This is a genomic window from Rhizobium leguminosarum (assembly GCF_001679785.1).
Lineage (GTDB): Bacteria > Pseudomonadota > Alphaproteobacteria > Rhizobiales > Rhizobiaceae > Rhizobium > Rhizobium leguminosarum_R.
Window position 1 is genome coordinate 113004 of record NZ_CP016290.1, and the last position, 115343, is coordinate 228346.

The following is a 115343-nucleotide window of genomic DNA, read 5'->3' on the forward strand; positions in this document are numbered from 1 at the left end:
CCTCGTTTTGCCAACTATCGGTAGAGGCCCGCGCTCCTGATGTCATCGACCACAACAAGGTGCACCAGCGCTTAATTGACCATCAGCCGGATCGGGCGCTGTGGATGCTGGAACTAAATCCTCCAACCGCTTCACCGTGAACAGCTGCTACCTGCGTACATCGGTCCCGCGCATCGAACCGCCTCTCCAGGGTGAGCCTGTGTTCTATCTTTGGGTAGGAGTTTCAGCATCGCTAAGCGCCCGCCACCCCGTGCGGGCGACGCCGGGATCAACCGGCGGGCAGATGCGCCGAGGTCAACAAGCGCGCGTGACGCAGCGCCGCCAGATCAGCCGAGCCGGTGCAGAAGCAGGCGACCGCCAACTGGCGGATGACGATCTCGAAATGTGCGACAACCGCCTCGGTGGACACGGTCGCCGCGCCCAGCACGCCGGCCGCCTGCCCGGCGATGTCCGCGCCCAGACGGATGGCCTTGGCCACATCCACGCCATCGCGGATCCCGCCCGACGCGATCAGCTTCACCGTTGGCAGCGCCCGACGTACCGCCTGCACGCTGGCCGGGGTCGGGATCCCCCAATCGGAGAACGCCATCGCAACTGCACGGTCGGCGGTATCGCGGGCGCGCTCGCCCTCCACCGCGGCCCAACTGGTGCCGCCGGCGCCGGCCACATCAATCACCGCCACGCCCGCCTCGACGAGCGCACAGGCCACCGAGGCGGATAGGCCCGACCCCACTTCCTTGGCCACGATCGGCACGCCCACGCAGCGTGCAGCGCGAGCGATCTGCGCCAGGACGCCGCGCCAGTCGCGGTCGCCCTCCGGCTGTACCATTTCCTGCAGAGGATTGAGATGGACGATGAGTGCATCGGCCTCCAGCGCATCCACCGCCCGGCGCGCCAGATCCAGACCGTCTGCCTCGCGCAGTTGCGCGGCGCCGATATTGGCCAGCAAGGGAATATCTGGGGCCAGGCGGCGCACCGCGCGCGTCAGCCCCTGGGAGTTACGCGATGATTGCAGGCTCACGCGCTGCGAACCGACGCACATGGCGATCCCCAAGGCTTGCGCTGCCTCGCTCAGATGCCGGTTGATGGCCTCGGCGCGTGGCATGCCGCCGGTCATGGAACTGATCAGCAGCGGCGCGCGCATGGTCTTGCCCAGCAGCGAGGCGCGCAGGTCGATCTGCGTCAGGTCCAACTCGGGCAATGCGCAGTGTTCGAAATGGATGTACTCCCAGCCGCCGGCGACCGTGGCCGGCGCCGTTCGCTGGGCCAGCACAATGTCCAGCTGGTCGTCCTTGCGCCGGCTCAGGGCGGTGTCGCTCATGATCGCCCCTTCCCTCGCATCGGGCGACGGCGTTGCGTCGGATGGGACCGACGGGCAGCACGTGCACGCGGCCTCCCGCGCGTTCAGGCCGGCGCACGCTGGCCTCCCTTCTGCAGCGTCGCTGTGGTAGCGGCTTGTCGAGGTCTGGTAGTACTGCGCGCGGATGGCCGCCATAGCCTCGATCAACCGTTCCCACGGCGCGGGAAAGCGTTCTTCCGCCATCACCCGATACAGCATGCGCGTATGGCCGGCCAGTTCGTCGTTGAGGAACTCCACCACAGGCATAGCCGGATAGCGCTGCAGCAGCAGGATCGCCGCGTTGTCGGGCTCGCCGGCCGACCTGTCCTTGTCGCGTCCATGCAGATCGTTCTGCAGCCGCCCTATCTCGCAAATGAGCCGCAGGACCTGGCGAAACGCCGGACGCGCGCGCAAGGTCGCCATGTCCAGCCCCCACAGCAACGACAGGCAACTGAATACGTTCGCGTAGGCGATCGAATCGATGCCGTTGTGCAGATACTCGGCGTAGGACCAGCGTTCTACCCCTGCGGCCTGCGCGTGTCCGGCGCACAGCGCCGCGCAGTAGGACCGGGTATCGTCGAGAAGCTGGTCATAGTCGCGACGATCGTAGGCGAGCGCGGCCAGTGAAGCGCGCAGCACAGCGCAGCCCTCGAATCCGGGGAGCGCGCAGGGCACGCCCTGCCCCAGCGCCTGCTCCACCGCGGCGAGCTGCTCCGGCGCGATTAGACCAAGGTCGTTGCAATCGTCGAGCCAGAACAGCAGCGCCAGTTCGCGATAGAACGCCACGATCAGCGTTTCGTCCTGCGGATCGCGGCCGGTGCGGGCACTGGCATCGCGCAGGCTCGGGTGGATGCGCTGCAGAATGTACTCGCCGCCCCTGACGGCTTCCACGGCATGCTCGTCGGCGAACCCGGTGAGGGAACGCCCCCACTCCAGCACCTGCTGCAGCGCGCGTTCGGTCTGGATCATGGCTCCACTCCTTCTCCGCCGGCCAGTACGCGCTGCCCCCAACGAAGCGCCATCCACAAACCGGCGAGTTCGGCCACGCGCACCACTCGGGTGGGGCAATACAGTTCCTTGCCGATCCACAGCGGCGTCTGCGGCAATGCATGCGCCGCATAGCGTGCAAGCATCCACTTCAGCGCACGCGCCACCGCCTGCGCGATGCGCCGGCGCCCTGTTGGCTCTTCGCTCCCGTCCATCGCGTGCAACGCGAACACCGCATAGGCGGTTTCCTCGAATGTGGACGCGCGCCCGGCGCCCCAGCCGCCGTCGTCGCGCTGCGCCTGCAGCAGCGCCGCCAGCGCGCGCTCGTCGCGCCAATGAGGCTTGCCTTGCGCCAGCGCCGCGACTGCATGCGCGGTGGGATATAGCCACGAAACGTGCCATTTGTCGTTGTCCCATAGACCGTGCGGGTTGCGATTGGCCTCGACGTAGGCGCTGGTGCCGACGGCGGGCTTCCCCAACAGTCGCAACGCATGCAGCGCATGGATGTTGGTCGACACCGAGGCATTGCGTTCGCCGGGGAAGGTGACGAACAGCTCGCCGATCTCGAAATGGCGCAACGCATCGACCGCCGGGTCGCGGCCTGCAAGGCACAGGACGCACAACGCAACGGCGGTGTCGTCCGCATCGGCCGCGAAGTGCAAGGCCGGGCCCAGACCGCGCACGCCCAGGCGGGCGTCGAGTTGCGCGACGATCACGCACACCGCCTCGGCGAGCGCGGGATGCGCGAACAGCCCGGCCAGATGCAGGGTGTACAGCGACCAGCATGGCTCGAACACATTGATCGGCCAGACGTTGGGAACGACACCTTCGATGCCGCTGCGCGTCGCCCGCGATGCGGCCTGCAGATAGGCGTCGGCGCGTCCAACCTTCGGCGTGCTCCCCTGTGTTAAGGCGTGCGCACGCCACGCGGCGGTGGCCGCCGGACTGATGCCGATGCTATCGCCCTCATCCGGGCATGCGGTGGTCGGCGACGATCCCCAGGCTTCCCAAGAGTGAAGCAACGGATGGCCGCTCGGCAACATCGCCGCCGCCCCCAGCTTGACCAGGCACGCTTGTCGCAACGGCAACAGCGCCTGGTGGCGCGGAAACGCCACGCCGCCCAGCAAGGATGCGGCCTCGCCGCACAACTGCGGCAGGATCAGCTCCGCGCCAATCGGCGCGTCTTCCGGCACCGCACGCGCGTATGGATCGGGCTGGCGCTCGAGGAACCTTGTTGCAGTCTGGATTGCTTCGGCAGCGCCGGGGAGAGGATCGGAATGCTGCAACGCCAGCAACGCCAGCAACGCCGCCCACGTGGGCGCATGGCGGAACAGCGGGAAGTCCGCGTTTCCCCATCCGCCATCGGCCTGTTGCTGCTCGATGAGCCACGCATATGCGTCCTGCCGACCGGTGACGTTGCCGCGGAACTGCAGAGCGCGCGCCGTGTCGTAGACGGACGGACCTACCCTGCCGCCGTCGTTCATCTCGCTCAGCAGGTGGCACAATTCGGAAAGGATCTTTTCGGACAGCGCGTTCACGCGGAATGTTCCTTCTTCAGACGGTTGACCAGAACCAGGATCGGGCAGACGCCACCGCGGGCCCGTCGCGCGGCGACGCGTCCCCATGCTGGCGCCGGTCCGCCGCATAGGCTTGCTTGTAGCGCGGGGCGTGCGCCACCGCCGTGCTGGGCAACCGCTGCGATCGGCGCCGCGGATTCGGACACTGTGCGGCACACCGTCGCCGCCGGCCGATCGCAGCGGCACAGGGGAACTCCATACGGACGGGCACGCTCATGCGCATGGCGCCTGCTTGAACAGATACGCCTTGGCCCGCTGCAGCATCTGTGCCAACCGTTCCCCACGCGGCCCCAGTGGGGCTATGGCCTCCCCGGCGTCGCTCAACAGATCCAGCGCGAACTGGTGTGCTGCCTCAAGCCCCATGATCGACGCGCAGGTCGGCTTCTGCGCCGCCGCGTCCTTACCGGGGGTCTTGCCCAGCGTCGCGGTATCCGCTGTCGCGTCAAGAATGTCGTCGATCACCTGCAACGCCAGACCTAAACAGGCGCTGTAACGATCGAGCGCACAGTACAGCGCGGCGTGCGCGGCATCCTCCGCGATGGCGCATAGCGCGCCCATGCGAACGGACGCACGCACTAGCGCTCCGGTCTTCATCCGGTGCATCGCCACGATCCTGTCCAGCTCGACGTGCTTTCCGACCAGCGACAGATCCATGGCCTGCCCGCCTGCGGCACCCTCGGCGGACACCGCCTGCGCCAGTTCGCGCACGAGCGCGATACGGTTGTCGCCCGGCGCATCCAGGCTCGCCAGGGTCAGGAAGGCGTGCGCCTGCAGCGCATCGCCGACCAGGATCGCAGTGGCTTCGCCGAACTTGACGTGCACGGTCGGGAGGCCGCGGCGAAGCACGTCGTCGTCCATCGCGGGCAGGTCGTCGTGGACCAGGGTACAGGCGTGCATCATCTCAATGGCGGCGCCGACTTCGTCGAGCATGTGTACTGGCGTGTCGGCCAGTGCGCCGGCAGCCATACAGAGCAAGGCGCGGGTGCGCTTCCCGCCTTGTAAGGTGGCGTAGCGCATTGCCGCCATCAGTTCAGTCTCACCGTCGTCTTCGGCGCGGAGAAGACGCGCCAGCGCCTGTTCGACCCGCTTTGCGTCGTCGTGTAGTGTGGAACCGGCCTGCATGTTGTTCATGTCCTTTTACCTCACAGAAGACGGCTACGGCGAGCGCCAAACCGCCGCAGTGCTGGCGGCGTCGCGGCCTCGCCACACCGGCATGCGATGCCAGCTCATGAGAATCCGATGCGGATTGTCATGGACGGATGGGCGGTCGGGTAATAGCGCCGGCCTTTTTCGACGTCGTTCAGCAACCGCGGCCGCACCCCGGCCTTGTGCATGGTCAGCGCCAAGGCGATGCAGAACTGCACCAGTTCCAGCCATACCAGGTGGTAGCCGATGCAGACGTGTGGGCCGGTACCGAACTGCAGCATGTCCACCGACCGGATCGGCTCCGCGCGTTGCAGCCACCGCGCCAGGCGGAACTGATCAGGCGCCTCGTACAGCAGCGCCGAGGTCGAGAAATGCAGCAGCGGGATGCACAGATCGGTACCCGCGGGAATGCGCCGTTGGCCGAGTTGCAAGTCCTGCAGCGCGCGACGCGGCAGGAGCGTGACCGCCGGATGCACGCGCAACGTCTCGCGGAACAGCGCCTCGGCGACCGGACACTGCGCCAGGTCCGCGTGCCGGGTCGGCACCGCGCCCACGCGTTGCGCCTCTTCGACCAGGGCGTCCCACAGCACAGGCTGCCGCGCCAACTCGATCACCATCCAGGCCATCGTTGAGGCGGTGGTCTCATGACCGCCAAGCAGCAGCAAGCGGATATTGGCGACCAGGACGTCATCGGAGAGCGCATCGTCGCTGCGATCGAAGGCGCTCACCATGTCGCTGATCAACCCGGTGCGTGCGGCATAAGCGCGCGCGTCGCGGACGAACTGGCGCAACTGCGCGTCAATCCAGTCGCGGGCGGCGCGGCCGCGCCGCAAGGGCAGTCCGGGCAGGTCGATCGGAGGCGCGACGATCAACTGCAACAGTTGCCGGTACTTGCGATGCCATCCCGGCAGGTCCTGCACGGGGATTCCTATAAGGCTGAAGATGAGCTTGAGCATCAGGTCACCGGTTTCGCGCAGGATGGTTACCCCCCCGAGGTCGCGCCAAGCCTGCACCTGCGCCTGGATGACGGGCGCGAACAGGTCGCCGATGCCGGCCTGGGTCAGCCCCTTGGGCAGGAACGCTGCCTTGATCGCATCGCGCGCCTGCCGGTGCGCGATGCCGTCCTGCGCGACCAACGTTCCCCCAAACAATTCGGGCGCGATCTCCTCGATCAGCTTCGAGGACACGTCCTTGTGTCGGAGCAATGCGAACGCATCTGGATCCACGCAGGTCATCATGTGTCCGGCAGGGCCGAAATCCAGCCAGAAGTGGCTCCCCAGCGTCCGTTCCGCGCGCCGGAGCAGGCGCGGCAGGTCGTAGACCATGGCGGGAAGATGACCGACCAGGGGGAAAGCGCCAGGCAGGACCGGGATGTCGTGCCGCAGCCGGTGCCGACGGTTCAGCGGGTTGAGCAGCATGTCCATCAGCGCGGCTCCGGGGCAGCTTTGCCGGTGTCGCCGGCAGGCCCCACGGCGCGGCTGTTGCCACCGTCGGCGTACGTCGGCACATGCGCCAGCATGCCGCCGTCGATGCACACGACCTGGCCGGTGATGAACGCAGCATCGTCGGAGAGCAGGAACGCCACCAGCGCGGCCACGTCCTCGGGGCGGCCGACGTGCGGCAGGAGCTGGTGCCGGCGCAGATGCCGTTGCATGCACTCGTCCAGCTTGGCGAGGAGACGCTCGGTCATGATGAGACCCGGCGCAACTGCGTTGCAGCGGATCTGCGCATGGCCGTACTGGGTGGCGAGTGAGGCCGACAGCATGTTCATCGCGGCCTTCGACGCGGCGTAGGACGTCAGCGCGGTGTCTCCGCTGAGCCCCTGGCACGACGACATGTTGACGATCGCGCCACCGCCGCGGGCGATCATCCGTGGGATGGCCTGCCGGCAGCAGAGCAGTGTGCCGCGCAGATTGGTCGCCATCGTCTGATCCCAGACCGCCACGTCCAGGTCGAGGATCGCGCGGTCGCGCGGGGTCAAATGCATGGCACTCGCGTTGTTCACCAGCAGGTCGACCCCACCGAAGTGCCGCTCCGCCGTCTCGAACAGCGCTGCGACCGCCGGGGCATCGGCGATGTCCATGGCCAGCGCCAGGGCGTGCCCCGCTTCGGCGGCGATCTGCGCGGTGCAGGCGCTGGCCGCCGAGCCATCAATGTCGGCCACCACCAATCTGCCGCCCTCGCGCGCGATGGCGAGGGCGCATGCCTTTCCAATGCCGGCGCCGGCGCCGGTCACCACAGCCACCTTGCCTTCAAACCGTCCCATTGTGTCCTCCTGGTTGCGTTGTTCTTTCGAGGCATGCCGCTTGGCCTTCGCCGGGAAAGGCGCATGGTCGGCGCGGGCGCGCTCATCATCGCCAGTGTTGCTGTCGATGACCCGAATCGCTTCGACCGGGCACTGGCTGGCGGCGAGCCGCACGGCGGTGTGCAGCGCCTGCGGGACCGTCGCCACGAGCGTTTCGGCCACGCCGTCCGTTTCGCGCTGGCGAAAGGTGCCCGGCAGCGTCAGCACGCACTGCCCGGTGGTTCCGCACAGATCCGGGTCGACCACGACGCGCATCTCAGCCTCGCCCTGCGCATGCAGCCGCACCGGCAGCGCGCGGAACGTCCTAAGGAACGCGGAGGGCTCCCGGGTCGGCTGCTCGGCCAATGCCAGTGTGGGGAAGCGCGCCTGGATCCGCGGCAGGCTTTCGGCCAACTGCACCCGGGCCAGTTGCGCACCGAGGCAGAAGTGGATGCCGTGGCCGAAGCTCAGCATGATCTTCCCGTCGGTCGATATGCCAGGGCTGGTGCCGTAGAACCGCGCGGGATCGAAGCGGTCGGGATCGGGAAAGGCGTCCGGGTCGCGATTGCCGGCCGCGATCAGCACGCGCACGTCCGCGTTCTTCGGGATCACCACGCCGCCCAGTTCAATGTCGCGCTGGGCGATACGCGGAATGGAGCTGAACATGGCGGGCGCGTCGCAGCGCAGGACTTCTTCGACGAATGCCTTAACCCCCGCCGCGTCTCCCTGCAGCCAGTGTCGCTGTTCGGGATACGCCAGCATCGCCAGGACCGCATGGTCAATGGTCGCCGCAGTGGTGGTGAAGCCACCCAGCAGCATGCCCCACAGCATGCCGATCAACTCCGCATCCGACAGCGTGTCGGCATCGTCGTCGTGTGCGCCTACCAGCATCGACACGATGTCGTGGCGGGGATCGGTGCGCTTGCGCTGTACGAGGTCGCCGAAGTAGGCCTGCACCCTGGCGCTGGCCGCGTCCGCCGCCGCGAGTTGGGGATCGCTGGCGTGCGGGCTCAGGCCTTCCAGAATGGCGCCGATGCCGGCGGTGAGCCCGAACATGTCGTCTTGTGGCATGCCGAACAGTTCGGCGAAGACCAGCATGGGCAAGGCCAGCGCGAATTCCCGATGCAGGTCCACCGTCTCCCCGCGCTCCAGCGCGGGCGCCATGCCGTCCAGGCGCGCTGCGACGATGCGCGCGATGCTCGGCCGCAGGTTGTCGATCTGGCGCATGGTGAAATCGCGCGAGATCAGCCGGCGCAAACGCGTATGGGTCGGTGGGTCCTTCATCGCCAGCGTGGAGGCCAGCAGATTGAGCGACAGACTGGTCGCCGCACGCGGGAAATAGCGCGCCAGTTCGCCCGGCGCCGGTCCCCGAAACGCATCGCCCGTGGCCTTGAACGCCCAGTAGATGTCGGCGTGGCGGCTCAACAGATAGAGTCCCGACGCCGCGCGATGCACCGGATCGTGCTCACGCAACCACCGCATGAACGGATACGGGTCGTGGATGCACGCTGGTGACGCCAGTTCGGCGAAGGCGTCCCGGTATGCTGCCGTGGTTTCTTGCACGTCCATCTGGGTTACCTCTTGGCTGGCTGATCTGACTGGCGCGCGCCGGGTGCGCCGGCAAATTGCGGAAAGATCGCGATTCCCGGTGGTGTCCGCGCATCACCAGAGCACCGGCAACTCCTCGAACCCGCCAGTGATGATCTCCTTGCGCAACTTCAGTTCTTCGGGCGCCACGGCCAGGCGTAGCGCGGGAAAGCGCTGAAAGATCGAACCGAACACCACCTTGAGTTCCAGCCTGGCAAGCGCCTCGCCAATGCAGTAGTGCGGCCCGTAGGAGAACGCCAGGTGCGGCTTTTCGGCGCGTCCGATGTCGAAGATTTCCGGGTCGTCGAAATGGCGTGGATCGAACGACGTCGCCGGCAGGCCGACCAGCACCTTGCTCTCCGCGGGAATATGCACGCCCGCGATGGTCACGTCGGTCCTCGGATAGCGCATGATGCCGTCCCAGCCCGCGCCCGGCGGGTACATGCGCAGGATTTCCTCTACCGCCTTGTCCACGAGGGATGGATCGCCGACCAGGCGTTCGCGCTGTTGCGGATGGCGGAACATGGCCAGCAGGCCGAATTCAATCTGTGCGACGGTGCTCTCGTGCCCCGCCACCAGCATGCCCGCTGCCAGGCCGATCGCCTCTTCCTCGGTCGCCTTGCCCTGGTCGACCGCCGCGAGCAGATCCGTCAGCAGGTTGTCGCCCGGATCCTGGCGCTTTTCCCGCATCTTGCCGCGAATGTAGGCGCGCAATTCTTCCCAGGCCAGACGCGACGCGCTACGCGGGCCGCTTTCATGCTGGTGCGTCATAACCTCGTCGGACAGCTCGGCGAAAAAGGCGTGATCCTCGTAGGGCACGCCCATCAGCGCGCTGATGACCTTGGCCGGAAGCGGAAAGGAGAGGTGGTGTCGCAAGTCGGCGGGCTGGGGCTGGGCCGCCAGCGTCTCGAACAACTGCGCGGCGATCGCCTCGATCTCCTGCGCGAGCAGCTTCACCCTGCCGCTGCTGAAGGCCGGTGTCACGATCGTGCGTAACCGGGCATGCTCGCTGCCCTCGTGCGAGACCAGCCACCCCGGCGAACCGAGAATTACCGAATCGGGGGTGAACGCTGCCGGGGGCATTCCCGCGGGCCGGAACGCCGCGTCGGACAGTACCGCCTTGGCCTCGTCGTAGCCTGTCACCCACCAGCCTTCGTGCCCGGACGGGAAGCGCACGCGGTGGATCGGACCGCGGGCGCATAGCGCCAACATCTCCGGCGAGGGCTCGATGTGATCGACGCGCCACATCGGTAGCGTCGGCAAGGATTGTTCGGACATGACGGCACTTCACTCTCTATGTGATGAAAGGGCGGAAGGTGACCGGCAGGCGCTGCCGGCAGCCAATGACTTAAGGCGGCATGTAGAAGACGTCCTACGCGGCGATTGTCGGCGCCAGATACTCCACCGCACGAACAGCGGGGAAGTACCGGCATGACGCGCTGGACGTCTTGCAAGCGTCAGCAGGAACCGCAATCGTCTTCATCGTCTTGCTCTACGATGTGTCTTCTTACGATTTCCTCATCCCTCTTGAGGAGGTTGAGCACTGCTTCAGCGTCGGCGAAGACCTCCTCCACATCCTCGCGTGAGATAACGAGGCTGCCGCCTCGCGCAACGCTTCGCTGAACGAGACGGCGCACCATCTCCTTGACATAAGCCGCGCTTCCGCCGTTGGAACGGGCGACGGCCTCGGCCAAAGCTTCGCCCTGGAAGTTCAGCGCATGACCGTATTGCTTGATCAGCCGCTCGCGGCAATCGTCATCAGGGAGAGGAATCTCAAGAGGCACATCTACACGGCCCGAACGCGAGGCGAGTGCCCCCTCGAGGGAGTTCAGCCGATTCGTGGTCAGGAGGATGAGGATGTCAGCGTCTGTACCGAGACCGTCCATCTCGTTCAACAAGCGGTTCAGGCGGGTTTCTGCCTTTTGGCTCGAAATATCTTCGCGCGAACGGGCAACCAGATCCACATCCTCAATCACCATGATGCATGGCTGCAGGACGCGAGCCAACGCGAAGTATTCCTCCATATTCAGCATCTGCTCAGCCGTGACCAGAATTGTGCTGTGCTCGGGCAGGTTGGCAGCAATATAGTGGACGACATGGGTCTTGCCGGTGCCAGGATGTCCGTGGAGCAGAATACCCTTGCGTCCCGATTGGCCGAGGCGCTTCAACTCGTCCCGGTATTTAACAAAATCGAAGATGTGCGTATCGAGCTGGGTCATAGTCGCCTTGGAAAGCACGACGTCGTTCCGGCTTACCGCAGGAAGCTTGTGCACCCTCATTGTTTCGTGAGTGCTCCCGAAGTCATTGACCTCGAAAGAGACAGCCTTGTTGCGATAATATCGGGAGCTCTTGCCCTGCGCCTGGATTGTGCGCAGAAAACCCTCGGCGAAGTCACGCCCCACCTCATTAGGCAGATGAGCTATTTCGACCTGGACCTTTGGACCATGCCGGGTAGTAAACTTCGACAACATGACTGCTGCAGGCATGTCGCCGTCGATCGTTATCAGCCAGAGACCGTTGTTAATCGAAGCGTATGGCTCATCTTCGCCAATGTCGATGTCCTGGTGCTGCACGGGCGCCAGCCGCACGACGCGTTTTCCCTCGGAAGTGGTCAGGTCTGACAGCTTCATCGGAAAAATCTCGTACTCTTGATGTAAGCCCGAGAGCTGAGGGGACCAAGGTGCGACTAGGTCCTCGATTATGGTTTGAAGATCTGGCAGGAGATGTGCTGTAAACTGCCGGCGCGAGTTCACGAGAATTGTCAGATCATTGGTCTTGAAATGGCGACTAAGTTTCTGCCACACAAAGCGATCGGATTCAGTCAAGACGATGTTCCTTTGAAAGTTGAGTTGAGTGGAAGGCCTGGGTCTCTAAAAGCAGCATCCGCATCAGGTTTCTCTCCAAACGTTATTCTGCAGATATCGGTCTTCGCGGCCGCGAGCTCGCCATAAGGCGGCGGCCCGAACACTTCATCGAGTGCCGGGTGACATCGAACCTGTCGGCGCCGGGACCGATGGCCTTTTCGTCCCGGTTCGCCGGATGGAACGGCGTCACCGCGGTAGGCGTGCACCCGTCGCTCTCCACGTCCGGGGTGCCATAACGGAAAGGCCAGATTGGCCACTGTGCTGCCCCCAGCGCAGGATCTCCCTGATCGCCTGCGACGACGGAACTTGGCCGCTGCGCCCGGTGGTTCTTGCGGGCCGCGGCTACTGAGATGATTTGTAGTTTCTCACCCTCGCGCCTGCGCGGGCAAAACTTCAAAGCCTCTTTCGGACGGGCCGAAGCGAGATAAGCACCGGAGTTCGTTAATCTGTCGAAGCGTATAGGAGCGTCGTCCTGCGGTCCCGAACTCCGGTGTTGGCCCCAGCCCATCAATTGACAACTGGCGCAGATAACACGGCCTGTCGTCGAGAATTTTTTCGGGAGCTCGCCCCGCGCGCTTAGGCGATCCCAGAGGTCTTCGCCATGGCGCTGAATGCGCTCCGACGTTGCCTCCATTCGATCGCGAGGATTCTCAGATTGTGTGATCAATGATGGCATGACGCTTTTCTTGCTATATGACGTTATGAATCCGTCACCGACTCCTAACACGTTGGCTAGGTCAGTCAATAGCCAACAAGCATTTGCCGGCAACAAACTTACCCGCTCCATCGGAGCAGCCTTCGTCAGCCTCATTGAGTTTTTGTGTATTTCTCTCTCAGTCGGGCGCTGCGACGCAATTTCCTCGGCGATCCGCTCCGCGGTCCGGCGTGGACTAGCCTCCGACCGGGATGAACGTTCCTCCATGCCGCCGACGCCTTCGCAGCGCGCCACGACCTTCGCCGTCATCCTATATGTCTGCGCAGCCTGGGCTTTGAAACAACGGCCCTGCGCTGTCACGTTGTTTGAACGGCAGGCGAGTCAAGGCCCGTGCGGACAGTTTCAGACGAGCTGGCCGCTGACGGCTTTCTACTGGGCCATGGCTTGCGGTCGGTGATTGCGAATCTGGTTGGCAGAATATTTTGTGTGATCTGGAACGAAGAGATTGCGAACGACTGAGAACAGCGAAACAAAAATGTTGCAAGCTCCCGATTGATCGGAATCCCTGGCGCATTCGTTCCCGTTTTCGAAACGGCAGATGCGAATTCTCCGCCCGGTTGTTCAAGCTCTTGGATCGTGTCCCGGCACGTGGTGTAGGTGGCGGGAGGTAGCAAATCCGAGCGCCCGCGCGCTTTTCATAGCGCTGTAGCGGGTGATTGGGTTTGCGGGCGGCCATCAGTGTTTTCCGCTAGGGTCGGGTTGTTGAATGACCAATGACATGATGAACGTGCGCTCGCTTGTTGAGAAGAGCGCCGATGCAGATTTGTTGCGTGAGATGATCGGCTTTGCCGCCGAGCGGCTGATGGAGCTGGAGGTCGGCTCGGCCACCGGTGCTGACTTCGGCGAGAAGAACCCGATGCGCCTTGCTCAACGCAACGGCTACCGCGACCGCGATTGGGAGACGCGAGCCGGAACCGTTGAACTCCGCATTCCGAAGCTGCGCAAGGGAAGCTATTTTCCGAGCTTTCTCGAGCCGCGCCGTATGGCAGAGAAGGCTCTGACAGCCGTTATCCAGGAAGCGTATATCCAGGGAATCTCGACCCGTTCTGTCGACGATCTGATCAAGGCCATGGGCATGTCGGGCATCTCCAAAAGCCAGGTGAGCCGCCTGTGCGAGGAAATCAACGTCAAGGTAAAGGCGTTTCTCGACAGACCGATTGAGGGCGAGTGGCCGTACGTCTGGGTGGATGCGACGTACCTCAAAGTCCGGCGTGGCGGTCGCATCGTCTCCGTCGCCGTCATCATTGCTGTGGGCGTCAATAACGACGGACGGCGCGAGGTCCTGGGTATGGAGGTCGGCACATCGGAGGCAGAACCGATCTGGACGGAGTTCCTGCGCAGGCTGACACGTCGAGGATTGCGGGGCGTGAAGCTCGTCGTCTCCGATGCGCATGAAGGTCTCAAAGCCGCCGTCACCAAGGTTCTCAACGCCACTTGGCAAAGGTGCCGGGTTCACTTCATGAGAAACGTCCTGGCACATGCCGGAAAGAGCGGCAGGCGGGTGGTATCCGCCTTCATCGCAACGGCCTTCGCCCAAGAGACGCCGGAGGCAGCAAGCGCTCAATGGCGCAGCGTCGCCGATCAGATCAGACCGAAAGTGCCGAAGCTTGCCACCATCATGGACGACGCTGAAGAGGACGTGCTCGCATACATGACCTTCCCGAAAGAGCACCGTGCAAAGCTGCACTCGACGAATCCAATCGAGCGTCTCAACGGCGAAATCAAGCGACGCACCGAGGTGGTCGGTATCTTTCCGAACGACGAAGCGATCGTCCGCCTCGTTGGCGCGCTGCTGCTCGAACAGAACGACGAATGGGCCGTCCAACGCGCCAGGTACATGACGCTTGAGACCATGGCCCAAATGAGCGATGATCCCCAAATCAGTCTGCCCGCTGTGGCTCGCTGATATCCGCTCCGACCCATGTCGGAAAGCACGGCCATCAGCCGTCAGCTACACCACTCCCGTGGACACGATCTTTCGGCGCGATTAATCTTCGGTGGGCGCCCTTTGTAGATGCCGCGTCTCCTGGCGGCGGCGATGCCTTCTTCAGCTTGTCGCTCGCGCCGCAGGTTGGTTTCGAACGGCGTTGTTGCGTGGATCACCCGTCGACTGATATTGAGCGGTGGTTTTCAGTCTCAAGTTTTCAGTCTCCTGATCCGGATTTCGACGATGCCGCACAAGTTCAATGCCGATCGGCGGGACAAGATTGCCAAGCAGAAATATCAAGTTACGAATTGGCCGGCATATAATGAAAGCCTGCGTCAACGTGGTGATTTGACCATCTGGGTGAAGGATGAGGCCCTGTCTTTATGGACGGCGCGGAGGCGGACATCGCGGGGTGGTCAGCCGAAATACTCGGATCTGGCGATTACGTTGTGCTTGACCCTGCGCGTCGTCTACGGGCTGGCGCTACGCCAGACCCAAGGCTTGATGCGCAGTGTCGCGGCGCTGATGGGGTTCGATATTGCCGTGCCTGACGTCTCCACCCTGTCTCGCCGGAGCAAAGGGCTGGCGTTGCCGTCGACAAAGTCCCGAGCCACAACATCAGGTCCGGTCCATCTGGTTGTCGACAGCACCGGCTTGAAGGTCTTCGGCGAGGGCGAGTGGCTGGAAAACAAGCACAAAACCAAGGCCAAACGCAAAAGATGGCGCAAACTGCACCTTGGTCTCAATCTTGTCAGTGGTGAGATTGTTTGTCCGATCTGACGTGGATGATGTCGGCGATCCGACAGCGTTACCAGGACTTCTGGACCAGATCGGTGGCCCCGTCGAGAAGTTCATTGCCGACGGCGCCTATGATGGAACGCCAAGCCGAGATCTTCTGGCGACACGCTTTGGTGAGATCGTGGAGGTCATTATCCCACCTCCCAAGACTGCCGTTGCCAGCCCTCAATCGGTGCTGGTTCCATCTGTCCGCGATCGCCATATTGCAGAAATCCAGACCAAAGGGCGGATGGCATGGCAGAAATCCACCGGCTACAACAAGCGCAGTCGCGCTGAGACCCAGATGGGTCGATGGAAGGCTGTGATCGGGCCCAAACTCAAAGCCCGACATTTTGACAATCAGAAGACTGAAGCGAAGATTGGCGTCCGTGTTCCTAACCGGATGACAGAACTTGGCCGGGCCCAAGTTCGAGCGCGTTGCATGAAAAATGCGGTGGATAGGGTTGCCTCGTCTAAAGTCTGATCCATGCAACAGTGCTGGGCTCCATGGTGCCCCGCTCTATCTGGGAAATATGGCTCTGCGTCAGACCCGAGCGCGCACTTAGCTCGCGCTGGCTCATGTTCTTGGCCTCGCGCGCTGCGCGTATCTGCTGGGTGATGTGCTCGGTCTTATATGCCATATCATTATCCTATATCATACGATACCGTATATTCGGGATAATATATAGCATCTTGCCGTAACGACACGTATTTAGTCCTCGACTTCCGCGAACTCCGGATCATCGTCTTCAGACGACAAATAGCGTTCGCCGGTCAACATCGGATGAAGAAGAACATGCCCAAAAACGGCGGCTTCCAGTCCTTCAACACGGCGCGTCGAACGAACGCTGGTTTTGAGGCGGTGCTGTGGCGGAGGAAAAGATTCGGATTTTTGGGCGACTGGATAGTCAACGGTCAGAACGACCTGCTCGCGCGCCTCTTCGGACTTCAAAAGGTTAACAAAGCATGAAACGCAGGCCGTTCGACGCATAACTGCGGCTGACGGAATAATTCTTGCGACAAGCCCCATCAACTTGCCTGTCGCAAGTTGACCTGCTCCCGGCCTTGACCGGAAAGCTCGGCGATCGAACCAGCTACACCACTCCCTCGAACATCATCTGCCGACGTGAGTGCCTGCCGCACCACTCGTGTGTTGCGATAGTCATCAACCGTTCCGCGCGTGTGAAACCACGCAATTCAAAGCGCCGGGTTTGCAAGAACTTAGTTCGGTATTCGGTCTTGATAAACATCGAATGCGGCAGCGACAGTACGCAACATAAAGCGGTGCTCCTGTCGAACCCGAACGATACCCTTCTGCACGTCCAAGATACCGTCCTCCGCAAACATCGCCAGACGCTCAACTGAATCGAGAAAAGCGATCCAATCAAAGCCATGAACACGGCATATGACAGGAACATCAGCTTCCAGATCGCACATTAGCCGCTCGATGATTGCGGCTCTCAGTCGATCTTCGCTGGTTAGACGATAGCCCTTTGACGTAGCAAAACGGCCAGATGCGATGTTCCTGCTATACAAACTTGGTGTAAGTTCGTTTTGCACATAACCGTCGCCTACACGGCCAATAGCTGACGCGCCGAAGCCGATCACTGTTGTGCAGGTGTCTGCCGAATAGCCCAAAGAGTTACGTCGCAGCCGGCCGGCCTTCTGCGCCAACGCAAGCTCATCGTCCGGTAAAGCGAAATGATCGAGGCCGATCGGGAGGTAGCCTTCTGCAATCAGGGTGTTGGCCACGGCCGCGGCCTGATCGGCGCGAGCTGACAGACCCGGCAGCGCCTCCTCCTCGATCAGACGTTGGTTTTTTCTATAGGATGGAACATGTGCGTAGCCGAACACGGCAAATCGACTGGGGTGCATGGCGGCAGCAGCTCTCGCGGTGTTGACGCAGGACTGCACCGTCTGATTTGGAAGACCGTAGATCAAGTCGAAATTGATGCGGTTTATGCCGTGGCGGCGCAGTTGATTGACCACAGTCGCCGTCAGTTCCTCGGGTTGGATTCGATTGATTGCTTTTTGAACATCGGGATCGAAGCTCTGTACGCCGATGCTCGCTCGGTTCACCCCGGCCGCTCCAAAGGCTTCTGCCATTTCGGTGGTGAACGTGCGCGGGTCGATCTCCACGGCGACCGTCGCCGTCGTTCCGAATGCGAATCGGCGACGCAGAAGTTCCATGAGGCTCATGAACTCCGATGGCTTGATGATGCTTGGAGTTCCGCCACCGAAATGCACGTCACCGACCGACAGCGGTTGCGTCGTCTTCTCCGCAACCATATGGATTTCCTCACGCATCAGGGTGACATAATCGAGGATCGAGGCGTCCTGACGAGTGATGCTCGTGGGAAAGCCGCAATACCAGCACATTGATCGACAGAATGGTATGTGGAGATATAGCGATACTGGATCGTCGGATGGAAGACCCCTCAGCCATTCCCCATAATCCTTTGCGCCGACCGCCGTCGAAAATCTTGGTACAGTTGGATAGATGGTGTACCAAGGCAGGCGAGCATCATAATACTTTGTTTGGAGTGAGCTCTGCATTGATTATCTCCCATCTGATATTGGCTTTTCATCCGCTGGCGTGGCAGGGATTTCGACCGCTTTGACTTCTAGATCTACTCACTAACCCGCATTAGCCACTTTGCGCTGACCGAGAGTCTTCGACCTTTTTGTGAAATCGCCAGATACATAGCCGATGAAATCGCCTTCATCTGCCTTATCTGAGGGCCGTCTTTGTACCAGATCTCCTTCATCAGAGGATGAGCTCGTCGGCCGTTGCAGTGCTCTCTTCTGCTGTAACCCGATAACCTGAAGTCCCCTCTCCCCGTATTGCTCCCGCGCCCGTACCGGCCTGGCTCAGTGCCGGCACACCATATCCGCAGTCACTGGAAAAGAGCTCGAGGATGTAGATGGAGCCGGCTCTCTTTGCGCGTACGCGCTCCCGCGGCGTTGACACGATGGAGACACTCCATGACGAGGTTATTTGCTCTCGCAAATTGCGAGAGGGTGATCTCACAAAGTGTCTGCTTCGTAATCCCCGCGTCCGCCATGGCGTTGGCCTCCTTCAAGAGCTCAGCCGGTTCGATCGAGGCGCATGCGCTACGTGCGTCCGCTCATTTGCTAAGCCCCCTGGATTGGGAGTTCGCCTTGCCTTCGGTCTTAGAGCGCGAAGCCTGCGACACATACATCGGGGGACGGCCCCAAACCTCGGATATGATGTCCATTACCTCCGCATTCGTGGAATTCAGGGTTTCCATCGCTTGCTCGTACGCCGATCGGCCTACCGCTCCGGCTGACAGCTCATACAACGATCGGTTTTTGAGCCCCGCTTCCCGGATCGCGTCCGATTCCCAGACGGTCGCAGTCAACAAATCATCCCCCAGGGAGTCCCGCAGTAGTGTGACTGCCTCCTGCTCTGAGACGTCATGCGGGTTGTGCCTTGTCACCAAGAATTTGACAAAATCATAATTGACCGACCTCCCAGCCTTTTCGATCAATGAAACGAAATGAGAGAAGAAGTTGAGGAACATGGCCGTTTTCGCGATATCAGCCAATTGCGGGCGGGCCATCACCAGCACGCCGGTGGCTGCTTCAAACGCACCGACGGTTAAGAAGCCGCCGCATTCAGGTGCACAGTGGATGACGACGACGTCGTAATCCGCGTCGACTTCCTTAAGCGCAGACACCATCCTGATGCTAGCGTCTGGGTACCTGAAGTTCTCGCTGTGGTAGCGCCGCGAACATTCCTCTTCGAATTCGCCGAGCTCGGAAGAACCCGGCACGAAATGAAGACCATCAAAATGGGTTTTTTGGATTATAGAGCGCATACTGACCCGATGGTCATCATAGCGTATCGCGGCATACATGCTCGCATTGTCGACGGGTAAGGTAGCCGTGAAATAACCGTACATTTCCGACAATGAGCCCTTGGGATCGAGATCTACAGCGAGAACGCGGAAACCTTGAAGTGCAAGGCCCTGCGCCAGATAAAACGATGTGGTGGTGCTTGCGGGGCCGGCGACTACCGAGATGATCTGCAGCTTATCACCCTCGCGCCGCCGCGGGCAAAACTTCAAAGCCTCTTTCGGACGGGACGAAGCGAGATAGGCACGGAGTTCATTGATCTGTCGAAGCGTATAGGAGCGCCGTCCTGCGGTCCCTAACTCCGGTGTTGGCCCCAGCCCATCAATTGACAACTGGCGCAGATAACTGCCCGACACACCGAGAATCTCGGCAACCTCGCCCAAGGAGAACGGGCGCAAGGGCCTGTCGTCGAGAATTTTTTCGGGAGCTGCGCCCCGCGCGCGTAGACGATCCCAGAGTTCTTTGCCATGGCGCCGAATGCGCTCCGACGTTGTGTCCAGTTGAAAGAGTGGATTCTTACAGTGTGGCATAAGTGGCCTCGCGACGATGTTTCTTGTGCATGACATTTTTATTCTGTTATCTGCGCCCGTCAAGGTTGAGGGAACCAGCACGCAGGTCTTTCTCGTATGGACCGGATCCGCCCGATAATGCGGGGGCGATGCCGGGCAGGCGAGGTAATAGATCTCGTTGACTTCCAGATCGAGCTTGCGGAAAAGGTCTAGCGCAGCACATTGCGCCGCTCGCATGCAAGATCAGATCTCGTCCTCCGCGAAACAAGCGCGGCGAGGTCCCTGCCGCTACCGGGACAATGCCGGACCGGGCGCCGATGGCGAAGATAGTCGGTCATGCGCAGATCTCCATCGCCGGCCAGCTTTCGGCGGTTCGCTTTCTCGGGCAGCGTCATGGCAGGGCCGGTGTTAGTGCCCAATTGCATGGCGGGCAATTGACCAGATGAAATCCGTCGGCATAGCAACGGCTGCCTGGTCGAGCTTGCCGGGGTTGGTCCAGAACCAATTCGGATCCGGCGCGCCATTCGGGCTGCAGGAACCGGATGGATTGGGGCAGAGCGCCGGGATCGGCGGGTCGACGAATCCTGCTGGCGTCGTCTTTATTCCCTTCGCGTTGACGGCGGCACGCGCATGGCAGGTGATGCAGGACGAAGTGTCCGCGAATCCGGCCTCCGTTACCGAATTGCCAAGTTGCGTAGGCACGCCGGTCGCCGAGACGAAGTCGGTCTGGCTGCCCTTCAGGCAGTAATGTTCCCACACGGGTGAAAGGCCTGCAGAGCCCAGCACCGCTTTCAGTGCGTCGTTCTTTGCACAGGCGCTGTAGGGCCGATCAAGGACCTCATTCGCGTCCACGTCGGCGACAACCGCACCATAGGCATCATGGCATCCGGTATAATCGCAACGGCCTGGATTGTTCTGGTGCTCGAACGTTGCCCAGGTCCAGTTGGGCAGCACCTTACTGATGATATGCATGGCGACTAGCGCGTATTTCTTCCCGTCAGGTGCCTCGCTGACATAATAATCGGCGCTATCGACCTCATCGGCGGGTACCCAATTTGCCTTGACTTCCATGGCGCCGACAGGAGCTGAGATCGGCCGGCCGGCATTATAGAAGGATCGCAGACCGGCCTTGGTAAAGAGCTGGTTGCAAACGATGTAATCGAAAGTCGCCTGGTTGCGGCGAACTTCTTCGCTCCCGTCGGGCGACCCATGCGGGACGAGGCCCATCGGAGCCAACTGCTGGAGGGCTGGAAGACTCAGTATTTTTGGGCTGGCCACGGGAGTGGGGATTTCCGCCGCTGCAGCGACCGCACCCGACTGTCCACAGGACGGGTCACCCTTGGCGCCCGGGAAAATTGGGTGCGGGGTGAATGTATCTTCGTTCGAAGCCCATGTTTCGAACAAAACCTTGCCGGGCGTCGCCGCGACGGGAGCAGCGACATAAGCGAGGAAACGCCAGGACGCCTCGTCCGGCCTGTTGATTGCCAGGTTGGCATCGACCGACTGGGCGAAGCCGTCGAGGGCTATGGACGCCAACGTAAAAGCGGCACCCGTTGCAAATAATCTGGAAATCCAGTGCATCTTGTCCTCCAAGCAGGTTCATCAGTCTCCGAGCTTTTTCGGAGGTGATTTTGTATTTTCGTTGCCTATTCGGGGCATCCCGCCGTGGCGCTGAATGCGTTCCGACGTCGTCACTATTTAATGGCGCTGGTTCTCAAAAGTGGCATATAATCCTTTGTGATGGTTTTTTATATGTATGACGCTTCTAACGCGTCTCTCTCTAAAACGCAATACCCTGTGCCAGTCAACAAGCACTTTGCTGCGCCAACAAACTCACCGCTCCATCGGAGCAGGCCTTTCGTCAGCTCATTGAATTTTCTCTTAGTGGGGTGCCGCGTGGGCTAGCCTTCGATCGGAATGAATTTCTCCGTGCCGGCGGCGCCTTCGCAACGCGCCGCGACCATCGGTTTGCGCAGTTACAACAGAAGGCCCGGCTCCGAACGGGAAGATCGTTTCCCATCGTTACGATCCAGGAAGCGGGATTGGACGGCTTTTGACATCGCGTGCTAGAGGCAAACGGGATCGAGAGTTACGTTGTTGATGCGGCTTCAATCGCTACGTCACGTCGGCGCCGGCGCGCGAAGACCCATAAGATTGATGGGGAAGCGCTTCTCCGCGCACCGCTTGCTTTCAAGCGCGGCGAGCCACGTGTATGCGCAATGGTCAAAACGCCGAGCCCAGAGGATGAAGATCGGCGTCGCATTTGCCGGGAACGTAAAATGTTGATTGCGGAACGGGCAACCGACAGAACGGCGTTGGTGTAAACCTTGAGGTGGCGAACACTCAAAAGCTCGACGCGCTGCAGCAGCATTTATGGACGGCTTTCGATAGATATTGCCAGCAAGGGTATCTCCACGCTTCTGGCAATGATCCTGGTCACGCCGCAACTTCAGCTAAACCGCTTGTCGTTGGCGGGGGCGGATTGCGACACGACATGTCGGCAAGCCATGCCTGCGGATCGATGTCGTTGAGCTTGGCGGTTTATGCCGACCGTCGAACTATGCCGAGTGTCTCTTCTATTGTTTGCAGCAAACCGTGCGTTCCCGGCCCGTTCGGCGGGTCGCTGTTGTTTGGCACTCGGCATAGTTCTCATGCTCAGAGGGCGTTCAGGAATTCCAGAAGCCGGTCGCTTGGTCGAAATCGCTCGGCCTTGGCGCGTTCGTACGGCTTCAGCTTTGCGAGTGCAGATTCCTTCAGTTCGAGATGTGCATGAAGATAGGTCAACGTCGTTTCCATCGCTTCGTGGCCCAACCACAGGGCAATTACGGAGCAGTCGACGCCCGCCTGCAGCAACTCCATGGCAGCAGAGTGCCGCAAGACATGGGGCGAGACCCGCTTTGAGCGAAGGGAGATGCAGTGCTCACGTGCTTTGGCGACATATTTGTTCAGCAGCGCCTGCACGCCGTCCGCGCTGAGCCTGCCACCGTGCATATTCGGAAAGAGAGCCGTTGCGCCCCGCTTCCCTGGCTCCCTGAGCCACCGCTGGAGGGCTTGCTGTGCAACCTTCGTGAGCGGCGTACTTCGCTCTTTGCGGCCCTTGCCGACGCATTGCACATGCGCACCGCGGCCGAGCACTACCGAGTCTCGGTCGAGGTCGATGATCTCCGAGACCCGCAGCCCCGTTTGCGCGGCCAGCAATAGCAGAGTGTAATCGCGGCGTCCCAGCCACGTGTTTCGATCCGTACAGTCCAGGATCGCTTCAATCTCGGGCCTGGTTAGGAACTGAAGCTGCCGCTTGTCGCATCGCTTGCTGGGGATCGCGAGCACACGCTGAATGTGGGCGCTGTGTGCCGGCTCCTCAAACGCCGCATATCGGAAGAAAGAGCGGATGGCTGTGAGGCGGAGATTCCGGGTCCGCACCGAGGCGGATCTCTGCGTCTCAAGATCCTCCAGGAATGCGCCGATGAAAGGAGCGTCCAAATCCCGCAGCGTCAACTGGGATGGGGATCTCCCAATGCGCGTCTGTGCGAAAGCAAACAGGAGCCTGAAGGTGTCGCGATAGGAGGCGATGGTATTGGAACTTACACCTCGATGCTTCATAAGCCGATCCGTAAACCACCGCTCGATTAGCACGGGCAGGTCGTTCGTGTGTCTCATGACCGGACCTCCCAACGCTTATCCAATCGCCGTACGGCATGGTTCATCAGTTCCGGCGTGGCCGACAGATACCAATAGGTGTCGCGAACATTGGCATGGCCGAGGAAGGTTGAGAGAACGGGCAGCTCGCGTTCCACATCTTCGCCGGCGCGATGCCAGTTGATCAGGGTCTGGACGGCGAAACGGTGACGAAGATCATGAATCCGTGGGCCATCTCGATTCCCCTCCTGTCGTAATCCGATTTGCCGGGATAGTCGCCAGAACACGCGATGCACGTATTGATGCAGCAATCTGCCGCCTTGTTCGGCGACGAAGAAATAGGGACTGCGCGGCGTACCAAGGTGTGCATCGCGTCGGGCGGCGTAGCCCGAAAGGACAGCAATTGTCGTGGCATGCAGCGGGACCAGCCGTGACTTGCCAAACTTTGTCTCTCGGATGGTGAGGACGCCCTGGTCGAGATCGACATCGGCCCGGAGCAGGCTGAGCGCTTCGGAATGGCGCAGTCCGGCCACTGCTATCAGCCCGAACAGGCAGTGATATGTCCAGCGCCGCAGAGCGTTGGCCGGCGGCAACGACAGTGCCGCCGCCAAAAGTGTCTGAATCTCGATCTCGCTATAGATGTAGGGCTTTGTCCGCCGTGCCGGTGCTACAGCGTCGCTTGGTAGCACTTCTGTCAAAGGATCGAAATAACTGAGGTGCTGTGCAAAGCAGCGCACATCAGACAGGCGGATGGACCAGCTTGGCTGCCGGCCCATCGAGGTGACCCACTCCATTGCCAGATCATTCGTGATGGTCTCGGCGCCGCGGGATTCCATGAAAGCGACGAACTCCGACAATCGTTTTGCCGGACCGTCATATTTGTATCCCAGCCCTTGGCGCATGCCGATGTAGCGCTCAAACGCGGTGCCAAGCCGGCTCATTGGACACCTCCCGGCCAGGGTAGGCTCAGTTCACGCAGCTTATCAATATCGAGCTTGGCATAGATTCTTGTACTGTCGATGCTTCGATGGCGGAGCAGTTGGCCGATCTCAGCAAAGCTGGCGCCCGATCGCAAAAGGTCAGTCGCAAGGCTGTGGCGGAAAAGATGGGCGCCGTGATGCGCATAGCCTTCAATGTCGGCCTGTTCGAGTGCTTGCTTAGCGATCCACGTGATGGCGCTGCCAGATGTAAAACCCACGTGCGGGGCGAGTGTTCGTAGGAAAAGTCGTCGACATGCCGAGGCTGGACGCCCATGTCGGATATAAGCGACGAGTGCTGTTCCGACGTCGTGACGCAGCGGCATAGTCGCTTGGCGTCGTCCCTTTCCGTGTACGAGGATCGTGCCCGACTGCCAGTCGATATCGTCAAGATTGAGGTTGGAAACTTCGCTGGCGCGCAAACCGAGCTTGGCGAGGATCATCAGAACCGCGTAGTCCCGACGACCCATTGCCGTCGTCCGATCACAGGCATCGAGAACCTTCTGGACTTTCTCGGGCGGGAGAAATGTTGGAAGGCCGGCAAGTCGCCAGCGGCGGATGGACGGCACACAGCCAGCGAGCGGCATCGAGATGAAACCCTTCAGATGCAAATAGCGCAGGAAGGCACGCACAACCCCGCACATGGCTTTGCCACTGTCGGCGGAACCATCGAGCGCATGTCGCTCGACATAACCGATCACGGTCTGCGGGGTGAGCGCTGCAAACCCGTCTACGCCTAAAGGGCACACCTCCCGGAGAAATCGAAGCGACAGAAGCTTGTGGCTCCCCATAGTCGCGGCGGCGAGCCCTCTCTCAGTCGAGAGATATTGCCCGAATACATCGACGATCTTCTCGTGCTCACTGCGCAGAATCGGAAGTGCGGCTGGTATTAAGCCTTTCTCCCGTAACGCCAAAAGCAAGCGGCGGAGTGCCGATCGATCGCCCGAGTCGGGCTTCCAGTGCTTGAAACGATGCTCAAGAAAGCGGTCGACGTGAACCTCGCTTAAATCCTGCGGAGCATGTCCATTGCCAACATGCCAGTCCATCAGATCCCGAAACAGGCTCAGCGAGCGCCACGTGCAATGCCGACCCAAACCTTCGTTCGACATTTTGGCGGCGTAAACGCCCGCAAACTCCCGATACGGACCATAGACCAGCTTCCGGTATAGGGCGCTGCGATTCAAATAGTCAGTTGCGTTCATGTGTCCTCTCCTTCGCGTCAACTGCGACGGAGAGACCCTAAACTATGCCGACTAGCTGCCCGCTATGATGCCGGAAACGTTGGCAAAAAGTTGATTAATCGGCATAGTTCGACGGTCGGCATAAACGGCGTTATGCCGCGCGCGGCATAAGCAGGTCATGATGAGCGTGGCCATGAACGCGGCACGATCAGCACCACGCTCCGATCCGGCGAAGAGCCATGACTTCCTGCCGAGCGCCATCCCCCGTTCATTCTGCCCATGTCGGCGATGAAGTCGAAGTCCATTATCGCTGGCATCCGTATTTCGGCCAAAAGATTTCCATTCGCCGCGTCGAAGAACGAGCGACAGGTCGGTTTCTGAAGGTTTTGGGCCCCTCAGGTGTGGTGGTCTCGATTTCGGGGTGGATGATTGATCCTGTGGTGTGCGGCGGCATGACCATGGGAACGGCACGCGTCGATCTTGCGGCGCTGATCGAACTGGACAGACTGGTCTCAGGCGGTGCGAAGGCGGCACTCTTCCGAGGTGAACATAGAATCACTCAGGAGGAAGATGATGAGATCCCGCAACACGCTGGTGCCGGCGTCGGGCCGGCAGCTCGACCTGATATTCAAAACCCGCACGCTCGACGGACTGAGCGACAAGGATCGCGAGAAGGCGATATCAACACTGGCTTGCCTGCTGATGCAGGCGGCCGGTCTGGCCGTCGAGGAGTTCAACGATGATCAGCACTGATCTGATTCCGACAGTGCTGCTTGAACGCAAGGCCGTCGTTTACGTTCGGCAGTCCACTCAGTCACAGGTGATGACCAATCTGGAAAGCCAGCGACGGCAGTATGATCTTGTTGACGTCGCACGACAGCGCGGCTTTCTCGACGTTGAGGTCATCGACGATGACCTCGGACGCTCTGCCAGCGGAACGGTCGCGCGCCCCGGCTTCGATCGTCTCGTCGCCCTGCTGTGCGCCGGCAAAGTTGGTGCCGTTTTATGCTTCGACGCCTCACGGCTCGCACGTAACGGCCGCGACTGGCACCATCGGGCCTGTCGCAAATTTTTCCGCTTAACCCTATGTTGACCATCCGCAGAGAATTTGCCGCTCCGAAAGTTGCGGAGCGAACCGATGATTCTGAATGCCATTGCCGAAAAGCTGAAGCGCCAGTCGAAGGATGATTTCAAAGGCAGGCATTTCGAGGCCTGGCTGATTGTACAGGCGGTCGCTTGGTACCTTCGTTATCCGCTCAGCTATCGGGATATCGAGGAGATGTTCGGGGAACGCGGCTTCGTGGTCGATCACAGCACAATTAATCGGTGGGTATTGGCCTACGCGCCGATGATTGAGAAGCGGCTGCGTCAGTTCCGCCGGCCACATTGCGGCTCTGTTCGCGTCGATGAGACCTATGTCAAGATCCGCGGCAAATGGCGATACCTATATCGGGCCATCGACAACACGGCAATCCGATGGACTTCCTGTTGACGGCGAAGCGCGATCTCGACGCCGCCAAACGGTTCTTCCGCAAGATGCTCAAAGACGAGCCCTTGTTGTCGCCGAATAAGATCGGGACGGACGGGCCAACACCTTCCCGTCAACGATCAAAACGTCGGTTGATGATGGGCTTCTACATCCGGACCCCGTCCACTATGTCACCAAGCACCTCCAGCAAGGCATCGAAAGTGACCATTTCCGGGTAAAGAAGAACATGCCAAAAATCGGTGGCTTCCAATCTTTCAACACGGCGCGGCGAACCATCGCGGGTTTCGAGGCGATGCTGTGGCTGAGGAAAGGCTTCGGCCTCTCGGGCAGTTGGACCATCAACGATCAGAACGATCTGCTTGCGCGCCTCTTCGGACTGCAGAAAGTTAACAAAGCATGAAACTGAAGATGCTCAAGGGATAATCGCGCGCTCCGAAAATGTTTGCGACAGGCCCGCCGGCGGCGCAATCATCTCGAAACAAAGGACGACCTCATCGGAAACGGCAACAAACTGAGCAATAGTACTTATTTACGACATCACAAATATAGCTAGTCTAGCGGCGTCTTGTCCCGCCAAATTTCAATCAATTGTGGAGTCAGCCGATGACAGCAGCGTTTTGGAGTCAGCCGACGACAGTTGCGGATTTGACCAGTACAGGCGTGGCTATCGGCGCTCTTGCGCCTGTGGTTACTCTGACACCTGCCCTCGCGCAGACCGACTTGGTTGCGTTGTCGCGCTATTTTTCCTGATGCGGCTTTGCGGGAATGATGGAGGATCAAAGTGCTTTTCCCACTCGAATCAGCGCTGAAGGCGGATTCCAAGTCTGTCGCAGCGTCTGGCGACTACGATATCGTCGTCGTTGGCTCCGGCATTTCCGGAGCTATAATTGCCAAGCAGGCTGCAGGAGCTGGCAAGCGTGTCCTTGTGCTTGAAGCCGGAACCGGTGCCAATAGCTCTTTGGCAGGCTATAACGATCTGCTGACGACCTTCTATTCGGCAGCCACCAAGGATAACCAGTCGCCCTTTCCGCTGAATGCGAACGCGGCCATGCCCCGCAGCACGCAGCTTCGCAAGCTGCAGGCGGGGGAAACCGATAGCTCGACCTATATCGTTCAATCCGGACCTTATGCGGCAATATGCGGCCCATCCTGTCGTTCACGGTTCCGGAATATACCATGAAGGATGCCGCCTATGGCCGCCAGTTTGCGCGCACCGTCTTTACGCGTCTGGGCGCGCAGGATCATACCCATTACGACCCCAGCGATTTCGGCTATGTGGCCTATGAGGGGCAAGGCTATGCGATCCGCGGCGGCAATCATCTGGCCGACACCCACATCATGGGAACGACGAAGACCAATTCCGTCGTGGACAAGAACCACCGCAGCTGGGACCACGAAAACCTCTACCTCGTGGGTGGCGGCAGTATGCCGACGATCGGCACAGCCAATGTCACCTTGACGCTGGCCGCCATGTGCTTCCGAAGCGGTCGCGACATTCTGAAATATCTGCACTGAACAAAGACCAATATCCGATACGCGGAACGAACTGCGGAACTCGACGCAAGCGACACGAAGCCGGACTGTGCACCTAACTATATTCCAAGGAGCTTGAGGATGGATCCTTATGGCATTAAGACGCTCGATGAGCTGAAAGAGTTTCTCCACCGTGCGATGCAGCTCGAACATGCGACGATTCCGCCGTATCTGACGGCACTTTACTCGATTAAGCCCGGTGTAAACCGGGATGCGGCGCAAGTTCTTCGCGTGATCGTCGTGGAAGAAATGCTGGATTTGACCATTGCGGCCAATATCCTCAATGCCATCGGTGGCACGCCGGATCTTACTAGGCCAGATTTCGCGGTTAACTATCCCGCCTCGCTCCCTGACGGCGAGACCGACTTTAAGGTCAGCATACAGGCTTTCAGCCGTGAAGCGCTGGCGACATTCTTGAAAATCGAGCGGCCGGCCCGGCGCCCCGAACATCTCGCTGGCAAGGGCCTGATACAACGCAAAAACTCCCCGCATATCACAGCGCTTGGCAGTGATCCGAGGCACGAAGATCTCCATTTCTTCAGTATCGGCGAGTTCTACGCGACCATCGCGGAAGGCATCAAATACCTGGAGGCCGAAGCGCATGGGGCGGGCACAACCATCTTTACCGGCGACAGTTCGCGCCAGATCACCTCGGAATATTATTACTCCGGCGGCGGCGAACTGTTTCCCGTGACCGATCTGAAAAGCGCCTTGGAAGCCATCGAGCTGATCATGGAACAGGGCGAAGGTGACGGTGGCGGTATCTACGACGATGACGAGCACGAACTGGCCCATTACTATCGTTTCGATGAACTGGTCAAAGGCCGCTATTACCGGAAAGGTGATCAGCCCGACCACCCCACGGGTCCGCATTTGCAGGTCGACTGGGAAGGAGCTTATCCCATCAAACCGAACCTCAAGGTGGCGGAAATATCCGAAGGCTCGGAATTGCGTGAGGCGGCGACCGACTTCAATACATGTTATGGCGAGTTTCTGGAGCTTTTGACGCGTGCCTATAATGGCCAGCCGAGCTTGCTGCTGGAAGCCGTTCCGATCATGTTCGAATTCCGCAATATAATCGTTGAGCTGATCCGCAATCCCCTGCCGGGCCATCCCGGTAAGTACAGCAGCCCCACCTACGAGATTCCCCACAGTGCCAAACAGGCAGCTGTCACCGGGCAGGCGGAGCTGATCGCATGAGCAGCCGTTTCGATGCATTTCTCGACCTTTCTGTCGAATTGACGGCCTTTTCCCGCTTCGATCTTTTGGGAGCGGGCCTGGCGGAACTCTCGACACGCTCGACACGGTGGTCGGGAGTGAGGTCGCCGACACGCTGCTCACCGCCCTTCGTCACCTTGCCCCATCCGTTCAGTTCCACATCCGTGCACCAACGCCAGAAAACATAAGACATAAAATCACTGTTCCTCTTCGCATTCAGATGGGAGATCGCACAACAGCCGAGCCGTACTAAACCGCGCGGGCCGCGGGTCGTTCAATCCACGGGGACCGGCAATTTTAACAATGATTGCCTGTCGATCTTGCCTGTTCCGGTCTTCGGCAGTTCGGCGACATACTGAATGATGCGTGGGTATTTGTAGGGCATCAGAGTCGATTTCACGTAGTCGCGCAGGATGCGGGTTTGCGCATCGCCATGCACCGCGCCATCGCGCAATTTCACCACGGCCCGCAATGTCATACGGCGATCCTCCAATTCATGTGCGAGGACGGCGCACTCATGCACGTCGGGATGTTCGTTGAGGCAGCGTTCAACCTCCATCGGCCAGACCCATTGCCCGGAGACCTTGATCAAATCGTCGGTGCGACCCAGAAAGTAATAATAACCATCCCGCTCGACGAAACGGTCTCCGGTGGCAATCCAGTCTCCACGCATCGTCTCGCTCGTCTTGTCGGCGCGGTTCCAATAGCAAGGCGCGGAAGAATGACCGCGGATGAGCATTGCGCCCTCCTCGCCCGGTTCGACCGGCTCACCATCTGGCGTGACGAGCCTGATTTCGTAGCCCGGAACGCGCGCGCCGGCGGCACCGATACGGTGATCGTCGAGTTGGTTGGAAAGATAGATGTGTAAAAGCTCGGTCGAGCCCAGCCCTTCGGTCGGACCGTGCCCGGTAAGATGTTTCCAGGCATTGTAGACGTCTTCCGAGAGGATTTCGGCCGCCGACATCGATTGCCGCAGCGACGAGAGATCCCTTGTCTTGGCTGAATTCGCGCGAACCAGAGCAGTGTAGAGGGTCGGCAACCCAAACAGCACGGTTGGTTTGAACGTTTCGACCATGTCCAGCACGGCCTCAGGCAACGGTTGCCCGCCCATCAGCAACGTCGTTGCGCCAATTGAGAAGGGGAAAGTAAACGAGTTCCCGAACCCGTAGGCGAAATAAATCTTCGGCGCCGAAAAACAGATATCTTCCTTTTTCAATTTAAGGACATGTTTTCCGAACGACGCTTGAGTATAGGCCATATCATGGTGGAGATGGACAATGCCCTTCGGACGGCCCGTAGAGCCTGAGGAATACATCCAGAAGGCCATATCGTCCGGACCCGTATCGGCGCAGGGCAATTCATCCGGCTGGCCGTTCAGAAAGGTAGCCGCAGCAATCCTCTCTGTGCCGTCAGCCACTCCGTTGACAGTCACCACCTGAGCGACAGCTGTCCCATCGAGAACCTCCGCCCCGAATTTGTCCGCCAACGCCGCCTCGCAGAGCGCGATTCGGGCTCCGGTGTCCTTAAGGTAAAAGTTAAGCGTATCGGGCGTCGTCTGAATGTTCAAAAGAACGGGGACAAAACCTGCCCGCACGGCCCCAAAGAAAGCTGCCGGACAGGCGGGCGTGTCATCGAGGAAGAAAGGGATGCGCTCCCCACGCTGCAGACCAGCGGCGATGAAGGCATTCCCCCAGCGCGAGGCCTCGGCCACAAGCTCCGCATAAGTCAGCGATCCCAGGGGACCGATCACAGCGAGCTTGTCGGGATTGCGGGCGAGATTGTCCCACAGAATAGACGAGCAGTTCGGATGTGCTGTCTTGTCGAAGCCGATTTCGACCGCTCCCGGAACGTCGTCGCCAACCGGATCGCTGATCTTTTGCCCCTCACTCGCCTTCGATGCGTCATAGCGGGCCATGAATTGCGGCGTGATTTTGCGCAGTCGGTCCATGTCCACCCGGCCCGAACGTGTCATGTAGTCGAAGGCGAAATCCAGGGGCTCCATCCTCATCTTCGAAGCAAAGCCGTCATACCAGTTCGCAGATGTATTCGCGGCGTTGACAATTTTCCTCGCAATGGGGGACCTCTCCGCTTGATAGGCTGCTAGCGCTGCGTCCACGTCCTCATGGGCCGCGAGAGCGCTGACCAGGGCGATGGCATCCTCCATCGCTAAACGCGTGCCCGAACCGATTGAAAAATGCGCCGTATGCGCGGCGTCGCCCAACAGCACATGCCGCCCCGCTACCCATTTGTCGCACCATAGACGGGGGAACTGCCGCCACATCGACTTGTTGGTGATCAGCGGGGCGCCTTGGAGAACATCACGGAAAATCTCCCCGCAGAGCCGAGCACTTCCTTCTTCACCGAGGGCATTGAAATCCCAAGCTTTGAAGGTGTCGTCGTCGCATTCGACGATGAATGTGCTGCGATCCGGCGAAAAGCGGTAGTGATGCGCATTGAGTGCGCCATTTTCCGTCTCGACGAAGCTCTGGGTCAGGGTGTCGAACGGACGGGTCGTGCCGAACCACGCGAAGTGATTGCCAAGAACCTCCAAATGCGGCGCAAATTCTGATCCAAGGGTCCGTCGCACGAGGGAATTCACCCCGTCCGCGCCGACGATCAGATCCGCTTTGAGTTCGTCGAGCGACTCGACGATGTGGGAAAAGCGAAACTCGACACCAAGCGCTGCTGCTCGCTTACGCAGGATCTCGATCAGTTCCAGGCGACCGATAGCGGAAAAACCGACCCCGTCTAAGGCAACGCTGCCCTTGGGCAGGTTGAGGGTCATGTTCTGCCAGCTCTCCATATGCGGCGTGACTAGGCTATGCGTTTCTGGATCGTCCGCCTTCAGGAAATCCAGCGCCTGATCTGAAAAAACAACCCCGAAACCGAAAGTCGCTCCCTGCGGATTTTGTTCGCTGATCCGAACCCTGATATGCGGCAGCAGACGCCGCAAAAGAATTCCGGTGTAGAGCCCAGCAGGTCCACCACCAAGGATCTCGATCATTGAAAGTCCCATATTCTCCTCGCAGGGGGCTTTGACAATGTGAGACAGGGCATAGTACGTTGTCCAAAACAATGAACCAAGCTAATTTGTCCCAGAAGGTCAAATTTGGGGACTGCGACGCAGCCGGAATCGTGTTTTATCCCAATTACTTCGCGTGGTTCGATCCCACTTTTCACAGCTGGTTGCTGCCGCACGGAGGACATGGCGCCCTTGTCACGCGATTGGGAGCGATAGGGATTGGCCTCATGCAGGTGTATCGCCCGAACGGATGATCGCGACGGCTTCCGCGCCGGAGACAATTTTGTGGACTTGCCAATTCCGCCCTTTCCATAGAATGCGATCTGACGCAGCGCTGCCATGCTTGGCGTTCCTTCATGTGTTCGAAGCAATGCGGTTATACCGCAACGCGGATGCGGAGGCCGTCCCGCTGACTCGCAATAGCTCTCAAGATTCGTGCCAGGCAGGCCGATTGAGCTGACCAATAATTATTTGCTGCGATTCCAGCTATGTGGGCGGAAAATACGGGATTGGGCGAAGACGAATGCATGTCGCGAAGCCGACAAAGGTGACGACGAGGGCCTGTCGCAAACATTTTCGGAGCGCGCGATTATCCCTTGAGCATCTTCAGTTTCATGCTTTGTTAACTTTCTGCAGTCCGAAGAGGCGCGCAAGCAGATCGTTCTGATCGTTGATGGTCCAACTGCCCGAGAGGCCGAAGCCTTTCCTCAGCCACAGCATCGCCTCGAAACCCGCGATGGTTCGCCGCGCCGTGTTGAAAGATTGGAAGCCACCGATTTTTGGCATGTTCTTCTTTACCCGGAAATGGTCACTTTCGATGCCTTGCTGGAGGTGCTTGGTGACATAGTGGACGGGGTCCGGATGTAGAAGCCCATCATCAACCGACGTTTTGATCGTTGACGGGAAGGTGTTGGCCCCGTCCGTCCCGATCTTATTCGGCGACAACAAGGGCTCGTCTTTGAGCATCTTGCGGAAGAACCGTTTGGCGGCGTCGAGATCGCGCTTCGCCGTCAACAGGAAGTCCATCGGATTGCCGTGTTGTCGATGGCCCGATATAGGTATCGCCATTTGCCGCGGATCTTGACATAGGTCTCATCGACGCGAACAGAGCCGCAATGTGGCCGGCGGAACTGACGCAGCCGCTTCTCAATCATCGGCGCGTAGGCCAATACCCACCGATTAATTGTGCTGTGATCGACCACGAAGCCGCGTTCCCCGAACATCTCCTCGATATCCCGATAGCTGAGCGGATAACGAAGGTACCAAGCGACCGCCTGTACAATCAGCCAGGCCTCGAAATGCCTGCCTTTGAAATCATCCTTCGACTGGCGCTTCAGCTTTTCGGCAATGGCATTCAGAATCATCGGTTCGCTCCGCAACTTTCGGAGCGGCAAATTCTCTGCGGATGGTCAACATAGGGTTAAGCGGAAAAATTTGCGACAGGCCCTTCACGGGCTAGCTCGGCCAATGTTGGCTTGGCGAACAGGATCGCCAGCGGCAGCTCCACTGCCAAGGCCTCGGTCAGCCGGACGAGCAGGCGAACCGCCAACAACGAGTGGCCGCCGAGCTCGAAGAAGTTGTCGTGGCGCCCGACCCGCTCGACGCCGAGAAGCTCGGCCCAGATCCCGGCCAGCAGCGTCTCGATCTCGCCCTGCGGCGCCTCGTAGGCCTGACGCGCATAGGCATCGTCGTCGGGGACCGGCAGCGCCTTGCGGTCGAGCTTGCCGTTCATCGTCAGCGGCAGTGCTTCAAGCCGCACGAAGGCCGACGGCACCATGTAGTCCGGCAGCAGGCCACCGAGATGCGCCCGCAACGACACGGCAGTCTCTCCCGATGAGGGGTTGCTCTTCCGCTTCTTTGGCGTTTGCACAAATACGGCTTGGTCGCCACTGTCCTCCTTCCTCTGATGTCAATAACAGTCGTTTAGCCGGCATAACTGACAGCAGCCTGAAGAGCTCGGCATTATTTCCGTCCCGCGCGAAGTTTGCTTGCCGGGCATGGAGGCGCCAGCGTCCACCTCCGTTACTCGTTCAGCAGCAAAGCCGATCATCTCACTTAATCTCTATCGCCGCCGAGATTCGATCACGGAACGCTATCTCCGCAGCATAAGTCTCGCCTTCAGCAATCCGCTCCTTGTCGGCCTTTTTCGCTTTCGCGCTGGTGCGCCAACTGCCGTCAATCACTTTTGGCAGAACGTCCTCGAGTGAGTTCGAATCTTCGATAAAGGCGATGCTACCGTCTCGGTCGACAATGAACGCCTGTGGAACATGGAAAATCAGGCTGGCTTCCAGCCAATGCTTAGCCATTTCGCCTGAGTGTTCGAACGCGATCCGTATGTTCGTATTCGGGAGCCATTTGGTTACCCATGCGTCCACCTGAGCTCGGGCCTCGTCAGCCGTTGCAGCTTCCTCATTTGCTGCGACCCCGATGACCTCAACTCCCATGTCGCTGTATTCCTCCTGCAGCTGCGCCGCGTCGGACAGCGCCGGCCCGCAAGGTCCACAGGTAGTCGAAAAGAACTCAAGGATGTATATCTTGCCGGGCTGGAAGTTGGAAAGCGGATCGCCGCGCAGCCAGTCCTGCACGTCGATCAACGGGGCTGGAGAGCCGCTATTCAAACTAGAGGTCATGTTCTTCTTCTCCACAGTGTTTCCCCCGCTTCGTGCGCCAGGAATGAGCGTGTTAAGGATCAAGTCGAGTTGCTTCGATTTCACAACGCGGCGCGTGTTCCATCTGTTGGACAATAAACGCTGGTGATCTCGTCTTCTGAAATGGCTTCTGCGGGTGCGGGCCGACAGTATCCTTCTTTTGGGAGAGCGCCGATGTCCCCGTCGTGACAGGACGACGCCCACTTGATGCAGATGGAGCAGGAGCGACGACGTTGAGGGTTTACTCGCCGGAGACGCCGAAGATGTCCTCGACCCCCTCGTTCTCAATCGCCGAGCAAGGAGGTCGGACCCCTTGACCATGCGCGGATTCTCAAAATGTGCCATAATTGCCTCATGACGTGTTTGTATATGCATTTGGCGTTTAAACCGTCATGACGCTATATGATCGTTATCCAGACTCGTCAACAGTTAATAAGCTGCCGCGCCAACAAACTTACCGGCTCGCATTGCCTCGCCTGAACTGCTCCCTGAGAATGGGTTATTGCCTCATCTAAATTGCTCCCGACGAATCAACCTCGGGAGCTTTGATGAGGAAGGTAAGCATGGCGACACGTGTGGAATTGGTGGCGGCGATCAGTTGTCGCTATGTGTTAGGCGGGCGGGCCGAGAAGGCGAGGATGTTGGACGAGTTCGTGGCGCTCACGGGCTTTCATCGCAAGCATGCGATGCGACTGCTGCGAGGAGAACGCGAACCGGCGAAGGGTGGTCCTCGGCCAGGGCGCCGGGTTTACGGCGATGACGTGCGGGCGGCGCTCGTCGTTGTTTGGGAGGCGTCGGATCGAATTTGCGGCAAGCGACTACACCCCCTGTTGCCAACACTGATCGAAGCGATGGAACGTCATGGACATGGCGATATGAATAGCGAGACGCGCCGGCAACTCTTGACGATGAGCCCAGCGACGATTGATCGAGTCCTCAAGGAGATTAAAGCGAGCGCCACGGGTCCGCGGCGCCGGAAAGGATCAACGGCGATTCGGCGTAGTGTTCCCGTTCGAACGTTCTCGGATTGGGATGACCCCGCACCCGGCTTTGTCGAGGCTGATCTCGTTTCTCATTCCGGCCCGTACGCGAGAGGTGCCTTCTCGCAAACGCTGGTGTTGACCGATATAGCCACGGGCTGGACGGAATGCGCGCCGCTGCTGGTTCGCGAGCAAACGGTACTGATCACTGCGTTGACCGAACTGCGCAAGTTGCTGCCGTTCCCGCTGCTGGGCTTCGACACCGACAACGACAGTGTGTTCATGAACGAGAGCGTTCATGAGTATTGCTTGCGAGATAATATCGAACTCACCCGTTGCCGCCCCTACCGAAAGAACGACCAGGCATTTGTCGAGCAGAAGAATGGCGCGATCGTGCGCAAGATCGTTGGATACCGACGCTTCGAGGGGCTGCGAGCCACCCGGGAGCTGGCCAAGCTTTATTCCTCAATGCGGTTGTTCGTGAATTTCTTTCAGCCATCATTCAAGCTGAAAGAAAAGCACCGTGACGGAGCCAAGGTGATCAAGCGCTATCATCGTCCCGCCACGCCTTATCAGCGGCTGCTTGACGACGCACGCACGCCGGAGGATACATGCCTTCGGCTCAAGGCGATGTACCTGACGCTCGATCCGGTTCGGCTGCTCCGCGACATACGGCTGGCACAAGAGAGATTGGTCGAAATTGCTGACAAGCCTGATGGTCCGCCTGCCACCGACGGCGAGGCATTACCGCTCGAAGACTTTCTGTCTGGCTTACGGATTGCTTGGCGTGGTGGTGAAGTGAAACCGACTGCCCGCTCCAAGCCAGCGGCCAAGCGAGAGCGGCGGAGGCCCGATCCTCTACTCGCCGTCACTGCCGAACTCGAGGATTGGTTCGAGGCGGAGCCTTGGCGAACTTCGCGAGAGTTGCTTGAACGCTTGCAGGTCAAATACCCCGGCGTGTATCCCGACGGCCTCATTCGGACCGTGCAGCGTCGAATGAAGATCTGGCGCAGTACACAGGCCAATGCGCTGGTGTTCGGGCCATTCGCCGATGCCGCGCGGCAGACGCAAAACGTAGAGGTCGTGCAGTGAGGCTCTTACCGCCAGGTTGGCCTTCGACAACCCGCGGAAAACATGATGAACGCCCGCGAAGCCGCCCGCTCGCTACAGCGCTATTGAGGGCGCGCTCGCGAGCGGCTTCGCTACCTCCGTCACCTTGCACCAGGTGCGGGGACAAGATCGTAACAACCCGTGAGGCATTCGAGAACATCCGAGTGAGGCAACGGCATTATTCTCCGGGAACACTCTTGGGTGAGGCAATACGAATCTCACCTTGTTTGCCGCTACGCATTCAGGAAGCCGAACTCGACTACCTCACCCATTCTCGTGCGGCCGAGACGGTGCTGGCGGAAAACTACGTGGGCCTGCTATTGAGCGGCCGCGACTGCGTCCGCACGTCTTGGGTTGCCTCCGGATCCTCATTGTTTTCCGCCAACTGAGCCCGGATTGAAGTTTGCCGCACCCTCCCGCAGATATGCAAAAAACAAATCTGCAAGAAGGGACCGCCCGTCTGACGTAGAAAGACATAGCATATGAAATCACGTCTTTCGGACGGCGAGTACCCTTGAAATCGATCGTGATCGGGGAAATCAACCGCCTGCGATCTTCAACGTTGATTGATGCCATGATCAATCAGGCCGCAAACGGTCCGAAAAGCCTGCGACAGAACCCAATTTAAGCTCAATCAAAGTGGTGCGCTTTGATATCCAGTATCGATCGAGATCGTGCCGCCCGGCGCCCTCGAAACGCAAGCGCACATTCTGACATTTTGTGCCCGCTCGGTTGGAGAGAAGAACACGTCGCGATGGTCAATCGTCGCCTCATGATCAAGGACGCCGACGGCGCAGAGGCCACATTCGCCGCGCTGGCAGTCATAGACCATGTCGACGCCGGATTGCAGAAGCGCCTCGAGCATACTCTGGTCTGGGCGCACCTCGACGGTCTTTCGCAGGGCCGGGATTTCCACCCAGAACGCGCTTTCGCCATAGTGGCCGCTGTCTCCGAATACCTCGAAGCGGAGCCTGCTCATCGGCCGCCCCGCCCGCTGCCATGCAGCCTTCGACGCATTCAACAGGCCGATCGGGCCGCAAACATAGCTTTCGGCGTCCAAGGGCAGGCGGGAAAATTCCGCATCGAGATCGAAACTGCGCCCTTCTTCCTCGACAAACAGTTCCAGATCGCCACCGAGCAATGTTTCCAGCTCATCACGGAACGCCAGCTGCGCCTGGCTCCTGCCGCCATAGATCATCCGCACGCTCTGGCCGCCGCTGATGAGCGCGGGTGCCATGCCGAAGATCGGCGTGACGCCGATCCCGCCGGCGATCAGCAGATAGTGGGAGGCTCGCCAGGACAACTCAAAACGGTTCTCCGGCGTGGTCATCTCCGTCACGTCGCCGGGGTTCAACGACCACACCCATGCCGAGCCTCCCCGGCTGTTGGGGTGCAGTTTCACGGCAATCTTCAGCGTGCCCGGCGCGCTGGGCAGGACCGTGTAGGTCCGTATTGCCGGCGCATCGTGGATCATGACGCGGATATTGGTGTGCGAGCCCGGATCGAAAGCCGACAGCGGCCCATTCACCGCGAAGGTCACGGCGCGCACGTCCTCGGTCGGATGGGCGATGTCGATGACGCGGGCCTGCCGCCATTCCTGCCTCGAACGCATGTATTCCTCCATTGATCGGGCCGAACCCGAAGATGCAGTCAACCGGCCATCAGAGCGAGTGCCGCGACCCGGTGGCGCAATTGGGATGTGTCGAACAGCACAATATCGAGATTCTGGCGGGCCAGCCGCGCGTGTTCCCGCGCAAGCGCCTCGGCGCGCGCGCCTTCGCGTCCCTCGATCGCCGACAGGATGGCCTTGTGCTGAACCTGGCCGAGCAGCAATGACTGGCGAAAGGCGGGAATGTCGACCTGATCGTTGACGAAGGCATTGGGGCTCGCGAAAGGCAGCCCGGTGACACGTGCGATCTCCCGCCTGATGATATCGCTGCCGCTCAGCGCGGCGAGCGTCGCATGAAAATCGCCGTTCAATTCCTCATAGCGGCCAAAATCCAGGTTTTCCGGGCCCGGCGCGACCACTGCATCGAGTGCCGCCACGACACCCGCGAGTTGGCGAAGTCCCGCGGATGGCGCGCCACGTTCCGCCGCAAGACGGGCTGCGGTGCCTTCGAGAACGCCACGCAACTCGATTGCGTCGATTACGTCGTTCCGGCTGAAGCGGCGAACCGCAAAGCCGCCGGATGCGATCGCCTCGACAAGCCCTTCCTGTTCGAGCCGCTGCAGCGCCGTTCGAAGCGGGGTGCGCGAAACGTCGAGCCGCGTCGAAAGCGCCACCTCCGAGAGGCGCTCGCCCGCCTCGACCTCGCCCTTCAGCACTATGTCCCGCAACCCTTGCAACGCCTTGAGCGTTTGCTGCCGAGGGCCAGTATCGATAGCATCGGCCATGATCTACTCCGCGGCCGCGCGCGTGGGCTGAGACTCCGCGTCAATCATCCGGTCGATCAGCTTGCGCGCCCACATCGAGCCCGCATCGATGTTGAGATTGTAGAAGACGTGGTCGGAATTGGTCTCGATAGCCCTTTGCTGGGCTTCGAGCACGGCTTCGTCCTCGCTGAACACGCCGGCGACTCCTTCTCGCAATTCATGGGTGCGCGCCTGATTACGAATGTCGTAGTTACGGGCGAACGCCCAGAAATAAAGACAGGTCCGGTCCGTCGCGGGCGTTATCGTATTGAGCACATAGCCGTTGACGCCCCGGGAGCGATCACCTTGCGGCGCCCCTGTGCCCGCCGCCGCGACCCCGACGTCGATGGCTATGGTGCAGGGCGCTTCGAAGCGAATGATCTGCCAGCGATCGACCTTGCCCGGTTTTCCATATTGCTTCTTCCAGAAGGGCGGCGGATCGATCCTTTCCATCCATCGCGTCACCACGGCAAATTTTTCGTTGTGGGTAGCAACAAACGGCGCTTCCGCGACCGCCCTGTCACCGATCGAGGTGCCATGCACGAAGGTCTCGTGGGTCAGATCCATGAGATTGTCCACGACCAGCCTGTAGTCGCAATTCACTTCGATCAGCTTTCCGTCGGCTACCCAATCGGGATCGTCGTTCCAGTGAAGGTCGGGAATGAGCGCAGGGTCGGCAAGCGCCGGATCGCCCGGCCAGATCCAGATGAAGCGGTGCTTCTCCGCGATCGGGTAGGATTTCACGCAGGCCGACGGATTGATGGTGTGCTGCGACGGCATGTATACACAGCGGCCCGTATCGTCGAATTCCAGGCCGTGATAGCCGCAGATCACCTTGTCGCCCTCGAGCCGGCCGAGCGACAGCGGCACCAGACGGTGCCAACATGCATCCGCTAATGCCGCCGCAGTGCCATCCTCCTTGCGATACAGGACGATCGGCTTGTTGCAGATGCGCCGCGCGAGCAGGACGCGCCTGACTTCGACGTCATGGGCAGCGGCGTACCAGGCGTTGAGCGGAAAAGTCGACCTCTCCATGAACCATCCTCCTCTTTTGAGAAAAAGACCATAATGTATACATTGCGTCAAGCGAGTAGCAGAAAAATGAACCAATTGTCTTAGAACGCGCTTAGAAGCGGCTGTATCCGTATACATCGCCGCTGATCGGGCAACATCAGAGATGGCGCGAATGTATGTGACTGATTTCAAGTGCGGCGAGTCGAGCATCCGTCCGTTGAATTCGATAACGTCAGCGCCGTGGGTGGTGATGTCAGATTAACTTTCCTTGAAGGCGTTCGCTATTAGCTCGGCGCCATGAACCTGAATCCTGTCAGCTACAAACGGCATCGCTTTCCGCCCTCTTTGATCGCCCATGCGGTCTGGCTCTACACCCGATTTCCGCTGAGCCTGCGACGGGTCGAAGAAATGCTGCTGGAGCGCGGCATCGTGGTTTCCTATGAGACGATCCGGTGTTGGGCGAGGAAGTTCGGCCCGGATTATGCGCGCCGCTTGCGGCGGAAGGCGCCAAGCCCAGATGATGTGTGGCATCTGGACGAGGTGGTCGTGACGATCGGCGGACGCAAACACTGGCTCTGGCGCGCCGTCAATCAGGACGGCTACGTTCTCGACGAGATCGTCCAGACCCGCCGCAACACCAAGGCTGCCAAGCGTCTGCTAACGCGGTTGATGAAGAAGCAGGGATGTCTGCCGAAGCGGATCGTCACCGACAAGCTTCGCTCTTATGGCGCAGCACGGCGGCATGTGATGCCCACCGTCGAGCATCGATCACACAAGGGGCTGAACAACCGCGCCGAAAACTCGCATCTTCCTCTGCGGAAACGGGAGCGGATCATGCAGCGATTTCGCTCGCCGGGTTCGCTGCAACGTTTCGCCACGAGCAACTTCTGACATTGCCCATGTACCCACATCTTCATCAGCCGTCGGTTAACTCTACGGTGCGCACGGAAGAGATTCTTAAGCTTTGTGTTGGCGCCGCTTCCAATCTTTATGAGGTGCCTCGCCTCATCATCGATTGGAGATAGTAATTCTGAAGCTGATATCCGCACAGTGGGCTGTCGTGAAGCTAGGCCCGACGCCGAACGCGGGGTTCTTCTCCCGGCCGAGCAGTGAGAATCAAGGCGCACGAACGCATTACAAGTCGCGCGCAGATCTTATCAGCCGATTGGAGTTAACAATTCGTGTCTCCTTTGGAAGATCCGAATAGGCGCCGCCGCGAAGGCCGGGAGGTCGATTACATCGCCTGGAGCACGGGAGACGGACGTACTCAAACGAAAAAACCCGGTGCGGGAGGAGGTGCACCGGGCTCTTGATTGTGACCGACAGCTGGGAGGAGGAGCGCTGCCCGTCTGATCGTCGCGGCTCGGGAGGAGGTGAACCGCGTCGATATCAGGAGGGTAATGTTGCATTGCACCAATGTCAACATTCCCTATGTTGCATCGCAGCACTTTCAGTGCCCTAGCAGCGCCGCGAGAGCGCGAGCTTTCCGCGCGCCGCCGAAGCTGAGAAAGGCCGATCGAAACCGGTCGCTCTCAATATTGTTTTTCCGTGGAGCAAATTAGGCCTGGAGATTGTCCGCCGACATCTTGCCGGACTTACGGTCCTTGACCAGCTCATAGGTAATCTTCTGGCCGTCGTTCAAACCGCGGATGCCGGCCCGTTCAACCGCGGAAACGTGAACGAACACATCCGGGCTACCGTCGTCCGGCTGGATAAAGCCGAAGCCTTTTGTTGAATTGAACCATTTTACTGTACCAGTCGCCATCGCGAGCTCTCCAAATTATGCCGTCAGACCTCTCTGGCGGAATTGCATCGTATCGTTTGCGATACGCCGGAGGAAAATAGGAGGTTTGCCGGCGAGTGCAAGTCTGTCGATTGCCGCTAACACGTTCTGCTGCCGTAGATCGACATCTCTGGTGATCTGTTCCGGATGTTCGCTAGGTGGTGTGACGGTGCACTGTTGCATGGATCAGACTTTGGACGAGGCAACCCTATCCACTGCATTTTTCATGCAACGCGCTCGAACTTGGGCCGGCCAAATTCTGTCATCCTGTTAAGAACACGGACGCCAATCTTCGCTTCAGTCTTCTGATTGTCAAAATGTCGGGCTTTGAGTTTGGGCCCGGTCACAGCCTTCCATCGACCCATCTGGGTCTCAGCGCGACTGCGCTTGTTGTAGCCGGTGGATTTCTGCCATGCCATCCGCCCTTTGGTCTGGATTTCTGCAATATGGCGATCGCGGACAGATGGAACCGGCACCGATTGAGGGCTGGCAACGGCCGTCTTGGGAGGTGGGATAATGACCTCCACGATCTCACCAAAGCGTGTCGCCAGAAGATCTCGGCTTGGCGTTCCATCATAGGCGCCGTCGGCAATGAACTTCTCGACGGGGCCACCGATCTGGTCCAGAAGTCCTGGTAACGCTGTCGGATCGCCGACATCATCCACGTCAGATCGGACAAACAATCTCACCACTGACAAGATTGAGACCAAGGTGCAGTTTGCGCCATCTTTTGCGTTTGGCCTTGGTTTTGTGCTTGTTTTCCAGCCACTCGCCCTCGCCGAAGACCTTCAAGCCGGTGCTGTCGACAACCAGATGGACCGGACCTGATGTTGTGGCTCGGGACTTTGTCGACGGCAACGCCAGCCCTTTGCTCCGGCGAGACAGGGTGGAGACGTCAGGCACGGCAATATCGAACCCCATCAGCGCCGCTGTCATTGCTCACATTAGCGGTAAGAACCGCTCAGCCGAGCTTTGGCGCCTGGAGGAAAACGACGCAGTCGTGAAGCGCTCTTAAGCGTGCGTCCTGCTGATAACTCTGAATTCGGCATAAGATGCCCGAGAGCATTGCGCCGCGGCCGAGAACATCGGCATCCGGTGTGAAGATGCGATGGTCTGGCATTGCGGCGATGGTTGTTTTGATCTACCCAATTGCTGCCTTTGTCCTTGGATTCCTGGGATCCGGAACGCCGATGGTATACATCAACCCCTGGATCGCGCCGGTTGAGTGCTTGACCTGACGTATGGCCAAGAGATCCGCCACCACGTCGGGGGATCTGCCCTGCATTCCATCGGGTACTGTCACATTGATTGAGCTGTAAGGAAATTGAGATAGCAGCGCACCCATGACCGTGAGTGCACCGACCGACAAGAACCACCGCTATCCGATCGAAATCGTAGCCCGTGCTGTCTGGCTCTACTTTCGCTTTCATCTGAGCCTGCGCGATGTCGAGGAAATGCTGCTCGATCGCGGGATCGTCGTTTCCTGCGAGACCATCCGCCGATGGTGCCGAAAGCATGGCCTTGATTATGCGCGCCGCATACGCCGCAAGGCGCCGACGAAAGGCGATGTCTGGCACACCTTCATCGAGATGCCTTGGTCGCCGAGCTTGCCGGCCGATCGCTTCCGGATATTATTGGCGAAATGCCTGCCGAACTTCTCCGCCCTGCCGCACGGTCTGGTGAGAGACGATGACTCCACGAGCTGCCAGCATATCCTCGACCATCCGCAGGCTGAGCGGAAACCGGAAATAGAGCCAAACCGCGTGGGCAATCACCTGCGACGGAAATCGGTGGCGACGATAAAGAGGATCACGGGAAAATCTGGGCATGCGGCCAGATCCCACATTTTGATCGATGCCCGGTTAACGTTACGGGGCCCTCCAGACTCCGTAACCATCCAATTCCTCCAGCACATAGCCGATCCGGGCTGCTGAAACTGAAGCAAACAATCGTTTTCGCGGCTGAACCGCACTGCCATCCGACAAAAGCCGAGTTGGCTAAAGCTTTACGTGCATAAGCTACCTATCATATTCCCTGGCGAGCAGAAATGGACGGACCGATAATTTTCAGGATGCGGCGATAACGACAATTGCGTCCCATTCATATATCTAAATGAGCAGTGGTTAATTCCGAAGGAAGTTCGGAAATTCCAAAATACGCACCTGCCGGTGCAATGTAGTTTCGAGGCGCCGGCAACGTAAAACGACACTTATTCAAAACAAAACATGCAAACATAGGAGGATAGGTCGTGATCTATCGGAGGAACATTCGTGCGTGCTTTGCGCAAGCGTTGGCTTGCAATAGGAATCATTCTGCGTGCACGCGCTCAGGCGCCGGGAAGAATTCCACCGCCTATTGTGCAGATTCATGCGAGACGCTCCTGATGCCGGACATCGGCAAATAATGGCGCGCGAGGGGTTGCGCGCAGCCGAGGCCCTCTGTGTCGATGCGTAATGGCTCGAGGCTTGCATGCAACCCCTACCATATCCACCCATTGTCGAAATTGATGACGCTGCCTTTCATATGGCAGAGCGGAGGCTAAGATGACCACGGCATGTGATGAGAAATATATCGAATTGAAGCCCATTTCGAGCTGCAGAAGAGAAGTCGAAGTCGCGATGGTGGAAATGCTCGTCAGTTTGCAGAAACGTGGATGGTCGGCTGCGGAATTGGCACTGGCGCTCGCAGATGCCTCCGAAGAGCTCGTCATGCTGATTGCGACCAAAACGCTTCGACCGAATTAGGTCGTGGTGAGCCAGTGCGACAGCCGCCACTTTGCCTGGTTTTCGCTCCAGCAATTCCGTCGCCCATTGTGTCGAGGCAGCTTTCGACTTGCGACTGAAGCGCAACACCGCAGTTGCCCCAATCACCAGCAGGCGGCGAATGTAGGGATCGCCTTGCCTCGTGATCCTGCCAAGACGCTCCTTGCCGCCGGAAGAACTATGCCGGGGAACAAGACCGATCCATGCCGCCAATTGCCGCCCGGAATGAAAGCTTGAGACATCCGTGATCGTCGCTGCAATCGCACTGGCCGTAACCGACCCGATACCCGGAATTGTCGCCAGGCGTTGGCTAATCGCACTCGAGCGGTGCCATTCGAGTATCTGCCGGTCCATCTCTTCGATCTTCGTGTGAACATGGCGCAGTTGATCGCACAGGGGAGACAAAGCACGTCGCACAATCTCCGGGATCAAGTGGTGATCGGCGTGTTCGATCAGTGCCACTGCATCCTTTACGCCCATCGGCCCAAGCCGGGTCGCGATCCCAAGCTCTGCCAGGTGAGCGCGCAACGCATTGATCAGCATCGTTCTTTGACGAACAAGCAGCTCTCGGGCGCGGTGCAGCATCAGCACTCCTTGCTGCTCCTCGCTCTTGACCGACACAAACCGCATCGTCGGACGTCGAACCGCTTCGCAGATCGCTTCCGCGTCCGCTGCGTCATTCTTCTGCCGTTTGACATAGGGCTCCACGTATGGCAACGAATGCCTTTGCTTCGTCACTCATCAAATGCGCTCGAAGTTCAACTTGTGTTGCAACTGCTCGAACGGCAGCACGCAACGAAAGGCCGGTGACGACAGCCGCACGGGCATCGCCAGCACTTGACCCCGGAGTGATATCTATCGGTCGTTGCACGATCGCCATGACCGGCGTCTTCTCCGTCTTTACCTGTCCCTTGCGGCCCCTTCCCGTCCCTTGCGGCCTCTTCCCGGCGGTGGATCATCGGGATGCTTTCTCGCTCTGCCACCAAGATAGAAATGGTCGACTTCCACCGTGCCGTCGAGCATGTGCTCGCGCGCTACCATGAGGCGCAACGCATGACCAATCCGCCAGGCCGTCGGTTGGCTAACGCCAAGCGTCTCGGCAAGACGGACCGAGGATAAGCCTTTATCCGACTGCAGCAACAGCCACATCGCCTTGAGCCAGGTGCGCAACGGAAGCTTTGTAGCGTGCAGGGGCGTATGTGTTGTCACGGTGAACTGGAAGCGGCAATCACCGCTAGAGCATTGGTAAAGACCCGGCCGCGCGCGGCGCTTGCCCATGTCGCGGCCAGCTATCGCGGTCGAGCGCTTGTAACCACAGGCGGGGCAGACCCTGCCATTCGGCCATACCATGCTTTCCAGCAAGCGACGGCAACGCTCCTCGTCCCGGAACGCGGCGACCATGTCTTCAACCGTCCGAATATTGGAAAGCATCGCCAGCATCATTTCAGACATAATTATCTCCTTCGGAACCGGCCGAAGAATCGCATGGAAGATACCATCTTACAAGGAATTCGCTGTCTTTGGTTGATAAAAGCCGCGTACGTTTTGGAGGACTGTGCTTGCCCCTTATTGGCTGTTGACGATCCAAAAACGACACGATTCCGTCCTGACGGAATAACAATGCCATAGCGATATAAAACCATCAGGATGCAAGTATGACATATCGGACTTCTCCGACGCGCGGGAGTGCCTGCCAACCATGCGATCAGGGCAGGGATCCTGCAGCGCGATCGATCTCCTCCAGTGTCGTTGTTGGAAGTGGTACGCTCGCTATCCGCTGCGCTCAGCTGGCAATTGAGATGGGCCACGTCATTGGTGCGGCCCTGTCCGGCGACGTCATATTCGCAGAGTGGGCGACTCGCGCCAAGATCCCGTGTGTAGGGAGCGTTGAAGAGCTCTCGTCTTTTTTGCAGGCCGAACCGGTAGATTGGATTTTCTCCGTTGCCAATCCGTTCATATTGCCACCAGACGTGTTTGGGCAAGTGCGTCAAGGTGCTTTCAATTACCACGACGGTCCGTTGCGACGATATGCGGGAACGCACGCGACGTCCTGGGCGCTGCTGGCGCAGGAGACCGAATATGCCATCACGTGGCATCGGATCGATGATGGTGTTGATACGGGTGACGTCGTGGTTCAGCTCCAAGTGCTGATTGCGCCGGCCGATACGGCTTTGACCCTGAACCTTAAATGTGATGAAGCCGCGATCGAGGGCTTCCGCGAGCTTTTAACTGGCTTGGCAAAGGGAGAGCTTGCGGCGTATGCGGCGCGCATAATCAAGGCCATGCTTTCGGCACCATCGGCGGATGGTCTCGTAGGAAACGACGATCCCGAAATCGAGCAGCATTTCCTCGACATCGCGCAGGCTCAGATTAAAGCGAAAGTAGAGCCAGACAGCACGGGCTACGATTTCGATCGGATAGCGGTGGTTCTTGTAGGTCGGTGCACTCACGCTCATGGGTGCGCTGCTACCTCAATTTCCCTTACCGCTCAATCAATGTGACAGTACCAGCGCGGCAGCTTATTGACCGTTGACTGTCATGAATAACGAGTCTATACGTCGCGACGGACGAAAAACGTCTTGCATATACAAACCCGTCAGGTGGCAATTATGGCACATTTTGAGAATCCGCGCATGGTCAAGGGATCCGACCGCCTTGTCTCGGCAAACTCCGGCATCACAGGGGCAACGCCCCCTATGTCCAAAATAGCGTCGGGTCGGTAACTGAAAATCCCGCACCGCACCATCACATGTGGTTCAACACCCAATTCCGTTAAAGGAGCAGCCCATGGCTACCGTGAAAGTTGATATCAATAATTTCCAGTCCGAAGTTCTGGAGTCCGCAGAACCCGTCGTCGTCGATTTCTGGGCTGAATGGTGCGGCCCGTGCAAGATGATTGCTCCGAGCCTCGAGGAAATCGCCGTCGAGATGGAAGGCAAGGTCAAGGTGGCCAAGCTGAATATCGATGAGAACCCGGAACTCGCTGCACAGTTCGGCGTGCTCTCCATTCCGACGCTTGCGATCTTCAAGGGCGGCGAAGTTGCCGATATCTCGGTTGGCGTAAAGTCGAAGACGGCCCTTTCGAACTGGATTTCGAACGCTGCCTGAGGCCCTGTCTTTATCGACGGCGTGGAGGCGGACATCGCGGGTGGTCAGCCGAATGGCGTGGCTGCCTTGCGGCGGACGGCTTTCGGGCGTGCGCAAGCAAGCATGCGGTTGAGGACGGCGCAGCCGATGGCCACTTCGGTCTGCTGACCAGGCAGCGACCTGGCCCGCATTTCATCGGGCCGTCACTGTTGATTGCGGCGATATGCCGGTTCCGTTCGCCGGGAGGTCTATCGTCGCTTGGCTCGACCGCGTTGGCGCGAGGCGGAATGACGATAGCCGCCGCCGCGCTATGATCGATGACTGCGTCGTATGTAGGTTTTCCATCATAGGCACCGTCGGCTGTGAACTGTACGATCGGACCGCCAATCTGGTCGAGGAGTGGCGCAACTTGAGAGACATCGAACGCCGACCGTCGAGCAACTTTGGAGGCAAAACCTCTTTGAAAGTGAAGTGGCGGTTGTCGCCGGCGCGACAGTTATCGGCGGTGACGGATATGACAATGTCCTCATCGCGATCGACCGGGACGGCGGCCATATCCTCTACCGTGAGCGTATGCCTGGCTCGATGTGGCAGCCGTGGCGGTCCTGGCTCGGGCAGAGCGGCGGCGCCAGTGCCTATTTCTTCGCCAATCCCGTTGTCGGGATCGGACCGGTCAGACTTACCCCGTTGATCTGCTACGAGCAGCTCATCGTCTGGCCGGTCCTGCAATCCATGCTCTCCGACCCCGAGATGATCGTTGCCGTTGGCAACGGCTGGTGGACGGCCGACACCAACATCGTCGCGATCCAGCGGGCCAGCGCCAGCGCCTGGGCGCGGCTGTTTTCCAAACCGCTTATCCTTTCCTTTAATACGTAAGTTCGGAGCCTCAAGATGCTCGACGCCGCCCTCATTTCGAAGTGTACTGATCCTTCCCTCACCTCGGGTATCGTCGAGCAGTTTGTGGAAGAGGCCGGTTCTCCGGATCCGCTAGCAATTTCTGTCAAGTCGGGCGGCCGGCTGATCCTGGTGCCGAAGCCGACGACCGCGGACGAGGCGATGGAGATCATCCGCCAGAATGTCGGCCAGGCGGTCGTTCGCGCCGGGCTGACACAGATCCCGGTCGGCACCGGCGTGAAGGACGCTTCGGAACTGAAGCCTGATCTCGTTGACGCCTGCGAGAACCTGCGCATGGGAACGAAGCTGTTCGCCAAGGTCATGCGTATCGTCGCGAAGTGGTACGGCAATCCGACAGCAAAGGATGTTCTGCCGCAAATATTCGAGGATGCTGTCTATTCGTGGAAGACCGGCGAATTTGAGGGCGTCCAGGTTTTTCTGGCGCCTGATCCGGACGGCGCGATGAAAATGGATAGAGTTGCGCCCGTTGAGAGAACACCCGTGGCCAATGAGGCTCGAGACGAGCCTGCCGTATCGCCAGATGCCGAGGAAAGCCGTGATGCCCAGTCAGCTGGTATCAGGATCGACCTCTCACGCATTGGTGGGCAAAAGTGAGAGCGGTTTCCCCCGCGGTGAACTGGCTTGTGAGCGCCGCACGGTATCGGCCCCGACCCACCAATATACAAAAACTAGTGCGAACCAGATACGCAATTTTAGTGTGATTCGGATGTGGGAAATTAGTGTGAATGACATACCGAAAACTAGTGCGATTCAAATACACAAAATTAGTGTGAGTAATACGCAGAAAAGTAGTGTAATCCTTATGCGGTAAATTAGTGCATCGCCATCCAGCAGCCATCGACAGGTTTTGTGCTACCGATGTGCATAAAGGTGGAGCGATCACAGGAGGACGGCATGGCGAAACCCAACGAACTGCTCGCAACATCGCTCTCGGAGCTGAGGGGTGTCACCCAGAATGGCACCAGGTCGGTCGTGAAGTCGGACGAGCTCAGCCGCGTCCATAGAGAGCGCTTGCAGGACAACGGCTTTCTCGAAGAGATCATGAAAGGCTGGCTGGCAGTCAATTCGAGGCCTTCCGCCAAGAATAGAATCGATGCCGCGTGGAGTACCGTGTACTGGGAATTTGTAGCCCGATATCTGGATGACCGCTTCCCCAATGAATGGCGCCTCTCCGCGGAAGCATCGGTTGCTCTCTGGTCAGAAAATCACTCCATTCCGCCGCAGGCCATCGTCAGAAGCCCAAAGGCGAACAACCAGCTCGTGAAACTGCCAAGCGACACATCGCTCTATTTGCTGCGTTCGAAAGACAATGAACCGGCGGAGACGAAAGAGCGGTTGCGATTGATGCCGATGGAAGAGGCGGTCTGCAACCTGTCGCCGGAGTCCTGGAAAACATCAGCAACCGACGTCATTGCCGTTATCGGCTCGATCCGTGGAACCAGCTCGCTGCTGCAATATCTTCTTGATGGCGGACGCAGCCATGTGGGTGGCCGTGTCGCGGGAGCTCTGCGCCATCTAGGCAGGGAGCGCGACGCCGACACGATCATGAAAGCCCTGGACGCGGCCGGTTACAATCCCCACGAAGAGAACCCCTTCGATCCTGCGACCGAGCTGGTCAAACTCGATGTGCGGCGTGCTCAGGCTCCCTCCGCCACGCGCATCAAGAACCTCTGGGCGAGGATGAGGAAAGATGCGCTCGACAACATTGGATTCGAGCAACTGCGCATCAATGACCGCGACGGATACATCGCCCAGATCGACGAGCGCTATGTGGCGGACGCGCTGAACTCGCTTTCGATCGAGGGATATGAAGTGTCCGAAGATCTCATTCAGAGGGTCCAGGACGGAGCGTGGAAGCCGGACGAGGACGCACAGGACTACGAGACCAAAAACGCATTGGCCGCCAAGGGATATCGACTGGCTTTCGAGGAAGTGCGCGACGATATCAAGAAAATCCTTGATGGCGCGCCGACCGGCAAACTGCTTGAAGAAAGGCATCAAGACTGGTTTCGCGCGATGTTCAGTCCTTCGGTCACCGCGGGTATCATCAAGGCGCATCAACTCGCCGGCTATCGTTCGCACAACGTCTACCTGCGCGGCTCTTCGCATGTCCCCCTGCCACCGCATGCCATTGCCGATGCAATGGACGCGTTGTTCGAATCCATCGAAGAGGAACCCGATCCGCGCGCGAAAGCCGTCGTCGCTCCGTTCCTGTTCACCTACATCCATCCGTTCCCCGACGGAAACGGCCGAACGGCACGCTTCATCATGAATGCTCTGCTGGCAGAGTGCGGAGTCCCCTGGACCGTCATACCGGTCGCGCGCGGGGACGAGTACATGGACGCCCTGGAACAGGCGAGCCAACTCGAAAACATCGTACCGCTGACGACGTTCGTATCCGAGCTCGTCAATGCGCCCCCTCCGGAGAGAGAGGCGAAGATTGCACGAAAAGCGTCGTAGGACGATTGCACGGTTTTGTCGCAAACTTTTTAAAAGGCCGCAGAAGCGGCCATCGCTGGACACAGTTATGCAGCGAGTGCGGCGAATTGCTGAAATGCCGATTGGCCACTGGTTGAAAATTGGCGCTTGCGGATCATGTGAGCCACCTCGATACCATCCAGTGTTGCTGACGCAGACTGAAAGGATTTGAAGCCCTTCATGGGGCGGGTCAGCTTCTTGATAAACCGGTGGTCCTGCTCAATCGTGTTGTTGAGGTATTTGACCTGCAGGATCTCGATCAGCCAGAACCATCCATACAACAACAGCAGCAGCCAGTTGATGTTTTGCAATCCTGCCAGGTTCGCGCCGCTCTTGTCGATCACGACCTTTTCGGGCCAGCCATTGGTCTTAATCGTGCGGGCGAAGAAAGCGCTGGCCGCGGCCTCATCGCGGTGCTCAGACAGCATGAAATCAAGGGTTTTGCCGAATTTGTCGACAGCCCGATAGAAATAGGTCCACTTGCCTTTGACCTGGATAGAGGTCTCGCCCATCCGCCAGGAGCTGCCGGTTGCGGATTTGCGCCGCTGGGCCTGGCAGGCAATCAGGGGCGAATATTTCACGACCCATCTGTTCAGCGTCGCGTGGTCAACGGGCGATGTCACGTTGTTTGATCAAGGTCGGAACAGGGCGCTTGTCTGAGACGTCAGGCGGTTGCGCCGGTCACGGCTTTCCACTGCGCCATTGCGCGGATCCGATGGATGTGGATGGCGAGGGCTGAGTTTTTCGGGTGCGGGGGGACGAAGAGATTTCGGAGTGCCGAAAAGATCGATATGAACCGTTGCAAGCCGCCGACCGATCGAAATCCCTGCATCATCCGCTCCCGTTTTCGAAGCGGCACGTGAGAATTCTCGGCCCGATTGTTCAGGCCCTTGTGCGATCGATGTTCGACGGCGGGCATCACCTCCCGTCTTGCAGCACCATATGAGCGCAATTTGTCGGTGACGATCCGCTTCGGCGTCAGGCCTTGCTTCTTCAGCAGCCTGACCAGCAATCGCCTGGCGGCTTGGGTATCGCGGCGGGCTTGAACGATCTCGTCGAGAACGTAACCGTCCTGGTCAACGGCACGCCAGAGCCAATGTTTGCGGCCGCCGATGGAAATCACCACCTCATCCAGAGGCCAGATATCCTTTCGCGAAGGCCTCTTTCTGCACAACTGCTTGGCATAAGCCGTTCCGAATTTGCGACCCCATCTCCGGATCGTCTCATGGGAGACGACGATACCGCGCTCCAACAGCATCTCCTCGACCATCCTTAGGCTCAAAGGGAACCGAAAATACAGCCAGACCGCACGGGCGATGATCTGCGGTGGAAAGCGGTGGTTCTTGTAGCTTACGGTCGGACTGTTCATCCCAACCCGTTATCCCACAATCGTTAAGCCGCAGACAACGTGACATCGCCATCGCCTTTCATCGGCGCCTTGCGGCGTATGCGGCGCGCATAATCAAGGCCATGCTTTCGGCACCATCGGCGGATGGTCTCGCAGGAAACGACGATCCCGCGATCGAGCAGCATTTCCTCGACATCGCGCAGGCTCAGATGAAAGCGAAAGTAGAGCCAGACAGCACGGGCTACGATTTCGATCGGATAGCGGTGGTTCTTGTCGGTCGGTGCACTCACGGTCATGGGTGCGCTGCTATCTCAATTTCCTTACAGCTCAATCAATGTGACAGTACCCGATGGAATGCAGGGCCGAAGGCCGCCGGCCCTCCGCCGCGCGCAACTTGTACTACCCGTACAATCTCGCGAGTGTGCCCTAGTTGCTACAGCTTTTTGTTGAGCTGGTGATATATCCTTCGGTTGTATTGTTATGCAATGGGGTACAGAAATGAAGTTGACTATCGCCACAACGCTACTCGCACTTGTCGCAACCACCGCCCTTGCCGCCGATGTCGTCCAGGACGCTGCGGTCGCTCCTACTTTTACTTGGTCCGGTCCCTACTTCGGGATCGATGGTGGCGCCGCATGGCTTAACGGTGACTTCAGCGCCGGTGGTGCCAGCGCTTCGGAAGATTTCAACGGCGGCATCTTCGGCGGATTCGCAGGGTACAATTTCCAGTTCGATAACATTGTCGTCGGTATCGAGGGCAACCTGGAATACAACTGGAATGAAGAGGACGCGCTCGGCGCAGACATCGGGACGGATTGGGCCGGCGCTGTTCGTGGTCGTGTCGGCTATGCCTTCGATAAAGCGCTGATTTATGGCGCAGCCGGCTGGACTGCGACGCGCGGTTTCGTCGATGTACCTGGCTTTGACAAGGAAACGGAGACCTTCAACGGCTACACCGTAGGAGCTGGCGTTGACTTTGCCATCACCAACAACATCTTCGCCCGTGGCGAATATCGCTACAATGACTTTGGCAAGAAGGACGTTCTCGGAGTTGATGTCGATCTCGATCAGAACGAACTCAAGTTCGGGATTGGCGTAAAGTTCTAAGAACTGTCGGCTAAACCTGCAGCCCCGCCATCTTGGCGGGGCTAATGATAAGAACCGCCTATATCTCCTCGACCGGTGATGTCAGATGGATAGGTGTCAAAATCGGCATACAGGATGTCGATCGCTGGAAAGGGTATTGTCACGTTAACTGGGCTGCGGTTGCCTGCCTGACGGGTTGGGCGTAGATTTCGGCGATGCAGACGAGACATCAGCTTCAAGCGTCACCGTTTTCCGCCACGGATCGTTTCTCACGCGGTCTGGCTTTATTTGCGGTTCAACCTTAGTCTGCGTGACGTTGAGGAAATGCTGCTCGAGCGTGGAATCGACGTGTCATACGAGACAGTCCGCCGCTGGATCGCCAAGTTCGGACTCCAAATCGCACGCAACTTGCGGCGGCGGCAGGCGCGCCCCGGCGATATTTGGTATCTGGACGAAGTCGTTGTGAAATGCGCTGGAGAGAAATTCTGGCTCTGGCGTGCGGTCGATCAACATGGCACCGCTCTCGAAGAGATATTGCAGAAGCGGCGTGATAAAAGGGCAGCGAAGCGCGTGCTGGTGGCGTTAATGAAGCGCTATGGCTTTGCTCCCAAACGGATCATCACCGATAAGCTCCGCTCCTACGGTGCAGCAAAGGCGGAAGTGGCACCCGGCCTTGACCATTGGTCGCACAAGGGCCTCGATAATCGGGCCGAGAACAGCCATCTGCCGTTTCGAAAACGGGAACGAACCATGCAAGGCCACTGATCACCAGGCACGTTGCAACGGTTCGTCTCCATGCACTCAGCGACCCGCAATTGCTTTTCAGTTCAGTTCAGTTCCGTCCCGTCGCCGCGCCGCGCAAACAATTCGCTACCATCGGCTCGAAGCTTTCGATGCATGGAAAATTGCGGCCTGTGTCGCCTGAATATCCACGAGCCGCTGACCTTTCCAGCCAGAGAAACTTAACGTGACAACACCCCAGCGGGAAACGTGTTTCGGTACTGTCTCGCTTGACCTGTCCTATGCGAATCAACGTTTTCTCGAGAATATCCATGCCCTCAAGCACGTCGTTTTCGAGAAGTGCATCTTCAAGGCAAAGTACCATGGAGCGCAATTTTGGTATCTTTGTCCCGGCGATGTAATCCAGGGCGTCAGGCTTGAGGATCGGCATGTAAAGAGTCGCACCCAATTCACAGGGCGATGTATTCTTGAGAGCCATCATATTACCTGCCGAATGAGCGTCAATGCGCGATAAGGGTGAATCCCCTCGCGGGCGACAGCGTAGGGAATGTTCTTCTCTCGTATGAGATGCATTAAAGCAGAAAGGTCCTTCTCGTTTTCAGAAGACACAAAAACCATCTCAGGGACCCGGCGCAGAATCGCCCGTGTCGCCTCTGCGATGCCCGGCTTGATGCGGTTCATGTTTGTGACGTCATTCCGGGCACGAACAAACTCCACGGCCTGTTTCGCGTTCGTGCTGTGGAAGCTTCGGTCGGCATCAGTCCACACAGATGCGGCGGGGTAGAACGGATCAACGGCTCCGATCTCGAGAGCCGCTTGACAGTATCTCCAGACAGTGTCGACGAACCTCTTCGAAATATCGTGCGGCTCCAGGTGAGCCCACTGCACGCAGGCATGAAAATCTTCTGGCCCAACTACATCAGCGTTCAGGATCGAACGGCTGATAAGTCCTGAAACTGTGCTTCCAAGTATTCCTGAAGGAATGAGCCAATCTTCTCCGGAAGCAGCAAGCCAGGATCGGCCTGCTGGATCGGCAAGCACGATAAGCCGTGGCTTGTCATTCGAATAGGCTTCAAAGCTCTGCTCAAGTTCACTACATATCGCACCCTTTCCTGTCCATCCGTCGACGAAGATCAGGCCCTCGATGGGGCGGCGTTCGAGTATGTACCGCATGGCATTTCGGTCGAGGCCCTTGTCCCGGATGATCGATACGCCGAAGTGGGCGACATCGCGACCAAGTGCCGTGAGTGCCCTTTTGAGAAGTACGCCAAGCGGAACTCCGGCACGCACGAGACTGGCAAGCGTAATAGGACCTTCTACCGCTGCGCTGATTGCTCGCGCCAACGACACGACCTCATTCCCCATCCTCCCCGCACCAGCCGCCATCGCCTCTTCGAAGAGACGCATGTAACCGTCGTCAGGCAAGCGTTCGACTGAAATCATCTCTGAATAGTGGCGGCGACCTGACTGTATGGACGCCTCCTTCACAGAGATGTCAGTCGGGTCCATCACCACTTTTTTGAGAAGAAAGAGAACATCCGTGGCGGCGTAGGTGCCTGGGAACGGCTTGTTGTAAGCGGATATCATGGCAGGGGAGATTCCTTGGTGCGTTTCTGTATCCACGTCAGTTTCCTATCCGACTACGACACGCGGTTTCCTGAGCGCCTCGAGAAGAATTGGACTTATGTAGCACTGTTGCATGGATCAGACTTTGGACGAGGCAACCCTATCCACTGCATTTTTCATGCAATGCGCTCGAACTTGGGCCGGCCAAGTTCTGTCATCCGGTTAAGGACACGGACGCCAATCTTTGCTTCAGTCTTCTGATTGTCAAAATCTCGCGCTTTGAGTTTGGACCCAATCACAGCCTTCCATCGACCCATCTGGGTCTCAGCGCGGTGTTGTCACGTTAAGTTTCTCTGGCTGGAAAGGTCAGCGGCTCGTGGATATTCAGGCGACACAGGCCGCAATTTTCCATGCATCGAAAGCTTCGAGCCGATGGTAGCGAATTGTTTGCGCGGCGCGGCGACGGGACGGAACTGAACTGAACTGAAAAGCAATTGCGGGTCGCTGAGTGCATGGAGACGAACCGTTGCAACGTGCCTGGTGATCAGTGGCCTTGCATGGTTCGTTCCCGTTTTCGAAACGGCAGATGGCTGTTCTCGGCCCGATTATCGAGGCCCTTGTGCGACCAATGGTCAAGGCCGGGTGCCACTTCCGCCTTTGCTGCACCGTAGGAGCGGAGCTTATCGGTGATGATCCGTTTGGGAGCAAAGCCATAGCGCTTCATTAACGCCACCAGCACGCGCTTCGCTGCCCTTTTATCACGCCGCTTCTGCAATATCTCTTCGAGAGCGGTGCCATGTTGATCGACCGCACGCCAGAGCCAGAATTTCTCTCCAGCGCATTTCACAACGACTTCGTCCAGATACCAAATATCGCCGGGGCGCGCCTGCCGCCGCCGCAAGTTGCGTGCGATCTGGAGTCCGAACTTGGCGATCCAGCGGCGGACTGTCTCGTATGACACGTCGATTCCACGCTCGAGCAGCATTTCCTCAACTTCACGCAGACTAAGGTTGAACCGCAAATAAAGCCAGACCGCGTGAGAAACGATCCGTGGCGGAAAACGGTGACGCTTGAAGCTGATGTCTCGTCTGCATCGCCGAAATCTACGCCCAACCCGTCAGGCAGGCAACCGCAGCCCAGTTAACGTGACAATACCCATTCGTTGCCCTTTCTGGAGAGTGATCAATTTTGAGCCCGGCAACATTTTCCTCCGGAGCCGCACAAAGGGCGCCGTAACAAACCTTCTTGCCTTTGTAGTTGGCCGCGGCCATCGCGGTCCAAGCTAGTATTGTGCGCAGCCATAAAACGCGATATGACCAACCAGAAGCCTGGACTATGGCAGTCTCGTGTATTTCGTACTGCTACTCTACTTAGCGCTGGACGCTATTTGCGTTTTCCTTGTAAACAATCACGTTTCGAATTAATGCTATGTTTGTTTCGTACTCTTTTATTTTGTAATATCCTTCATTCAAACAATTGAAATAGAGCGCCATAAGGTATCGGTAGCTTCTGAACATTAGAAAGTCGCGATATAGTTCGCTTGGATCTGCCGAGAGAATATACTTTATTTTGCGAGCGGTCATATGATGATTAGGCTCCACCACGATCCGATTTAGGTCCTTGATTGACTTAACAGCGGCAAAATTTATCTCGGACTCTATGTTAGGACGGTCGCCCGTGTATCGAGCAAAATACAGGAAAAATGTTTTGTTCTTTAATTGTTGCTCGTGCATGAGCTCGACTAACTTGTTTTTGTGAGTGCCAGTGATCTTCACGTCATCGACAAACAGAAGACAACGACCTTCGAAATGTTGCTGGTTGAAGTAAAATCTATCACCAGCGAGCAATAATTTGCGCTCTTCTCCTGACAGATTTCCGAAATCGTTCACATAACTGATCTTTCGCGGAACAGTCGCATATTCGACATGGTTGCCTTTCGCATCAACGATGTGGCTGTTGAGGCGATCTAGCAAATGCATCGTCATTACATTTGCTGCATTCGGAACGAAATTGAAAGGCGACGAAATCATCAGGCAGCGACGGTTCAGTATTGCGGATGCGTTTTTTTCGAAGAACGCGTCCGCAATCTGGTGGCCCATCTCGCGAGCTGCTTCATCGCAACCGAACTTCAGACGCGAGTATTGTTCCGGTCGAAAGGGTGCATCCTCGATCGACTGAAATTCATAAAGCGCAAACTCCTCAAACTGCGTCATAAACAACCTCTTAAATGTCCTCAGGGCGTCCCGGGCCCCTTGACCATGCGCGGATTTCAAAATGTGCCAAAACCGCCTTCCGACGGGTTTATATATGTATCAATCCGTTAGACCGTCATGACGATATAGAATCGTTATTCAGACCAGTCAACAGTCAATAAGCTGCCGCCGCGCCAACAAACTTGCCGGCTCCATCGGAAGGCCTTTCGTGCCTCATTGAATTTTCTCTTAGTGAGGGCGCAGCGAGACAATTTCCTCAGCGATCCGCGGTCCGGCGTGGGCTCGTCTTCGGCCGGGAGGAACGATCCCCCATGTCGGCGGCCGGCGTTGTCACGTTGTTTGAATGTGGCCAGGTGAGGCCGAGCCTGCGCTTTTCAGGCAGGCCGTGCCCTCACGGCTTCCCACGCGGCCATTGCCTGGCGTCGATGGGTTCGAATTTGTGCTGCGGAGCGGTTGGTCTGGGATGGGATGGGACGAAGAGGTTTCGGACGGCGGAGAAGATCGACACGAAATGTTGCAATGAGCCAACCGACCGGAAACCCTGTCGCGTTCGCTCCCGTTTTCTCAACGGCAGGTGAGAACTCTCCGCCCGGTTGTTCAAGCCTTTATGCGAGCGGTGTTCCACGTTCGGCATGACCTGGCGTTTGGCCGCCCCGTAGGAGCGCAATTTGTCGGTGATCATACGCTTTGGCGGCATCCCCTGCTTCTTCAGAAGTCGCGTCAGCAGGCGCTTGGCCGCCTGGGGGTCACCCTTTTGTCGATACCGGCCGCATGACGTTGCGATCCTTTCCGCCCTTGCCATGCTCGACACGGATGATGCCGCGCTCGCCATCAATGTCGCGGACCTTGAGATGGACAGCTTCCGAGGCGCGTAGCCCCGCCGCATAAGCTGTCGTCAGTGCGGTGCGGGTGGTTCTGTCGCAAAACTTTCACCGGGTTTGCAACCAGTATGGTAGGCGTAGATCCGGGTTGAAGATGAGCAGGCAGATTGAGTTTGCCGATGATGGTCGATTTCAAAGGCAGTCATTACCCGAAAGACGTGATTTTATACGCGGTATTTTTCTACGTGAGATATGCGGTCTCCTATCGTGATCTGGAAGAGATTATGGCCGAGCGCGGCGTTAGCGTTGACCGGCGATGTCACGTTGTCTGCGGCTTAACGATTGTGGGATAACGGGTTGGGATGAACAGTCCGACCGTAAGCTACAAGAACCACCGCTTTCCACCGCAGATCATCGCCCGTGCGGTCTGGCTGTATTTTCGGTTCCCTTTGAGCCTAAGGATGGTCGAGGAGATGCTGCTGGAGCGCGGTATCGTCGTCTCCCATGAGACGATCCGGAGATGGGGTCGCAAATTCGGAACGGCTTATGCCAAGCAGTTGTGCAGAAAGAGGCCTTCGCGAAAGGATATCTGGCATCTGGACGAGGTGGTGATTTCCATCGGCGGCCGCAAACATTGGCTCTGGCGTGCCGTTGACCAGGACGGTTACGTTCTCGACGAGATCGTTCAAGCCCGCCGCGATACCCAAGCCGCCAGGCGATTGCTGGTCAGGCTGCTGAAGAAGCAAAGCCTGACGCCGAAGCGGATCGTCACCGACAAATTGCGCTCATATGGTGCTGCAAGACGAGGTGATGCCCGCCGTCGAACATCGATCGCACAAGGGCCTGAACAATCGGGCCGAGAATTCTCACGTGCCGCTTCGAAAACGGGAGCGGATGATGCAGGGATTTCGATCGGTCGGCGGCTTGCAACGGTTCATATCGATCTTTTCGGCACTCCGAAATCTCTTCGTCCCCCCGCACCCGAAAAACTCAGCCCTCGCCATCCACATCCATCGGATCCGCGCAATGGCGCAGTGGAAAGCCGTGACCGGCGCAACCGCCTGATGTCTCAGACAAGCGCCCTGTTCCGACCTTGATCAAACAACGTGACATCGCCGTCCGGTGTCCTAGCGGAACTGGCCGCGAGGATATATCCGCCGCCTCGTGCCAGCTCGTTACGTTAAAGCTCGGACCCGCAGGAAGGAGCATCACAGTGGCCCACTCTCCGCTTCAATGAGTTACCGAAATATACCGCGAAGCCATTTGCCAAGCCGGACCCACCATTTGCGGTCGTGCGCGCGGGCGGCATAATGGATCGCGCGGCGGCGCTGTTCGGCACTACGGCCAGCCTTTATTTGCGCCTCGCTCCATTGTCCTGCCCATAGGGTCTTACCACCTGTGATGACGTAGTGCGAACGGCATGGCAGCTGCCAGTTCCCGATTGAGGGAACGACAGTAGGACCGTGGCCGGTATCATTCACTTGCCACTCCGTGGGACCGAGCGGCGTCGTGACCTTCGTTCCGCAGCCACATGCACAAAGGTGGGCGGCGATGTCAAACTCGGCGGCAACGTAAAGGACGCCGGGCTCGAGTGCCTTGGGAATGTACTGCACGCGATTGAGGCGAAAGGACTCGATCATTGCGGTTCACCATGAATCTTGATGTCGTTCACCTTGAAGAGCATGTGATCGAAGTGGTTCTCGTCCAGATAAAATCCCATGATTTGCTTATACCGAATTACAGCAAGGCAGGCATTAAGGGCATTCAGCTCGGCAATTTGCACCGTGACGCGATACTCATCGTCGGGGCGATCGGAAAGCTCGGCCAAGTTTCGATCTCGCATCTCTTGGGCCCGGTTCGGCTCATAGTACGTGGCGCGCAACGTGCCGTTGATCGCGTGCTGCTTTCGATTGAGGCCCATGCCGACGTCAACGAACGGGATTTGCAACTTCGTCAGCAGATCGAAAATCCCACGCCGCGAGCTGCCCTTGTCAACGCAAACAAATGCAAATGTGACGTCCTTCAAGTCCTCTATACAGGACTCGTCTATGAATTTTGGCAAGAGCGTGAGGCCATGCCGGAAGTTCTCGTAGCGGCCCTGGTACACCTCTGCCTTTGCACGATCGAGTTCGCCTTCATCTGAAAGCTTTCCCGGTGATCGAAAAGCGTTGTGAACGTGATAGGGATCGCGGTCGAACCCGATAATGCGTGCGACCGGCGTCTTGACCATGTAATCAAGGACGTACGAGCCGGTGCCGCCGAGGCCGATGATGGCGATGACCTCATCTTTGAAGACCTGCACAAGATCGCCGATCTCTGCGCGGCTGGTCAGCGTATCGGCGAACTTGAAGATGGATTCTTCGTCTTCCGATTTCACCTTCCGGAAGGTGAGAGGATTCGCGCCGTAGCGTTCCATTGCGGGACCACTGAGAATTGCCACGTAACGATCGATCTTCGCGACATGATCAACATAGCCACCCGTCGGCTTGTTAGACATCGACCGCTGAACAACGACATCAGGGCTTTTGAGCGGAAGGGTGTGCTGTCCCCCGCCAAGGTTAGGGATGGGTTGGCCATCGAGACCATGAGGGTGCGAGCCCGCGAAATAGATCTGATGGTCCTCCATGATAAAGCGCTTGCTGTCCGCCGAAGTCAGCTTGCACACGATCGCGCCCCAGCAGAGCGCACCTTTCTCGTCAAGATAGGGGATGTCCCGGATGACGAGGTGGCCGCTATCAAGCGCGATCGCATAGCCCTTGAGGAGGAGCTGCTCGATGTCCTTGTTATGACTGACCAGTTCTTGAAACATTGAACACCATGCCCTCTTTCACCTTTACGGAGCCGCCCGGAGAGAGGGTTCCCTCATTGTTGCCGTGACCGCGCTTGTAGGTTACCGAGTAGGTCGTTTCCGGATGCTGCGGATATTCGGGGTCCGCCAGCGTGACGATTTCCACGTAGGTGATGTCGTCCTTTTCAACCTCATGCGGGGTCCCATCAATGATGATAGTGACCTTCTTCTTCTCTTTGTCGTCGTGCGCCATTTGCTGCTCCTATTTCTTTGTGAAGAGCGGCAGGCCCGAAAGCCTGCCGCCGTGGATCATTTCCTGCCCGGACGCTGGGTGAGCGCCGAACCTGCCGCCGTCTTCGCCGCCTTGCTCGCCTTCGGGTCCCGCAGGACCTTTGATGCCGCTGAAGCCGCCCTCTTGCTGGTCACTTCCGATTTCGCCAAACCATTCACCTCCTTCCCGGGATTCTTGACTACAGTATCCTGTCTGTAGTACAGTTTCCTACGAACTCGTAGGACGTCTTGGCCTGAAAAAACCACCGAGTGGTGGATGCCAATTTCCTACGTATACGTAGGACTAACATAACTGGAAACGTCGTGTCAAATAATTCGGAGAATGAGCTGGAATTCGGGGATCGGTTGCTGGCCGCCCGCGAGGCAAGGGGACTGAACCAGACGGAACTCGCAAAGGCATCGGGACTTCAGCCCGCGGCTATCGGGCACTTTGAAAAGAATAGGCGCAAGCCATCCTTCGCGAATGTTCGCGCACTGGCAAAGGCCCTAGAGGTATCGGGTGACTACCTCCTGGGGCGTTCGCCCAGCATGAAGGGGGCGACGACCGCGTTTCGCGGTGAGGAAAATCTGTCGGCGGGCGATCGCGAACATATTCAGATGATGATCGACCTCATCAACAAAAAGAAGGGCGGCGATGGCTAAGTTTCAACTGATCAAGTCGCGCCAGCACGGCGAGCGCGTTGCGGAAGAAAAAGGCTTTACCACGTTTCCCGTCGATCCCTTCGCGATTGCCGAGTCCGAAGGTATCATGCTCGTGGCCAAGCCGCCGGAAATCAAAGGCGTCAGCGGCGGCATCATCTTCGATGAAGAAGTGCCCTCCATCTTTTACGCCACAGACATCGAGAACGAGGGCTTCCAGCGATTTACCGTCGCTCATGAGCTCGGCCACTATTTTCTCGAAGGGCATCCTGAAGAGATTCTGAAGTCTAGCAAGATGCATATCTCAAGAGCTGGCTTTCGCCAGGGCCATAGCTCGATCGAACTCGAGGCGGACCATTTTGCCTCTGGTCTCTTGATGCCAACCCTTCTGGTGAAGAAAGAGCTGACACAGGGCTTCATTGGACTTGCCGGTATTGAACAGCTAGCCAATCGATCGCAATGCTCCCTGACCGCCGCGGCGATCCGCGCCGCCGAGTGCAGCCCCTATCCGATGGCTATCGTCGTAAGTCAAGGAGCGGATATTTGTTATTGCTTCATGTCCGAAGGCTTCAAAGAGCTCGGCAAAACACTTACGTTCCTCCGCAAGGGCTCGCCCTTACCTCTCAGCGCAACGCGGGACTTCAACAGCGATCCGGACAACGTCCGTTACGGCAAGCGGCAAATCATCGAGACTACACTTGCCGACTGGTTTGATGGCTCCGGGCAGATTCACCTCGACGAGGAGATTGTCGGACTTGGTTCATTCGGTCACACGCTGACCGTGTTTTCAAGCGATGCCTTGGCCGAAGATCCTGATCCCGAGGACGCGGATGAAGAGGCTAATCTGATCGAGAGTTACACCGCGAAATTCGCTTATGGTCGCTAGCGTTAGTAGGTCACGGGCCACGACGTAATCGAACTGTGCAATGCCAACAAACATCGACTTGTCGTCCCTACCCGATCTGCGACGTTGCCGACATCTGCTGACCGACTGCTTTTGGGAGTTTGGGGGGAGCCCCGGCAACGACCGACATGAAGACCCGAAGCCGCCGTTGAGCGCTGACCGCATTTTCGCAAGGAGCCCTGTGCCGGACCGGCTTCTTCGCCTTGATGTGAATCGAACCGAGATCCAGTGGTGTCAGTTCTTAAAATACTGAAATATACAAACTTTTCGCTTCACGGTGCCCGCCGGTTTACCGATTTCCTTCTTCCAACAACCAGGGCCGCTTAGGTGGCGCTTGAGAGGAAGCGGCGGCAGCGGAGCCAACTCGAGGTTGGCCGCTCCATATATTTTTTTAGCAAGCGAGACGCAACCGATGATGAATACAACCACCGAATCAGCGATAGTAGTAGTTGTATATTATTTTGAGCCGTAGGTGCCGAATGCATTTGAGCCGTATTGTTATCAAGGGATACAGATCCCTTTCCTCCGTCGACGTCAGTATAAAGGACAAAGCGACCTGCATCATCGGTGAAAACAATACGGGTAAGTCTTGCTTCATCCAGGCGCTTCGCCTCTGTCTCGACGTCGACTTTTCATCTGCATTCCGCGCGTTGCAGAAAGACGATGTCCATAGCGGCATCGATCAAAGCCGGCCTTTTCAAGTTTTGGTGGGCGTGGAGTTCACGGGCTATGAGGCGAGCGATAACGAGGTCGCGATGCTTCATGGGACCCAGCTTGGAGACGGTCGAGCCCGAATATTCTATAGGTTTCGTCCCAAAAATCTCGTCCGCGGTGAGCTGGCATCCGGCGGTCGAACCGCTGACAGTCTCACGCTGGAAGATTTCGGATGGGAGCTTTATGGCGGCGGCGATCCCAACATCGACCTTGCCGACTTCGAATGGGACACTGATAATGACGAAATTGGAGCGCGCTCTGTCGGCTTGCAATATCTTCAGGCCTACAGGGTGGTGTTCCTCCATGCGCTCCGCGATGTCGAAGGTGATCTCGCCGATATGCGGCGGTCGCCGCTCATTCGCCTGATCGAGGCGACCAAAATCGGAGCAGGTGAGCAGGCGGCATTGATCGCCGCCGTAAAGGCCGCAAACGACGCGATCGAAAAGTCACCGGCGATCGAATCCGTTGCGGATGCCATTGATAGAGCGTTAAAGGACGTGACGGGCGACGCCTTTGCGCTCGATGTCGACATCGGGCTGAGTTCGCCCACCTTCCAGTCGATCCTGCGAAACATCCGGATTCTCTTGAGCGGTCCATCCCTGAAAGCATTTGAGCCGAGACGCAACGGTCTTGGCATGAACAATCTGCTCTACATTGCGATCTTGATCGAGCAGTTTCGCAAGCGCGCGGCAGAAGGCAAGGCGGCGGGCGAACTGATCCTGATCGAGGAGCCCGAGGCGCATCTGCATCCGCAGTTGCAGAGCGTCTTGCTGGATGCATTGCGGGAGTTGCCGTTCCAGTCGATTGTAACCACCCATAGTACGCAGGTGACGGCCAAGGCGCCGTTGTCATCGTATGTGACGATGACCAATACGGGCGGCAACGCGCCTTACGTCTCGACCATAGCTTCGAACACCGCCCTGACGCCGCACGACATTGCCGATCTTGAACGCTATCTAGACGCAACAAAATCGAACCTGCTTTTCGCCCGCAGAGTAATGCTGGTCGAGGGCGCGGCGGAGGCATTTCTGCTTCCCGGCCTGATCAGATCGGCCATGGGCATTGATGTCGAACGAGCCGGAATCTCGATCGTGCCCATACACGGCGTCCATTTCGGAGCCTATGCGCGGCTGTTTTCCGCGATCGGCCTGCCTAAACGTAGCGCGATCGTGGCTGACGCAGATCAGGAACCGTCGGACGCCAAGCCGACGGACGATGAAGATCAGGATGAAATCGATGTGCCGGAAAAGGAAGTCCTGACCGCCTTGGAAGGGGATTATGTAAAGGTCTTCCTTGGAGCAACGACATTCGAACGGGAGATCACCCTTCCTGAGAATCTCGCCATGCTGCAGAAGCGGCAGCGCGCATTGGCGCGCCCCGGATCTCGAAAAAGCTGGAGATGGCCGATCTCTTCAGTTCGGTTGACGAAGGCTTGAAGAAGAGCGTTCTCAACACGGCCAAGCGGTTCGGCAAGGCGCGCTTTGCGCAACTCGCTGCCGAGAACATTCCGGAAAAAGCCGCCATCCCCGATTATATTCGCAACGCCGTGGACTGGCTGCTCGAATGAAGCTGACACCGCAACAACAGCTCGCTCTCGATCATCCTGGCAATCTGCTTTTGAAGGCGTGCCCAGGAAGCGGCAAGACGCGGACGATTGTCGCGAGGCTCGTCAAGGAGGTGGAGGAGGTCCGGGGGACGCCCTTTGCTGTCGCATGCATCACCTACACCAATGCCGCGGTCAATGAAATTGACGCCCGAGTCGCTGCTCATCTCATGCCGGATGACCAGACAAACTACGTCGTCTCGACGATCCATTCGTTCTGTCTCCATCATATCTTGCGGCCATTCGCGAGTCGGGTCGCAGGTTTTTCCGGCACGATGAAGGTGCTAACCTCGGAGAGGGCGGAGTTCGTCGAAATCGCCGATCTCGCCGCGGAAATGGTCGGGCGATATGATCTTCGCTTTGAAGACTATTTGCGTTTTGGTGGAATCGGCCTCGACGCCAGCGGTGCGTATATCGGTTCTGCCCTTGAGGATGACATGATCGCTCTCGCCGCGCCGCACTTCATGCGGCTGGCAGCCGGCCGCGGTTTTATCGACTTCGCCAGCATCCTCTATCATTCCTATTGCCTGCTCCGGGACGATCGAGAGGTGTCCCGATCTGTCGCGACGAAGTTTCGTTCGTTTTTGATCGACGAGTTTCAAGATACGACTGAAATCCAGGTCGAGATCCTTCGACTTCTCCATGAGGAGAAGCGCTCGAAGTTCTTCCTCGTCGGCGATCCCGCTCAGTCGATCTTCGGATTTGCAGGTGCGCGACCTGAACTCATCGACCCCTTCGCTGACGAGATCGGCGCCAAGCGGGACCTGTCCCTTTCATGGAATTTTCGATCCAGTCCGGCAGTCGTCGAACATGCTGAGCGCCTTTTTCCTCGCAATCCGGCAATGACAAGCGAGGGCAGAGCGAAGGATTGCCCAGAGCCGGTCCACCTTGTTTCGACGGGGAACGTCTTCGATGCTATAATGGACGAGTTCCTGCCGGCAATCGAGCGCATGAAGTTACCATTGGGCCGGTCAACAATCCTGGCAAAGAGCTGGAATGCGCTCTATCCCATTTCTCGTGCTCTTCGGGACTATGGGATCCGTGTGGTTGGCCCGGGTGCAAGGCGCGTTGGTGCACGGATCGTTTAGCGGTCGTGGTGTAGGCGATCGGCAACCTCAATAACCGATCTGTGACCTTGATGCCTTTCAAACATAACGCCGCCCGCCACCATCGCATCGGCAGGATGAAATTCAAGGTGACGAACTGGCCGGAATATGAGGCGGGGTTACGGCGACGTGGCAGCTTGACCCTGTGGCTGACACCGGAGGCGCTTGCCATGTGGCTTGCTCCACGCCGAACGACGCGTGGTGGCCAGCCTCGTTATTCCGATCTAGCCATCGAGACCGCCTTGACGCTGGGCCTGGTGTTCGGCTTGCGGCTGCGTCAGGTCGAAGGATTATTAGGATCGGTGCTGCCCTTGATGGGCTTGGCGCTCGCTGTCCCCGATCATACCACCCTGAGCCGTCGGGCGCGAACAGGGCAATCGCCCAACAAGGCGCATGACCTCCAGGGTCGACCGGACGGGCCAGTGCATATTCTTGTCGACAGCACTGGACTGCAGGTCTACGGCGCGGGCCAATGGTTGGAGGAGAAGCATGGCGCCAGATCCCGCCGTGGTTGGCGAAAGCTGCATGTGGCACTGGATGCCGATAGCAGCGAGATCATTGCACATACGATGACCGACCAGGACGCGGGCGACGCATCGCAGGTGGAGCCGTTGCTCAACCAGATCGATGGTCGGATCGGGCAGTTCACAGCCGACGGCGCCTATGACGGGAAGCCCACCTACGACGCGGTCACCGACCACAGTGCGGCTGCCGTCATCGTCATTCCCCCGCGCGCCAACGCGACCGAACCAGCCGGCGATCAATCTCCCGGACAAAGGGATCAGCAGATCGCTGCAATCAGCAGAGACGGGCGAATGAAATGGCAGGCCTCCACCGGCTACGGCAAGCGCTCGCTGGTCGAGACTGCCATCGGCCGATACAAGTCCATCATCGGGCGGCGTCTGCGGGCTCGGTCGTTTCACGCTCAGCAGACGGAAGTGGCCATCGGCTGCGCCGCCCTCAATCGTATGCTTGCATGCGCACGCCCTAAATCCATCCGCCGCAATGGACCGACCACATAGATAGCCCCATCACAGATCCAGATCCGCTCAAGTCCCGATCCATGCACCAACGCCCAACAATTGCCGATTTGGTCGACTGGTCAGCCGTGGAACACCAGCAATGAGCATGGCGGGCGACCTGGATCCATGGCAGGTGAGCAGTGAACTGCGGGTCGATATTTTTCTGAGCCAGCCGAGGGAAGCAAGCGTCAGGCTGTGGAATGCGGCCCGTGACGTTCTGAACGAGGAGGAGCGCCAGCGTGCCCGACGCTTTGTCTTCGACCGCGACCGCGACATGTACGTCTTCAGCCATGGCCTGCTCAGGCTGTTGCTTGCCCGCTATATGGTCGCTGATCCGCGTGAACTGACTTTTGCTTCTGCACCCGGGGGACGGCCCGAACTCGTCTCGCCGTCCTCTGCTCCGATCCGCTTCAACCTGTCTCATACCGATGGATTGGTGGGCTGCATCCTCACGCAAAAAGCCGATTGCGGCCTGGATGTCGAGCAGATCGGCAGGGTCGACTACCAGCATCTGGTGCCGACTGCGCTTGCTCCAGAGGAGCGTTCGGCGCTGCTGAGGCTGGCGGAAGCGGATCGACCGGATCGCTTTTGTGAGATCTGGACACTGAAGGAAGCTTATCTCAAGGGGCGAGGGCTGGGCATATCCTATCCCATCCGTAATATCTCGTTTTCCGGTTTCGACGGTAATCGCCGATGTCGCGTCGTCGGTGACGAACGAGATGACGGCAGCACATGGCACTTCTGGAGCAGGACGTTTGCGGGTGCATATTCTGCCGCGGCGGCTGTGCGAACGCAGCGCGACGACGTAAAATTCTCCGCGACCTTTATCGAAGACCTGCCGTGAGTGCGGCCGGAAGGCTGGCCTTCGGGCGCGAAGCGACGACCACGGGCTCCGCGCCGGCGCTGGATTGAAGCCGTCGACTCCGCACGCCACTCGGTTACGATCAGCGTTAGGCCGGCATCAGATCGCGAACCACTGCCGTCGTGCATCATCGGGCCATGACACCAAAAAAGAAGGTGTTCTGAACATAGAGCATTATTCGGACTTCACGGACACGAGAGCAACCGGCGTTGTTGCGTGGATCACCCGTCGACTGATATTGAGCGGTTGTTTTCAGTCTCAAGTTTTCAGTCTCCTGATCGGGATTTCGAATTCTGCACACGTTCAATGCCGCTCGGCGGGACAAGATTGCCAAGCAGAAATATCAAGTGACGAATTGGCCGGCATATAATGAAAGCCTGCGTCAACGTGGTGATTTGACCATCTGGGTGAAGGATGAGGCGCTGTCTTTAGTCGGCCCTGAACAACGCTTAAGCGATTGAAGCTTTTAGGTATCGAGATGGCGGCGAAGTATCCGATTTTGCAATGCGCGTTGCGGCTGTGGTGATCGCAGGGCACCTTAAAGTTAACCGACGGCTGATGAAGATGTGCGTACATGGGCCATGTCAGAAGTTGCTCGTGATCCGCTTTATCGTCGCCACCGCTTTCCCGCTGAGATCATTGCGCAGCGGGCGATGTCACGTTGTTTGATCAAGGTCGGAACAGGGCGCTTGTCTGAGACGTCAGGCGGTTGCGCCGGTCACGGCTTTCCACTGCGCCATTGCGCGGATCCGATGGATGTGGATGGCGAGGGCTGAGTTTTTCGGGTGCGGGGGGACGAAGAGATTTCGGAGTGCCGAAAAGATCGATATGAACCGTTGCAAGCCGCCGACCGATCGAAATCCCTGCATCATCCGCTCCCGTTTTCGAAGCGGCACGTGAGAATTCTCGGCCCGATTGTTCAGGCCCTTGTGCGATCGATGTTCGACGGCGGGCATCACCTCCCGTCTTGCAGCACCATATGAGCGCAATTTGTCGGTGACGATCCGCTTCGGCGTCAGGCCTTGCTTCTTCAGCAGCCTGACCAGCAATCGCCTGGCGGCTTGGGTATCGCGGCGGGCTTGAACGATCTCGTCGAGAACGTAACCGTCCTGGTCAACGGCACGCCAGAGCCAATGTTTGCGGCCGCCGATGGAAATCACCACCTCATCCAGAGGCCAGATATCCTTTCGCGAAGGCCTCTTTCTGCACAACTGCTTGGCATAAGCCGTTCCGAATTTGCGACCCCATCTCCGGATCGTCTCATGGGAGACGACGATACCGCGCTCCAACAGCATCTCCTCGACCATCCTTAGGCTCAAAGGGAACCGAAAATACAGCCAGACCGCACGGGCGATGATCTGCGGTGGAAAGCGGTGGTTCTTGTAGCTTACGGTCGGACTGTTCATCCCAACCCGTTATCCCACAATCGTTAAGCCGCAGACAACGTGACATCGTCCTCGCGCGTTATTACCATGATCGCGCCTTACACCGCAGGTCAGGCCGCCGCTCGAATGGCGCCGGCCCGATCCTGTTGAACACATCTTCGACGCCGAGGTCTTCCGCTACTCCTCAGGACCCTCCGGTATCCGCGTGGTCGCCTTTACAACGGGAGGATGGGGCGACGTCTCCCGGAACTGTACGAATGTATTCGCCGCAAGCCGAGTCTCATTCTGATTGATCCTCATCCTGCGACGTTTTGGGCGGAGCCGGATAGCGCTTGCACTGCCCGATGTAGAAATTGGCGGTTTCCGCGTTGAGTCTGTTCTTGAGGAAGGCTTCTTGGAAACTGACCTCGCACTTTGAAATAATTTCGGGCAGGGCATTCAACCTGTCCAGGTAATCGCCCTCTTTTTCGTCGACGATTTTGACGTTGCATACCTTTTTCGGCTGGCCGGGGGCGAGCTTAAGGTTGTCGGGCCATTCGCCATCCAAGACCGAGTTTCCTTCACAGCTCGGCGTCCTCACCGTAATGTGCAATGCCGTGTCAGCGTTGAAAGTCAGGTGTATGTCGGGATTGTCGGATAGCTCGCAGACCCATAGTCTGTTCGTGCTCAGATGTCTGCACAACCCGGTCAGTGCGGCGTTTCCGTAAAGTGTGAGGGCTTGGCGCGTTGCAACGTTTGCCAGGGTTTCGCTGGCATAGCTGCAAGAGAAAGCGGAGAACAGCAAAACCAAATCGCTGATCTTTTTCATGCGCGACAAAGAAAACTTCATCGGAATGTCCTCTCGTTTTCGCACGACTGCGGAAGCAGTGTGGATGCGGCTGCCTTTCCGCCGCCTCTCATTAGCTTCAAGAGTGGTGCCAAGCAGGCCGATTGAGCTGACGAGCTGCTATTTCAGCGATGTGGGCGAAAAATACGGGGTTGAGGAGTAGAACGCCTGTCAGGGACTGTCACGTAACCGACAAAGGTGACGACGATGTCGTAAGTTGATTGTGACCAACAACCCGACCCCACCGGAAAACACTGGTGGCTGCCGGACATGATCCAACTCTGTCCAAATATCGCTGTCCCGGTTAGATCATGGACGATGATCAAGCGCCACACCGAGTGATCCCATCCATCAGGACGAGTATCCGCGGGTGTACTTCTCGCAGCAGAAGCCTACGTTCGCTGTATCGTCGGCAACCGAAAACGTAGGCGCTGGCGACTGAGGGTTCCCACGTGCCTCCGCCTGCAAACAGTGGTGTGCACCTATGGACAAGCGCCCCTTCGCGGCTGCGATTTCGTCGTCCCTTTTTCTGATTCGGCGATCATACGACCTGCTGAGGTCAACCGAAGGGTCTGAGGGCCTGTACCCTCAGGGGTCTACGAAAAGGGATCCCCCGTCGTCGTCGAGACAACGTGATGACTCTCCTGAAAAGTGATCGTTTCAGACTGTTTGCAGCAAGGAAAGGTCGTCCTGCCGGGTAAGCGCCGATCGCACGACGTGTCGAGTCGCGGGAGGGCCGGGTTGTCGGTATCGCTCATCTTTCCTCCTGGAGTTGCCAGCCCGCTTTCGGCTTGGGCCATCCCTTCTTTGCTGCCCGGAGATCCGCCTCCATTTCGGCCTTCCCCTTCGCTGCCGTAGGGCCAATTGCCCAGACTGTGATCCGCATGCGGCCCGCCCTGAAGACGAAGCGGCGTTCGGTGGCGTTCTTGCGGCGCTATATCCTGCGCGAAAGCACGCGCGTGCAGCCGACGGGGTAACGCTGTCTCGGAAAGACGATGGTTGCGACCGCCACCAGTCGTTAAATGCCACTTCGAAGGCGACGGTTTTGGGTTGCTCATGGTCAAGCATATCAATCTCGCTCGTATCTCGGCCGCCACGCGCGCGTGACGCCACGGCCCGTGGCGCCTTCGTCAATACTCGCAGCTAGCGAAGGTAGCGATTGCAGCATCGATGCCAGCGCAGATTGCACATCGCCTTTGTAATAAGCAAGAGCCTCTGCAATTTCCTCATCGCCACAGCTCCGCCAATGGCGCGTATCCGTGCGCGAAGTCTTCGGTTTTCAGATTGGCCGCGACGCCGACCTGCGGCTTTTCCGCCTATCGCTGGATCCGTGACGAGTTGGTCGGGCACGGGGTGCCGGCGGCGGAAATTGCCTTCATGCAGGATTACAAGAAGACCGAGGCCAAGCAGCGGCTGTTCGCCAACGTGCGCGCCGGGAAGGTCCGGGTCCTGCTTGGTTCGTCCGAGACCATGGCACCGGCGTCAATGCGCAGCTTCGCCTTAAGGTAATGCATCATCTCGACGTGCCGTGGCTGCCATCACACATCGAACAGCGCGAGGGCCGGATCATGCGTCAGGGCAACCAGCATGATGAGGTCGATATCTTTGCCTATGCCACGCAAGGATCCTTGGATGCGTCGATGTGGCAGAACAATGAGCGCAAGGCGCGCTTCATTGCAGCGGCGCTCTCCGGCGACACGTCTATCCGCCGGCTCGAAGATCTCGGTGAGGGTGCGGCCAACCAGTTCGCGATGGCGAAAGCCATTGCGAGCGGTGACGAGCGGCTGATGCAGAAGGCCGGGCTTGAAGCCGATATTGCCCTCGAAAGGCTGCGGGCCGCGCACGACGACGACCTCTTCGCGGTTCGCCGACAGATACCAGACGCTGAACGCGATATCGAAACGTCGACCCGGCGCATCAGCGACATTGGCGAGGACATTGCCCGTCTCGTGCCGACTGCAGGCGATGCATTTTCGATGGCCGTGCTCGATGCCGTCGAGAGGGATCACAAAACCGCCGGCCGTACCTGATGAAGGAAATCCTCAACCTCGTCCAACTGCAGCAGGAGGACGAGATCGAACCCACCGATGCGCGCGAGCGGGATCTTAACGAGGGTGAACGGTTCGGACGTGGCGACCGCTATCACTATACGAACCGTGCTCCAGCCCACCGGCACCGATTACGAAATCGATCTTGCCGTCACCGTCACTCCCCTCGGTGCCGTATTGCTCAACCTGCGTGTTTCACTAATTTCGGGACAGCGATTCCGGTAATTCGCGGACAGCGATTTCAGTAAATACGGGACAGCGATTCCGCTAATTCCGGGACAGTCTCGGACGTGGATTTAAGGTCGATTTTCGCAAGCGCCGTTCTGGCAGATTGCCTCCTCATCATCGGTTGAGAGGGGCCATGCCAAGACGGAAGCAAGCGAGACGAACGACAGTGAAAGACATTCGATCGATACTGCGACTGACGCACGAGCAGGGCCTTTCGGTTCGCGCCGTTTCGGAACGCCTGAAGATCAGCAAAACCTCTGTGGCGACGTATCTGTTGCGAGCGAGGGAGACCGGACTTTCGGTCTGGCCGTTGCCTGCGGGCCTGGACGATGATGCCGCGCTGGAGCGACATCTTTTCCGGCGCGTTGGCCGGCCGCCACAGGACTTGGTCGAGCCGGATTGGCGGTCCGTTTCCGCCGAGCTGAAGCGCAAGGGTGTAACGCTGACGCTGCTCTGGCAGGAATACAGGGCGAGCCATCCCGACGGCTACGGCTACACATGGTTTTGCGACCGTTTTGCCGTCTTCGAACGCCGCGCTCACGCGACGTTCCGCAACCGTCATGAGGCGGGCGCGGTGATGCAGACGGATTATGCCGGCCACACCATCCCCATCATCGACCCTTCGACCGGCGTCATCCATTCGGCACAAATCTTTGTGGCGATGCTTCCCGCCTCGTCGTTGACATTCGCCTGTGCCAGCTTCAGCCAGAAACTGCCGGACTGGATCGAGGGCCAGGAACGCGCGCTGAGCTTCTTCGGCGGCGTCACGAAGGCGATCGTGTGCGACAACCTGAAGGCAGGCGTCGCCAAGGCGCTGTGGTTCGAGCCGACGCTCAACGCCACCTTCGCTGCTATGGCCGAACATTACGATACGACCATCCTGCCGACCAGAAGCCGCAAGCCGCGTGACAAAGCCAAGGTCGAAGGTGCAGTGCTGATCGTCGAGCGCTGGATATTGGCTCGCCTCAGAAACCGACGCTTCTTCAGTCTGGCTGATCTGAATGCCGCGATCTCGGTTCTGCTTGACGACTTGAACAACCGCCCGATGCGCCACATCGGAAAGTCGCGCCGAGACCTGTTCGAGGAGGTAGAGAGAAAGGCGCTTGCGCCGCTGCCAGCAACGCCGTTCGACTATGCGGAATGGAAATCGGCGAAGGTCCATCCCGATTACCATGTCGAGGTCGACAAGACCTTCTACTCTGTGCCGCACCGCTTGATCGGCCGACAGGTTGATGTGCGTCTGACCCACCGGGTGGTCGAGGTATTTCTCGATCACAAGCGGATTGCCAGCCATATCAGGCGTTCTCAGCGATCCGGGCATGTGACGGTCAACGAGCATATGCCCAAATCCCACCAGCGTTATGCCAACACGACGCCGGCATCGCTTTTGAACCAGGCGGCAAGGATCGGGGTGAACACCGCCATTCTGGTCGAGCGGATGATGCGCGATCGTCCTCATCCCGAACAAGGATATCGCTCGGCCTTCGGCATTCTGTCCCTTGCCCGCCGTTACGAGACGGATCGCCTGGAAGCGGCGTGCGAGCGGGCGCTGGTCATCAACTCCATCACCTATTCCTCTGTCGCCGCCATTCTCAAATCCGGTCTCGATCGAACCAAACCCCAGACAGACCCGGCAAAACCCACCCCGCCGCACACCAACATCCGCGGCGGCTCCTATTACCAGTGAAGGAAAGGAAAGACCCATGCTGACACATCCAACCCTCGATCAGATGCAGGCCCTTGGCCTTGCCGGAATGGCAACGGCCTATCGCGAACTTGCCGCTCAGAACAACAGCAGCGATCTCAGCCGCGACGAGTGGCTCGGCCTGATGCTCGATCGGGAAACGGCTCTGCGATCCGACAAGCGCCTGACCAACCGGCTTGCAGCTTCAAAGCTCCGCTTTCCCGACGCCTGCATCGAGAACATCGACTTTGCCGCTCATCGTGGTCTCGACCGCCGCAACACTCTGTCGCTTGCGCAAGGGGCGTGGTTGAAGGCACATGAGAATATGATCATCACCGGCCAGACCGGCACGGGAAAAACCTGGCTCGCCTGCGCCTTCGGCCGTCAGGCTGCCCGGCTCGATCATTCCATCCTCTACCTGCGTATGCCGCGTCTGTTCGAAGATCTGGGCCTTGCCAGGCTTGACGGCCGCTTTCCACGCCTGGTCGACAAACTCGCCCGCGTCCAGTTGCTGATCCTCGACGACTGGGGAACGCACACGCTCACAGATCAACAACGCCTCGACCTGCTGGAAATCTTCGAGGAACGCTATCGCCGGAAATCAACGCTCATCACCGCGCAGCTTCCTGTCGCCCAGTGGCATGACATGATCGGAGAACCGACCATCGCAGACGCAATCCTCGATCGGATCATCCACAATGCGCACCGCATTGCCCTTGAAGGCGACAGCATGCGACGGCAAAAAACACCATCCCACTTGACCGGCGCTGAAAACGGCGAAATCAATCGCTCATGACTTCAACCAGGCAGGCGAAAATCGACCACACCATGCTGTCCCGGAATTAGTGAAACCACTGTCCGCGATTTAGTGAAACGACTGTCCCGTTCTTCCGAAATACGCACTCAACCAGATCGATAGTCGGATCGGGCAGTTCACAGCCGACGGCGCCTATGACGGGAAGCCCACCTACGACGCGGTCGCCGACCACAGTGCGGCTGCCGTCATCGTCATTCCCCGCGCGCCAACGCGATCGAACCAGCCGGCGATCAATCTCCCGGACAAAGGGATCAGCATATCCTGCAATCAGCAGAGACGGGCGAATGAAATGGCAGGTCTCCACCGGCTACAGCAAGCGCTCGCTGGTCGAGACTGCCATCGGCCGATACAAGTCCATCATCGGGCGGCGTCTGCGGGCTCGGTCGTTTCACACTCAGCAGACGGAAGTGGCCATCGGCTGCGCCGCCCTCAATCGTATGCTTGCATGCGCACGCCCTAAATCCATCCGCCGCAATGGGCCGACCACATAGATAGCCCCATCACAGATCAGATCCGCTCAAGTCCCGATCCATGCACCAACGCCAGAAGAAAGCAGTTTCTGAAGTTGGTGGCTATCAAATTCTTGAATAATCAAGCTGATGGAAGATTCACGGGCTAGCTCGGCCAATGTTGGCTTGGCGAACAGGATCGCCAGCGGCAGCTCCACTGCCAAGGCCTCTGTCAGCCGGACGAGCAGGCGCACCGCCAACAATGAGTGGCCGCCGAGCTCGAAGAAGTTGTCGTGGCGCCCGACCCGCTCAACGCCGAGAAGCTCGGCCCAGATCCCGGCCAGCAGCGTCTCGATCTCGCCCTGCGGCGCCTCATAGGCCCGACGCGCATAGGCATCGTCGTCGGGGACCGGCAGCGCCTTGCGGTCGAGCTTGCCGTTCACCGTCAGCGGCAGTGCTTCCAGCCGCACGAAGGCCGACGGCACCATGTAGTCCGGCAGCAGGCCACCCAGATGCGCCCGCAACGACGCAGCAAGCCCGGCGCCATCGGCTTCGGCCGAACCGTCCGTCGTCTTCACAACCACGTAGGCGACAAGCCGCTTGTCGCCCCCCGCATCCGCGTGCGCCACCACCGCGGCATCGCCGACAAGCTCATGCTCCAGCAGCCGGGCGGCGATCTCGCCCGGCTCGATGCGGAAGCCGCGGATCTTCACCTGGTCGTCGTTGCGGCCCAGAAACTCGAGATTGCCGTCCGGCAGGTAGCGCGCAAGGTCGCCGCTCCGGTACATCCGGGCGCCGGCCTTGCCGCTGAACGGATCCGCCAGGAACCGCTCCGCCGTCAGATCCGGACGGTTCAGGTAGCCGCGAGCCACCCCCGCCCCGCCGATATAAAGCTCGCCAACCGCACCAAACGGAACGGGTGCGCCATGACCGTCCAGAAGATAGATCCGCGTGTTCGCAATCGGACGGCCGATCGTTTCGACAACAGCCTGTCCCCTCGGCATGCAAATCCAAGTCGAGTACGTCGTTGTCTCCGAAGGGGCGTACAGAGTGCAAATCTTCTGGACGCGCGTGCTCTCGAATATCCTCTCGATTAGGTCTGCCTTCACCCGCTCGCCCGCCAAATTGATGACGCTTGCCGATGCCGGCACGGCTTTCTGGTTGACCAGAGCGGTAATCGCCGAGGGGACCGTGTTGATCAAGGAGGCATCCACGGACGTTCGGGCCAGCTTCAGTGCATCCTCGACGAGGTACAGCTTGCTTCCCTGCGAAAGCGGAAGGAAACACTCGTAAACGGACAGATCAAAACAGACCGAGGTCGAGAATAGCGTGCGCCTGATCTCTGATTCGGCAAACACGCCGCCACTCCAATGCAGCAGGTTCACTGTGTTCCGATGCTCGACCATGACGCCCTTCGGCGTGCCGGTGGATCCCGATGTGTAGATGACATAGGCGAGGTGGCGCGCTGTCAGGCCGAGGGCATGCGGGTCGGGATCGTCAGCGGACTGGTCGGCCCAGGCGGGCGTGGCCGCATTGAGATCGACCACGCTCAGATTGGCGATTGCCTCGGCGCCCAACGCCGCGCGGCCGGCTGCGTCGCAAAGCAGCAGCCGCGGGCCGGCATCGTCGAGCAACTGCCGCAGCCGTTCGCTGGGATAGGCCGGGTCGAGCGGCACATAGGCGCCGCCGGCCTTGAGGATCGCCAGCAGTCCCACCACCATCGCCGGGCTGCGCTCGACGCAGATCGCCACTGGCTGGTCCGGCCTCACCCCGAGCCCGATCAGATGATGGGCCAGCTGGTTGGCATCGGCATTGAGCGCGCCATAGGAGATCGACTGCTCTTCGAAGACCAGTGCGACCGCGTCGGGCGCCCGGCGCACCTGCGCCTCGAACAGCTCATGCACGCAAAGATCCAACGGATAGTCCGCTTCCGTCCGGTTCAACTCCTCCAGCAGGTAACTACGCTCCTCAGCCGGAAGAATGTCGAGCTCGCGCACCGGCCTATCGGGCGCTTGCTCCAGCGCGTCGACCAGTTGCTCGAGCGCCCGCTGCATGTAGCCGCAGATCCGATCGGCGGAGATCGGTTCGACCGCATCCGCCGTGAGCCCCAGCTCCTGACCAAAATCATCCACCGACAATGTCAGCGGGTAGTTGGTCCGTTCCTCGTCCCCCAGCCATTCCATGCCGGACAGCACGTCGCTTGTTCCCTCGCCGGCCATGGCCGGCGTGTTGTGGCGATAGTTCAGCAGCGCACTGAACAGTGGCGCTGGTGCGGCAATATCGCTGCAGCGTTGCGCCAATGCCAGCGAGGCATGCTCGTGTGAGAGCAATTCGGCCAGACGGGCGTGGGCGATACGCACACTTTCCTCGACCCCGGTCTCATCCAGATCCAGCCGCAACGGCAAGGTATTCATGAACAAGCCCATGGTACGGTCGGCGCCGGCACCCGCATGCATGCGGCCGAACAGCACCGTGCCGAACACCACCTGCTCGCGCCCGCTGCTCAGCGCCATCACCTGGGCCCAGGCCAGATGGCAAAGGCTAGCCAGACTCACCCCCAGCCGCCGCGCCTGGTGGCGCAGCCGATCGTTGAGCGCCTCCGGCAGCATCCGCCGTGCCTCGCGGGATCCGCGGCCGTCGCCGTAGACCTCGCTCAGACCGAACGGCAGCGTCGGCTCGTCGATGTCGGCCAGCATCTCCCGGAAGAACGCTTCATGCGCTTTGGCATCCATGCCAAGCCGCGCCTGCGCCACCAGGTTGCGGAACGGCTGCGGCGTTGCAAGCTCATGCGCGCGCCCCTGCAGCACGGCCCGGACCTCGGCATACATCACTTCGGCCGTCGTATGATCGCCGATCAGATGGTGCTGCAACACCAAAAGCAGCCAGCGCCCACTGCCCGGTTCGCGCGCGATCACGAACCGCATCAGCGGCGCCCGGCCAAGGTCGAGACGGTACTGGCGCGGATCGAACCGCCGCCTGAGCTCATCGGCGCCGGAACCATCACAGCCCTCCAGCTCGACCTCGAGCACATCCAAGGACGCCTTGCGCCAGACAACCTGCGCCGGGCTCGACAGACCCTCCCAGACAAAGGCCGTGCGCAGAATGTCGTGGCGGTCGACCACCTGTTGAACCGCAGCAAGGTAGCGATCGAGCACACCCCGCTCGGCAAAGGCCATCTGCGACACCAGGAGATAGGGGTCACCCTGGGTTGCCAGCAAATGATGGAACAGAATGCCGTCCTGCAGCGGCGACAGGCCATAGATATCCTGGATATTGCCGACGCCGCCGGGCACCGTCGACACGATCCGGTCGATCTCCGGTTGGGTAAGATCGATCAGCGGCAGCATCTGCGGCGTGATCGCCGTACTCTGTTCCGTGATCGGGTTGGCAGGCACCGCCACCTCCCGGTGGCTGCCAAGATTGGCCGCCAGATCGGCAAGCATCGGCTTTGCAAATACGGTGCGAACCTCGACCCCGAGCGACAGCCGCCGCAGACGCTCCATCATTTGAACCGCCAACAATGAGTGGCCGCCGAGCTCGAAGAAGTTGTCGTGGCGCCCGACCCGCTCAACGCCGAGAAGCTCGGCCCAGATCCCGGCCAGCAGCGTCTCGATCTCGCCCTGCGGCGCCTCATAGGCCCGACGCGCATAGGCATCGTCGTCGGGGACCGGCAGCGCCTTGCGGTCGAGCTTGCCGTTCACCGTCAGCGGCAGTGCTTCCAGCCGCACGAAGGCCGACGGCACCATGTAGTCCGGCAGCAGGCCACCCAGATGCGCCCGCAACGACGCAGCAAGCCCGGCGCCATCGGCTTCGGCCGAACCGTCCGTCGTCTTCACAACCACGTAGGCGACAAGCCGCTTGTCGCCCCCCGCATCCGCGTGCGCCACCACCGCGGCATCGCCGACAAGCTCATGCTCCAGCAGCCGGGCGGCGATCTCGCCCGGCTCGATGCGGAAGCCGCGGATCTTCACCTGGTCGTCGTTGCGGCCCAGAAACTCGAGATTGCCGTCCGGCAGGTAGCGCGCAAGGTCGCCGCTCCGGTACATCCGGGCATCCGCCTTGCCGCTGAACGGATCCGCCAGGAACCGCTCCGCCGTCAGATCCGGACGGTTCAGGTAGCCGCGCGCCACCCCCGCCCCGCCGATATAAAGCTCGCCAACCGCACCAAACGGAACCGGCTGACCATGGTCGTCAAGCACATAAAGCCGCGTGTTCGAGATCGGACGCCCGATCGGCACATTCGTCGATGCGGAAAGGTCTGCAGGGATGTCATGGAAAGCACAACCGACAACCGCTTCCGTCGGGCCATACTCGTTGACCATTCTAGCAGCCGGCTGGATCTGACGCCATAGCTCGACCGTCGAAGACGACAATGCCTCACCGCCAATGACGAGCACCTCCACCTGACTGGAACCTCCAGCCGACTGCAGCTGCTGTCCCAGAACATCCAGAAGGATCGGGGTGACATTGACCAGCCCGCACGGTGTGCCGACCCTCGACCTGATCCCCTCGACCTCGTCCCCCTCTTTCGTAAGCAATGCATGGCCGCCAGAGACCAAAGGCGCAAACAGGCTGTTGACCGTGGCATCGAAGGCGAGCGAAGAGGAGACGACGGAGGAGGATGTGGGAGCGTAGCTCTCACGAGCCCAGCTTAGATAATTGGTCATCCCGCGATGCTCGACCATGACGCCCTTAGGGGTGCCGGTGGATCCCGATGTGTAGATGACATAGGCGAGATGGCGCGCTGTCAGGCCGAGGGCATGCGGGTCGGGATCGTCAGCGGACTGGTCGGCCCAGGCGGGCGTGGCCGCATTGAGATCGACCACGCTCAGATCGGCGATTGCCTCGGCGCCGAGTGCGGCGCGTCCGGCGGCATCGCAAAGCAGCCGCCGCGGTGCGGCATCCTCGACAATCTGCCGCAGCCGCGCCGACGGATAGGCCGGGTCGAGCGGCACATAGGCGCCGCCGGCCTTGAGGATCGCCAGCAGTCCCACCACCATCGCCGGGCTGCGTTCCAGGCAGATCGCCACCGGCTGATCCGGCCTCACCCCGAGCCCGATCAGATGATGGGCCAGCCGGTTGGCATCGGCATTGAGCGCGCCATAGGAGATCGACTGCTCTTCGAAGACCAGTGCGACCGCGTCGGGCGCCCGGCGCACCTGCGCCTCGAACAGCGCATGCACGCAAAGATCCGACGGATAGTCCGCTTCCGTCCGGTTCAACTCCTCCAGCAGGTAGCTGCGCTCCTCAGCCGGAAGAATGTCGAGCTCGCGCACCGGCCTATCGGGCGCTTGCTCCAGCGCGTCGACCAGTTGCTCGAGCGCCCGCTGCATGTAGCCGCAGATCCGATCGGCGGAGATCGGTTCGACCGCATCCGCCGTGAGCCCCAGCTCCTGACCAAAATCATCCACCGACAATGTCAGCGGGTAGTTGGTCCGTTCCTCGTCCCCCAGCCATTCCATGCCGGACAGCACGTCGCTTGTTCCCTCGCCGGCCATGGCCGGCGTGTTGTGGCGATAGTTCAGCAGCGCACTGAACAGTGGCGCTGGTGCGGCAATATCGCTGCAGCGTTGCGCCAATGCCAGCGAGGCATGCTCGTGTGAGAGCAATTCGGCCAGACGGGCGTGGGCGATACGCACACTTTCCTCGACCCCGGTCTCATCCAGATCCAGCCGCAACGGCAAGGTATTCATGAACAAGCCCATGGTACGGTCGGCGCCGGCACCCGCATGCATGCGGCCGAACAGCACCGTGCCGAACACCACCTGCTCGCGCCCGCTGCTCAGCGCCATCACCTGGGCCCAGGCCAGATGGCAAAGGCTAGCCAGACTCACCCCCAGCCGCCGCGCCTGGTGGCGCAGCCGATCGTTGAGCGCCTCCGGCAGCATCCGCCGTGCCTCGCGGGATCCGCGGCCGTCGCCGTAGACCTCGCTCAGACCGAACGGCAGCGTCGGCTCGTCGATGTCGGCCAGCATCTCCCGGAAGAACGCTTCATGCGCTTTGGCATCCATGCCAAGCCGCGCCTGCGCCACCAGGTTGCGGAACGGCTGCGGCGTTGCAAGCTCATGCGCGCGCCCCTGCAGCACGGCCCGGACCTCGGCATACATCACTTCGGCCGTCGTATGATCGCCGATCAGATGGTGCTGCAACACCAAAAGCAGCCAGCGCCCACTGCCCGGTTCGCGCGCGATCACGAACCGCATCAGCGGCGCCCGGCCAAGGTCGAGACGGTACTGGCGCGGATCGAACCGCCGCCTGAGCTCATCGGCGCCGGAACCATCACAGCCCTCCAGCTCGACCTCGAGCACATCCAAGGACGCCTTGCGCCAGACAACCTGCGCCGGGCTCGACAGACCCTCCCAGACAAAGGCCGTGCGCAGAATGTCGTGGCGGTCGACCACCTGTTGAACCGCAGCAAGGTAGCGATCGAGCACACCCCGCTCGGCAAAGGCCATCTGCGACACCAGGAGATAGGGGTCACCCTGGGTTGCCAGCAAATGATGGAACAGAATGCCGTCCTGCAGCGGCGACAGGCCATAGATATCCTGGATATTGCCGACGCCGCCGGGCACCGTCGACACGATCCGGTCGATCTCCGGTTGGGTAAGATCGATCAGCGGCAGCATCTGCGGCGTGATCGCCGTACTCTGTTCCGTGATCGGGTTGGCAGGCACCGCCACCTCCCGGTGGCTGCCAAGATTGGCCGCCAGATCGGCAAGCATCGGCTTTGCAAATACGGTGCGAACCTCGACCCCGAGCGACAGCCGCCGCAGACGCTCCATCATTTGAACCGCCAACAATGAGTGGCCGCCGAGCTCGAAGAAGTTGTCGTGGCGCCCGACCCGCTCAACGCCGAGAAGCTCGGCCCAGATCCCGGCCAGCAGCGTCTCGATCTCGCCCTGCGGCGCCTCATAGGCCCGACGCGCATAGGCATCGTCGTCGGGGACCGGCAGCGCCTTGCGGTCGAGCTTGCCGTTCACCGTCAGCGGCAGTGCTTCCAGCCGCACGAAGGCCGACGGCACCATGTAGTCCGGCAGCAGGCCACCCAGATGCGCCCGCAACGACGCAGCAAGCCCGGCGCCATCGGCTTCGGCCGAACCGTCCGTCGTCTTCACAACCACGTAGGCGACAAGCCGCTTGTCGCCCCCCGCATCCGCGTGCGCCACCACCGCGGCATCGCCGACAAGCTCATGCTCCAGCAGCCGGGCGGCGATCTCGCCCGGCTCGATGCGGAAGCCGCGGATCTTCACCTGGTCGTCGTTGCGGCCCAGAAACTCGAGATTGCCGTCCGGCAGGTAGCGCGCAAGGTCGCCGCTCCGGTACATCCGGGCGCCGGCCTTGCCGCTGAACGGATCCGCCAGGAACCGCTCCGCCGTCAGATCCGGACGGTTCAGGTAGCCGCGAGCCACCCCCGCCCCGCCGATATAAAGCTCGCCAACCGCACCAAACGGAACGGGTGCGCCATGACCGTCCAGAAGATAGATCCGCGTGTTCGCAATCGGACGGCCGATCGGCACATACCGGTGAGGCGCCTCAATTCTCGTGTCGGTAGGAAAGGTGGTCGCCCAAATTGTAGTCTCCGTCGGACCATAAAGATTTCTGAGAGATTTTACCCTTCTGCCGAGGTTCGAGGCCAGTTCTGAAGGCAACGCTTCGCCGCCACACAACGCACGTAAATCGGGCGCACCCTCCCATCCGGCGTCGAAGAGCATACGCCACGCTGCCGGGGTCGCCTGCATCACAGTTATCTTCTGATGGGATAGATACCGCTGCAATCCAATAGCACTGGTCCCGTGAGCAACAACGACGTTAGCTCCCACGGCCAGTGGCAGACAGAGTTCGAGCCCCGCAATGTCGAAAGAGATCGTCGTGATCGCGAGGAGTGAATCGCGCTCTGTGAGGCCCGATACATCTAAAAGAGCGCGTAGAACATTGAGAACACTTGCATGCTCGACCATGACGCCCTTCGGCGTGCCGGTGGATCCCGATGTGTAGATGACATAGGCGAGGTGGCGCGCTGTCAGGCCGAGGGCATGCGGGTCGGGATCGTCAGCGGACTGGTCGGCCCAGGCGGGCGTGGCCGCATTGAGATCGACCACGCTCAGATTGGCGATTGCCTCGGCGCCCAACGCCGCGCGGCCGGCTGCGTCGCAAAGCAGCAGCCGCGGGCCGGCATCGTCGAGCAACTGCCGCAGCCGTTCGCTGGGATAGGCCGGGTCGAGCGGCACATAGGCGCCGCCGGCCTTGAGGATCGCCAGCAGTCCCACCACCATCGCCGGGCTGCGTTCCAGGCAGATCGCCACCGGCTGATCCGGCCTCACCCCGAGCCCGATCAGATGATGGGCCAGCCGGTTGGCATCGGCATTGAGCGCGCCATAGGAGATCGACTGCTCTTCGAAGACCAGTGCGACCGCGTCGGGCGCCCGGCGCACCTGCGCCTCGAACAGCGCATGCACGCAAAGATCCGACGGATAGTCCGCTTCCGTCCGGTTCAACTCCTCCAGCAGGTAGCTGCGCTCCTCAGCCGGAAGAATGTCGAGCTCGCGCACCGGCCTATCGGGCGCTTGCTCCAGCGCGTCGACCAGTTGCTCGAGCGCCCGCTGCATGTAGCCGCAGATCCGATCGGCGGAGATCGGTTCGACCGCATCCGCCGTGAGCCCCAGCTCCTGACCAAAATCATCCACCGACAATGTCAGCGGGTAGTTGGTCCGTTCCTCGTCCCCCAGCCATTCCATGCCGGACAGCACGTCGCTTGTTCCCTCGCCGGCCATGGCCGGCGTGTTGTGGCGATAGTTCAGCAGCGCACTGAACAGTGGCGCTGGTGCGGCAATATCGCTGCAGCGTTGCGCCAATGCCAGCGAGGCATGCTCGTGTGAGAGCAATTCGGCCAGACGGGCGTGGGCGATACGCACACTTTCCTCGACCCCGGTCTCATCCAGATCCAGCCGCAACGGCAAGGTATTCATGAACAAGCCCATGGTACGGTCGGCGCCGGCACCCGCATGCATGCGGCCGAACAGCACCGTGCCGAACACCACCTGCTCGCGCCCGCTGCTCAGCGCCATCACCTGGGCCCAGGCCAGATGGCAAAGGCTAGCCAGACTCACCCCCAGCCGCCGCGCCTGGTGGCGCAGCCGATCGTTGAGCGCCTCCGGCAGCATCCGCCGTGCCTCGCGGGATCCGCGGCCGTCGCCGTAGACCTCGCTCAGACCGAACGGCAGCGTCGGCTCGTCGATGTCGGCCAGCATCTCCCGGAAGAACGCTTCATGCGCTTTGGCATCCATGCCAAGCCGCGCCTGCGCCACCAGGTTGCGGAACGGCTGCGGCGTTGCAAGCTCATGCGCGCGCCCCTGCAGCACGGCCCGGACCTCGGCATACATCACTTCGGCCGTCGTATGATCGCCGATCAGATGGTGCTGCAACACCAAAAGCAGCCAGCGCCCACTGCCCGGTTCGCGCGCGATCACGAACCGCATCAGCGGCGCCCGGCCAAGGTCGAGACGGTACTGGCGCGGATCGAACCGCCGCCTGAGCTCATCGGCGCCGGAACCATCACAGCCCTCCAGCTCGACCTCGAGCACATCCAAGGACGCCTTGCGCCAGACAACCTGCGCCGGGCTCGACAGACCCTCCCAGACAAAGGCCGTGCGCAGAATGTCGTGGCGGTCGACCACCTGTTGAACCGCAGCAAGGTAGCGATCGAGCACACCCCGCTCGGCAAAGGCCATCTGCGACACCAGGAGATAGGGGTCACCCTGGGTTGCCAGCAAATGATGGAACAGAATGCCGTCCTGCAGCGGCGACAGGCCATAGATATCCTGGATATTGCCGACGCCGCCGGGCACCGTCGACACGATCCGGTCGATCTCCGGTTGGGTAAGATCGATCAGCGGCAGCATCTGCGGCGTGATCGCCGTACTCTGTTCCGTGATCGGGTTGGCAGGCACCGCCACCTCCCGGTGGCTGCCAAGATTGGCCGCCAGATCGGCAAGCATCGGCTTTGCAAATACGGTGCGAACCTCGACCCCGAGCGACAGCCGCCGCAGACGCTCCATCATTTGAACCGCCAACAATGAGTGGCCGCCGAGCTCGAAGAAGTTGTCGTGGCGCCCGACCCGCTCAACGCCGAGAAGCTCGGCCCAGATCCCGGCCAGCAGCGTCTCGATCTCGCCCTGCGGCGCCTCATAGGCCCGACGCGCATAGGCATCGTCGTCGGGGACCGGCAGCGCCTTGCGGTCGAGCTTGCCGTTCACCGTCAGCGGCAGTGCTTCCAGCCGCACGAAGGCCGACGGCACCATGTAGTCCGGCAGCAGGCCACCCAGATGCGCCCGCAACGACGCAGCAAGCCCGGCGCCATCGGCTTCGGCCGAACCGTCCGTCGTCTTCACAACCACGTAGGCGACAAGCCGCTTGTCGCCCCCCGCATCCGCGTGCGCCACCACCGCGGCATCGCCGACAAGCTCATGCTCCAGCAGCCGGGCGGCGATCTCGCCCGGCTCGATGCGGAAGCCGCGGATCTTCACCTGGTCGTCGTTGCGGCCCAGAAACTCGAGATTGCCGTCCGGCAGGTAGCGCGCAAGGTCGCCGCTCCGGTACATCCGGGCGCCGGCCTTGCCGCTGAACGGATCCGCCAGGAACCGCTCCGCCGTCAGATCCGGACGGTTCAGGTAGCCGCGAGCCACCCCCGCCCCGCCGATATAAAGCTCGCCAACCGCACCAAACGGAACGGGTGCGCCATGACCGTCCAGAAGATAGATCCGCGTGTTCGCAATCGGACGGCCGATCGTTTCGACAACAGCCTGTCCCCTCGGCATGCAAATCCAAGTCGAGTACGTCGTTGTCTCCGAAGGGGCGTACAGAGTGCAAATCTTCTGGACGCGCGTGCTCTCGAATATCCTCTCGATTAGGTCTGCCTTCACCCGCTCGCCCGCCAAATTGATGACGCTTGCCGATGCCGGCACGGCTTTCTGGTTGACCAGAGCGGTAATCGCCGAGGGGACCGTGTTGATCAAGGAGGCATCCACGGACGTTCGGGCCAGCTTCAGTGCATCCTCGACGAGGTACAGCTTGCTTCCCTGCGAAAGCGGAAGGAAACACTCGTAAACGGACAGATCAAAACAGACCGAGGTCGAGAATAGCGTGCGCCTGATCTCTGATTCGGCAAACACGCCGCCACTCCAATGCAGCAGGTTCACTGTGTTCCGATGCTCGACCATGACGCCCTTCGGCGTGCCGGTGGATCCCGATGTGTAGATGACATAGGCGAGGTGGCGCGCTGTCAGGCCGAGGGCATGCGGGTCGGGATCGTCAGCGGACTGGTCGGCCCAGGCGGGCGTGGCCGCATTGAGATCGACCACGCTCAGATTGGCGATTGCCTCGGCGCCCAACGCCGCGCGGCCGGCTGCGTCGCAAAGCAGCAGCCGCGGGCCGGCATCGTCGAGCAACTGCCGCAGCCGTTCGCTGGGATAGGCCGGGTCGAGCGGCACATAGGCGCCGCCGGCCTTGAGGATCGCCAGCAGTCCCACCACCATCGCCGGGCTGCGCTCGACGCAGATCGCCACTGGCTGGTCCGGCCTCACCCCGAGCCCGATCAGATGATGGGCCAGCTGGTTGGCATCGGCATTGAGCGCGCCATAGGAGATCGACTGCTCTTCGAAGACCAGTGCGACCGCGTCGGGCGCCCGGCGCACCTGCGCCTCGAACAGCTCATGCACGCAAAGATCCAACGGATAGTCCGCTTCCGTCCGGTTCAACTCCTCCAGCAGGTAACTACGCTCCTCAGCCGGAAGAATGTCGAGCTCGCGCACCGGCCTATCGGCATCGGCAACCATCGCCCGCAGCAGCGCCAGCAGATACCCACATTGCCGCTCGATCGTCGCCCGGTCGAACAACGCCGTCGCATAACCCAGAGTCCCATCGATGACCTCGCCTTGCTCTCCCAGGTTCAGTTCCAGTTCGAACTTGACCTGATCAAGCCCCTCGCCCGCAGCCTCTACCCGCAGCCCCGGCAGGTCCAATGACCCGACGGTGTTGTTCTGCCAGGCCAGTCCCACCTGGAACAACGGCGTGCGATCGAGAGCCCGGGGCGGCTGAACGATCTCCACCACCTGCTCGAACGGCAGGTCCTGATGATCCTGTGCAGTCAAGGCCGCGCGCCGCGCCCGTTCCAGGAGATCTGATACACTCGGCTCGCCGGACAGATCGATTCGAACCGCCAGCGTGTTGACGAAGAAACCGATCAGATCCTCGAGCTCGCGGTGACGACGATTGGCCGTTGGCACACCGATCACGATATCGTCCTGCCCGGACAGGCGCGACAGCACCGCAGCCCAGGCCGCCAGCACCGTCATGAACAACGTCGTGCCATGCTGCCGGCTCAGCCGCCTGAGCCCGCGCGTCAGAGCCCGATCGATGACAACCGGCACGCTGGCTCCGGCAAACGACTGCTGTGCCGGCCGCGGTCGGTCCGTCGGCAGCGCCAGACGGGCCGGGGCGCCAGACAGGGTGTCGCGCCAATACTGCGCCTGACGCTGCAGCCGCTCGCCGGACAACCATTGCCGTTGCCAGGCGGCATAATCCGGATACTGGATCGCCAGCGGCGGCAAAGGATCGTCCTCTCCAGCCTCAAACGCGCGGTAAAGGCTGCTGAGCTCGCGCACCAGCACTCCCATCGACCAGCCGTCCGAGACTATGTGATGCTGCGTCAGCAGAAAGACGTGCTCCTCATCCGCCAGCCGGATCAGCCGGCCGCGGATCAGCGGCTCGCGCGCCAGATCGAAAGGCGTGCGCGCCTCTTCTTGGCACAGATCCAAAAGCGCGGCTTGCGCATCCGGCCTCTCCCGCAGATCGTGCTCGACCAACGGCAATCCCCTGTCCCCGGACAAAATCTGGACCTGCGGTTCATCCTCTCCGGCAACGAACGTGCAGCGCAGCGCCTCGTGACGGGCAAACAGGCGGTCAAGGCTGCGCCGCCAGGCGACACCGTCGAGCCTGCCCTGCAGTCGCCACCCCAGGGGAATGTTATAGTTCGTGCTGTCTTCGTCCAACTGTGACAAGAACCAGAGACGCTGCTGCGAATAGGACAGCGGAAGCGCACCATCACGGCTGATTTTCGGGATCAGTGTGGCTTTTAGGTTGCTGCCTCGACTTCGCGCTCTGGCCAGGGAAAAGAGCTTAGCTAAGCCGTCTGAATCCAGTTCTTCTAATTGGTCGATGACAAAATGCGTCATTTCAGACTCCTAGAAGAAAGCAGTTTCTGAAGTTGGTGAGCCTTGGTGCACGGATCGTTTAGCGGTCGTGGTGTAGGCGATCAGGCAGCCTGAATAACCGATCTGTGACCTTGATGCCTTTGAAACATAACGCCGCCCGGCTGCCATCGCATCGGCAGGATGAAATTCGAGGTGAAGAACTGGCCGGAATATGAGGCGGAGTTACGGTGACGTGGCAGCTTGCCCCTGTGGCTGACACCCGAGGCGCTTGCCATGTGGCTTGCTCCATGTCAAGAGAAGTGAAGATTTGACCACGCATATTGCCTCACCGGGAGATGTTACCGAACGTAGCAAGCGTCAGGAAGCCCGCATCACTTGCCGCCTCGGCGGCAGGTGATGCGGGCAAGCTCTTGATCCAACCACCATCCAAGTTGACCAAGCCAGCCATTTCCATGCGCCAAGCCTTCGCCAGCCGTTGCACCATTCTGATATTCTTTGCTTTGAAGCGAGCCGGATCGATCTCAGTCAAGCGCTGCAGCACACCGGCTGCCGAGAGAGCTGGCTCGTCCTTCAGCCATTCCTTGATCTGCGCCTCGAAAGGTTCATACATGCTGGGTCTTTTGGGCACGCAAAGCCTCTGCATATTTCGCGATGGCGGAGCTCGACCGCCCCTACAAGCGATACATGACAACTCCTCCCGACAAGGGCCGCGCCCACAAAGATTGTGCGGTACGACCGATGATATCGAAGCGCACAACCCGGGCCTTCGATACCCGCGCCAGCATGCTGAATTCAGAAAAGTCTGGCGCGGCACATTTCGCCGCTCGCGCGCGAGAGCATATCTCGCCCCCCGCGAAACGAGCGCTGCTGCCGCTGCCGAGAAGATGCCGAACCGGGCGCCGATGGCAGATACAGACGTCGTACGCAGATCTTGATCGCCGGGCAGCTTTCGGGTCGGTTCACTTTCTCGGGCAGCGTCGGGGCAGGGCCGGTTTTAGTCGCCGATTGCGAAGCGGGCAATTGACCAGATGAAATCCGTCTGCATGGCTATGGCGGCCTGGTCGAGCTTACCCGGATTGGTCCAGAACCAATTCGGATCAGGCGCGCCATTGGGGCTGCAGGAACCGGATGGATTGGGACAGAGCGCCGGGATCGGCGGATCGACAAATCCTGCCGGCGTTGTCTTTATTCCCTTTGCGTTGACAGCGGCACGCGCATGGCAGGTGATGCAGGACGATGTGTCGGCAAATCCAGCTTCCGTTACCGAATTGCCGAGATGCGTCGGTACGCCGGTCGCCGAGACGAAGTCGGTCTGGCTGCCCTTCAGGCAGTAATGTTCCCACACGGGTGAAAGGCCCGCAGAGCTCAGCATGGCTTTCAGTGCGTCATTCTTTGCACAGTCGCTGTAGGGCCGGTCAAGGACCTCATTCGCGTTCACGTCGGCGACAACCGCACCATAGGCATCATGGCATCCGGTATAATCGCAACGGCCTGGATTGTTCTGGTGCTCGAAGGTTGCCCAGGTCCAGTTGGGCAGCACCTTACTGATGATATGCATGGCGGCCAGCGCGTATTTCTTTCCGTCAGCTGCCTCGCTGACATAATAATCGGCGCTATCGACCTCATCGGCGGGTACCCAATTTGCCTTGACTTCCACGGCGCCGACAGGAAATGAGATCGGCCGGCCGGCATTATAGAAGGATCGCAGACCGGCCTTGGTAAAGAGCTGGTTGCAGACGATGTAATCGAAAGTCGTCTGGTTGCGGCGAACTTCTTCGCTCCCGTCGGGCGACACCTGCCGGACGATGCCCGTCGGAGCCAGTTGATGGAGGGCTGGAATACTTAGTATTTTTGGCGTGGCCACGGCGGTGGCGATTTCCGCCGCTCCAACGACCGCGCCCGATGGGTCACAGGGTGAGTCACCCTTGGCGCCCGGAAACACCGGGTGCGGGGTAAATGTATCTTCGTTCGAAGCCCATGTTTCGAATAAAACCTTGCCGGGCGCGACCGGGGCAGCAACATGAGCTAGGAAACGCCAAGACGCCTCGTCGGGCCTGTTGATTGCCAAGTTGGCATCGACCGAATGGGCGAAGCAGTTGAGGGGCGTGGACGCCAACGCATAAACAGTGCTCGTCGCAAGTAATCGGGAGATCAAGTGCGTGCTCGACCACATTTTGCTAAGCTCCTCCAAAAAGAGATCGGCCCCCCTTGCAAGTGCACAGCTCGCGCGTATGCCAAAGGTCTTCCAGGTTTTCTCCCCATGTTGAGTGGTATGCCTTGCCGGACCTCCACTTGTTACCCTTGAGTCGCTGAGTGAAGAGCGCTTTCTTAGAGCAGCCATTGATACTTCCTTCACGTGTTTGAACCGACCGAAATGATGCCGCGACATTCCCCGCTTGGAACATCTCGGTCTCCAAAAGCAGCTTTCGCATCTGATATCTTTGCTCATCCGAGGAGGCGGGCCGAAGAGTTGACATTGTCGGCTGCGTAATGTGGCATACATCATGACGGTCTTTTTCCGCTTTGTTAGACATTATCCGTCATAGTGAGTTTTCCCGGGCGAGTCAAACCCATGTGGAACATTCTTCAGGTGACGATGCCGCACAAGTTCAATGCCGATCGGCGGGACAAGATTGCCAAGCAGAAATATCAAGTGACGAATTGGCCGGCATATAATGAAAGCCTGCGTCAACGTGGTGATTTGACCATCTGGGTGAAGGATGAGGCACTGTCTTTATGGACGGCGCGGAGGCGGACGTCGCGGGGTGGTCAGCCGAAATACTCGGATCTGGCGATTACGTTGTGCTTGACCCTGCGCGTCGTCTACGGGCTGGCGCTACGCCAGACCCAGGGCTTGATGCGCAGTGTCGCGGCGCTGATGGGGTTCGATATTGCCGTGCCTGACGTCTCCACCCTGTCTCGCCGGAGCAAAGGGCTGGCGTTGCCGTCGACAAAGTCCCGAGCCACAACATCAGGTCCGGTCCATCTGGTTGTCGACAGCACCGGCTTGAAGGTCTTCGGCGAGGGCGAGTGGCTGGAAAACAAGCACAAAACCAAGGCCAAACGCAAAAGATGGCGCAAACTGCACCTTGGTCTCAATCTTGTCAGTGGTGAGATTGTTTGTCCGATCTGACGTGGATGATGTCGGCGATCCGACAGCGTTACCAGGACTTCTGGACCAGATCGGTGGCCCCGTCGAGAAGTTCATTGCCGACGGTGCCTATGATGGAACGCCAACCCGAGATCTTCTGGCGACACGCTTTGGTGAGATCGTGGAGGTCATTATCCCACCTCCCAAGACTGCCGTTGCCAGCCCTCAATCGGTGCTGGTTCCATCTGTCCGCGATCGCCATATTGCAGAAATCCACCGGCTACAACAAGCGCAGTCGCGCTGAGACCCAGATGGGTCGATGGAAGGCTGTGATCGGGCCCAAACTCAAGGCCCGACATTTTGACAATCAGAAGACTGAAGCGAAGATTGGCGTCCGTGTTCTTAACCGGATGACAGAACTTGGCCGGCCCAAGTTCGAGCGCGTTGCATGAAAAATGCAGTGAATAGCGTTGCCTCGTCCAAAGTCTGATCCATGCAACAGTGCTGCCGCTACCCATCAAATTCGGTGGCAACGAACCGCTGTGGACCGTCCCTGCGCTGGACCGGTTCCAGGCTTTCGAAATGAATGACGCGTTTAAACGTTGCAGCGTCGTGCGGAAATTCTTCAAGCCCGCCGGCGTGATCATCTGCGGCCGCCAGCGCGCACGCGGGCCCGGCTCCGACAGGCGGGGGCCGAGCGCCCGGAAGCACAAAGCCAGTTCGTCGCCGCCCGAAAGCGTCACCGGAATCTCGTGTGCCGTGAACATGCTCTCGGAAAACAGGATTTCCTGACCGTTCAGGAAGACATGGCAGAGCGTCGCCAGTCCTTCGAAACGCAGGATCGCGTCGCCGGGCTCGGCATCGAAAAGCCGGCAGAGATACCAGGCATCCCGCGTGTTCAGCGGCTCGGGATTTTCACGGTCGAAGAGCCCGGCTTTTTCAAGCGCTGCGGCGACGGTGCCGGGAACGGGTGCGGGAATGAGCTGTGCCGAGAGCGGGATGTCGTGCGGCACGGCGCAGGCGCCCGGCGCCGTCAGGATCAGGTTCCAGCCTTCGGAAAGTAAACTTTCCTCGGCACCGATGCTCGCCAAACGCCCCCGCATGGTCAGATCTCCGGCCTCAGATTCGCCCCGCAAGCGATGCCATCATGGAATCCCATGCATCGGCGGCCGGATCAAGTGCTGCCTGCAACGGCTCGAACTTCCTGCGGGTGACGGCGCGGGCAAGCTGGAACTGCACCGATTTCGCCACCTCCGAAATGCGCCTGGCATGCTCGGCAGCAGCCGCGAATTCATCCGGGGAGAGCCAGGTGAGATGATCGGCCGCCAGCTCGAAATTGGCGCCCACCTGGCGAAGCGTGTTGAAGGCGTATTTGTGGAAGAAGCCGAACGGCCGTTCCGCCACCGCTTCGACCTGTTGCGGAAAGACGCTTGCAAAGGCGTGGATCGGGTTTTCGCGGGGACACCGGGCAAAATGAAAGCCGGCCAGCCGCCGCGCGGTCGAACGCAGATGCGCTACATCAGTCGGTTTTTCCGGGAATCGGGCAAATTCCGTGTAGGGCAGGAACGGCGGGTCGTTTTCCGTCAGTTGCAGCTGGAACAAACCGTCGAAATCTTCGCCTTCGAGACGGAAATAACCGGCATTGTGGAAATAATCGACGCGCTTGGCCGCAACGTCCAGCCGGTTGATTGCGACCGTCGTCTTGCCGTGCTCCTGCCGGTAGGCGGTGCCACGGGTATCCGGCATGTAGAAGGAATCCATTTCGATCAGGCAGAGACGGCCCCGCGCGATCTGAACCTCAACATGGCGTTCGACACGGTCGTAGATGGCAAGCTCGGTCGCACGAATGCCGTAGAGCGCTTCGAGATCCTCGAGCGGCACCTTGAAGAAGGTAAACTGGTCGCCCTCGAAATCCTGCGTCAGGGTAAAACCCAGCATCGCCTCTGGCGCAACGCCTGATGTCGCCAGAACCTCGATCCAGAGATCGACATAGCAATTGGTTTCCGGCCAGGCGCGCTCGCCGGAATGCAGCGCATGCGCCCGGTAGGTTTCCGGGTCGATTCCCGAAAATACCCCCGAAAATAGCGATGTCATCGATTTGCTCAGCCCCACAACGCTTTCCGTACGCTGGCCGGCCATTGCTTCACATCGAGCCCGTGATGATGGAAGAGGGCAAGGGCGATGCGCTCCAGTCCGAAGCCGACGCAGGCGGTGTGCGCGACACTGCCGTCTTCGAGATTGAGACCCCACTTCGTGCCGAAGGCATCCTGATGGTAGTTGAAGCTCATGCAGGCGGTCGGATTGGCAGCCGAGGTGATCGGGATCAGAAGCTCGAACTTCAGGTTCTGGTCGCGCTGATTATTGGCGAGCATCTTGCCGGCGCGGCCGAAGAACGGATCATTGGCAACGTCGATCGTCACCTCGAGGCCGACAGCCTTCATCATCTCGACGCCGCGATCCATCCAGCGCTGACGGAAATCGGTGACGTGCAGCTCGGTGCCCATGCAGACATATTCACGCATGCGGAACAACTGCTGGCGGGCCGGCGTCTCATCACAGAACACCCTCGGCTGCGAGCGGATGAAGGCGGTGAGCGCATCGTAGAGAAGCTCAAGCCACCAGGCGACCCGCGTGACCCAGGCGCCCAGCGTGCCGCGATCGATGATCACGCCGCAAGAGGCAAGCATCTGGGCTTGACGATGAAGCGGCAGATGCCAGGCAAACTTCGAAACCGCGATATGAGCTGCAAAGGCCGTGGTCACCATACCGCCATCCATCACGCGTGCTGGTGCGGGCGCTTGTACAATGGCATTCTCGCATGCCCGGCAGGCATAGCGTGGCCGGATCGTCCGCTTCACCCGGACAACCGCAGGCACGATGTCGAGCGCCTCGCTGACGTCCGTGCCAATACAATGGAGTTCGAACGAACAGCAGGGGCAAATCTTGCTCTCCGGCTCGATGAGCTCGTCATAACGCGGAAGGTGCTTGGGCAAATGGCCGATATTGCGAGCTGGCGATCGCCGTGCCTGGGTTTTGTCTTCACCGACCCGCGCGACATCGTCATTGGCAGCAACAGGAATGTCGCTCAGATCGCCAAGGTCAAGGATCGCCTGCGTCGGATCGATTGTCGTCATCTTCTCCGATTTCGCCCCGAAGAGCTGCCCCTCAAGGAAGGCTACGCGCGCCTTGAGGTCGGCATTCTCCTCGTTGAGCGAGAGAATGATCCGGGTCAGTTGCGCAGCGTCCTGGGGTAAGGGATCGTGTCGAAGCGGCATGACAGATCCTACCACGAAGGCCGGATTCCTCAAGCAAAACCAATAGGATCAACCCGCTTTCAAGGGGCGTTTCACCGGGTTCTGCTTCACCCTTGTCCAGTCAATACCGGCCAGCAAAAGTGTGAGAACTCTTCCCGTGTCATCTGCATGGCGCCATCGCGGATCGGTGGCCAAACGAACTTGCCCGCCTCCAGCCACTTCGTCGCCAGGATCATGCCTGATCCGTCCCAATAAATGCAGCGAAGTCGATCGAGACGCTTGGCGCGGAACACGAACACGTCGCCACAATAGGGATCAGCCGCAAGCGCTGACGCCACCAATGCCACCAGGCCATTCATGCCGCGCCGGAAGTCGACAGGTCGCGTCGCAACCATGATCTTCACTCCACCAGGGGAAAGACCGATCACCGGCGACCCCGCAACGCCGTTACTACCGCTTGCGCCAGCTCGGGCGCTACCGAGCCGCTCATGGTCAGCCGTGCGCCAGCAACCTCGATCTCAATCCGACCTGCGGCGAAGTGGGCGGCATCCGACGGCAAGGTCTCGGGCGACGTTCGCTCGCCAACCACGGTCACCGGCACGAATATCGCCTGTTGCGCGCAGGCCTTGGCCGAGCGACGAGAGGTCAGCCCGGCATCCCGACGCCAAACATTCAGCAAGCCGCGATTGACGCCCCAGCGCCGAGCAACAGCCGAGATGTTCACATCAGGTTCCGCGCTTTCCGCAAGGATGCGCGCCTTCTCCTCGTCAGTCCAATTCCGCCGCTGGCGCCGACCGGTGATCACCTCGATCCGACGATATTTTCCCTCATGCCTGGCTTCATGCATGCCTCCATCCATGACTTCAAGCATGGCATCAGCGCGATCTCCAACCATCCCATTCCGCTCCTATCGGTGAAGGAGCTTATCTCGCGGCCTCGATCACAAAAGGAAAGGTGGGCTGTTCGTAGCGCTCACGATCGAAACCGCCATCGGGCGATACAAGGGGCTGATCGGGCGACGTGTGCGGGCTCGTTCGTTCGCCACCCAGCAGACAGAGGTCGCCATCGGTTGCATCGTTTTCAACCGCATGCTGGCATGTGGACGCCCGGAGTCTGTCCGGCGTCAAGTCAGGCAGGCATAACCGACAACATCAAAGGCCGAAATGCGTTCGATTTCATATCCGCGCACCAACGCCATCTCCGCTTAATTTCTTCCTGCGTAAGGCGCAGTTCCAGATGGCCCGATTAACCGAAATTCTCGACATCCAATTAACAACATCGTCGTCACCTTTGTCCGCTTCGCGACACACATTCTTCTTCGCCCAATCCCATATTTTCCGCCCACCTCGTTGAAATAGCAGCGAATAATTTTTCGTCAGCAAAATCGGCCGGCTTGGCACGAATCTTGCGAGCTATTGCGAGGCAGCGGAACGGCCGCCGCATCCAACTTGCGGGATAACCGCATTGCTTCGAACACATGAAGGAACGCCAAGCATGCCCAACCTAAAGGTAGGTGACACCTCAATGGACTCCGCTGAACAATCCCTGATCGATCGCATCTGGACGGCGATAGAGGCGAAGGATTGGGAGACGGCACGTTCGTTATTAGAAGATGGCATCAGTGTTATGCCGGACAGCTTCTACCTACTCCAGTTATATGCAGACATGTTGATTGACGAATTGCAAGACATGGAGGCCGGCTGCCTGATTCTACGCAAATTTGTCCGCCTTGCAATTGAGAAGGTCTCAAAAGACTGGCTTCTTGGAGCGATGTATCAACTCTTTGACTCATCGCATGACTACTCACGATTTCCATTTGGTGAACGCTTATCGATGGGCAAGGCGCTCTCCGAGCACATCCTGACACTGTGCCAGTGGGAAAAGCCCACTCAAAGGCGGAATACTATCAGGCCATGGCCCACTTCTTCCATGAGATCGGCAACAACGACGTGGCAGTGGAGTTGTTCGAAATGGCTGTGACTTTGCTAAAGGGGCTGCAAGACGAAGTGAAGCAGCTAGCGCGATTGCTGAAGACACTGCCCGCCTGGGTTAATTCGGACGGGACTAATAATCACGGGTTTAAGAGCAACAGCAATTTCGGAGGATGTAATGAACGGCAGACTTAGAAAATCACGCATCTTAACATTTGACCAAATCACGAATATAGGAAGAATAGATGCGGTACCGCAACATACTTCTGTATCTAGCGCCGATCAATTCTCTAAGGACGGAGTATCAATTAACTCATACGGTCAGGGGAAACTCATAGGCGTGGTGTATACAGTGCCTGCACATGGGCAAATTGATGTCGACTTCAATATTAAACTTCAGTGTGTTACTCCATCAGACGTTATTACATTGAACAACATGATAAAAGGAATGCTTGACGCTTCGCATTCTCATAAATTTGAGGAAACAGAATCGACGAACGTTAGCGGAGGCTTAGGATTCTTCGCTTTTTGGTCGGGCGGCGTGTCAGCAAGTTATAGTGATGTCAAACACACGTTGGACGGTTGGGGCCTGAGTGCGGAGGACCAGCGGAAAATCGTTAACGGCATGATGGAGATCGCTCAGAAGGAGTCAACGTTCAACTACAAGGGCACTATATATAACCGCGACTTCGATTATGACGTGACCGGTAGTCTCTTTGCAATCGTTATGGATGCAACAATCCAACAGGGGCAATATCACAAGCAACTGCGATTTTTGGCTCCCAAAGTACACCTCAATACAAATGACGGCGACAGCCTGCCGGTAGTTGGCACGCTATACTCCTGATGTATCGCGCTCGCCGAACGTGGCTTGGCTCCTGTATTGCGGACAGACGATTCACAAAACATGGCAGCACCAAAGCCATTAAACGTCGTCAGAAAGGAGTTATACGGGCATGGATTACTACCCAGCGCAGATAATATCTAATGGCGTAAATAAAAGCGTAAAGATCTATCGTCTTCATGGGATCGATAAGGCGCAAGCAATACAGCGGCTGAAGGACGGCAAGGACGTATATACGACCAAATCAAAGGCTAATACTCTGGCGAAGGAGCTCAGCCAAGGCCAGGGCAGTTGGAAGGACGACGCCCATGTGACCGGTGGCTATCGGCACTACCATGACGTAAAGCACCACTACCGCAGCCACATTTTTTTTGGCGAACCAAAAGCCCAAACCCACGAGGATTCCTCCTGAAGGGTTAAAATGGGCCTGTCGCAAATTTTTCCGCTTAACCCTATGTTGACCATCCGCAGAGAATTTGCGGGCCTGTCGCAAACATTTTCGGAGCGCGCGATTATCCCTTGAGCATCTTCAGTTTCATGCTTTGTTAACTTTCTGCAGTCCGAAGAGGCGCGCAAGCAGATCGTTCTGATCGTTGATGGTCCAGCTGCCCGAGAGGCCGAAGCCTTTCCTCAGCCACAGCATCGCCTCGAAACCCGCGATGGTTCGCCGCGCCGTGTTGAAAGATTGGAAGCCACCGATTTTTGGCATGTTCTTCTTTACCCGGAAATGGTCACTTTCGATGCCTTGCTGGAGGTGCTTGGTGACATAGTGGACGGGGTCCGGATGTAGAAGCCCATCATCAACCGACGTTTTGATCGTTGACGGGAAGGTGTTGGCCCCGTCCGTCCCGATCTTATTCGGCGACAACAAGGGCTCGTCTTTGAGCATCTTGCGGAAGAACCGTTTGGCGGCGTCGAGATCGCGCTTCGCCGTCAACAGGAAGTCCATCGGATTGCCGTGTTTGTCGATGGCCCGATATAGGTATCGCCATTTGCCGCGGATCTTGACATAGGTCTCATCGACGCGAACAGAGCCGCAATGTGGCCGGCGGAACTGACGCAGCCGCTTCTCAATCATCGGCGCGTAGGCCAATACCCGCGCCCTTTTCGAGATCATAGCTACCCCAAGGATCTTCAATGAAGAAGAGCCGCGGACCGGTGTTCCGCAAGACCCGCGCGGCCGACGGGTCGTTGTTAGGCCCAAGCGTGACAAGATCCATTCCGCCTCCGAGCTTCAAAGCTCGGTCGCACAGCGCCATCGCTGCTACGGTCTTCCCCGTGCCAGACGGCCCGCGAATGACAATCGCATTTCTCTCTCTGAAGAGCGCCTGCATTCGATCGAAATTCGACGGCGGCACGAACGCTTCGAGATCTGGTGCGCTTGCAAGTCGGCCACCAAATGCTCGGATCGTCGAGACGAGGTCGTCCTTTGCCCAAACGCCGGGAGTGTCACCCGCCATCCTTAGCTTCGCCTCTTCTCGAAGTTTCTTTCGGCATCGATTTCGAAGACGGCTCGGGACATTCAAGAGATCGCACAGAATGTCATTGATCTCATGGCCGATGAGCTTTTCGGTCAACCCAGCCCACACGCCAATGCGTCCTTCAGAACCGGCTGGGAGCGCTTTCTTCACCTCGCGTGGCAGTTGATCAGTTGGCGGCTCGATGAAACTTTCCACGGCCAAATTTCTTGCCGTCCCCTTCAGCGCGGCATTAGTGATCAGCATGTAGCGCGTATCTGGATCGATGAGATGTTCGCTGGCGGGACGGCGGCGTTTGCCGTGTTTCAGTAGCCTCGCAAGGTCGGCGGCGGACCAGGGCTCTCCATTCTTGCATTTCACCTGGATAACAAGCTTGCCACCATTCGCAACGGTGCTTGCTTGAACGCGGCCAACACCGACCTCTGCGAGGTCAACTTCTAGATCTTCGTCGTCTGCTGGCTCAAGCACGATGCGAGAAGCGGACTTTTCGATCAGCAGCATTTGCAGAGCCGCGAACACGGAGACGTCAATCTGGTACTCGAATCCAGCAAGCGCGGCCTTGGCGCCGCTGTTGTCTGCCCGCGGAGAAAACGTCGATTTGGTCATTGGTCAAGCTTGGGGGTAATAATCAGATGCACAGTTCGGTCACGCCTCCGAAGGAACCAGCCGCCATATCTGCAGCGTCATGATTGATTTCAGGTTCAATCAGTCGAGTTTCAAGCACTTGATGGTCGACCGCTACAGACGAGGATAGACGCCGATACCCGTTGTAAATCAATTGGCATCACCTCTCCTGCGGCGATCGGTCAATCGATTGCGCAAAGCTCGATGATCAGAAAATCGTGCCATGCACCTTCCACATATCGTCGACGATCGAGATGCCGGCGACCATATCGCCTGAATCCGGAAATTGAACAAATTCGCCCTCGCCCGACTGACCGACATTCTCAAGGTAATACACAGAGGAATTTCCCGGCATCTGCTTGCCAAGCCGTTTGAGATAGGCGAAATGTTCCGACGAATGAATATCCTGTCGCGTGACAAACGCCAGAATTCGTCCTGCCAGCTGGGATATGTCAGGCGCTCGCCCAAGCAGCACGCGCCCCTTATCCGGGGCCACTGGAAAAGCGCTATCCCCCGCAACGATGGCCGCCGCGGTCACCTGCGAAAGGATAGCTGACGTCGACGCCGGAATTGCCTCGTCCTGGGACCTCGCCGGCATGGTCTCGTCAAATAAAACACCGATGATCTTGTTCAGCGTCGCGCTGCTACGAGGCACGAAGTGCGTCTGTGGCACTCGAGCGTTGGTGGATGGCATGCTTTCCAGTGCGATTCTCGATGGATCGGCCTTATCCATCCCGATGCGGCGCGCATAAGTCCTGCCTGGGGTCTGAACAACAGCGAAGTCACCGTTGCAAACCTCGGAGGTCAGCGAGACGATCAGCGTTTGTCCTGGAAAGGCCACTAGTACCACGCCACAGAGATTATGACGGTTTGTCTTATCGTAGAATTGGCAGGGCTTCTGGTGGGATGAGAAGTTGGATGCTGCGTGCGGCGCCTGGCACGCGAGATATAAAACCCGCCTTCTCGAGGGTCAGCACCATCTGGTGAACAGACGGAGCCGTAACGCCGAAGTGGCGACGCATGTCGGCTTCGGCCGGAGGCTGTTTGAAGATGCGGCTGTAGGCGTAGATGAAGGCCAGGTACTGGCCTTGGATCTGCGTAAGGCCCCGTCTTGCCGTTGCGGCTTGCGGGTCAAGTGAGGGACTCATTTTGGGATTCATCTGCGTCTCCACGCTGAAGGAGGTGTCGATGAATATAAAGTTTCACATAGAGCTTAGCCAATCGGAACGTGACCAACTGGCCGCTTTGTTGAGCGGGGGGTGCCACAGGTCGCGCAAGATCAAGCGCGCCCAGATCCTGGTCGCAGCGAACGAAGGCTTCAGCGACGAGGTGATCGCGGCAACCTTGAACGTCAGCGGATCGACGATTTACCGGACCAAACGCCGGTTTGTGGAAGCCAATCTGGAAGGGGCGCTCAGCGAAGAACCGCGCCCGGGTGTTGAGCGCAAGCTATCGAGCAAGGAGGAGGCGCTGTTGGTAGCGACCGCCTGCTCAAAGCCGCCGCCCGGGCGAGCCCGCTGGACCCTGGAGCTTCTGGCAGATGAGATGGTCCGGCTCACCGATCATGACCAGTTGTCCTCGGAGACCGTGCGTCGCCGGCTGGCTGAGAACCATCTCAAGCCTTGGCGCAAAGACATGTGGTGCATCCCAAAGATCGATGGGGAATACGTCGCGCGCATGGAGGATGTTCTCGACCTCTACGCAGAAACGCCTGATCCACAAAGGCCCGTGGTCTGCTTCGACGAGAGCCCGACCCAACTCATCGGCGAAGTGCGCGAGCCCATTGCGGCCAAGCCTGGCCAGCTTGAACGCTACGATTGCGAGTATCGCCGAAACGGCACGGTCAATCTGTTTGTCTTCATGGACGCCCACCGGCCCTGGCGCAGGGTGAAGGTCACCGATCGGCGAACCAACCAAGACTTCGCCGAGTGCATGCGCGAACTGGTCGACGTCGATTATCCCGACGCGCCGATCATCCGCGTGGTGATGGACAACCTCTCCACTCATTCCGCCGGGGCGCTTTACGACGCATTTCCCGCCCCGCAAGCTCGAAGGGTGCTGAAGCGACTGGAGTTCCACCACACGCCCAAGCACGCCAGTTGGCTCAACATGGTCGAGATCGAGATCGGTGTCCTGCGTAGCCAATGCCTCGACCGTCGTATCGACAACAAAGACACCATAATCGCCGAAGTCGCAGCCTGGGAGCAGCAACGCAACGCCCACGGCGCAAAGATCCAATGGATGTTCACAACCGAAAATGCCCGCAAAAAGCTCCGTAAAGCTTACCCCGTCAAAGAGTCATAATCTCTGTGGCGTGGTACTAGCCCCAGCGTCGGCGCGCGAAGCGTGAAAAGCGAAATTGCACCGAGGGAGGCAAAATCAAATTTTTCCTTCGCATCGTCAATGGTGGAGCGCGCGGCCCCGCTCTCGTGAGCCGCAAGCCGCCCGATAACTGATACTGGCTTGACCAGAAACGGAACGACGTTCGGCCCGGCTGGGGCTTTCGTAGCCTCTGCCACGGCTTGATCCGGCGGTAGACGGCCCATGAAACGGGCATAAGCAAGCCAGCAAGCATCAATCGCCGCAAAGACGTCCTCGTAGCCTTGGCGGACGACATCTGCATCCACGGGTGTGAGCTGATCTGCCTTGCCATGGTGTGCCTTATTGATCGCATCTCGAAATGGCGCGCCTGCCTTCAACTGAGGAAACTCAAGCAGCTTTCGGAACGGCTCCTCGTTGAATGGACGTTCGCCTCGGTTTCGCGCATTTGCGATCTTGTTGAGGAGATCGTTCAGTGTCGGGTCCCTCAGAACCGCTGGATCGGACGCGAGCAAATCCCACAGTTTAATCTCGATGCGGACACGGACTGGGTGAACGAATGCACGGGCAAGCGAGACATCATTGATGTCGGTCTTCTGCCAGTGCTCGCACCGCAGCCGGGCTTCATCCGCGACTGGCGCGAGGCTCACGGTGCATTTCGACGTCGAAACGGCAGAAAACTCCCACACGTCTGTGCGCCGACCAGGGGCGGAGGTCGAATGCGCTGAGACGAAAGCCTCAATCGCAGGGATGAAACCAAAATCATTGCTCAAGATCAGCGGGTTCATTTCCGCCGCGATAAGGTGTGGGACGGTTGCCGCCAAATTGGCAACGTTCCCCGGATCGAGCAGATCCTGCGGATCGTCCATCAAGATGGTGGAAATCCCCCCGGATCGTGCCCAAACCTGCTGCCACAGTGCCAGTACGAATGCCGATAGGTAAGCTCTCAAAGCCGAGGCATTCATCACGTGGTGTGCTTCCACCAAATGCTTGCCCTGCGCCGCTAGAAACGTAAATCCGTCGCTCTTAGCCGGATCCAACCCAGCATATGCGGGCGCCTGGAGAAACTGTGCCTTGTACATTCGCTGCGACCAGGCCGTAGCCTGTGAATCAAGGCTGAGAATAAGGCCGGAGACCTGATCGTGCACAAGGGAAGGAAAGCGCTTGAACGGCTCAACAGCCTTGGCCGCTCGATCAAGCCTTTCGATGCGATCACACGCTGCCTTCCACGACCGGCATGTCAACTTGAACTGGCTAAGTTGATGGCGAACACGAACAAAAACGGTCGCCGCTTCCAGGTAAGTATTGAGGACGCTGAGCTGTCCCGTGACAGAGCGAGCGTTGGCGAGGATCCCGCTCTCTGGCGCCTCAGAACGTATTACACCGGTTACCGCCGATTTTGCGAAATCGGCGTTCTGAGCGCGATATCTGGCGAGGCTGATCGCGCGCCGGACGTTCTTGATTGCGTTTCGCAGGCCCTCGTTATCAGGAATTTCTGGCGGTATCGTCGCGCCCGGTAGTGGTGCGCGCTCGGGCGCGTCCTTCCAGGCGAGACTGCACAGCTCGGCGACGCTTGGCGCCATTTTGCGAAGGACGACCGGGAAATCTGGCTGCTCGAATACCTCTTTGGATAGGGCCATTCTGTAGACGGTCGCCAGATCATCCGGGACTTTGTCGGACACAAAAGGCTGCAACCCAATAGGCAACATGCCACGGAGCGCACGCATCGCGTCCCGCTCCCACTCGGATGCCGTTTTAATAAGGGCGGCGTCCGCTTTCCTGGCCTGTTCCAAAGCGTCCGCGACCGACTGATCGAGCAGCGCGTCCCGGGGGATCGCTCCAGGTTGGGTGAGATCCCGTTCGCACACCGGGCAGGCCGAAAAGGCGTGCCCAGGATGCACGCTCTCGTGCCATTTGGCGACGAGGCCATAAAGGCGTAACCTATCCGAACGGTCGGCGTCGGATAGACGTTCCACAAGCTTCTTAGCTTCGGCCTCGACATCTTCCAGTACAGCTACACCCGCATCGAGATCTGCATCTTGAAGTTCACTGAGTTTCGCCACGAGCTGGATTGATGGCAAACCTCGCAAGGCGGCTCCGCCGAAGCAGCTCCGAGCGATAGTCAAGGCGTCTCCAAACCGCTTGACCTCCTGATCCGATGTCAGAGCCGGCAAAACGCCCAAGATCAACTTCGCCTCTTTCGCCGTCGTCTCCTCGACCGCCTTCATTCTATTTTCGGCATCTTCGAGCCCAGTTGCCCACGCATCGGGATCGCTTTGATCAGGCAGGACGACGCAATCAAGGTTCGGCAGGTCGGGGCTATCCTTTAGAAGGTCAGCCAGGGTCTGCTTCTGGTCTCCTGCCGCCTTCTCGTTGGCCTCTTTTTCCTGCTTCGCGGCTTTAGGATATTTCTCGGTCAATCGGTCGTGCAGGCGCCCACTACGCGCGCCAAAATGCGCCAAAGGCCGCAAGCCGGTCAGCGTAGAGACGGCCTGCGACAAAGTTGTCTTGTCATCAAATCGTGTGGCAGCCGCAATCCCAGGCATGAGGGTCCCGACTTGAAGAGCCAGGTCTGAGAGACTCAAGTTTTCCAAACCGATCGCGACCGTCTTAAACGCTTTTTTTCCGTCGCGCTGGAGTTGTCGTTCGACGACGACTTCCCTCCCATCGATCAGCGATCGAAATGATAGGCGAACCCAAGTGTCAACCTTCGGCACACCGTCAACCGCGACCAATTCCTGCTCCGTCGGAATCGGCACGATCGTCGGTATATCGAAGCCATTTGTCGGCACCTCCTCGCCGTCGCTTGCGATCTGCACCGCAATGCATTCATGCAACGGCGCCGGCAGTCCCTGCGAGCGATGCCCATATCCCGTAAGGCACCAGCAGACAGCACTCACCAGTGAGGTCTTACCCGCCCCGTTGAAGCCGCGAAACAAGGTAGCCGGTGCTGAAAGCTCGAGCTCAAAAGTCTTTGGGTCGACGCCCCCGTCCGCGCAATGACGATGCAGCCCTCGAAAGCGATGTGCCTCGATCTTTACAAGTTGCCATTTCTGAGTATTTGCCGCCACGCTGGATGAAGCAACCGCGGATTTCGGCACGTTGTCGAGCGCCGCCAGAACTCGGTCCACTTCACCGTCCTGGATGGACGTGTCCTTGTCCGGATTCCAATATGCCTTACGGTCTTGATTGTAGAAGGCCAGAATCGCGCGGCTATCGATCAATGGAAGCGAGAATTCGTCTGCACCGGATACATGCAGAACCTCTCCTGCGATCAGGTGTGACAGCACTTCATCGAGCGTCATATCTGCTATGCTACGCGCCATCTTCACCCACCGAAGTCGTCTGTCAGATCATTACACATCCCAATGTCATGGATACACGTTTCTGTTGTAGTTTTCACCTTGGGATTTTGCGCGTTCCCCACCCCCCAATGAAGTGGAATTCTGACCCGATTCTATGCATAGATAGCAGGGCGTATTAGAGCACGCCCCACGCCCGAAACCTGCCCCTCCCCGTCATCTCCCTGAGCCCGAGCTCGCCGACGATCCGTATCGCCGCTTGCGGCGTCACGCCGACCGCCTTGGCCACCATACCGGTGGAAACAAGCGGCCGCGACATCACCAGCTCAATCAGCTCCGGCAGCTTTGACGTTTGGCGCCGGCCGGTCAGCCGGCGCTCCATCGACTGCCGGGCAAGGGTCAGCCGGCCGTGCTCCTTGAGGCCAAGCTCGGCCCCGGCGATGAGGCTGGCGATAAGCGCTAGCAACCGGGTTTCGCGATCGCGATTTCGGCGGCGATCGACCGGTATGGTTTTCAGGCCGAGATTGAAGGCGGCCATATGCGCTCCGGTGGTCACGCCGGCCTGACGCATCAATGATGCTGCCAGCAGCCGGCCGAGCCAGGGCGCATGCTGCAGAACCTCCAAAGAATTCCAGGCGTCGAGGGCGAGGATCGCCTGCAGCACCGGTGGGAAGCCGTCGAGTTCGCGCAGGACCGCCCGCCATTCTCCGAGCCGTTCGTCCTCGTCCCAATCGAGATCATAGACGAACGGATCCTTTTCGCGGGAACCGACGCGGTTCGGCGACTTTGCGTTTTCGATCGCGGCCTCTGATCGGGCCAGCACCGCATCGATGGCGGCAAACTCGGCGTCGAGTGGGTTGATGGCATCAGCGGCATCCTCCCCCTCCCCTTCCCCGACCGCAGCGAGATCCGGCTCCGGCCCTTCGGCTTCAACGGCGCTTTCCGAGGCTGACGCGCCGGCGGCCGCTGCAGGCCACGCCTGCCCGCGAAGGCTGCGGAGACCGTCGGCGCTGAGCGCCCAGCCCGGCGGCTGCGATGCGATCCGTCGGCGGGTTTTCAGGACGTCGCGGGCGATGGTGAGTTCATGGGTGGGCGCGCGGATATCGGCGCCGGCGTCATGCAGCACCAGATCTTCGAGATGCACGAGTTCGCCGTCGATCCATAGCGAGGCGCAGGCGTCGGCAAAATGCGATCGTTCGATCCAGCCGGCGCCGACGGGCGAACGAGCGATCCGCTCGTCAAGACGGGTCAATGCCGATGCCGGCTCCAGCAAGGCAGTCATGCTGATTTTCGCGAGTGTGGCTTTTAGTTTGCAATTTCAATCGGCCAAATGTCATGCGCTTGTTAAGCTTAGGCGGCAAAAATAGGGCAGGTTTTCGCTAACGATTTCGATGGGGCTGAGCATGCCAAAGCCATTTCAAGATCGTGGACCAGGCCATGACTCTTCTGATGTCCAATGGCTTACTGCACGCCGGACCGCTCGCGAGCTGGACCGTATTTTGGAAGCGGGCGGATCGCGAAAGGACGCTATAGCTCGAGCGGCAGCCGAACTCCGGCTGACATCGCGACAAGTCTATAACCTCCTGGCCCGTTATCGCGCAGAGCGGAAAGTAACTGCACTGCTGCCTCGCACTGGCTCCGATCGGCGCAAACGACTGCCGGAAGCGGTCGAAGAAGTCATCAGCGCGACGCTGCGCGAGCAGTGGCTTACGCTCGAGGCGCCGCCTCTCGCACCTGTCGTCGCCGAGATCCGCGCTCGATGTGAGGAAGCCGGCCATCCATTGCCGTCCTATGTATCAGTCGCACGGCGTATCCCGTCGTTGTTCTCGGTTGAAGAGATTGCGAAGAAGCGCTCGGCCAACCCGAAGCACGTGCTGCGGCTCAAGCCGCGACCGGGCTATATCCATGCACCAAACCCGCTCGACGTCTGCCAGATCGACCATACGCCGACCGACATAAATTTCGTGGAGGTTGTCGACGGGGCCGGAGTTTTCGTCGGCCGCCCGTACCTCACAATCGTCACCGATGTAGCGACACGTGCCATTCTTGGTTTCTGTCTCACCCTGGAAAAGCCGTCAGTCCTGTCCGTCGCGCTTTGTCTCGCGCAGGCGATATGCCGGAAAGATACGTGGCTCGCCACGCGCAATCTCAACTATGCCTGGCCAATGTTCGGTCGGCCGAAGCTGCTCGTTACCGACTCGGCCAAGGAGTTCAAGGGACACGCCTTCCAACGCGGCTGCGACGATTACGGCATCCGTATCCGCTATCGCGATCGTGGCCGGGTCCATCAAGGGGGCGTTGTCGAGCGACTGCTGGGCAAACTCAACGGAGTTCTTGGCACATATCCCGGCTCCTCAGGCCGCTCGGTGGCCGATCGCGACGAATACCCGTCAGAACGACGCGCTTGCCTGAGTTTCGCCGATCTGGAGCGCTGCGTAGCGCTGGCAATCATCGATCACAACCTCCAGGAAAATCCCAAGACGCTGAAGGTGCCGATTATCGAATGGCAGCGCGACAATATGGCCCTGCCTGATTGCAACGATGAGCCGCAGCAGGTGCTGTTGTCGTTTTTGCCCGGGACCGAACGGCAATTGTCGGCCCAAGGGATCAGCATGTTCGCCTTGCACTATTATTCGCCATGGCTCGGTTCCCTCGTTCCAGAGCGAGATCGGCTTGGAAAGTTGGAGGTGCGATACGATCCCCGTGACATCAGCCATGTCTACGTCCGTGACCCGGAAACCCGATTGTTTCGCCCGGTCGAGCGACGTGACGGCCACTTCGTGCCGCTGACCCTGTGGGAACATGATGCGGAGCGCGGGCGCCGACGCGCGATCAACCTGCGCTCGAGCGTCGACAAGGTGGCGTTTCGTCGTGAGATCGCAGCCATCGCCGCTGCTGCAAAGCCTTCTAAACGCGAGCTGCGCGATGCGGTGCGCAGAGCACATGCTGCCGCAGCACAGAAACCTTACGCTGCCACCGAGGCGCAAGCACCGGATCACAAAGCACATCCAATGCGACAGAAGAACCGGCTACCCGTGGAAGACTGGTGACCGGCATGTCGGATCATCTATTTGACCATGTCCGACCTCTTCTCGATCGTAGCAATGAGGAACGGGTCGCCTATGTTCGTGCGCCGCGGTGGATTGGGCACCAGGTTGCAAAGGACAGCCATCAGCGCCTGGCCGAGCTGCTGTCACGACCTGCGTCATTGCGAACCCAGGGACTGATGCTGGTCGGCCCCTATGCAAATGGCAAGACGATGATCGCAGAGCGGTTTGCCGTCGAACACCTTCGGACATCGCCTGAGCAAAGGATATGGATAGTCCAGACACGCGAAGGGGCCGGACTCGGCCACTTCTATGCCAGCATTCTCCAAGGCCTCCGCGCGCCTGGCGGCGAGATGTGGGACGTCGGCCGGAAGGCCGAGCAGTTGGATCATTTGCTGGCGAACCTCAAACCGAGGGTGCTGATTTTCGACGAATTTCACAATGCGCTGCGGGGCCGCCCCCGCGATGTAGAGGCGGTCTTTGCTTTCTTGCGGCGGATCGGCCGGCAATACGACATCTCACCAGTTTTGATCGGTGAGGTGGCCATCTACGATTTCGTCAACGCCACCAGCGAGATGGCGAGCCGGTTCGACCTGATGGCGGTCCCTCGGTGGCAATACGACGAAAGCTATCTCATGCTTCTCGACAGTCTCGAAGCGGCCTTGCCCATAGCCAAAGCCTCCGACCTGTCGAACGAACCGTTGGCGCGCCGGATATTCAGTCTGTCAGAAGGGTTGATCGGCGAGGTCGTCACCATCGTCACAAAGGCAGCCGTCCTGGCAATCAGATCCGGCGTGGAACGCATCACCAAGGCTGGTATAGAAGAACTGCGTCACATGCCGATCTCGCATCGGCGCAATGCCGCGCTACGCGAAAGCCTTGTATGACGGCGATCGACGGCCAGGCGCCGGTCATCAGCATTCGCGAGCGATATCGAGATATCGTTTCGGAGCGATGGCCGATAATCACCACACCACAGCCGGACGAGTTGCTGTCGAGCTGGCTTCACAGGCTTGCCTATTCCAATGGCGTGCCCGCGCGCGCTTTCGCCCGGGTGCTGGGGCTCAATTCGGGAATGTGGTCAGCCGCATTGGATCTCAGGCTCCCGATCGATGTGGCGAACCAGCTTCAAACATACGCCGGTGTTTCGCTCCATCAGCTGACTACAATGACACTGTCACACACTCTGCCGAATCAACTCTTGCTACCGCTTCGCAACAGCCGGCGGCGGGATCGTTCGACCTGGCTTCAGTTCTGCTCGCAATGCCTCGCCGACGACGCACATCCGTATTTTCGGCGGCGATGGCGGTTGGCAACCCGTGTTGCATGCGACACGCATGGCAGCAGATTGCGTGACCGATGCCCTTCCTGCCGCAGCCACGTTGCCGCCTTTGACCAGAGCGAGCTCGTGCCGCAACATTATTGTGCCCTGTGTGGTTACGACTTGCGCCGCGCATCGGCCATCGACCTATGCCCGGTGGCGAGAAGACTAGACCGGTGCATTGATGAACTCTGCAGCTATGGATCGACCAGCAGTTCGTCCGCAGGCGGCGTGCTCATTCGGCGTCTTCTGAACATACCTCGGCCTGCCGGAATTTATCCACGGACGATCCTGACTGGCCTATCCGCATCAGCGCGCACACGCTGCTTCGAACGCCTTGTCGGTCACCCAGGCGACGAGGGTATCGAAGAGCAGGATGCCCTGGCCGGTGCTGAGGCCCGATTCGTGCTTCCGCCGGATGGTGGCCCTGGTGTGCTGATCGGACAGTTTGCGGAAGCGCTCGCCTGTAAGTTAGGTCGGCCTCCCGCGGCGGACATTGACCGACCAATGATCGATCTTTCGGGTGTGCTCAGCGCCTATGAACAGATGCGTAATATCTCAACTATGGCCGACCAGCGCGCAAGACGCTCAGTTCCAGCCGGTCGCTGCCAGTGCTAAAAGCTCACTCGTCTTCCGACGCCTCATTCTCAAGATCAGTTGCCGCGGCTTGCTGCAATACCTGCCGGCTGAGCAGCCCCGCATCCTCCAGCGCCTCGATGTTCGGGAGGTCGCGCAATGTCTCCATGCCGAAGGCCGATAGAAAATGTCGGGTCGTGACGTAGGTATAGGGTGCGCCGGGCGTCGGACTGCGTGGTCCAGAGGCGAGGAAGCCAGCACTACGGAGCGCGGCGATCGTATCGCGACTGACTTCCTTGCCGAAGATCTTTGAAAGCTCGCCACGGGTGACTGGCTGATAATATCCCACCGCCATCAGCACCATCGCCTCGAACTCCGACAGCGCCGCCGCCCCGCTCCTTGTCGGCGCCGACGAAGATCGTATCGCGTCCGCGTAACGCGAACGCGTTCGATGCTGCCAGCCGCCGGCGACCGATACGAGCTCATAGGGCCGGGAACTGAGTTCCTCGCTCAGATCGTCGATCAGCAGGTCAATACTGCAATCCTTGCCGATCACCCGCGCCAGCGTCTCGCGGCTGACCGGCTCGGCGGAAGCAAAGATCACCGCCTCGACGCGCAGCATCCATTCCCGCCAGCGCAGTTCGGCCGGCAGGTCTTCGAGTTCGCGGTCGAACAAGACCTCCTGCTGTCGATCTTTCGCCTGACGCCGGCCGCTGGTTTTCGCTGCGCTCGTTGCACCCATCATCACAACCCAAAAATCCGGAACGATGACCGGCCGGACTGTTCGCGCACCGCGTCGAAACTCTCGAGCCGCTCGAACAGCCGCGTGGCCGCCCAGCGCGACAGGTTGCTGCCGGGCGCCGAGGCTGGCACTGCATCCTCGTTCAACAGCCTGCGGATCACCGATCCGGCACCCTTGGTGCGCAGCTTCGGCGCGACAGCCAGCAGCCGGCTGGCCCGCCGATCGATATCGGCAGCAGAGCGAAGCGCCGCCTCGACACCCTCGACCAACGCCAGGCAGACCGCGCGCGGATAAGCCGGATCGCCTGGTCGCACACGCCCGCGTCCGCCGTTCGTACGGAAGGCGGCGCCGTAGCGCTCGGACAGCAGCAGCGGCACGGGTCTTGGCCATTTCAGCTTTTGGGAGAGCACGACATCGGCCAGGCCCAGGGCAAGCACCTCGGCATCCGGGCGAACGGCAAAGATCGCCGTTATCAGGTCCGCCACTGCGAAAGGTGCTGCTCGCCCGGACTGGATCGCAGAATCGACCGTATCCAGGATCGAGGCAAGACCATCGTCCCAACGCAGGTCCATTAAATCGGCGAGCTCCTTGACGAAGGGCGACCCCGGCGTGCCGGATCGGCGGGTCAGCGATCGTGTGGCCAGAAACAGCTTTCCGGCCGGCCCCGGATCGTCCCCGGGTGCCGTCAGCAAAAGCGCGTCACGGAGCGCGCCTTCTTCTTCGTTGCGGCCAAGCATTCTGGCAGCGATCGCGGCGGACTTCAGGGCGAGGCGATCACGCCAGCAGCCGAGCCACTGAGGGTCGGCGCGGATCAGATCGTCAAGGGATTTCAGAGCGATACCGGCGGCAAAGGCCGCGTCGGCCTCGTTCGTTTCGTGGCCGCGCGGCAGTGCCCAGGTTGGCCGGGCCTGCGACCAGATCGGGGCAGGTGGTGGGGCTGATGCGGGCGAATCCATGCACGAGAGCATAAATCAAGTGCGCAGTTTTGGCCAGCAACATTGTATCAAACCGCACGTGCCGTCGATCATATAAAACGAACGATAAACTTCCATTATCGTTCATTTCTGTCATTATAAGGAAATGAGCCAAATCATCGAGCAAAACAGCGAAAATCATGGCGAGGCGAGCTCTGCTCCGTCTCTCGGCACGCCGGTTCCGGACGATATTTCCGCGTCGCAGCCGTCGGCCGGCATCCCGATGCACAACGCCACCCTCCCCTCCCCTCTTCCGGAAGCAAGCACTGCCTTGCCCGCCCACCTGGAGCAGCTTGCCGATCGAGCGCGCGGTTATGTCGAGGCCTCCAGTTCCGCCAACACCCGCAAGGCCTATGCCTCGGACTGGAAGCATTTTTCCGGATGGTGCCGCCGGCAAGGGCTGGAGATCCTGCCACCCAACCCGCACACCGTCGGCCTCTACATCACCGCCTGCGCCGGTGGCAGTGACGCGGTCACCGCCTCGGGTGCGGCAATCGCCGGCCGCAAGCCGAATTCGGTGACGACGATCGAACGGCGGCTGTCTGCCATCACCTGGAACTATGCCCAACGTGGCACGCCGCTCGACCGCAGGGACCGCCATATCGCGACGGTTCTTGCCGGCATTCGCAACACCCATGCTGCCCCTCCCCGGCAGAAGGAAGCGGTGCTGCCCGAACACCTGATCGCCATGCTGGAGACGCTTCCCCGCGGTACCTTGCGAGGCCTTCGCGACCGCGCCATGCTGCTGATCGGCTTTGCCGGTGGGCTGCGGCGCTCCGAGATTGTCGGGCTCGACGTCGGCCGTGACCAGACGAAGGACAGCCGCGGCTGGGTCGAGATCCTCGACAAGGGCATGGTGGTCACGGTCCGGGGAAAACGAGGTTGGCGCGAAGTGGAAATCGGCCGTGGTTCGTCGGACGCGACCTGCCCTGTCGTTGCGCTGCGGACCTGGCTGAACCTTGCAAGGATCGCGCACGGCCCGCTCTTCCGGCGGGTCACCGGTCAAGGCAAGGATGTCGGATCGGACCGGTTGCTCGATCAGGAAGTGGCACGGCTCGTCAAGAAGGTGGCATTGGCTGCGGGCGTGCGCCCCGACCTCACCGAGGCAGAGCGCGCGGAAAAGTTTTCTGGCCACTCACTGCGCGCCGGCTTGGCCTCTTCGGCCGAGGTCGATGAGCGCTACGTGCAGAACCAGCTCGGGCACGCGTCCGCCGAGATGACCCGAAAATATCAGCGGCGGCGGGACCGGTTTCGGGTGAACCTCACCAAGGCGTCCGGGCTTTGACTCCCTCCCCTGCCCCGATGATGAAATCGTTAGGTCAAAATCGTGGGCTGGATTTTTAGCTTAGCGCTTCAATTGAAATCGGGAAGTAAAAGCCACAGCTGGCGTCGAAAGCCGGTCGCATCAGGGCTGTCATGCTGATTTTCGCGAGATCATAAGTCATTGAAATTATGGTAAATGATTTGCTAAAAGAACTCTATTACAATATTGCGGTTCCTCACATGGTATGATTGCTGGTTGGCGTTCTAACCATCGATAAGTACTGGTTATCGATGGTAGATTGATTTGGCGCCGCAAATCAGCAAGGATCGCAGCAAAGCAGGGCCGACACGGCCGCCGAAACCTGCCATTTGGAGGGTCCGTGGCCAAACCC

The 115343-nt window shown here is 59.4% G+C and carries 67 protein-coding genes and 49 pseudogenes (1 of these 116 only partly in view); 48 read left to right on the forward strand and 68 right to left on the reverse strand.

Going from position 1 to position 115343, the window contains the following annotated elements:
• Positions 1-268: 268 nt before the first annotated feature.
• The 12 genes and pseudogenes from fni to BA011_RS45615 form a co-directional block, all read right to left on the reverse strand.
• Positions 269-1321, reverse strand: a complete 1053-nt coding sequence (gene fni / locus BA011_RS35040; RefSeq protein ID WP_065284455.1) for a type 2 isopentenyl-diphosphate Delta-isomerase — start codon at positions 1319-1321, stop codon at positions 269-271.
• An 83-nt stretch (positions 1322-1404) separates the two neighbouring features.
• Positions 1405-2308 (reverse strand): annotated as a pseudogene (locus BA011_RS43205) (terpene synthase family protein).
• Positions 2305-3864: a hypothetical protein gene (locus BA011_RS35045; RefSeq protein ID WP_064245234.1), complete on the reverse strand. Its 1560-nt coding sequence runs from the start codon at positions 3862-3864 to the stop codon at positions 2305-2307. The pseudogene BA011_RS43205 and the gene BA011_RS35045 overlap by 4 nt, the downstream one beginning before the upstream one ends.
• Before the next feature lie 252 nt (positions 3865-4116).
• Positions 4117-5025 (reverse strand): polyprenyl synthetase family protein, encoded by a 909-nt coding sequence (locus tag BA011_RS35050; protein WP_072641627.1) that lies wholly within the window; start codon positions 5023-5025, stop codon positions 4117-4119.
• Positions 5026-5129: 104 nt separating this feature from the next.
• A complete protein-coding gene (locus BA011_RS35055) occupies positions 5130-6473 on the reverse strand; it encodes a cytochrome P450 (RefSeq protein WP_065284240.1) in 1344 nt (447 codons plus the stop codon).
• Entirely contained in the window at positions 6473-7315 is an 843-nt protein-coding gene (locus BA011_RS45595; protein ID WP_064245237.1) for an SDR family oxidoreductase, read from the reverse strand. Before BA011_RS45595 ends, BA011_RS35055 begins: the two co-directional genes overlap by 1 nt.
• A 168-nt stretch (positions 7316-7483) precedes the next feature.
• Positions 7484-7609 (reverse strand): annotated as a pseudogene (locus BA011_RS46395) (ferredoxin); the annotation flags it as partial.
• 9 nt (positions 7610-7618) lie between these two features.
• Positions 7619-8902: pseudogene (locus BA011_RS45600) on the reverse strand (cytochrome P450); the annotation flags it as partial.
• A 93-nt stretch (positions 8903-8995) separates the two neighbouring features.
• Positions 8996-10198, reverse strand: a complete 1203-nt coding sequence (locus BA011_RS35070; protein WP_065284241.1) for a cytochrome P450 — start codon at positions 10196-10198, stop codon at positions 8996-8998.
• Between the two features lie 179 nt (positions 10199-10377).
• A complete protein-coding gene (locus BA011_RS45605) occupies positions 10378-11745 on the reverse strand; it encodes an AAA family ATPase (RefSeq protein WP_237352843.1) in 1368 nt (455 codons plus the stop codon).
• A gap of 376 nt (positions 11746-12121) precedes the next feature.
• Positions 12122-12448 (reverse strand): annotated as a pseudogene (locus BA011_RS45610) (plasmid partitioning protein RepA); the annotation flags it as partial.
• Positions 12449-12868: 420 nt separating this feature from the next.
• Positions 12869-13070, reverse strand: a pseudogene (locus BA011_RS45615) (DDE-type integrase/transposase/recombinase); the annotation flags it as partial.
• Positions 13071-13205: 135 nt separating this feature from the next.
• Between BA011_RS45615 and BA011_RS35085 the strand changes: the two are divergent.
• Positions 13206-14405, forward strand: coding sequence for an IS256 family transposase (locus tag BA011_RS35085; RefSeq protein WP_065284243.1), 1200 nt, complete (start codon positions 13206-13208; stop codon positions 14403-14405).
• A gap of 71 nt (positions 14406-14476) precedes the next feature.
• Here the strand turns inward: BA011_RS35085 and BA011_RS45620 are convergent.
• Positions 14477-14581 (reverse strand): annotated as a pseudogene (locus BA011_RS45620) (recombinase family protein); the annotation flags it as partial.
• An 88-nt stretch (positions 14582-14669) separates the two neighbouring features.
• On the opposite strand from BA011_RS45620, the pseudogene BA011_RS35090 reads away from it, so the two are divergent.
• Positions 14670-15687: pseudogene (locus BA011_RS35090) on the forward strand (IS5 family transposase).
• Between the two features lie 16 nt (positions 15688-15703).
• On the opposite strand, the pseudogene BA011_RS43230 reads toward BA011_RS35090, so the two are convergent.
• Positions 15704-15844: pseudogene (locus BA011_RS43230) on the reverse strand (helix-turn-helix domain-containing protein); the annotation flags it as partial.
• A gap of 140 nt (positions 15845-15984) precedes the next feature.
• Between BA011_RS43230 and BA011_RS43235 the strand changes: the two are divergent.
• Positions 15985-16173: pseudogene (locus tag BA011_RS43235) on the forward strand (IS6 family transposase); the annotation flags it as partial.
• Positions 16174-16424: 251 nt separating this feature from the next.
• Here BA011_RS43235 and hemN read toward each other — a convergent pair.
• The 3 genes from hemN to BA011_RS45625 all read right to left on the reverse strand — a co-directional run bounded on the left by hemN (position 16425) and on the right by BA011_RS45625 (position 21172).
• Entirely contained in the window at positions 16425-17759 is a 1335-nt protein-coding gene (gene hemN / locus BA011_RS35100; protein WP_064245495.1) for an oxygen-independent coproporphyrinogen III oxidase, read from the reverse strand.
• A gap of 572 nt (positions 17760-18331) precedes the next feature.
• Positions 18332-19612 (reverse strand): plasmid partitioning protein RepA, encoded by a 1281-nt coding sequence (repA, locus tag BA011_RS35105; RefSeq protein ID WP_065284245.1) that lies wholly within the window; start codon positions 19610-19612, stop codon positions 18332-18334.
• 387 nt (positions 19613-19999) lie between these two features.
• The gene (locus BA011_RS45625; protein WP_237352845.1) at positions 20000-21172 is read right to left on the reverse strand and encodes a hypothetical protein; all 1173 of its coding nucleotides are present in this window, start codon (positions 21170-21172) and stop codon (positions 20000-20002) included.
• A gap of 350 nt (positions 21173-21522) precedes the next feature.
• Between BA011_RS45625 and BA011_RS43240 the strand changes: the two are divergent.
• A pseudogene (locus tag BA011_RS43240) lies at positions 21523-21888 on the forward strand (IS110 family transposase); the annotation flags it as partial.
• Between the two features lie 358 nt (positions 21889-22246).
• Here the strand turns inward: BA011_RS43240 and BA011_RS35120 are convergent.
• From BA011_RS35120 to BA011_RS44615, 4 genes are read right to left on the reverse strand one after another with little or no spacing between them, the layout of a single operon-like run.
• The gene (locus BA011_RS35120; RefSeq protein ID WP_027664909.1) at positions 22247-23248 is read right to left on the reverse strand and encodes a tyrosine-type recombinase/integrase; all 1002 of its coding nucleotides are present in this window, start codon (positions 23246-23248) and stop codon (positions 22247-22249) included.
• A complete protein-coding gene (locus tag BA011_RS35125; RefSeq protein ID WP_027664908.1) occupies positions 23245-24168 on the reverse strand; it encodes a tyrosine-type recombinase/integrase in 924 nt (307 codons plus the stop codon). The genes BA011_RS35120 and BA011_RS35125 overlap by 4 nt, the downstream gene beginning before the upstream one ends.
• Positions 24165-25406: a site-specific integrase gene (locus tag BA011_RS35130; RefSeq protein ID WP_027664907.1), complete on the reverse strand. Its 1242-nt coding sequence runs from the start codon at positions 25404-25406 to the stop codon at positions 24165-24167. The genes BA011_RS35125 and BA011_RS35130 overlap by 4 nt, the downstream gene beginning before the upstream one ends.
• Positions 25407-25457: 51 nt before the next feature.
• A complete protein-coding gene (locus BA011_RS44615; protein ID WP_065284246.1) occupies positions 25458-25646 on the reverse strand; it encodes a hypothetical protein in 189 nt (62 codons plus the stop codon).
• A gap of 312 nt (positions 25647-25958) precedes the next feature.
• Between BA011_RS44615 and BA011_RS35140 the strand changes: the two genes are divergently transcribed.
• The 7 genes and pseudogenes from BA011_RS35140 (at position 25959) to BA011_RS35165 (ending at position 29607) form a co-directional block, all read left to right on the forward strand.
• The gene (locus tag BA011_RS35140; protein ID WP_065284247.1) at positions 25959-26138 is read left to right on the forward strand and encodes a hypothetical protein; all 180 of its coding nucleotides are present in this window, start codon (positions 25959-25961) and stop codon (positions 26136-26138) included.
• Positions 26125-26439, forward strand: a pseudogene (locus BA011_RS35145) (recombinase family protein); the annotation flags it as partial. The gene BA011_RS35140 and the pseudogene BA011_RS35145, both read left to right, overlap by 14 nt.
• Positions 26440-26523: 84 nt before the next feature.
• Positions 26524-27274, forward strand: a pseudogene (locus BA011_RS35150) (IS6-like element ISRle7 family transposase).
• A 203-nt stretch (positions 27275-27477) separates the two neighbouring features.
• Positions 27478-27621 (forward strand): annotated as a pseudogene (locus BA011_RS45630) (glucoamylase); the annotation flags it as partial.
• A gap of 34 nt (positions 27622-27655) precedes the next feature.
• The gene (locus tag BA011_RS45635; protein WP_064245492.1) at positions 27656-28054 is read left to right on the forward strand and encodes an FAD-dependent oxidoreductase; all 399 of its coding nucleotides are present in this window, start codon (positions 27656-27658) and stop codon (positions 28052-28054) included.
• A pseudogene (locus tag BA011_RS45640) lies at positions 28006-28389 on the forward strand (GMC oxidoreductase); the annotation flags it as partial. The gene BA011_RS45635 and the pseudogene BA011_RS45640, both read left to right, overlap by 49 nt.
• A gap of 99 nt (positions 28390-28488) precedes the next feature.
• Positions 28489-29607 (forward strand): ferritin-like domain-containing protein, encoded by a 1119-nt coding sequence (locus BA011_RS35165; protein ID WP_065284250.1) that lies wholly within the window; start codon positions 28489-28491, stop codon positions 29605-29607.
• A gap of 292 nt (positions 29608-29899) precedes the next feature.
• Here the strand turns inward: BA011_RS35165 and BA011_RS35175 are convergent, their stop codons facing one another.
• The 4 genes and pseudogenes from BA011_RS35175 to BA011_RS35195 all read right to left on the reverse strand — a co-directional run bounded on the left by BA011_RS35175 (position 29900) and on the right by BA011_RS35195 (position 35292).
• A complete protein-coding gene (locus BA011_RS35175) occupies positions 29900-32629 on the reverse strand; it encodes a benzoate-CoA ligase family protein (RefSeq protein ID WP_237352847.1) in 2730 nt (909 codons plus the stop codon).
• A gap of 630 nt (positions 32630-33259) precedes the next feature.
• Positions 33260-34011 (reverse strand): annotated as a pseudogene (locus BA011_RS35185) (IS6-like element ISRle7 family transposase).
• Positions 34012-34067: 56 nt separating this feature from the next.
• Positions 34068-34469 (reverse strand): annotated as a pseudogene (locus BA011_RS35190) (phosphopantetheine-binding protein); the annotation flags it as partial.
• 229 nt (positions 34470-34698) lie between these two features.
• Positions 34699-35292: a TlpA disulfide reductase family protein gene (locus tag BA011_RS35195; protein ID WP_237352848.1), complete on the reverse strand. Its 594-nt coding sequence runs from the start codon at positions 35290-35292 to the stop codon at positions 34699-34701.
• A gap of 551 nt (positions 35293-35843) precedes the next feature.
• Between BA011_RS35195 and BA011_RS35200 the strand changes: the two genes are divergently transcribed.
• A complete protein-coding gene (locus BA011_RS35200; protein WP_065279116.1) occupies positions 35844-37367 on the forward strand; it encodes an ISNCY family transposase in 1524 nt (507 codons plus the stop codon).
• A gap of 652 nt (positions 37368-38019) precedes the next feature.
• Here the strand turns inward: BA011_RS35200 and BA011_RS35205 are convergent.
• The 3 genes from BA011_RS35205 to BA011_RS35215 are packed head-to-tail and all read right to left on the reverse strand — an operon-like array spanning position 38020 to position 40832.
• Positions 38020-38997: a PDR/VanB family oxidoreductase gene (locus tag BA011_RS35205; protein ID WP_064245951.1), complete on the reverse strand. Its 978-nt coding sequence runs from the start codon at positions 38995-38997 to the stop codon at positions 38020-38022.
• Between the two features lie 38 nt (positions 38998-39035).
• On the reverse strand, positions 39036-39779 hold the full coding sequence (locus BA011_RS35210) for a GntR family transcriptional regulator (RefSeq protein WP_065284253.1): 744 nt from the start codon (positions 39777-39779) through the stop codon (positions 39036-39038).
• Between the two features lie 3 nt (positions 39780-39782).
• On the reverse strand, positions 39783-40832 hold the full coding sequence (locus tag BA011_RS35215) for an aromatic ring-hydroxylating dioxygenase subunit alpha (RefSeq protein WP_065284254.1): 1050 nt from the start codon (positions 40830-40832) through the stop codon (positions 39783-39785).
• 276 nt (positions 40833-41108) lie between these two features.
• Here BA011_RS35215 and BA011_RS35220 point away from each other — a divergent pair.
• Positions 41109-41684 (forward strand): annotated as a pseudogene (locus BA011_RS35220) (IS6 family transposase); the annotation flags it as partial.
• Between the two features lie 685 nt (positions 41685-42369).
• Here the strand turns inward: BA011_RS35220 and BA011_RS35225 are convergent.
• Together BA011_RS35225 and BA011_RS43270 are read right to left on the reverse strand one after the other, a co-directional pair.
• Entirely contained in the window at positions 42370-42576 is a 207-nt protein-coding gene (locus BA011_RS35225; RefSeq protein ID WP_063474879.1) for a cold-shock protein, read from the reverse strand.
• A 242-nt stretch (positions 42577-42818) separates the two neighbouring features.
• Positions 42819-43524: pseudogene (locus BA011_RS43270) on the reverse strand (IS5 family transposase); the annotation flags it as partial.
• A gap of 413 nt (positions 43525-43937) precedes the next feature.
• Here BA011_RS43270 and BA011_RS45645 point away from each other — a divergent pair.
• Positions 43938-44171: pseudogene (locus BA011_RS45645) on the forward strand (IS6 family transposase); the annotation flags it as partial.
• On the opposite strand, the pseudogene BA011_RS46685 reads toward BA011_RS45645, so the two are convergent.
• Positions 44157-44423: pseudogene (locus BA011_RS46685) on the reverse strand (IS6 family transposase); the annotation flags it as partial. The pseudogenes BA011_RS45645 and BA011_RS46685 sit on opposite strands and share 15 nt — an antisense overlap.
• Positions 44424-45137: 714 nt before the next feature.
• Between BA011_RS46685 and BA011_RS46400 the strand changes: the two are divergent.
• On the forward strand, positions 45138-45338 hold the full coding sequence (locus BA011_RS46400) for a hypothetical protein (RefSeq protein WP_151343769.1): 201 nt from the start codon (positions 45138-45140) through the stop codon (positions 45336-45338).
• 6 nt (positions 45339-45344) lie between these two features.
• On the opposite strand, the pseudogene BA011_RS35245 reads toward BA011_RS46400, so the two are convergent.
• Positions 45345-46067, reverse strand: a pseudogene (locus BA011_RS35245) (IS110 family transposase); the annotation flags it as partial.
• Positions 46066-46808, reverse strand: a pseudogene (locus tag BA011_RS35250) (IS1595 family transposase); the annotation flags it as partial. The pseudogenes BA011_RS35250 and BA011_RS35245, both read right to left, overlap by 2 nt.
• Positions 46809-47155: 347 nt before the next feature.
• Between BA011_RS35250 and BA011_RS45655 the strand changes: the two are divergent.
• Positions 47156-47560, forward strand: a pseudogene (locus BA011_RS45655) (formyltransferase family protein); the annotation flags it as partial.
• Positions 47561-47605: 45 nt separating this feature from the next.
• Here BA011_RS45655 and BA011_RS44625 read toward each other — a convergent pair.
• Positions 47606-47812: pseudogene (locus BA011_RS44625) on the reverse strand (IS6 family transposase); the annotation flags it as partial.
• Positions 47813-48143: 331 nt separating this feature from the next.
• Between BA011_RS44625 and trxA the strand changes: the two are divergent.
• On the forward strand, positions 48144-48464 hold the full coding sequence (gene trxA, locus BA011_RS35260; protein WP_062945460.1) for a thioredoxin: 321 nt from the start codon (positions 48144-48146) through the stop codon (positions 48462-48464).
• A 44-nt stretch (positions 48465-48508) separates the two neighbouring features.
• Here the strand turns inward: trxA and BA011_RS35265 are convergent.
• Positions 48509-48894, reverse strand: a pseudogene (locus tag BA011_RS35265) (IS5/IS1182 family transposase); the annotation flags it as partial.
• Here BA011_RS35265 and BA011_RS35270 point away from each other — a divergent pair.
• The 3 genes and pseudogenes from BA011_RS35270 to BA011_RS35280 form a co-directional block, all read left to right on the forward strand.
• Positions 48867-49319, forward strand: a pseudogene (locus BA011_RS35270) (nitrilase-related carbon-nitrogen hydrolase); the annotation flags it as partial. The pseudogenes BA011_RS35265 and BA011_RS35270 sit on opposite strands and share 28 nt — an antisense overlap.
• A 15-nt stretch (positions 49320-49334) precedes the next feature.
• The gene (locus tag BA011_RS35275) at positions 49335-49952 is read left to right on the forward strand and encodes a TraH family protein (RefSeq protein ID WP_065284259.1); all 618 of its coding nucleotides are present in this window, start codon (positions 49335-49337) and stop codon (positions 49950-49952) included.
• A 300-nt stretch (positions 49953-50252) separates the two neighbouring features.
• Positions 50253-51818, forward strand: coding sequence for a Fic family protein (locus BA011_RS35280; protein ID WP_065284260.1), 1566 nt, complete (start codon positions 50253-50255; stop codon positions 51816-51818).
• Positions 51819-51883: 65 nt separating this feature from the next.
• Here BA011_RS35280 and BA011_RS35285 read toward each other — a convergent pair.
• The 3 pseudogenes from BA011_RS35285 to BA011_RS35295 all read right to left on the reverse strand — a co-directional run.
• A pseudogene (locus BA011_RS35285) lies at positions 51884-52447 on the reverse strand (IS6 family transposase); the annotation flags it as partial.
• Positions 52448-52500: 53 nt separating this feature from the next.
• Positions 52501-53251: pseudogene (locus BA011_RS35290) on the reverse strand (IS6 family transposase).
• Between the two features lie 4 nt (positions 53252-53255).
• Positions 53256-53480, reverse strand: a pseudogene (locus tag BA011_RS35295) (IS6 family transposase); the annotation flags it as partial.
• Positions 53481-53682: 202 nt separating this feature from the next.
• Between BA011_RS35295 and BA011_RS35300 the strand changes: the two are divergent.
• Together BA011_RS35300 and BA011_RS35305 are read left to right on the forward strand one after the other, a co-directional pair.
• On the forward strand, positions 53683-54291 hold the full coding sequence (locus BA011_RS35300; protein WP_028744370.1) for an outer membrane protein: 609 nt from the start codon (positions 53683-53685) through the stop codon (positions 54289-54291).
• A gap of 207 nt (positions 54292-54498) precedes the next feature.
• Positions 54499-55195, forward strand: a pseudogene (locus tag BA011_RS35305) (IS6 family transposase).
• On the opposite strand, the gene BA011_RS45660 reads toward BA011_RS35305, so the two are convergent.
• From BA011_RS45660 to BA011_RS43295, 7 genes and pseudogenes are all read right to left on the reverse strand, one after another.
• A complete protein-coding gene (locus BA011_RS45660; protein WP_237352849.1) occupies positions 55103-55489 on the reverse strand; it encodes an HpcH/HpaI aldolase/citrate lyase family protein in 387 nt (128 codons plus the stop codon). The pseudogene BA011_RS35305 and the gene BA011_RS45660 sit on opposite strands and share 93 nt — an antisense overlap.
• Positions 55489-56634 carry a cysteine protease StiP domain-containing protein gene (locus BA011_RS35310; protein ID WP_237352850.1) on the reverse strand — a complete coding sequence of 382 codons (1146 nt, stop codon included), beginning with the start codon at positions 56632-56634 and terminating at the stop codon, positions 55489-55491. Before BA011_RS35310 ends, BA011_RS45660 begins: the two co-directional genes overlap by 1 nt.
• Positions 56635-56753: 119 nt before the next feature.
• Positions 56754-56909, reverse strand: a pseudogene (locus BA011_RS45665) (IS5/IS1182 family transposase); the annotation flags it as partial.
• Positions 56910-56961: 52 nt separating this feature from the next.
• Positions 56962-57658 (reverse strand): annotated as a pseudogene (locus BA011_RS35320) (IS6 family transposase).
• A gap of 289 nt (positions 57659-57947) precedes the next feature.
• Entirely contained in the window at positions 57948-58790 is an 843-nt protein-coding gene (locus BA011_RS35325) for a phosphoribosyltransferase family protein (RefSeq protein WP_072641631.1), read from the reverse strand.
• 374 nt (positions 58791-59164) lie between these two features.
• Positions 59165-59538 (reverse strand): annotated as a pseudogene (locus BA011_RS43290) (DDE-type integrase/transposase/recombinase); the annotation flags it as partial.
• Positions 59539-59560: 22 nt separating this feature from the next.
• Positions 59561-59701 (reverse strand): annotated as a pseudogene (locus BA011_RS43295) (tyrosine-type recombinase/integrase); the annotation flags it as partial.
• 92 nt (positions 59702-59793) lie between these two features.
• Between BA011_RS43295 and BA011_RS43300 the strand changes: the two are divergent.
• Positions 59794-59922 (forward strand): annotated as a pseudogene (locus BA011_RS43300) (IS6 family transposase); the annotation flags it as partial.
• A 5-nt stretch (positions 59923-59927) separates the two neighbouring features.
• Positions 59928-60676, forward strand: a pseudogene (locus tag BA011_RS35335) (IS6 family transposase).
• Positions 60677-60849: 173 nt separating this feature from the next.
• Here BA011_RS35335 and BA011_RS35340 read toward each other — a convergent pair.
• Genes BA011_RS35340 through BA011_RS35350 form a run of 3 tightly spaced genes read right to left on the reverse strand, consistent with a single transcriptional unit; the run spans position 60850 to position 62652 of the window.
• Complete coding sequence (locus BA011_RS35340; protein WP_065284265.1) at positions 60850-61251, reverse strand: DUF6527 family protein; 402 nt, start codon at positions 61249-61251, stop codon at positions 60850-60852.
• Entirely contained in the window at positions 61248-62420 is a 1173-nt protein-coding gene (locus BA011_RS35345; RefSeq protein ID WP_065284266.1) for a ThiF family adenylyltransferase, read from the reverse strand. The genes BA011_RS35340 and BA011_RS35345 overlap by 4 nt, the downstream gene beginning before the upstream one ends.
• The gene (locus BA011_RS35350; protein ID WP_065284267.1) at positions 62395-62652 is read right to left on the reverse strand and encodes a multiubiquitin domain-containing protein; all 258 of its coding nucleotides are present in this window, start codon (positions 62650-62652) and stop codon (positions 62395-62397) included. The genes BA011_RS35345 and BA011_RS35350 overlap by 26 nt, the downstream gene beginning before the upstream one ends.
• A 383-nt stretch (positions 62653-63035) precedes the next feature.
• Between BA011_RS35350 and BA011_RS35360 the strand changes: the two genes are divergently transcribed.
• From BA011_RS35360 to BA011_RS45680, 9 genes and pseudogenes are all read left to right on the forward strand, one after another.
• On the forward strand, positions 63036-63332 hold the full coding sequence (locus tag BA011_RS35360) for a helix-turn-helix domain-containing protein (RefSeq protein WP_237352851.1): 297 nt from the start codon (positions 63036-63038) through the stop codon (positions 63330-63332).
• Positions 63325-64215 (forward strand): ImmA/IrrE family metallo-endopeptidase, encoded by an 891-nt coding sequence (locus BA011_RS35365; protein ID WP_065284270.1) that lies wholly within the window; start codon positions 63325-63327, stop codon positions 64213-64215. The genes BA011_RS35360 and BA011_RS35365 overlap by 8 nt, the downstream gene beginning before the upstream one ends.
• Positions 64216-64712: 497 nt before the next feature.
• A pseudogene (locus BA011_RS45670) lies at positions 64713-64895 on the forward strand (AAA family ATPase); the annotation flags it as partial.
• Between the two features lie 93 nt (positions 64896-64988).
• Complete coding sequence (locus tag BA011_RS35370; protein WP_237352859.1) at positions 64989-66383, forward strand: ATP-dependent nuclease; 1395 nt, start codon at positions 64989-64991, stop codon at positions 66381-66383.
• A complete protein-coding gene (locus tag BA011_RS45675) occupies positions 66347-66514 on the forward strand; it encodes a hypothetical protein (RefSeq protein ID WP_237352852.1) in 168 nt (55 codons plus the stop codon). The genes BA011_RS35370 and BA011_RS45675 overlap by 37 nt, the downstream gene beginning before the upstream one ends.
• Entirely contained in the window at positions 66511-67638 is a 1128-nt protein-coding gene (locus BA011_RS35375; protein ID WP_065284271.1) for a UvrD-helicase domain-containing protein, read from the forward strand. Before BA011_RS45675 ends, BA011_RS35375 begins: the two co-directional genes overlap by 4 nt.
• A 50-nt stretch (positions 67639-67688) precedes the next feature.
• Entirely contained in the window at positions 67689-68678 is a 990-nt protein-coding gene (locus tag BA011_RS35380) for an IS5 family transposase (protein ID WP_065284272.1), read from the forward strand.
• A 100-nt stretch (positions 68679-68778) separates the two neighbouring features.
• The gene (locus BA011_RS35385) at positions 68779-69522 is read left to right on the forward strand and encodes a 4'-phosphopantetheinyl transferase family protein (RefSeq protein ID WP_065284273.1); all 744 of its coding nucleotides are present in this window, start codon (positions 68779-68781) and stop codon (positions 69520-69522) included.
• 344 nt (positions 69523-69866) lie between these two features.
• A pseudogene (locus tag BA011_RS45680) lies at positions 69867-69968 on the forward strand (IS5/IS1182 family transposase); the annotation flags it as partial.
• 273 nt (positions 69969-70241) lie between these two features.
• Here BA011_RS45680 and BA011_RS35390 read toward each other — a convergent pair.
• From BA011_RS35390 to BA011_RS45685, 3 genes and pseudogenes are all read right to left on the reverse strand, one after another.
• A pseudogene (locus tag BA011_RS35390) lies at positions 70242-70992 on the reverse strand (IS6 family transposase).
• A 213-nt stretch (positions 70993-71205) separates the two neighbouring features.
• On the reverse strand, positions 71206-71754 hold the full coding sequence (locus tag BA011_RS35395; protein ID WP_064245965.1) for a hypothetical protein: 549 nt from the start codon (positions 71752-71754) through the stop codon (positions 71206-71208).
• Positions 71755-72505: 751 nt separating this feature from the next.
• Positions 72506-72819: pseudogene (locus BA011_RS45685) on the reverse strand (hypothetical protein).
• 231 nt (positions 72820-73050) lie between these two features.
• On the opposite strand from BA011_RS45685, the pseudogene BA011_RS43320 reads away from it, so the two are divergent.
• The 4 genes and pseudogenes from BA011_RS43320 to BA011_RS35425 all read left to right on the forward strand — a co-directional run.
• A pseudogene (locus BA011_RS43320) lies at positions 73051-74024 on the forward strand (helicase-related protein); the annotation flags it as partial.
• 136 nt (positions 74025-74160) lie between these two features.
• Positions 74161-75714, forward strand: coding sequence for an IS21 family transposase (gene istA, locus BA011_RS35415; protein ID WP_065279982.1), 1554 nt, complete (start codon positions 74161-74163; stop codon positions 75712-75714).
• A gap of 16 nt (positions 75715-75730) precedes the next feature.
• Positions 75731-76507, forward strand: coding sequence for an IS21-like element helper ATPase IstB (gene istB / locus BA011_RS35420; protein WP_065279981.1), 777 nt, complete (start codon positions 75731-75733; stop codon positions 76505-76507).
• Between the two features lie 106 nt (positions 76508-76613).
• A pseudogene (locus BA011_RS35425) lies at positions 76614-77019 on the forward strand (transposase); the annotation flags it as partial.
• Positions 77020-77045: 26 nt separating this feature from the next.
• Here BA011_RS35425 and BA011_RS35430 read toward each other — a convergent pair.
• The 3 genes from BA011_RS35430 to BA011_RS45690 all read right to left on the reverse strand — a co-directional run bounded on the left by BA011_RS35430 (position 77046) and on the right by BA011_RS45690 (position 92526).
• Positions 77046-90206 carry a non-ribosomal peptide synthetase gene (locus BA011_RS35430; protein ID WP_065284277.1) on the reverse strand — a complete coding sequence of 4387 codons (13161 nt, stop codon included), beginning with the start codon at positions 90204-90206 and terminating at the stop codon, positions 77046-77048.
• Positions 90207-90510: 304 nt separating this feature from the next.
• On the reverse strand, positions 90511-90795 hold the full coding sequence (locus tag BA011_RS35435; RefSeq protein WP_027690647.1) for a hypothetical protein: 285 nt from the start codon (positions 90793-90795) through the stop codon (positions 90511-90513).
• 384 nt (positions 90796-91179) lie between these two features.
• Entirely contained in the window at positions 91180-92526 is a 1347-nt protein-coding gene (locus BA011_RS45690; protein ID WP_237352853.1) for a hypothetical protein, read from the reverse strand.
• Positions 92527-92781: 255 nt separating this feature from the next.
• On the opposite strand from BA011_RS45690, the pseudogene BA011_RS35445 reads away from it, so the two are divergent.
• Positions 92782-93728 (forward strand): annotated as a pseudogene (locus BA011_RS35445) (IS5 family transposase).
• Between the two features lie 153 nt (positions 93729-93881).
• Here the strand turns inward: BA011_RS35445 and BA011_RS43325 are convergent.
• The 6 genes and pseudogenes from BA011_RS43325 to tnpA all read right to left on the reverse strand — a co-directional run.
• Positions 93882-94379 (reverse strand): annotated as a pseudogene (locus tag BA011_RS43325) (glycosyl hydrolase 2 galactose-binding domain-containing protein); the annotation flags it as partial.
• Between the two features lie 16 nt (positions 94380-94395).
• Positions 94396-95388: a DUF1839 family protein gene (locus BA011_RS35460; protein WP_186806633.1), complete on the reverse strand. Its 993-nt coding sequence runs from the start codon at positions 95386-95388 to the stop codon at positions 94396-94398.
• A pseudogene (locus BA011_RS44635) lies at positions 95379-95825 on the reverse strand (hypothetical protein); the annotation flags it as partial. The gene BA011_RS35460 and the pseudogene BA011_RS44635, both read right to left, overlap by 10 nt.
• A pseudogene (locus tag BA011_RS44640) lies at positions 95820-96551 on the reverse strand (IS66 family transposase); the annotation flags it as partial. The pseudogenes BA011_RS44640 and BA011_RS44635, both read right to left, overlap by 6 nt.
• A gap of 48 nt (positions 96552-96599) precedes the next feature.
• Positions 96600-96958 (reverse strand): annotated as a pseudogene (tnpB, locus tag BA011_RS35470) (IS66 family insertion sequence element accessory protein TnpB).
• Positions 96955-97425, reverse strand: a complete 471-nt coding sequence (tnpA, locus tag BA011_RS35475) for an IS66-like element accessory protein TnpA (protein ID WP_065284280.1) — start codon at positions 97423-97425, stop codon at positions 96955-96957. The pseudogene tnpB and the gene tnpA overlap by 4 nt, the downstream one beginning before the upstream one ends.
• A gap of 82 nt (positions 97426-97507) precedes the next feature.
• On the opposite strand from tnpA, the pseudogene BA011_RS43335 reads away from it, so the two are divergent.
• The 4 genes and pseudogenes from BA011_RS43335 to BA011_RS35490 all read left to right on the forward strand — a co-directional run.
• Positions 97508-97672, forward strand: a pseudogene (locus BA011_RS43335) (IS5/IS1182 family transposase); the annotation flags it as partial.
• Between the two features lie 352 nt (positions 97673-98024).
• Entirely contained in the window at positions 98025-98510 is a 486-nt protein-coding gene (locus tag BA011_RS35480; RefSeq protein WP_064245499.1) for a hypothetical protein, read from the forward strand.
• Positions 98511-98639: 129 nt separating this feature from the next.
• On the forward strand, positions 98640-99308 hold the full coding sequence (locus BA011_RS43340; RefSeq protein ID WP_151343744.1) for a hypothetical protein: 669 nt from the start codon (positions 98640-98642) through the stop codon (positions 99306-99308).
• Positions 99309-99417: 109 nt separating this feature from the next.
• Positions 99418-99717 carry a hypothetical protein gene (locus BA011_RS35490; RefSeq protein ID WP_065284282.1) on the forward strand — a complete coding sequence of 100 codons (300 nt, stop codon included), beginning with the start codon at positions 99418-99420 and terminating at the stop codon, positions 99715-99717.
• Between the two features lie 123 nt (positions 99718-99840).
• Here the strand turns inward: BA011_RS35490 and BA011_RS35495 are convergent.
• The 4 genes and pseudogenes from BA011_RS35495 to BA011_RS35510 form a co-directional block, all read right to left on the reverse strand.
• Positions 99841-100401, reverse strand: a pseudogene (locus BA011_RS35495) (IS6-like element ISRle7 family transposase); the annotation flags it as partial.
• Positions 100376-101389, reverse strand: a complete 1014-nt coding sequence (locus tag BA011_RS35500) for a hypothetical protein (RefSeq protein ID WP_065284283.1) — start codon at positions 101387-101389, stop codon at positions 100376-100378. The gene BA011_RS35500 and the pseudogene BA011_RS35495, both read right to left, overlap by 26 nt.
• A 226-nt stretch (positions 101390-101615) precedes the next feature.
• Positions 101616-102248 (reverse strand): hypothetical protein, encoded by a 633-nt coding sequence (locus tag BA011_RS35505; protein WP_065284284.1) that lies wholly within the window; start codon positions 102246-102248, stop codon positions 101616-101618.
• 34 nt (positions 102249-102282) lie between these two features.
• Positions 102283-102567, reverse strand: coding sequence for a LexA family protein (locus tag BA011_RS35510; RefSeq protein ID WP_420493416.1), 285 nt, complete (start codon positions 102565-102567; stop codon positions 102283-102285).
• A 28-nt stretch (positions 102568-102595) separates the two neighbouring features.
• On the opposite strand from BA011_RS35510, the gene BA011_RS35515 reads away from it, so the two are divergent.
• A complete protein-coding gene (locus tag BA011_RS35515) occupies positions 102596-103711 on the forward strand; it encodes an IS630 family transposase (RefSeq protein ID WP_065282351.1) in 1116 nt (371 codons plus the stop codon).
• On the opposite strand, the gene BA011_RS35520 is transcribed toward BA011_RS35515, so the two are convergent.
• Complete coding sequence (locus BA011_RS35520; RefSeq protein WP_237352854.1) at positions 103690-107031, reverse strand: ATP-binding protein; 3342 nt, start codon at positions 107029-107031, stop codon at positions 103690-103692. The genes BA011_RS35515 and BA011_RS35520 overlap by 22 nt on opposite strands.
• A gap of 175 nt (positions 107032-107206) precedes the next feature.
• On the reverse strand, positions 107207-108310 hold the full coding sequence (locus BA011_RS35525; protein WP_065284285.1) for an RHE_PE00001 family protein: 1104 nt from the start codon (positions 108308-108310) through the stop codon (positions 107207-107209).
• Between the two features lie 121 nt (positions 108311-108431).
• On the opposite strand from BA011_RS35525, the gene BA011_RS35530 reads away from it, so the two are divergent.
• The 3 genes from BA011_RS35530 to BA011_RS35540 are packed head-to-tail and all read left to right on the forward strand — an operon-like array spanning position 108432 to position 112014.
• Positions 108432-110078, forward strand: a complete 1647-nt coding sequence (locus BA011_RS35530) for a Mu transposase C-terminal domain-containing protein (RefSeq protein ID WP_065283527.1) — start codon at positions 108432-108434, stop codon at positions 110076-110078.
• A gap of 5 nt (positions 110079-110083) precedes the next feature.
• A complete protein-coding gene (locus tag BA011_RS35535; protein WP_065283526.1) occupies positions 110084-110962 on the forward strand; it encodes a TniB family NTP-binding protein in 879 nt (292 codons plus the stop codon).
• Positions 110959-112014, forward strand: a complete 1056-nt coding sequence (locus tag BA011_RS35540) for a TniQ family protein (RefSeq protein WP_065282911.1) — start codon at positions 110959-110961, stop codon at positions 112012-112014. The genes BA011_RS35535 and BA011_RS35540 overlap by 4 nt, the downstream gene beginning before the upstream one ends.
• 4 nt (positions 112015-112018) lie before the next feature.
• Here the strand turns inward: BA011_RS35540 and scpB are convergent, their stop codons facing one another.
• A complete protein-coding gene (gene scpB, locus BA011_RS35545) occupies positions 112019-112714 on the reverse strand; it encodes an SMC-Scp complex subunit ScpB (RefSeq protein WP_065282910.1) in 696 nt (231 codons plus the stop codon).
• A gap of 2 nt (positions 112715-112716) precedes the next feature.
• On the reverse strand, positions 112717-113670 hold the full coding sequence (locus tag BA011_RS35550; protein ID WP_065282909.1) for a DUF1403 family protein: 954 nt from the start codon (positions 113668-113670) through the stop codon (positions 112717-112719).
• A gap of 124 nt (positions 113671-113794) precedes the next feature.
• On the opposite strand from BA011_RS35550, the gene BA011_RS35555 reads away from it, so the two are divergent.
• The gene (locus BA011_RS35555) at positions 113795-114973 is read left to right on the forward strand and encodes a site-specific integrase (protein ID WP_065282908.1); all 1179 of its coding nucleotides are present in this window, start codon (positions 113795-113797) and stop codon (positions 114971-114973) included.
• A 358-nt stretch (positions 114974-115331) separates the two neighbouring features.
• On the forward strand, positions 115332-115343 hold the beginning of the coding sequence (locus BA011_RS35560; RefSeq protein ID WP_065284286.1) for a site-specific integrase. The gene runs 1137 nt beyond the window's last position; 12 of the gene's 1149 nt are visible here — the first part of the coding sequence; its start codon is at positions 115332-115334; its stop codon lies off the right edge, out of view.

What these genes read in the sequence shown, in the direction of transcription:
- BA011_RS35120 (WP_027664909.1), bottom strand. Translation starts at nt 23,248, where the DNA reads ATGAGACACACGAACGACCTGCCCGTGCTAATCGAGCGGTGGTTTACG.
- BA011_RS35200 (WP_065279116.1), top strand. Translation starts at nt 35,844, where the DNA reads ATGAGGAAGGTAAGCATGGCGACACGTGTGGAATTGGTGGCGGCGATC.
- BA011_RS35515 (WP_065282351.1), top strand. Translation starts at nt 102,596, where the DNA reads ATGAATATAAAGTTTCACATAGAGCTTAGCCAATCGGAACGTGACCAA.
- BA011_RS35055 (WP_065284240.1), bottom strand. Translation starts at nt 6,473, where the DNA reads ATGGACATGCTGCTCAACCCGCTGAACCGTCGGCACCGGCTGCGGCAC.
- BA011_RS35280 (WP_065284260.1), top strand. Translation starts at nt 50,253, where the DNA reads ATGGCGAAACCCAACGAACTGCTCGCAACATCGCTCTCGGAGCTGAGG.
- BA011_RS35140 (WP_065284247.1), top strand. Translation starts at nt 25,959, where the DNA reads ATGAGATCCCGCAACACGCTGGTGCCGGCGTCGGGCCGGCAGCTCGAC.
- BA011_RS35385 (WP_065284273.1), top strand. Translation starts at nt 68,779, where the DNA reads ATGAGCATGGCGGGCGACCTGGATCCATGGCAGGTGAGCAGTGAACTG.
- BA011_RS35520 (WP_237352854.1), bottom strand. Translation starts at nt 107,031, where the DNA reads ATGACGCTCGATGAAGTGCTGTCACACCTGATCGCAGGAGAGGTTCTG.
- BA011_RS35370 (WP_237352859.1), top strand. Translation starts at nt 64,989, where the DNA reads ATGCTTCATGGGACCCAGCTTGGAGACGGTCGAGCCCGAATATTCTAT.
- BA011_RS35225 (WP_063474879.1), bottom strand. Translation starts at nt 42,576, where the DNA reads ATGGCGACTGGTACAGTAAAATGGTTCAATTCAACAAAAGGCTTCGGC.
- BA011_RS43340 (WP_151343744.1), top strand. Translation starts at nt 98,640, where the DNA reads ATGAACGGCAGACTTAGAAAATCACGCATCTTAACATTTGACCAAATC.
- BA011_RS35530 (WP_065283527.1), top strand. Translation starts at nt 108,432, where the DNA reads ATGCCAAAGCCATTTCAAGATCGTGGACCAGGCCATGACTCTTCTGAT.
- BA011_RS35205 (WP_064245951.1), bottom strand. Translation starts at nt 38,997, where the DNA reads ATGCGTTCGAGGCAGGAATGGCGGCAGGCCCGCGTCATCGACATCGCC.
- BA011_RS35215 (WP_065284254.1), bottom strand. Translation starts at nt 40,832, where the DNA reads ATGGAGAGGTCGACTTTTCCGCTCAACGCCTGGTACGCCGCTGCCCAT.
- BA011_RS35070 (WP_065284241.1), bottom strand. Translation starts at nt 10,198, where the DNA reads ATGTCCGAACAATCCTTGCCGACGCTACCGATGTGGCGCGTCGATCAC.
- BA011_RS35500 (WP_065284283.1), bottom strand. Translation starts at nt 101,389, where the DNA reads ATGACCAAATCGACGTTTTCTCCGCGGGCAGACAACAGCGGCGCCAAG.
- BA011_RS35380 (WP_065284272.1), top strand. Translation starts at nt 67,689, where the DNA reads ATGCCTTTCAAACATAACGCCGCCCGCCACCATCGCATCGGCAGGATG.
- BA011_RS35165 (WP_065284250.1), top strand. Translation starts at nt 28,489, where the DNA reads ATGGATCCTTATGGCATTAAGACGCTCGATGAGCTGAAAGAGTTTCTC.
- BA011_RS35395 (WP_064245965.1), bottom strand. Translation starts at nt 71,754, where the DNA reads ATGAAGTTTTCTTTGTCGCGCATGAAAAAGATCAGCGATTTGGTTTTG.
- BA011_RS45595 (WP_064245237.1), bottom strand. Translation starts at nt 7,315, where the DNA reads ATGGGACGGTTTGAAGGCAAGGTGGCTGTGGTGACCGGCGCCGGCGCC.
- trxA (WP_062945460.1), top strand. Translation starts at nt 48,144, where the DNA reads ATGGCTACCGTGAAAGTTGATATCAATAATTTCCAGTCCGAAGTTCTG.
- BA011_RS35125 (WP_027664908.1), bottom strand. Translation starts at nt 24,168, where the DNA reads ATGAGCCGGCTTGGCACCGCGTTTGAGCGCTACATCGGCATGCGCCAA.
- istB (WP_065279981.1), top strand. Translation starts at nt 75,731, where the DNA reads ATGCTGACACATCCAACCCTCGATCAGATGCAGGCCCTTGGCCTTGCC.
- BA011_RS45660 (WP_237352849.1), bottom strand. Translation starts at nt 55,489, where the DNA reads ATGGCTCTCAAGAATACATCGCCCTGTGAATTGGGTGCGACTCTTTAC.
- BA011_RS35300 (WP_028744370.1), top strand. Translation starts at nt 53,683, where the DNA reads ATGAAGTTGACTATCGCCACAACGCTACTCGCACTTGTCGCAACCACC.
- BA011_RS45675 (WP_237352852.1), top strand. Translation starts at nt 66,347, where the DNA reads ATGGCCGATCTCTTCAGTTCGGTTGACGAAGGCTTGAAGAAGAGCGTT.
- BA011_RS35275 (WP_065284259.1), top strand. Translation starts at nt 49,335, where the DNA reads ATGCTCGACGCCGCCCTCATTTCGAAGTGTACTGATCCTTCCCTCACC.
- BA011_RS35340 (WP_065284265.1), bottom strand. Translation starts at nt 61,251, where the DNA reads ATGATCGAGTCCTTTCGCCTCAATCGCGTGCAGTACATTCCCAAGGCA.
- BA011_RS35525 (WP_065284285.1), bottom strand. Translation starts at nt 108,310, where the DNA reads ATGACTGCCTTGCTGGAGCCGGCATCGGCATTGACCCGTCTTGACGAG.
- istA (WP_065279982.1), top strand. Translation starts at nt 74,161, where the DNA reads ATGCCAAGACGGAAGCAAGCGAGACGAACGACAGTGAAAGACATTCGA.
- BA011_RS35325 (WP_072641631.1), bottom strand. Translation starts at nt 58,790, where the DNA reads ATGACGCAGTTTGAGGAGTTTGCGCTTTATGAATTTCAGTCGATCGAG.
- BA011_RS35480 (WP_064245499.1), top strand. Translation starts at nt 98,025, where the DNA reads ATGCCCAACCTAAAGGTAGGTGACACCTCAATGGACTCCGCTGAACAA.
- BA011_RS35555 (WP_065282908.1), top strand. Translation starts at nt 113,795, where the DNA reads ATGAGCCAAATCATCGAGCAAAACAGCGAAAATCATGGCGAGGCGAGC.
- fni (WP_065284455.1), bottom strand. Translation starts at nt 1,321, where the DNA reads ATGAGCGACACCGCCCTGAGCCGGCGCAAGGACGACCAGCTGGACATT.
- BA011_RS35375 (WP_065284271.1), top strand. Translation starts at nt 66,511, where the DNA reads ATGAAGCTGACACCGCAACAACAGCTCGCTCTCGATCATCCTGGCAAT.
- BA011_RS35085 (WP_065284243.1), top strand. Translation starts at nt 13,206, where the DNA reads ATGACCAATGACATGATGAACGTGCGCTCGCTTGTTGAGAAGAGCGCC.
- hemN (WP_064245495.1), bottom strand. Translation starts at nt 17,759, where the DNA reads ATGCAGAGCTCACTCCAAACAAAGTATTATGATGCTCGCCTGCCTTGG.
- BA011_RS35490 (WP_065284282.1), top strand. Translation starts at nt 99,418, where the DNA reads ATGGATTACTACCCAGCGCAGATAATATCTAATGGCGTAAATAAAAGC.
- BA011_RS35435 (WP_027690647.1), bottom strand. Translation starts at nt 90,795, where the DNA reads ATGTATGAACCTTTCGAGGCGCAGATCAAGGAATGGCTGAAGGACGAG.
- BA011_RS35350 (WP_065284267.1), bottom strand. Translation starts at nt 62,652, where the DNA reads ATGGCGCACGACGACAAAGAGAAGAAGAAGGTCACTATCATCATTGAT.
- BA011_RS35430 (WP_065284277.1), bottom strand. Translation starts at nt 90,206, where the DNA reads ATGACGCATTTTGTCATCGACCAATTAGAAGAACTGGATTCAGACGGC.
- BA011_RS35365 (WP_065284270.1), top strand. Translation starts at nt 63,325, where the DNA reads ATGGCTAAGTTTCAACTGATCAAGTCGCGCCAGCACGGCGAGCGCGTT.
- tnpA (WP_065284280.1), bottom strand. Translation starts at nt 97,425, where the DNA reads ATGGTTGGAGATCGCGCTGATGCCATGCTTGAAGTCATGGATGGAGGC.
- BA011_RS35535 (WP_065283526.1), top strand. Translation starts at nt 110,084, where the DNA reads ATGTCGGATCATCTATTTGACCATGTCCGACCTCTTCTCGATCGTAGC.
- scpB (WP_065282910.1), bottom strand. Translation starts at nt 112,714, where the DNA reads ATGGGTGCAACGAGCGCAGCGAAAACCAGCGGCCGGCGTCAGGCGAAA.
- BA011_RS46400 (WP_151343769.1), top strand. Translation starts at nt 45,138, where the DNA reads ATGACCACGGCATGTGATGAGAAATATATCGAATTGAAGCCCATTTCG.
- BA011_RS35210 (WP_065284253.1), bottom strand. Translation starts at nt 39,779, where the DNA reads ATGGCCGATGCTATCGATACTGGCCCTCGGCAGCAAACGCTCAAGGCG.
- BA011_RS44615 (WP_065284246.1), bottom strand. Translation starts at nt 25,646, where the DNA reads ATGGCGCTCGGCAGGAAGTCATGGCTCTTCGCCGGATCGGAGCGTGGT.
- BA011_RS35510 (WP_420493416.1), bottom strand. Translation starts at nt 102,567, where the DNA reads ATGAATCCCAAAATGAGTCCCTCACTTGACCCGCAAGCCGCAACGGCA.
- BA011_RS45690 (WP_237352853.1), bottom strand. Translation starts at nt 92,526, where the DNA reads ATGGCTGCTCTAAGAAAGCGCTCTTCACTCAGCGACTCAAGGGTAACA.
- BA011_RS35540 (WP_065282911.1), top strand. Translation starts at nt 110,959, where the DNA reads ATGACGGCGATCGACGGCCAGGCGCCGGTCATCAGCATTCGCGAGCGA.
- BA011_RS35130 (WP_027664907.1), bottom strand. Translation starts at nt 25,406, where the DNA reads ATGAACGCAACTGACTATTTGAATCGCAGCGCCCTATACCGGAAGCTG.
- BA011_RS35550 (WP_065282909.1), bottom strand. Translation starts at nt 113,670, where the DNA reads ATGGATTCGCCCGCATCAGCCCCACCACCTGCCCCGATCTGGTCGCAG.
- repA (WP_065284245.1), bottom strand. Translation starts at nt 19,612, where the DNA reads ATGCCACACTGTAAGAATCCACTCTTTCAACTGGACACAACGTCGGAG.
- BA011_RS35050 (WP_072641627.1), bottom strand. Translation starts at nt 5,025, where the DNA reads ATGCAGGCCGGTTCCACACTACACGACGACGCAAAGCGGGTCGAACAG.
- BA011_RS35175 (WP_237352847.1), bottom strand. Translation starts at nt 32,629, where the DNA reads ATGATCGAGATCCTTGGTGGTGGACCTGCTGGGCTCTACACCGGAATT.
- BA011_RS35345 (WP_065284266.1), bottom strand. Translation starts at nt 62,420, where the DNA reads ATGTTTCAAGAACTGGTCAGTCATAACAAGGACATCGAGCAGCTCCTC.
- BA011_RS45625 (WP_237352845.1), bottom strand. Translation starts at nt 21,172, where the DNA reads ATGCACTGGATTTCCAGATTATTTGCAACGGGTGCCGCTTTTACGTTG.